Origin of the sequence: Rhizobium sp. SU303 (assembly GCF_021052345.1) — a bacterium.
Classification (GTDB): Bacteria; Pseudomonadota; Alphaproteobacteria; order Rhizobiales; family Rhizobiaceae; genus Rhizobium; species Rhizobium laguerreae.
The window spans coordinates 111,918-227,260 of sequence record NZ_CP088097.1; the positions used below are offsets into that span (position 1 = coordinate 111,918).

The 115,343-nt window shown below is 60.6% G+C and carries 95 protein-coding genes and 7 pseudogenes (2 of these 102 cut by a window edge); 42 read left to right on the forward strand and 60 right to left on the reverse strand.

Features of this window, described 5'->3' with window-relative positions; all coding sequences use genetic code 11:
• Together RlegSU303_RS29505 and hutC (RlegSU303_RS29510) are read left to right on the forward strand one after the other, a co-directional pair.
• A protein-coding gene (locus RlegSU303_RS29505; RefSeq protein ID WP_231283954.1) for a formimidoylglutamate deiminase crosses the window boundary here: on the forward strand, nt 1–84 show its 3' end. The gene continues 1,263 nt to the left of window position 1, outside the view; only the last 84 of its 1,347 coding nucleotides appear in the window; its start codon lies beyond the left edge, outside the window; it ends in the stop codon at nt 82–84.
• 60 nt (nt 85–144) lie between these two features.
• Nucleotides 145–864, forward strand: a complete 720-nt coding sequence (gene hutC / locus RlegSU303_RS29510; protein ID WP_231283955.1) for a histidine utilization repressor — start codon at nt 145–147, stop codon at nt 862–864.
• A gap of 39 nt (nt 865–903) precedes the next feature.
• On the opposite strand, the gene hutC (RlegSU303_RS29515) is transcribed toward hutC (RlegSU303_RS29510), so the two are convergent.
• Nucleotides 904–1,659: a histidine utilization repressor gene (gene hutC, locus RlegSU303_RS29515; protein WP_231283956.1), complete on the reverse strand. Its 756-nt coding sequence runs from the start codon at nt 1,657–1,659 to the stop codon at nt 904–906.
• 195 nt (nt 1,660–1,854) lie between these two features.
• On the opposite strand from hutC (RlegSU303_RS29515), the gene RlegSU303_RS29520 reads away from it, so the two are divergent.
• The 5 genes from RlegSU303_RS29520 to RlegSU303_RS29540 all read left to right on the forward strand — a co-directional run bounded on the left by RlegSU303_RS29520 (nt 1,855) and on the right by RlegSU303_RS29540 (nt 6,529).
• On the forward strand, nt 1,855–2,697 hold the full coding sequence (locus tag RlegSU303_RS29520) for a transporter substrate-binding domain-containing protein (protein ID WP_131719839.1): 843 nt from the start codon (nt 1,855–1,857) through the stop codon (nt 2,695–2,697).
• 105 nt (nt 2,698–2,802) lie between these two features.
• On the forward strand, nt 2,803–3,528 hold the full coding sequence (locus tag RlegSU303_RS29525; RefSeq protein ID WP_027665719.1) for an ABC transporter permease: 726 nt from the start codon (nt 2,803–2,805) through the stop codon (nt 3,526–3,528).
• A 10-nt stretch (nt 3,529–3,538) separates the two neighbouring features.
• Nucleotides 3,539–4,243 (forward strand): ABC transporter permease, encoded by a 705-nt coding sequence (locus tag RlegSU303_RS29530; protein ID WP_168278923.1) that lies wholly within the window; start codon nt 3,539–3,541, stop codon nt 4,241–4,243.
• A gap of 25 nt (nt 4,244–4,268) precedes the next feature.
• The gene (locus tag RlegSU303_RS29535; protein ID WP_231283957.1) at nt 4,269–5,045 is read left to right on the forward strand and encodes an ABC transporter ATP-binding protein; all 777 of its coding nucleotides are present in this window, start codon (nt 4,269–4,271) and stop codon (nt 5,043–5,045) included.
• Nucleotides 5,042–6,529: an HAL/PAL/TAL family ammonia-lyase gene (locus RlegSU303_RS29540; RefSeq protein WP_131719843.1), complete on the forward strand. Its 1,488-nt coding sequence runs from the start codon at nt 5,042–5,044 to the stop codon at nt 6,527–6,529. The genes RlegSU303_RS29535 and RlegSU303_RS29540 overlap by 4 nt, the downstream gene beginning before the upstream one ends.
• 6 nt (nt 6,530–6,535) lie before the next feature.
• On the opposite strand, the gene RlegSU303_RS29545 is transcribed toward RlegSU303_RS29540, so the two are convergent.
• The 8 genes from RlegSU303_RS29545 to RlegSU303_RS29580 all read right to left on the reverse strand — a co-directional run bounded on the left by RlegSU303_RS29545 (nt 6,536) and on the right by RlegSU303_RS29580 (nt 17,888).
• The gene (locus tag RlegSU303_RS29545) at nt 6,536–7,078 is read right to left on the reverse strand and encodes a hypothetical protein (protein WP_131719844.1); all 543 of its coding nucleotides are present in this window, start codon (nt 7,076–7,078) and stop codon (nt 6,536–6,538) included.
• A 174-nt stretch (nt 7,079–7,252) separates the two neighbouring features.
• Entirely contained in the window at nt 7,253–8,248 is a 996-nt protein-coding gene (locus tag RlegSU303_RS29550; protein ID WP_231283958.1) for a HupE/UreJ family protein, read from the reverse strand.
• Nucleotides 8,245–9,087 carry a peptidylprolyl isomerase gene (locus tag RlegSU303_RS29555; protein ID WP_231284020.1) on the reverse strand — a complete coding sequence of 281 codons (843 nt, stop codon included), beginning with the start codon at nt 9,085–9,087 and terminating at the stop codon, nt 8,245–8,247. The genes RlegSU303_RS29550 and RlegSU303_RS29555 overlap by 4 nt, the downstream gene beginning before the upstream one ends.
• A 67-nt stretch (nt 9,088–9,154) precedes the next feature.
• Nucleotides 9,155–11,095 carry a DUF3604 domain-containing protein gene (locus RlegSU303_RS29560; protein ID WP_017957884.1) on the reverse strand — a complete coding sequence of 647 codons (1,941 nt, stop codon included), beginning with the start codon at nt 11,093–11,095 and terminating at the stop codon, nt 9,155–9,157.
• An 811-nt stretch (nt 11,096–11,906) separates the two neighbouring features.
• The gene (locus RlegSU303_RS29565; RefSeq protein ID WP_231283959.1) at nt 11,907–12,695 is read right to left on the reverse strand and encodes a DUF481 domain-containing protein; all 789 of its coding nucleotides are present in this window, start codon (nt 12,693–12,695) and stop codon (nt 11,907–11,909) included.
• A 90-nt stretch (nt 12,696–12,785) separates the two neighbouring features.
• Nucleotides 12,786–15,035 carry a tetratricopeptide repeat protein gene (locus RlegSU303_RS29570; RefSeq protein WP_231284021.1) on the reverse strand — a complete coding sequence of 750 codons (2,250 nt, stop codon included), beginning with the start codon at nt 15,033–15,035 and terminating at the stop codon, nt 12,786–12,788.
• A 99-nt stretch (nt 15,036–15,134) separates the two neighbouring features.
• Nucleotides 15,135–16,106 carry an HAD family hydrolase gene (locus RlegSU303_RS29575; protein WP_409999625.1) on the reverse strand — a complete coding sequence of 324 codons (972 nt, stop codon included), beginning with the start codon at nt 16,104–16,106 and terminating at the stop codon, nt 15,135–15,137.
• A gap of 111 nt (nt 16,107–16,217) precedes the next feature.
• Nucleotides 16,218–17,888 (reverse strand): arylsulfatase, encoded by a 1,671-nt coding sequence (locus RlegSU303_RS29580; protein WP_131719850.1) that lies wholly within the window; start codon nt 17,886–17,888, stop codon nt 16,218–16,220.
• Between the two features lie 296 nt (nt 17,889–18,184).
• On the opposite strand from RlegSU303_RS29580, the gene RlegSU303_RS29585 reads away from it, so the two are divergent.
• From RlegSU303_RS29585 to RlegSU303_RS29595, 3 genes are all read left to right on the forward strand, one after another.
• Nucleotides 18,185–20,080, forward strand: coding sequence for a sensor histidine kinase (locus tag RlegSU303_RS29585; protein WP_222372911.1), 1,896 nt, complete (start codon nt 18,185–18,187; stop codon nt 20,078–20,080).
• Entirely contained in the window at nt 20,077–20,709 is a 633-nt protein-coding gene (locus RlegSU303_RS29590) for a response regulator transcription factor (protein WP_222372909.1), read from the forward strand. Before RlegSU303_RS29585 ends, RlegSU303_RS29590 begins: the two co-directional genes overlap by 4 nt.
• A 105-nt stretch (nt 20,710–20,814) precedes the next feature.
• Complete coding sequence (locus RlegSU303_RS29595; protein ID WP_231283960.1) at nt 20,815–21,183, forward strand: response regulator transcription factor; 369 nt, start codon at nt 20,815–20,817, stop codon at nt 21,181–21,183.
• A 342-nt stretch (nt 21,184–21,525) separates the two neighbouring features.
• Here the strand turns inward: RlegSU303_RS29595 and RlegSU303_RS29600 are convergent, their stop codons facing one another.
• The gene (locus tag RlegSU303_RS29600) at nt 21,526–23,148 is read right to left on the reverse strand and encodes a Fic family protein (RefSeq protein ID WP_331275233.1); all 1,623 of its coding nucleotides are present in this window, start codon (nt 23,146–23,148) and stop codon (nt 21,526–21,528) included.
• A gap of 578 nt (nt 23,149–23,726) precedes the next feature.
• Here RlegSU303_RS29600 and RlegSU303_RS29605 point away from each other — a divergent pair.
• The 3 genes and pseudogenes from RlegSU303_RS29605 to RlegSU303_RS29615 all read left to right on the forward strand — a co-directional run bounded on the left by RlegSU303_RS29605 (nt 23,727) and on the right by RlegSU303_RS29615 (nt 25,644).
• Nucleotides 23,727–24,464 (forward strand): phosphatase PAP2 family protein, encoded by a 738-nt coding sequence (locus tag RlegSU303_RS29605; RefSeq protein WP_077980230.1) that lies wholly within the window; start codon nt 23,727–23,729, stop codon nt 24,462–24,464.
• 207 nt (nt 24,465–24,671) lie between these two features.
• Nucleotides 24,672–25,424, forward strand: coding sequence for a COG4280 domain-containing protein (locus RlegSU303_RS29610; protein ID WP_231283961.1), 753 nt, complete (start codon nt 24,672–24,674; stop codon nt 25,422–25,424).
• Nucleotides 25,421–25,644 (forward strand): annotated as a pseudogene (locus tag RlegSU303_RS29615) (hypothetical protein). The gene RlegSU303_RS29610 and the pseudogene RlegSU303_RS29615 overlap by 4 nt, the downstream one beginning before the upstream one ends.
• 147 nt (nt 25,645–25,791) lie before the next feature.
• Here the strand turns inward: RlegSU303_RS29615 and RlegSU303_RS29620 are convergent.
• From RlegSU303_RS29620 to RlegSU303_RS29635, 4 genes are all read right to left on the reverse strand, one after another.
• Entirely contained in the window at nt 25,792–28,353 is a 2,562-nt protein-coding gene (locus RlegSU303_RS29620; protein WP_168276364.1) for a GcvT family protein, read from the reverse strand.
• 369 nt (nt 28,354–28,722) lie between these two features.
• Nucleotides 28,723–28,962: a hypothetical protein gene (locus RlegSU303_RS29625; RefSeq protein WP_017957896.1), complete on the reverse strand. Its 240-nt coding sequence runs from the start codon at nt 28,960–28,962 to the stop codon at nt 28,723–28,725.
• Between the two features lie 9 nt (nt 28,963–28,971).
• Nucleotides 28,972–29,232 carry a hypothetical protein gene (locus RlegSU303_RS29630; protein WP_025397793.1) on the reverse strand — a complete coding sequence of 87 codons (261 nt, stop codon included), beginning with the start codon at nt 29,230–29,232 and terminating at the stop codon, nt 28,972–28,974.
• 3 nt (nt 29,233–29,235) lie between these two features.
• Complete coding sequence (locus RlegSU303_RS29635; protein ID WP_130660469.1) at nt 29,236–29,556, reverse strand: helix-turn-helix domain-containing protein; 321 nt, start codon at nt 29,554–29,556, stop codon at nt 29,236–29,238.
• A gap of 411 nt (nt 29,557–29,967) precedes the next feature.
• On the opposite strand from RlegSU303_RS29635, the gene RlegSU303_RS29640 reads away from it, so the two are divergent.
• On the forward strand, nt 29,968–31,029 hold the full coding sequence (locus RlegSU303_RS29640; RefSeq protein WP_131719859.1) for a class I SAM-dependent methyltransferase: 1,062 nt from the start codon (nt 29,968–29,970) through the stop codon (nt 31,027–31,029).
• Between the two features lie 436 nt (nt 31,030–31,465).
• On the opposite strand, the gene RlegSU303_RS29645 is transcribed toward RlegSU303_RS29640, so the two are convergent.
• Entirely contained in the window at nt 31,466–32,584 is a 1,119-nt protein-coding gene (locus tag RlegSU303_RS29645) for a hypothetical protein (protein WP_231283962.1), read from the reverse strand.
• A gap of 401 nt (nt 32,585–32,985) precedes the next feature.
• On the reverse strand, nt 32,986–34,011 hold the full coding sequence (locus RlegSU303_RS29650) for an AraC family transcriptional regulator (protein WP_017957900.1): 1,026 nt from the start codon (nt 34,009–34,011) through the stop codon (nt 32,986–32,988).
• 60 nt (nt 34,012–34,071) lie between these two features.
• Here RlegSU303_RS29650 and RlegSU303_RS29655 point away from each other — a divergent pair, with 60 nt between their 5' ends.
• The 6 genes from RlegSU303_RS29655 to RlegSU303_RS29680 all read left to right on the forward strand — a co-directional run bounded on the left by RlegSU303_RS29655 (nt 34,072) and on the right by RlegSU303_RS29680 (nt 43,138).
• Nucleotides 34,072–35,538, forward strand: coding sequence for an alpha-glucosidase/alpha-galactosidase (locus RlegSU303_RS29655; protein WP_131621455.1), 1,467 nt, complete (start codon nt 34,072–34,074; stop codon nt 35,536–35,538).
• A gap of 124 nt (nt 35,539–35,662) precedes the next feature.
• Complete coding sequence (locus RlegSU303_RS29660) at nt 35,663–37,750, forward strand: ABC transporter substrate-binding protein (RefSeq protein WP_168276363.1); 2,088 nt, start codon at nt 35,663–35,665, stop codon at nt 37,748–37,750.
• A 174-nt stretch (nt 37,751–37,924) separates the two neighbouring features.
• A complete protein-coding gene (locus RlegSU303_RS29665; RefSeq protein ID WP_231283963.1) occupies nt 37,925–38,932 on the forward strand; it encodes an ABC transporter permease in 1,008 nt (335 codons plus the stop codon).
• A gap of 1 nt (nt 38,933) precedes the next feature.
• Nucleotides 38,934–40,067, forward strand: a complete 1,134-nt coding sequence (locus RlegSU303_RS29670) for an ABC transporter permease (RefSeq protein ID WP_094088456.1) — start codon at nt 38,934–38,936, stop codon at nt 40,065–40,067.
• Nucleotides 40,068–40,077: 10 nt separating this feature from the next.
• Nucleotides 40,078–41,745 (forward strand): ABC transporter ATP-binding protein, encoded by a 1,668-nt coding sequence (locus tag RlegSU303_RS29675; RefSeq protein ID WP_131719862.1) that lies wholly within the window; start codon nt 40,078–40,080, stop codon nt 41,743–41,745.
• Between the two features lie 22 nt (nt 41,746–41,767).
• Nucleotides 41,768–43,138 (forward strand): alpha-glucosidase/alpha-galactosidase, encoded by a 1,371-nt coding sequence (locus tag RlegSU303_RS29680; protein ID WP_231283964.1) that lies wholly within the window; start codon nt 41,768–41,770, stop codon nt 43,136–43,138.
• A 98-nt stretch (nt 43,139–43,236) separates the two neighbouring features.
• Here the strand turns inward: RlegSU303_RS29680 and RlegSU303_RS29685 are convergent, their stop codons facing one another.
• Genes RlegSU303_RS29685 through RlegSU303_RS29710 form a run of 6 tightly spaced genes read right to left on the reverse strand, consistent with a single transcriptional unit; the run spans nt 43,237 to nt 50,284 of the window.
• On the reverse strand, nt 43,237–43,590 hold the full coding sequence (locus RlegSU303_RS29685; RefSeq protein WP_131719864.1) for a hypothetical protein: 354 nt from the start codon (nt 43,588–43,590) through the stop codon (nt 43,237–43,239).
• A 27-nt stretch (nt 43,591–43,617) separates the two neighbouring features.
• The gene (locus tag RlegSU303_RS29690; protein ID WP_231283965.1) at nt 43,618–44,094 is read right to left on the reverse strand and encodes a hypothetical protein; all 477 of its coding nucleotides are present in this window, start codon (nt 44,092–44,094) and stop codon (nt 43,618–43,620) included.
• A gap of 19 nt (nt 44,095–44,113) precedes the next feature.
• Nucleotides 44,114–45,322 (reverse strand): hypothetical protein, encoded by a 1,209-nt coding sequence (locus RlegSU303_RS29695; protein ID WP_205930757.1) that lies wholly within the window; start codon nt 45,320–45,322, stop codon nt 44,114–44,116.
• 54 nt (nt 45,323–45,376) lie between these two features.
• A complete protein-coding gene (locus RlegSU303_RS29700) occupies nt 45,377–46,141 on the reverse strand; it encodes a TfuA-like protein (protein WP_131719867.1) in 765 nt (254 codons plus the stop codon).
• A complete protein-coding gene (locus RlegSU303_RS29705) occupies nt 46,134–47,282 on the reverse strand; it encodes a YcaO-like family protein (RefSeq protein WP_131719868.1) in 1,149 nt (382 codons plus the stop codon). The genes RlegSU303_RS29700 and RlegSU303_RS29705 overlap by 8 nt, the downstream gene beginning before the upstream one ends.
• A 14-nt stretch (nt 47,283–47,296) precedes the next feature.
• The gene (locus RlegSU303_RS29710; RefSeq protein ID WP_131719869.1) at nt 47,297–50,284 is read right to left on the reverse strand and encodes an ATP-binding protein; all 2,988 of its coding nucleotides are present in this window, start codon (nt 50,282–50,284) and stop codon (nt 47,297–47,299) included.
• A 190-nt stretch (nt 50,285–50,474) separates the two neighbouring features.
• Here RlegSU303_RS29710 and RlegSU303_RS29715 point away from each other — a divergent pair.
• The 4 genes and pseudogenes from RlegSU303_RS29715 to RlegSU303_RS29730 form a co-directional block, all read left to right on the forward strand.
• Nucleotides 50,475–51,030: pseudogene (locus RlegSU303_RS29715) on the forward strand (family 4 glycosyl hydrolase); the annotation flags it as partial.
• A gap of 327 nt (nt 51,031–51,357) precedes the next feature.
• Nucleotides 51,358–51,597 (forward strand): DUF982 domain-containing protein, encoded by a 240-nt coding sequence (locus RlegSU303_RS29720; protein WP_231283966.1) that lies wholly within the window; start codon nt 51,358–51,360, stop codon nt 51,595–51,597.
• 64 nt (nt 51,598–51,661) lie between these two features.
• Nucleotides 51,662–51,868, forward strand: coding sequence for a hypothetical protein (locus RlegSU303_RS29725; RefSeq protein WP_027687847.1), 207 nt, complete (start codon nt 51,662–51,664; stop codon nt 51,866–51,868).
• Between the two features lie 212 nt (nt 51,869–52,080).
• Nucleotides 52,081–52,302 (forward strand): annotated as a pseudogene (locus tag RlegSU303_RS29730) (hypothetical protein).
• A gap of 709 nt (nt 52,303–53,011) precedes the next feature.
• Here the strand turns inward: RlegSU303_RS29730 and RlegSU303_RS29735 are convergent.
• A complete protein-coding gene (locus RlegSU303_RS29735) occupies nt 53,012–53,446 on the reverse strand; it encodes a hypothetical protein (RefSeq protein ID WP_131719870.1) in 435 nt (144 codons plus the stop codon).
• A 204-nt stretch (nt 53,447–53,650) separates the two neighbouring features.
• Here RlegSU303_RS29735 and RlegSU303_RS29740 point away from each other — a divergent pair, with 204 nt between their 5' ends.
• Nucleotides 53,651–54,547 carry a sensor domain-containing diguanylate cyclase gene (locus RlegSU303_RS29740; protein WP_131719871.1) on the forward strand — a complete coding sequence of 299 codons (897 nt, stop codon included), beginning with the start codon at nt 53,651–53,653 and terminating at the stop codon, nt 54,545–54,547.
• Nucleotides 54,548–54,714: 167 nt separating this feature from the next.
• On the opposite strand, the gene RlegSU303_RS29745 is transcribed toward RlegSU303_RS29740, so the two are convergent.
• From RlegSU303_RS29745 to RlegSU303_RS29770, 6 genes and pseudogenes are all read right to left on the reverse strand, one after another.
• A complete protein-coding gene (locus tag RlegSU303_RS29745) occupies nt 54,715–55,014 on the reverse strand; it encodes a hypothetical protein (protein WP_025397805.1) in 300 nt (99 codons plus the stop codon).
• 426 nt (nt 55,015–55,440) lie between these two features.
• Nucleotides 55,441–56,349 (reverse strand): nucleotidyltransferase and HEPN domain-containing protein, encoded by a 909-nt coding sequence (locus tag RlegSU303_RS29750; protein ID WP_131720689.1) that lies wholly within the window; start codon nt 56,347–56,349, stop codon nt 55,441–55,443.
• Between the two features lie 79 nt (nt 56,350–56,428).
• A pseudogene (locus RlegSU303_RS29755) lies at nt 56,429–57,210 on the reverse strand (IS5 family transposase).
• Nucleotides 57,211–57,434: 224 nt separating this feature from the next.
• A protein-coding gene (locus RlegSU303_RS29760) for an IS3 family transposase (protein ID WP_130785587.1) occupies nt 57,435–58,534 on the reverse strand; the annotation gives its coding sequence in 2 pieces (ribosomal slippage) (nt 57,435–58,282 and nt 58,282–58,534; 1,101 coding nt in all).
• Between the two features lie 89 nt (nt 58,535–58,623).
• A pseudogene (locus tag RlegSU303_RS29765) lies at nt 58,624–58,863 on the reverse strand (integrase core domain-containing protein); the annotation flags it as partial.
• Nucleotides 58,864–59,322: 459 nt separating this feature from the next.
• Entirely contained in the window at nt 59,323–60,129 is an 807-nt protein-coding gene (locus RlegSU303_RS29770) for a hypothetical protein (protein ID WP_231283967.1), read from the reverse strand.
• Nucleotides 60,130–60,369: 240 nt separating this feature from the next.
• Between RlegSU303_RS29770 and RlegSU303_RS29775 the strand changes: the two genes are divergently transcribed.
• Nucleotides 60,370–60,513: a hypothetical protein gene (locus tag RlegSU303_RS29775; RefSeq protein WP_165507554.1), complete on the forward strand. Its 144-nt coding sequence runs from the start codon at nt 60,370–60,372 to the stop codon at nt 60,511–60,513.
• Between the two features lie 55 nt (nt 60,514–60,568).
• Here the strand turns inward: RlegSU303_RS29775 and RlegSU303_RS29780 are convergent, their stop codons facing one another.
• The 15 genes from RlegSU303_RS29780 to RlegSU303_RS29850 form a co-directional block, all read right to left on the reverse strand.
• A complete protein-coding gene (locus RlegSU303_RS29780; RefSeq protein ID WP_131720552.1) occupies nt 60,569–61,702 on the reverse strand; it encodes a hypothetical protein in 1,134 nt (377 codons plus the stop codon).
• A gap of 1 nt (nt 61,703) precedes the next feature.
• Entirely contained in the window at nt 61,704–63,620 is a 1,917-nt protein-coding gene (locus RlegSU303_RS29785; protein ID WP_231283968.1) for a mechanosensitive ion channel family protein, read from the reverse strand.
• A gap of 12 nt (nt 63,621–63,632) precedes the next feature.
• Nucleotides 63,633–64,646 carry an HAD family hydrolase gene (locus RlegSU303_RS29790; protein ID WP_231283969.1) on the reverse strand — a complete coding sequence of 338 codons (1,014 nt, stop codon included), beginning with the start codon at nt 64,644–64,646 and terminating at the stop codon, nt 63,633–63,635.
• Nucleotides 64,643–65,614 (reverse strand): formylglycine-generating enzyme family protein, encoded by a 972-nt coding sequence (locus RlegSU303_RS29795; protein WP_231283970.1) that lies wholly within the window; start codon nt 65,612–65,614, stop codon nt 64,643–64,645. Before RlegSU303_RS29795 ends, RlegSU303_RS29790 begins: the two co-directional genes overlap by 4 nt.
• Nucleotides 65,615–65,673: 59 nt before the next feature.
• Entirely contained in the window at nt 65,674–66,999 is a 1,326-nt protein-coding gene (locus RlegSU303_RS29800) for a BatD family protein (RefSeq protein WP_231283971.1), read from the reverse strand.
• Nucleotides 66,996–68,549: a VWA domain-containing protein gene (locus RlegSU303_RS29805; protein ID WP_231283972.1), complete on the reverse strand. Its 1,554-nt coding sequence runs from the start codon at nt 68,547–68,549 to the stop codon at nt 66,996–66,998. The genes RlegSU303_RS29800 and RlegSU303_RS29805 overlap by 4 nt, the downstream gene beginning before the upstream one ends.
• A complete protein-coding gene (locus RlegSU303_RS29810) occupies nt 68,546–69,535 on the reverse strand; it encodes a vWA domain-containing protein (protein ID WP_131608963.1) in 990 nt (329 codons plus the stop codon). Before RlegSU303_RS29810 ends, RlegSU303_RS29805 begins: the two co-directional genes overlap by 4 nt.
• Nucleotides 69,522–70,043, reverse strand: coding sequence for a DUF4381 domain-containing protein (locus tag RlegSU303_RS29815; protein ID WP_094230665.1), 522 nt, complete (start codon nt 70,041–70,043; stop codon nt 69,522–69,524). The genes RlegSU303_RS29810 and RlegSU303_RS29815 overlap by 14 nt, the downstream gene beginning before the upstream one ends.
• Complete coding sequence (locus RlegSU303_RS29820) at nt 70,043–70,981, reverse strand: DUF58 domain-containing protein (RefSeq protein ID WP_231283973.1); 939 nt, start codon at nt 70,979–70,981, stop codon at nt 70,043–70,045. Before RlegSU303_RS29820 ends, RlegSU303_RS29815 begins: the two co-directional genes overlap by 1 nt.
• A complete protein-coding gene (locus tag RlegSU303_RS29825; RefSeq protein WP_131608965.1) occupies nt 70,978–71,955 on the reverse strand; it encodes an AAA family ATPase in 978 nt (325 codons plus the stop codon). Before RlegSU303_RS29825 ends, RlegSU303_RS29820 begins: the two co-directional genes overlap by 4 nt.
• A 56-nt stretch (nt 71,956–72,011) precedes the next feature.
• A complete protein-coding gene (locus tag RlegSU303_RS29830) occupies nt 72,012–73,658 on the reverse strand; it encodes an arylsulfatase (protein WP_231283974.1) in 1,647 nt (548 codons plus the stop codon).
• A gap of 168 nt (nt 73,659–73,826) precedes the next feature.
• On the reverse strand, nt 73,827–75,059 hold the full coding sequence (locus tag RlegSU303_RS29835; protein WP_425355765.1) for an alpha/beta hydrolase: 1,233 nt from the start codon (nt 75,057–75,059) through the stop codon (nt 73,827–73,829).
• Nucleotides 75,060–76,040: a SphA family protein gene (locus RlegSU303_RS29840; RefSeq protein WP_094230661.1), complete on the reverse strand. Its 981-nt coding sequence runs from the start codon at nt 76,038–76,040 to the stop codon at nt 75,060–75,062.
• A gap of 33 nt (nt 76,041–76,073) precedes the next feature.
• Nucleotides 76,074–78,680 carry an SH3 domain-containing protein gene (locus RlegSU303_RS29845; protein WP_231283975.1) on the reverse strand — a complete coding sequence of 869 codons (2,607 nt, stop codon included), beginning with the start codon at nt 78,678–78,680 and terminating at the stop codon, nt 76,074–76,076.
• Nucleotides 78,681–78,764: 84 nt separating this feature from the next.
• The gene (locus tag RlegSU303_RS29850; RefSeq protein ID WP_094230659.1) at nt 78,765–80,486 is read right to left on the reverse strand and encodes a tetratricopeptide repeat protein; all 1,722 of its coding nucleotides are present in this window, start codon (nt 80,484–80,486) and stop codon (nt 78,765–78,767) included.
• 612 nt (nt 80,487–81,098) lie between these two features.
• On the opposite strand from RlegSU303_RS29850, the gene RlegSU303_RS29855 reads away from it, so the two are divergent.
• The 6 genes from RlegSU303_RS29855 (at nt 81,099) to RlegSU303_RS29880 (ending at nt 88,007) form a co-directional block, all read left to right on the forward strand.
• Nucleotides 81,099–81,863, forward strand: coding sequence for a hypothetical protein (locus RlegSU303_RS29855; RefSeq protein ID WP_205928102.1), 765 nt, complete (start codon nt 81,099–81,101; stop codon nt 81,861–81,863).
• 158 nt (nt 81,864–82,021) lie between these two features.
• On the forward strand, nt 82,022–83,536 hold the full coding sequence (locus tag RlegSU303_RS29860; protein ID WP_094230656.1) for a DUF1254 domain-containing protein: 1,515 nt from the start codon (nt 82,022–82,024) through the stop codon (nt 83,534–83,536).
• 73 nt (nt 83,537–83,609) lie between these two features.
• On the forward strand, nt 83,610–84,635 hold the full coding sequence (locus RlegSU303_RS29865; protein WP_189587405.1) for a DUF1254 domain-containing protein: 1,026 nt from the start codon (nt 83,610–83,612) through the stop codon (nt 84,633–84,635).
• 676 nt (nt 84,636–85,311) lie between these two features.
• Nucleotides 85,312–85,518, forward strand: a complete 207-nt coding sequence (locus tag RlegSU303_RS29870) for a hypothetical protein (RefSeq protein WP_094230654.1) — start codon at nt 85,312–85,314, stop codon at nt 85,516–85,518.
• A gap of 1,166 nt (nt 85,519–86,684) precedes the next feature.
• Nucleotides 86,685–86,843: a hypothetical protein gene (locus RlegSU303_RS29875; protein WP_231283976.1), complete on the forward strand. Its 159-nt coding sequence runs from the start codon at nt 86,685–86,687 to the stop codon at nt 86,841–86,843.
• A 64-nt stretch (nt 86,844–86,907) separates the two neighbouring features.
• A protein-coding gene (locus tag RlegSU303_RS29880) for an IS3 family transposase (protein ID WP_130785587.1) occupies nt 86,908–88,007 on the forward strand; the annotation gives its coding sequence in 2 pieces (ribosomal slippage) (nt 86,908–87,160 and nt 87,160–88,007; 1,101 coding nt in all).
• A 103-nt stretch (nt 88,008–88,110) separates the two neighbouring features.
• On the opposite strand, the gene RlegSU303_RS29885 is transcribed toward RlegSU303_RS29880, so the two are convergent.
• Entirely contained in the window at nt 88,111–88,452 is a 342-nt protein-coding gene (locus RlegSU303_RS29885; RefSeq protein ID WP_231283977.1) for a hypothetical protein, read from the reverse strand.
• A 9-nt stretch (nt 88,453–88,461) separates the two neighbouring features.
• A complete protein-coding gene (locus RlegSU303_RS29890) occupies nt 88,462–91,563 on the reverse strand; it encodes a DEAD/DEAH box helicase (protein ID WP_231283981.1) in 3,102 nt (1,033 codons plus the stop codon).
• A 1,161-nt stretch (nt 91,564–92,724) separates the two neighbouring features.
• Here RlegSU303_RS29890 and RlegSU303_RS29895 point away from each other — a divergent pair.
• Complete coding sequence (locus RlegSU303_RS29895; RefSeq protein ID WP_231283986.1) at nt 92,725–93,645, forward strand: ArdC family protein; 921 nt, start codon at nt 92,725–92,727, stop codon at nt 93,643–93,645.
• A gap of 36 nt (nt 93,646–93,681) precedes the next feature.
• Here the strand turns inward: RlegSU303_RS29895 and RlegSU303_RS29900 are convergent, their stop codons facing one another.
• The 13 genes and pseudogenes from RlegSU303_RS29900 to RlegSU303_RS29955 all read right to left on the reverse strand — a co-directional run bounded on the left by RlegSU303_RS29900 (nt 93,682) and on the right by RlegSU303_RS29955 (nt 105,369).
• Nucleotides 93,682–93,924, reverse strand: coding sequence for a WGR domain-containing protein (locus RlegSU303_RS29900; RefSeq protein ID WP_017957927.1), 243 nt, complete (start codon nt 93,922–93,924; stop codon nt 93,682–93,684).
• A gap of 515 nt (nt 93,925–94,439) precedes the next feature.
• Nucleotides 94,440–94,567 (reverse strand): annotated as a pseudogene (locus RlegSU303_RS34435) (ABC transporter ATP-binding protein); the annotation flags it as partial.
• 364 nt (nt 94,568–94,931) lie between these two features.
• A complete protein-coding gene (locus RlegSU303_RS29905; RefSeq protein ID WP_231283988.1) occupies nt 94,932–95,744 on the reverse strand; it encodes an ABC transporter ATP-binding protein in 813 nt (270 codons plus the stop codon).
• Nucleotides 95,741–96,730, reverse strand: coding sequence for an ABC transporter ATP-binding protein (locus tag RlegSU303_RS29910; protein ID WP_131720451.1), 990 nt, complete (start codon nt 96,728–96,730; stop codon nt 95,741–95,743). Before RlegSU303_RS29910 ends, RlegSU303_RS29905 begins: the two co-directional genes overlap by 4 nt.
• 1 nt (nt 96,731) lies before the next feature.
• Complete coding sequence (locus RlegSU303_RS29915) at nt 96,732–97,589, reverse strand: ABC transporter permease (RefSeq protein ID WP_017957931.1); 858 nt, start codon at nt 97,587–97,589, stop codon at nt 96,732–96,734.
• A gap of 3 nt (nt 97,590–97,592) precedes the next feature.
• A complete protein-coding gene (locus tag RlegSU303_RS29920) occupies nt 97,593–98,597 on the reverse strand; it encodes an ABC transporter permease (RefSeq protein WP_017957932.1) in 1,005 nt (334 codons plus the stop codon).
• A gap of 113 nt (nt 98,598–98,710) precedes the next feature.
• Entirely contained in the window at nt 98,711–100,615 is a 1,905-nt protein-coding gene (locus RlegSU303_RS29925) for an ABC transporter substrate-binding protein (RefSeq protein ID WP_231283990.1), read from the reverse strand.
• A gap of 199 nt (nt 100,616–100,814) precedes the next feature.
• Nucleotides 100,815–102,323 (reverse strand): arabinosylfuranosidase ArfA, encoded by a 1,509-nt coding sequence (gene arfA, locus RlegSU303_RS29930; RefSeq protein ID WP_168289739.1) that lies wholly within the window; start codon nt 102,321–102,323, stop codon nt 100,815–100,817.
• Nucleotides 102,324–102,533: 210 nt separating this feature from the next.
• Entirely contained in the window at nt 102,534–103,460 is a 927-nt protein-coding gene (locus RlegSU303_RS29935; RefSeq protein ID WP_231283992.1) for an ArsR/SmtB family transcription factor, read from the reverse strand.
• Nucleotides 103,461–103,571: 111 nt separating this feature from the next.
• Nucleotides 103,572–103,994, reverse strand: a complete 423-nt coding sequence (locus tag RlegSU303_RS29940; protein WP_151519795.1) for a type II toxin-antitoxin system VapC family toxin — start codon at nt 103,992–103,994, stop codon at nt 103,572–103,574.
• Nucleotides 103,991–104,239: a FitA-like ribbon-helix-helix domain-containing protein gene (locus RlegSU303_RS29945; RefSeq protein ID WP_151519825.1), complete on the reverse strand. Its 249-nt coding sequence runs from the start codon at nt 104,237–104,239 to the stop codon at nt 103,991–103,993. Before RlegSU303_RS29945 ends, RlegSU303_RS29940 begins: the two co-directional genes overlap by 4 nt.
• A 50-nt stretch (nt 104,240–104,289) precedes the next feature.
• A pseudogene (locus tag RlegSU303_RS29950) lies at nt 104,290–104,704 on the reverse strand (cytochrome-c peroxidase); the annotation flags it as partial.
• On the reverse strand, nt 104,611–105,369 hold the full coding sequence (locus RlegSU303_RS29955; protein ID WP_151519794.1) for an IclR family transcriptional regulator domain-containing protein: 759 nt from the start codon (nt 105,367–105,369) through the stop codon (nt 104,611–104,613). The gene RlegSU303_RS29955 and the pseudogene RlegSU303_RS29950, both read right to left, overlap by 94 nt.
• Nucleotides 105,370–105,530: 161 nt before the next feature.
• Here RlegSU303_RS29955 and RlegSU303_RS29960 point away from each other — a divergent pair, with 161 nt between their 5' ends.
• The 9 genes from RlegSU303_RS29960 to ligD all read left to right on the forward strand — a co-directional run bounded on the left by RlegSU303_RS29960 (nt 105,531) and on the right by ligD (nt 115,222).
• Complete coding sequence (locus RlegSU303_RS29960) at nt 105,531–106,238, forward strand: 3-oxoacid CoA-transferase subunit A (protein ID WP_017957938.1); 708 nt, start codon at nt 105,531–105,533, stop codon at nt 106,236–106,238.
• Nucleotides 106,235–106,939: a 3-oxoacid CoA-transferase subunit B gene (locus tag RlegSU303_RS29965; protein WP_231283994.1), complete on the forward strand. Its 705-nt coding sequence runs from the start codon at nt 106,235–106,237 to the stop codon at nt 106,937–106,939. Before RlegSU303_RS29960 ends, RlegSU303_RS29965 begins: the two co-directional genes overlap by 4 nt.
• Nucleotides 106,940–106,947: 8 nt before the next feature.
• The gene (gene pcaF / locus RlegSU303_RS29970) at nt 106,948–108,153 is read left to right on the forward strand and encodes a 3-oxoadipyl-CoA thiolase (RefSeq protein WP_231283995.1); all 1,206 of its coding nucleotides are present in this window, start codon (nt 106,948–106,950) and stop codon (nt 108,151–108,153) included.
• A gap of 76 nt (nt 108,154–108,229) precedes the next feature.
• Nucleotides 108,230–108,712, forward strand: coding sequence for a GNAT family N-acetyltransferase (locus RlegSU303_RS29975; protein WP_231284002.1), 483 nt, complete (start codon nt 108,230–108,232; stop codon nt 108,710–108,712).
• Between the two features lie 142 nt (nt 108,713–108,854).
• Nucleotides 108,855–110,069 carry an MFS transporter gene (locus tag RlegSU303_RS29980; RefSeq protein ID WP_231284004.1) on the forward strand — a complete coding sequence of 405 codons (1,215 nt, stop codon included), beginning with the start codon at nt 108,855–108,857 and terminating at the stop codon, nt 110,067–110,069.
• A 200-nt stretch (nt 110,070–110,269) separates the two neighbouring features.
• Complete coding sequence (locus RlegSU303_RS29985) at nt 110,270–111,064, forward strand: SDR family NAD(P)-dependent oxidoreductase (protein ID WP_026238898.1); 795 nt, start codon at nt 110,270–110,272, stop codon at nt 111,062–111,064.
• A 103-nt stretch (nt 111,065–111,167) separates the two neighbouring features.
• Nucleotides 111,168–113,324, forward strand: a complete 2,157-nt coding sequence (gene glgX / locus RlegSU303_RS29990; RefSeq protein WP_231284006.1) for a glycogen debranching protein GlgX — start codon at nt 111,168–111,170, stop codon at nt 113,322–113,324.
• A gap of 15 nt (nt 113,325–113,339) precedes the next feature.
• Nucleotides 113,340–114,347 (forward strand): DNA topoisomerase IB, encoded by a 1,008-nt coding sequence (locus RlegSU303_RS29995; protein WP_131643672.1) that lies wholly within the window; start codon nt 113,340–113,342, stop codon nt 114,345–114,347.
• The gene (gene ligD, locus RlegSU303_RS30000) at nt 114,344–115,222 is read left to right on the forward strand and encodes a non-homologous end-joining DNA ligase (RefSeq protein ID WP_231284007.1); all 879 of its coding nucleotides are present in this window, start codon (nt 114,344–114,346) and stop codon (nt 115,220–115,222) included. Before RlegSU303_RS29995 ends, ligD begins: the two co-directional genes overlap by 4 nt.
• A gap of 7 nt (nt 115,223–115,229) precedes the next feature.
• Here the strand turns inward: ligD and RlegSU303_RS30005 are convergent, their stop codons facing one another.
• A protein-coding gene (locus RlegSU303_RS30005) for a glutathione S-transferase (protein WP_231284009.1) crosses the window boundary here: on the reverse strand, nt 115,230–115,343 show its 3' end. The gene runs 612 nt beyond the window's last position; the window shows 114 of its 726 coding nt (coding positions 613–726); its start codon lies off the right edge, out of view — the gene reads right to left on this strand; it ends in the stop codon at nt 115,230–115,232.

The following is a 115,343-nucleotide window of genomic DNA, read 5'->3' on the forward strand; positions in this document are numbered from 1 at the left end:
CAGGTGGAGGGCGGTCGCCATCTCAGGCGCGACGCCATCGACCGGCGATTCCTCGCTGTCATGGGCGAATTGCTGATCACCTGAAAAAGAGCTTTTCCTAGCCGGACATTCGAATTAGAGCGGGAGACCAATCGGAACGTGGCGATGAACCAAAGCAGGGATCCCACCTTGCATCAGCGCATCCTCGGCGACATCGAGGGCCGTATCGTCTCGGGCGATTGGCCGCCGGGGTACCGCATTCCCTTCGAGGTCGATCTCGCCACGCAGTATGACTGCTCGCGCATGACGGTGAACAAGGTGCTGACCCAGCTTGCCAAGGCTGGCCTCATCGAGCGCCGCAAGAAGTCCGGCAGCTTCGTCACCCAGCCGCAGGCACAATCGGCCATTCTCGAAATCCACGACATCAAGGCCGAGGTGCAGTCGCTGAATCTGCCCTATTCCTATGCGGTTTCGAAGAAGGTGAGCCGCAAGGCCAAGGCGGACGACAGCCGCCGTCTGGAACTGCCGGTGGCCTCCTCGGTGGTCGAGGTCGTCTGTATCCACAATGCCGGCGCGCGGCCCTTTTGCCTGGAGGAGCGGCTGATCAGTCTTGCGACGGTTCCTGAAGCCGCCGATGCCGATTTCCTGACGATGGCGCCCGGTCCCTGGCTGCTGAACCAGGTGCCGTGGAGCACGGCAGAACACCGGATCCACGCCGTCTCGGCCAATGCCGAAGTGGCCGCGATCCTCGACATAGCGCGCAATACCGCCTGCCTCGTGGTCGAGCGCCGGACCTGGAGCGGCGCCGGCCCGGTGACGCATGTGCGCTTCACCTATCCCGGCGATCGGCACGCGCTGGTCGCCCGATTCACGCCGGCATCGTAACAAGTCGGCCATGTTCCATATACAACATGGCAGGTGTTTTCATTCCTCGAACATTTTGCCGCTGCGCGCTTCCAGCCGGTAACGGTGACCGGGATAGACGAGGCGGGCGGTCGAGACTACCTGCTTTGCCGACCATGTGCGCCGGCGGATCGTCAGGCACGGCTCGGTCTTCATGATGGTCAAGAGCTTGCATTCCCACGCCTGCGGCATTGCCGCCTCGACGACGTGCTCGGAGCCGCTAAGCGGGGCTGCGGCCGTCAGATAGGCGTTCGGTGTCAGCGTCGAAAAATCCTGAGCGAGATATTCTGGGGCGGCTTCCGGATGGACGAAGCGGTCCTCGATCTGCACGGGAACGCCGTTTTCGCTGTGGACGATCAGCGAGTGGAAAACCGCAGCACCAATCGGCAATTCGAGCGCGTCGGCAACCTCGGGAGAGGCGGTTTCCTGGGCGAGAACGACGACAGCGGCCTCATGGACATGACCGCGTTCGGCGATTTCCTCGGCGATGTTGCGGACTTCGAACAGTGCCGAATAGCCCTTGCGCTCGGCGACGAAGGAGCCGACGCCCTGGATGCGGATGAGTTCGCCCTCATTGGCAAGTTCGCGCAGCGCCCGGTTGGCGGTCATCTTGCTGACGCCGAGTTCGACGACCAGCTCGTTTTCCGAAGGCACGCGGTATTTCGGCGGCCATTCGCCGCTGTGGATCCGGTCGAGGATCACCTGCTTGACGCCGGCATAAAGCGGGGTGCTGTCATTTTCCGCCAGTTCGCGCTTCATCTCGCCGGGACGTTTCATTGCCTATTCCTTTTGCACGAATGGAATTCGCCACATAATTCGACTTTCCCTCTTGCATATCACAAAATATCTCATATGGTACCATATACAACCTCCCAATCGGTCCTTTGAGAAAAATAGGACGAGAAAGGGCAAGCCGGCGAAGATCGGCCGTGGTGCCGCAAGGTCTGTTTCAACTCCAGAGGAGAATTCACAATGAAATTCAGCGCAATCCTGTTTTGCGGCGTGGCGGCTTTTTCCGCCTTTGCCGCGCCTGCCTTTTCCAAGGACTGGACGAAGGCGACTATCACTCTCGAAGGCGCCTATGCGCCCTGGAACCTCACCAATGCCGACGGCACGCTCGGCGGCTTCGAGCCGGAACTCGCCAAGGTGCTCTGCGAGCGCGCCAAGATCGAGTGCACGCTTGTTGCCTCCGACTGGGACGGCATGATCACGGCGCTCAACGCCGGCAAGTTCGACGTCATCATGGATGCGCTATCGATTACCGAAGAGCGCAAGAAGATCATCGACTTCACCATTCCCTATGCCGCCACGCCCGCCGCCTTCGCCGCCGCCAAGGACAGCCCGCTGGCGAACGCCGCCGGCACCGGCGCCACGATCAAAATGACGCCCGGCCAGACCGGCGTGAAGGAGATCGACGCGCTGAAGGAAGTCTTCAAGGGCAAGACGATCGGCATCCAGGCGGCCACCGTCTACGCCAAGTTCGTCTACGACAATTTCGGCGACATCGCCGAGATCCGCGAATACAAGACCGGCGCCGATCGCGACCTCGACCTGCAGAATGGCCGTATCGACCTCGGCTTCGATGACGCCGTCTATTTCGCCAACGCGTTTAAGGCCGCCAACGACACGCTCGCCTTCACCGGCCCAGAGATCGCCGGCTCGATCTGGGGCGAGGGTGAAGGTCTCGGCCTGCGCAAGGCCGATACTGATCTGCGCGACAAGTTTAATGTAGCGATCAAGTCCGCACTCGCCGACGGCACGGTCAAGACCCTGTCGATGAAGTGGTTCAAGATGGACGTCAGCCCGCAGCAGTAAGCGTTTCGGCCTTTCGGCCGCAGACACGGGTCTCCGGCTTTATCGCCGGGGACTGCGTGTTATTGTCAATCCACAAAACACTGCCGCGGACGGGGAACGGACGATATGGCAAGTTTGGAACTGCTTGGCTTTGGCTCGACGGGATGGGGCGCGCTGCTCATTGCCGCCGCCTTGATGACGCTGGCCGTCACGGCAACGGCGCTAGCGATTGGCGCGGTGCTCGGCGCGATTGTCGCGGCGGCGAAACTCTCCGGCAATCTTATCCTCGTTTCGCTCGGCAACGTCTATACGACCGTGTTTCGCGGCGTGCCCGAACTGCTGATCATCTATCTCATCTATTTCGGCGGCTCCTCGGCCGTCACCGCGATCGGCCAGGCGATGGGTTACGAGGGTTTCCTCGGCTTGCCCTCCTTTATCGCAGGCGCGCTTGCCGTCGGCATCATCTCCGGCTCCTACCAGGCGGAGGTGTTCCGCGGCGCCTTCCTTGCCATCTCCAAGGGCGAGCTCGAAGCCGCCTCGGCGATCGGCATGCATCGTGGCATGCGCTTTCGCCGCATCATCATGCCGCAGGTGTTTCGCCTCGCCATTCCCGGCCTCGGTAACGTATGGCAGCTCAGTCTCAAGGATTCGGCGCTGATCTCCGTCACCGGCCTTGCCGAGCTGATGCGAACCAGCCAGGTGGCGGCGGGCTCGACCCGGCAATATTTCCTGTTCTTCATCGCCGGCGGCTGCCTCTATCTCATCCTGACCAGCCTTTCGGACCGCATCTTCAACGGGGCGGAGCGCCGCGCCAACCGCAGCATGCCGGCATCCGCCATGGGCCAGGCGTAAGGAGGCGACAATGGATTTCGCCTTCATCGCCTCGACCATGGTCACCCTGCTCAAGGCCGTACCGACGACGCTCATCCTGTTTTCGCTGTCGATTATCACAGGTGGCCTGCTGGCGCTCGTCGTGGTCTGGATGCGGACCAGCGGCAACCCGGTGCTTTCGGGCTTCGCCAAGGGTTACATCTTCATCTTCCGCGGCTCGCCGCTGCTGATCCAGATGTTCCTGGTGTTCTACGGCCTCGGCCAGTTCGGCTTCATCCGTTACTCCTTCCTCTGGACGTTCCTGCGCGAGCCGATGGTCTGCGCCGTGCTGTCGTTGGCTCTCTGCACCGCCGGCTACACGGCGGAGATCTTCCGTGGCGGCATTCGCGCCGTCTCGCCGAAGGAGATCGAAGCGGCGCGCTCGATCGGCATGTCCGGCTTCCTGCTGGTCCGCCGGATCCTGGCGCCGATCGCCTTCCGCCACGCGCTGCCGGCCTATTCCACCGAGATCGTGCTGATGATGAAGTCGACGGCGCTCGCAAGCCTCGTCACCGTCTGGGAAGTCACCGGCGTCGCCCAGCGGCTGATATCGCAGACCTACCGCACGATGGAAGTCTTTCTCTGTGCAGCGATCATCTATCTCGTCCTCAACTTCATCATCCTGCAGGGCATGGCTCTGCTCGAATATTCGCTGTCCCGACACCGCCGCGCGGCCCCGCAGGCGCTGAAGGCGTAGCAGTTTTGACCCGATTGGAGCACCCATGCCAGGCGTAACCCGACTATCGGTCCGCAATATCCGCAAGAGCTTCGGTACGCACGAGGTCTTGCGCGGCATTTCCCTCGATGCGGAAGACGGCGATGTGATTTCGCTGCTCGGCGCCTCCGGCTCCGGCAAGTCGACCTTTCTGCGCTGCATCAATATGCTCGAAACCGCCAGCGACGGCGAGATCTGGGTCGACGGCGAGGAGGTCCGCATGGTGCACAAGGGCGGGCGAAGCAGGCCGGCCAGCCAGAAGCAGGTGGACCATATCCGCTCTGAGCTCGGCATGGTGTTCCAGTCCTTCAATCTCTGGTCCCACATGACGATCCTGCAGAACGTCGTCGAGGGTCCGATCCATGTGTTGAAGCGGCCGCGCGCCGACTGCATCGTCGAGGCCGAAGCGCTGCTTGAAAAGGTCGGCATCGCCGATAAACGTCATGCCTATCCGGCCCATCTTTCAGGCGGCCAGCAGCAGCGTGCGGCGATTGCCCGCGCGCTGGCGATGAAGCCGAAGGTGATGCTGTTCGACGAGCCGACTTCGGCGCTTGATCCGGAGCTTGTCGGCGAGGTGCTGCGCGTCATGCGCGCGCTTGCCGAGGAAGGCATGACCATGCTCGTCGTCACCCATGAGATGAGCTTTGCCCGCAACGTCTCGAATCGCGTCGTCTTCATGCGCGAAGGGCTGATCGAAAGCAGCGGCAAGCCGGACGAGATGTTCACCGGCGGTGCGACACCGGCTTTCCGCCAGTTCATCGGCCATTTCGGAAGCGGTCAATGACGATCACGATCGATGCCGTGCTGACCTGGCGCGATGTCGCGCGCGTCGGGGCAGGGGAAGCGCTGGCGCTGTCGCCGGCCGCCTGGGGGCGGGTCGAGCAGGCAAGCCGCATCGTTGCGCGTATCGTCGAGACAGGCGTGCGCGCCTACGGCGTCAATACCGGCGTCGGGGCGCTGGCGGATACCGTCGTCGATCGGGCCTCGCAGAGCCTGTTGTCGCGCAGCATCGTGCTTAGCCATGCCTGCGGCGTTGGGCCATTGCTGGCTGCCCGCGAGGTGCGCGCCATCATCGCTGCTGAGATCGCCAATTTCGCTCATGGCCATTCCGGCGTGCGGCGCGAGATTGTCGAGCATCTTGCGGCGCTGCTGGAACATGATTGCATTCCCGACGTGCCATCCAAGGGCTCTGCCGGTTATCTCGTCCACAATGCCCATATTGCGCTTGTTCTGATCGGCGAAGGCAGCGCTCACCTGGGCGGCCGGCGCATGAGCGGCCGCGAGGCGCTTGCTGCGATCGGCCTCGAACCGCTGGTGCTCGGCGCCAAGGAGGGCTTGAGCCTCGTCAACGGCACGGCATGCGCCACGGGCCTGACCGCCGTGGCCCTTTCCCGCGCCGAGCGGCTGCTCGACTGGGCCGATGCGATCGCAGCCCTGACGCTGGAAGCGGCGGGGTGCCAGATCGCCGCCTTCGACGCGGCTGTGCTGGCGCTGCGCCCATCGGCGGGAATAGAGAAAGTCGGAGCGACGCTGCGCACGCGGCTTGCCGGCAGCGGCCTTGTCGCCGCCGCCTTCGGCCGGCGCACGCAGGATGCGCTCAGCCTTCGTTCGGTGCCGCATGCCCATGGCGCCGCCCGCGACGTCTTCGACAATTCCGCCCGCGTCGTCGATCAGGAACTTGCCTCGGTGACGGACAATCCGGCTGTCTCAGGCACGCCGGAACAGCCGGTCGTCTCTTCCGAGGCCCATGCCGTCGCCCCGGCGCTCGGGCAGGCGGCCGACAGCCTGGCGATTGCGCTCGCACAGCTCGGCGCGATCAGCGAGCGGCGCATGGACCGGCTGGTCAATCCGCTGGTGAACGGCCTGCCGCCATTTCTAGCGAGCGATGCCGGCAGCCATTCCGGCTTGATGATCGCCCAATATACCGCAGCCGCCCTCAGCAACGAGAACCGCCGCCTTGCCGCACCGGCGGCCATGGACGGCGGGCTGACCTCCGGCCTGCAGGAAGATTTCCTCGCGCATCCAACGGCCGCCGCCGGCAAGCTGCTCGCAATCATCGACAATGCCGAATATATCCTGGCGATCGAGCTGATGGCAGCTGCCCAGGCGCATGACTTCCTGGCAGCGACGGCGCCGCGGGCTGCAGGTACGGACCTTGTCTATCAAGCCGTGCGGGAACATGTTTCCCATTATGGTGACGAACGGCCGCTCAACGGCGATATCGAGGCTGTCCGCAGCCTGATCCGTGAGACTGCACCGCCGCTTTGATCGGGCTCAGAACGGCTGGGTTTCGGAATTCTGCTTTGGCTTTTCGCCGGCCTCGAGACGTTTGAGGCACTGGACGAAGGTCGGGTAGAGCTGCTCCACCCGCGAGAGCGGCAGCGTCCAGTCGCCTTCGTCACCGGCAAAGGTGATCTGCACGTCAGGCATTCCGGCAAAGGAATTCTTGATGATCTTCTTCAGTCCGGCGCTCCCCTTGCTGGTCGGACCCCAGAGGCGAAGCGTGTTCTTGTCGAAGAAATCGGCAGCGATTACTTTCGTCGCCGTACGGTCGGTCAGCGTCACCTCGGTCTTGGTGCCGGCCGGAATGTCCCATGTGGTCTTTGCGACCAGCCAGAACGTCTCCGTCGCGCTCTGGCGGAATTCCATGGTCTTGCCGATCTCGCTATCCCACAGCAGGCGGCAATAGGGATGCGGGCTCTCGTCGGCAAAGCCGACCGACCATTGTCTCGCGCCGCCGATCCATTCGGTCTCGCCAAAGGCCGAGCCCGGCTGCAGGAGGGCCCCCATCAGAACCATTACTGTCGGAATTTTCATCGCCGAAATCGTCTCCAACGCAATCGTCTCCAGCGATAGCAAAAGAACGTTGAGCTTTTGCTACTACAGCGCCGCGCGTCTTATTTAACACGCAAGGACGCTGTAGCGGTTTGAACTGCTGTTCCCGATTGCCGCCAATCCTATAAGCGATTTGGACGCGGAGGATTTCGCCTCTCACGCCGCCAACCCGGCGATCCGCGAAACCAGCCACAGCATCGCGTCGGTCCCGATTATGTAGGCGCCGAACCGACGCGCCGGTGCGGGCTGTATCGTGCTCAGCGCGCCTGCTGCCCGAAGCACGACCAGCGCCACGGCGACGAAGATCAGCTGTCCTGCCTCGATACCCAGGTTGAATGTAAGCAGGCTCAGCGGCACATCGGATTGCGGCAAGCCGATTTCCATCAGAGCGCCGGCGAAACCGAAGCCGTGCAGCAGCCCGAACGCGAAGGCAACGACCCAGGGGTAGCGCTCGGAGAGCCGCCTTTCGCCCGGCTTCATCTTGATCAGTTCGTTTGCGACGAATGCGATGCTGAGGGCGATCGTCGCTTCCACCGGTTTCTGCGGCAAACTGAAATATCCGAGCGACGCTCCAGCCAGCGTGATGCTGTGCGCGATCGTAAAGGCCGTGATCGTCTTGACCAGCATCCAGCGGTCTCGAATGAGCAGCATGATCGCAAACACGAAGAGCAGGTGATCGAGACCCGAGAGTATATGGTCGACGCCCAGCAGAAAATAGGTCTGGGCGAACTCGAGGCTTGTCTGCGCGCCGGCTGCGGTGAAGGAGGGCGCGTCCGGCATGAGGCGCACGACCTCCGTGTCGCCGTTCTCGTATTCGATGCGGACGAGCGCGTCGGTCATGGTCGACTTGAGGCCGTCGATGCCGATCTCGCCGCCGCTCAATCCCCCAGCACAGGCGACGGTCCTTCGCTCCAGATAAGCTCCGTCCACGATCGACCTCGCCGGTTCGGCTTTCTCGATGCACTGCTTCGGCAGACTTGCGTAGAGCCCGAGACGCATGTCGCCTTGCGCCGGAACCTTCCAGACGACGGCGAACTCGTCGCTCGCCGTTTCGCGCATGTCGAGATAGGCCGGCCGAATCTCATGAGGGTACCCCGGTGTGGCCAGCAACACCGGCATCAGCACGGCCAGCAGCGCCCCAAGCCGCGTCATGGGTCGGTTCCCGCGCCGGCCGGGCTTTCGATGCTCACCACATAGCGCTTAAGGAGTTCGGCGAAGCGCTGGTTCTCGAGTTCTTTGCGTTTAGCGTTCGTCCACTCCCGCGCAACGGCGTCGCGAACCTCGTCGAGCGTCGGCACTCGGCCAGGCACGCGCTCCGTCACGCGGATCAGGTGCAGCCCGAAGCCGGACTTGACGGGACCCGTCCACCGGCCCGCAGGGATCTTGTCGAGTTCTTCCGCGAAATCGGCGCCGAAGGCCTGGCCGATCGATGTCTTGCTCGTAAGTGGAAGCTCCGGTGGAAGCTGCGAGGCATCGCCAAGCGAAGCGGGATCGGCCGCAGGCTGGCTCAGCAGTACTTCGAGGATGGCGGCCGCTTTTTGTTCGATTGCTTCTCCGTGCCGCTGGGGATTCAGAACGATTTGCTGGAAGGCCAGCATCGGATCGATCTCGAACGTGGCTGCATTGGCTTTCAGATAGGCATCGAGCTCCGCATCGGTCGCTGTCAGCGTTTCGGCGTCGGCCGCGTTCAGGAATTCCATCTTCTGACGCAAGCGGCGACGAACGACCGTGTCGTCCCTGTCGAGCCCGATCTCCAGCGCCTGGCGTACCAGAATTTCTTCCTTCACATGGTCGTCGATCAGGCCCTTCAATTCCTCGGCTGTCGGGGGGCGCTGCCAGGTCTTTGTGAACACGGTCGCCATCTGCTCGATCTTCGGCGCCGTGACGACGATGCTGTCCGCCTTGTCGTCCGTATCGGCGCCCAGGAGCCGGTAACCCGCGAAGATCAGCAGCGCGAGAGCCAAGAAGTGGACCAGCGGCTCCCTCAGCACGCGTTTCAACAAGATCGTGCTCACGCGTTCGCCGGTCCTGCATCCGGTTCAACCGCCGGCATCGCGATCACGGCGTGTACCAGATCGGCGAGGTATAGGCGCGTTCGATGACGGTCATCCGGGTGCCCTCCAGCGGCTTTGTCCCGAACCGTTTGGCATCATAGGCGGTCCACCGGGGCGTCGGTATCTCGATGACACGTCCGTAGTAGAAGGCCTTCTGTTTCGGATCGAAGCTTGGATCCTTCCAGACCGCGATCAGTTCCGGCGCACCGATGGTGTTGGTCCAGGTCGCGTTCTCGATGTCGACGGTGCTGCCGACCGATGGCACCTTGCCGTCGGCCCCCGGCTTGCGGTCCCCGCCCCAGGCGACGTCGTACACCTGCTCATGCATCTCGCCCTTGTCGTCGAGCCAGCCCTTGACGATCTGGTAGCGGTCGAGGTTGCCCCCAATCGGGTCTCGCAGCGCAGCGACGAGGAACGACGGTGCCTTGCCTTCCGGCGCTGCCGTCAGGTCGCCGCCCATGGGCACGCCCTTGCCGTAGCCGATCACGCCGGGATTGCGGGTCTCGGCATCGGTAGGCTCGAAATCCCAGCCGCCGAAGAAGCGCACCATCATGCGCGGTCCCGTCGTGGCGTAGGTCTCCTTGCGCTGCATGGCGTCCCAGATCGACTCGCGGGTGTTCTCCGTGGCCCACACGGCGGCGTAACCCGACGCGCTAACCTCCCAGTCCATCACGGTGATGTTCGTCTTGGCATTCTTGACGAAAGTGGCCGTCAGGCGCTCGGGGCTCGGCTCCTGCGGCGTGGTCTTGCCGAAGAAATTTTCCTCTTCCATGGCCGCAAGGCCAGTATGCGCGTCGGAGCTGCCGACCAGCCCGAATTTGTAAGGGTTCGTGCCGAGTTCGGCTTCGAGCTTGAGGCCGTTCTTCAGCGCGGACCGTGTATATTCGAATTCGAGCATGTCAGGCGTCTTCGGCACGCTGGCATCGAGATTACCGAAATCCCAGGTCTCGAAATCCGCGAACTCGTCATTGGGCGACAGGACCGGGTGAGCTTCGCCATCACCCTTCGTCTGGGTTGTCTCGTAGAGGCGTTCCCACCTTGAACGCTGCTCGACATATTCCTTGTCGACCGGCTTGCCGGTGAAGGATTCGATCAGCGGGAACATGCGGCCGTTGGACAGATTGCCGTTGTGCGCGATCGCCAGCACGTTGCCGCCGGTCTTGTCCTCATAGGCCTGCATCCACTTCCATAGGTCGCGCGGATTGTCGCTGCCCAAGGGCTTAAGCGTCGTATAGGGCACGACCTGGTCGGCCTTGTCGGCATTGTCACGGAAGACGACATTGCGATGCAGATTGTTGCCTGCCGTGTTCGAGGTCCACTCATAGCCGATGAAGGCGGTGAAGCGGCCCGGATCGTTGTATTCCTCGGCGGCCTTTATCGTGTCCTGCCACGCGTTCTTGTAGGGACGTGTCTCCGGCCCGTAGATCATGCTCTTAGGGAGCGTTCCCTTGCCGAAGCTGAAGATGATCTCGAGCGCGGCCTTGCCGCCTTGTCCCGCCTTGATCTCCTCGTACCAGGTCCTGGCCTGGGGATCGGAAATGACTTCCGGCTTGCCGGCGAAGAGGTCGGGGAACATGCCCATGTTGTCCGAGTGGTCGGCCACCACCAGAAAGTCGAGCGGCCGTGACAACTTGGCAGGCTGGCCGCTCGACGCCGTGATCTCCTCGCCGCGAGCAAAGCGATAGGCGTCGCGAGGCGTCAACCGTGCGCCGAATGCGCCGGCATCGAACGAGGCTCCGGTGTGGAGATGCGTGTCGCCGAATAGCGGCCGGGTCGGAAAATTGCGCCCCGCATAGGGCGAGTAGACAGGTTTGCTGGAAAACGCCTTTCCGGCCTTCGCGCTGTCCAGAGTACCTATATCGGTGGTCTCCTGGGCCGCGGCCGGCAGGGCAGAGCCCAGGCTTACGAGCCCGGCCACTATCAACTTCGCAGATGTCTTGTTCATCGCTTCCCCCCTTTGCAGCAGTTATACTTGAACTGTCTGAGCTGACTATTTGTTGATTTGCATCATGACAGGAAACCTTGTCTCTCCTTGGTCATTCTTAAGCGTCTTGTGACTGCCATCCCTGATATGACAACCACCGCATACGGCGACTAGCAGAGAGAAATTGTAGTTCGTCGAGAGTAGGCTGTTTCCCGACTATTCAATTGTTCGCGAAAACTACTGCTGGCTTGGTGGGCTGCCGATAGTCGAAGTTGACTTGAGTTTCAGCGGTATCCTTGACCATCTCGACTTCGGGGCCATGGCGATCGGCGAGGCCCGGTACGACCGTTACAGCATCTTTGGCGACGTCATGTATTCCAAGATATCGGCTCCACCGGCACGCCCCGAAGGGTCGTGGCCTCCGACGGTCGCCGGCGGGTTGAAATACTTGCTGAATTCTCTAGCCGCAGCCCCAGATGGGTAGGCTACAGTACATTAGATTATTATAAATTACATCACATAAGGAGCGGGTGTATGCCTTAAATACCGGCCGTATCTTCGGATGGGGTCCAGCGCGCCGCGGCAACCAGTGCCATCCAAGAAGCGATTTTCATCATCAATCCCTCCATGATCCGATTGAACTCAGCCCGCGAAACAGGCTTCCTCCGGAGTGAAAAGATTTAGCTCGGTCCGATCCGTGTTGGATACCGAACTGTGAACCGCTGTTCTTGCCACGGCGGCTCTCTGCTTCCAGGAGGCGTCGTTCGGCTCCGGGCCAAGCGAGCATGCTGGAAGGATAATCGCTCACAGTACGACGTTCGCCGGCCCGGCGTCAGAAACGAATGGCGACCCCTAAGATCGGTCCCTGCTGGACAAAGTCGAAGACAAACCCGTCATTGTCGTAATTGACGCCGAGTGCACGATATCCCGCGACCGCGGAGATGCTGTCGTTGAACTTGTAGCCGAGGCCCAACGCCACGTCCCAGTCGATATCGGCGCCGCCAGCACCCACCAACCCCCATCCGGTGACGTAGATTTCCGGCGTGAAGAAGTAGTTTCCTCTGAGGCCGGCGACGGCGTCGACCCATGTGGCACTGTCTTCGACATCCACTCCAGCGAGAATGCCGCCATTGAAGGAGATCTCGGTTTTGGCCGACCAGACCTTCATGCCACCGACCACGTCGAGGTGGCCATTTTGGTCTTCGAGCACGGCGTAACCGACGCCAAGAAATCCCGCGAAGGTCTTCGACGTTACATCGACGCTCTCGGCGAGGATGCCGGCAGGTGTGTCGGCGTCGGCACCGAGCTTGGTGTAGATCACGTCACCAACGATGCTGAATCGATCATATCTGGCTTCGCCTGCCGCCATGAAGGCGAAGTCGAGGTTGTCGAGAATATCGCCGAAATCGGCGTCGATATGAACCTCTGGAAGCCCAAACTGCCCAATATCGCCGGATATGCCGGCAGCCCAGAAATATGGCGCGAACGTGAATTCCCAGCCGCTCTGGCTCTCGACAGTTTTTGCTTCCGGCGCAAGTGGCGTGACATCAGCGGCATTGCCGGCCGACGCCGCGCAGACGCCTGCCAGTAACAGAATGGCATGCAAGTGTATGGCTTTCATGAGAATCCCCCGATCTCGTTTGTCGCCTCGGCACTGTTGTTCCGAGTCGGCACTTTGCAGCGAGAAGTAGATTTGGACAAGCTAAAATACCTATTTTCCGTTGATCGCCAGCTTCAGCTGCCCGATGAGGTCTGAAATCTGCTGGTCCTCAGGCCTCAGTCGCGCCAGATCTTCCGCATGTCTCAACGCCTCCGGCAGCCGTCGAAGCTTGAGACTGTATTGGAGTGCCAAGCCGATGACGTCGGCGTCTCCGCCCGCCGCCCAACCATCGAGCCTGTCCAACGCCTCTTCCGTCCGGCCAGCCGAATCGAGAGCGACGGCCAAGGTCGTCTTGTAGCGGGAGTTTTGCGGATCGAGCCGCACCGCTTCTGCGAGTTCCGTTATCGCCTCGGCCAACGCCTGCTTGCGCACCAGGGACAGCGCATGTCCGTAACGCAGATCCGCGCGTTCGGGCGCCATGCCGATCGCTTCGGCATAGGTCTGCTCCGACCTGTCGTTCTGACCGGTGGCGCGGTAGAACTCGGCGAGATTGATGCGCATTGCCTCCAGCGTCGGGTCGAGCGAAATCGCTCGCCGGAAGGCGGCTTCGGCCTCGGCCGTACGCTGTCGGGCGAACAGGAAGAAGCCATAATTGCTTTGGGTTTCCGCCACGTCGGCGTTCGTTTCGACATAGGCGCGAAGCTCCGCGACAGCGGCTTCCAGATTGCCTCGCCGATTGCCGAAGAGGTCGGGAGGAGTGCTGGCGAGTGCATTGGCGGCAGCGACGCGTACCGCCCTCGTTGCATCGCCCACCAGATCGCCGATTGCCCCGAGCCTCTGTTCCGGCGCAATGTTGCCTGCTGCTTCCGCGGCACCGAGCCTGACGAGCGGATCGGCATCGGCTGCGGCCGTACGGATGTCGGCGGTGACGTCCACGCCGCCGATTCCACTCATTGCGGCGATGGCGCTGCCCCTGACAATTCCCGCCTGGTCATTATCACTGACCAGCGCGCGCAGAGCCTCCACCGCGGCCTGATCGCCGTTCGCGGCTCCGGCGAAGGCATGGGCGATCGACGGGCGTTCGCGCCATTGCGTCCCGTACCATTTATCCATCGTCTCGGCCGCCCAATCATTGGTTCTGCCGACGTGACAGGTGGTGCACGCATTCGGTATTCCGAGGCTCGCCGACAGGTCGGGCCGGGGGATGACGAAGGAGTGGTCGCGGCGCGGATCGACCTTCATGTAGGTGCGTTCCGGCATGTGGCAGTTGGCGCATTGCGCTCCGGTCGAACCGGCCTGATGGCGGGTGTGCGCGGGCGTGTCGAACAGGCCGCTCGGATCCTGATTGACGAAGCGCTCCGGCTTCGTCTCTGTGTGGCATTGCATGCACAGCGCGTTGCCCTCGGCCTTCAGGCCGGCATCGTGCGGCCGATGACAGTCGAGGCAGGTCACGCCCGCCCTTGCCATCTTGCTTTGCTGAAACGAGCCATATTCGAAGACCTCGTCGAGTATCTGCCCGTCCGGGAAATAAAGATCCTGCCGGAGCAGGGCAGGAGAAAAATAATCGAGAAAGGGCTTTCCCGGTTGATAGCCGTCCAGCAGCTTGGTGCGTCTGGCATGGCAGGCGAAACAGATGCCCGCATCGGCTTTCGGTAGGCCTGTATCCGGCTTGACGGAGGATGAGGCGTTGGCGGAATGCGCCGAAGCGACATGCTTGGCGCCCGGACCGTGACAGGACTGACAGCCGATGCTGGTGGCGACGTAGGTCGAGTTGTATTCATTCGTCTTCGGTTGAAACTTCGCCTGGGGATCGGTCGAATGACAATCGATGCAGGTGCGGTTCCAGCGATAGAAGGGACCTGTCCAATGATAGGTCGAGCCCGGTTTGGCCGGGGTGCCGTCGCCGAGCCGGAACCACTGCCGTCTGGCCGTATCCCAGGCGATGTCGAGAGCCTGCAGCCGTCCGCCTCCGATGTCGATGAGGTATTGCTGCAGGGGTTCGTAGGCAAAGGTATATTTGACTTCGAACTCGGCTTGGCCGCCGTCCGCACCCTCGGTGTTCACGAAGAAGCGGCCGTCGCGGCGGGTGAAGGTGGTGACGACGCCGTCATGTTCGAACCTGCTATTGTCGAAATCGCCGCGCACCGTTTCGTCGTCGGCCAGCGCCATGGCCTTCGCATGGTGGGACTTGGAAAAAGCGGCGGCCTGATCGGCGTGGCAGGCTGAGCACATCCTTTCGTCCACGAAACCCTCGTGGATCAATATTCGTGGGTCGGCGGCGGATGTCGAGAGAGAGTCACTCGCAAGGCTGTGCCCGACAAAGGCGAGCAACAGGAAAAGCAGCAGGGCTATTTCTCTCACCGCTGCCGACCGAACAGACGCTGCCACTCAATCTCTCCCATGTGACGCTTTGGAGGTCCGGCCGCCATGGTTTGGAACCTCCGGCGCAAGGTGCCAGTCCTAGTCCTTGAACACCTGCTTCCAGTCGGTCTTCATGTCGACGACCGTCCAGCCGGCTATGGAGGCGGCATCGAGCGCCTTGTCGAGGCGACCGACTTCGGTATTGCGGTCGTAGGCATATTCACGCTCCGCATCGGTATGATGGATCAGCACGCCGAGCCTGGCAGGCCCACCGGCCATGGTCGTCCATTGCAGCATTTGGAGATCTCCGTCGGAATTGCCGAAGGCGGCGATCGGCCGCCGGCCGATCTGCTGGTTGATCCCGACCGGTTTGCCGGCCTTGTCGTCTATGAAATTGACTTCGGGGAGGCGAAAGAGGGTCGGCGTGTCGTCCTGCATCCGGAACTCGGTCTTGATCGACGAGCCGATAACCTGCTCCGGTGGGATGCCATAGACCTTTTCCGTCCAGGGCCGCATGAGTTCGACCCCGCCGCCTGAAACGATAAAGGTCTTGAAGCCGTTGGCGCGGAGATAGGCGAGAAGCTCGATCATCGGCTGGTAGACGAGTTCAGTGTATGGCCGCTTGAATTTAGGGTGGCGTGCCGACGCGAGCCAATCGGTCACGATCTTCTGAAAATCGCTGGTCGTCATTCCCGCATGCGTCGTCATGATGAGCTCGACGAGGCCCTTTTCGCCCGACGCCGCGAGCGCTTTCATGTCGCCTTCGAGCACGGCCTTGAACGGCTGGGTTTCCTTCCATTCCGGATGCTGCGGAGCGAGTGCCTTAACGCGGTCCAGGGCGAAGGCGAGCTGGGTGTATATCGGATGTTCCACCCACAAGGTGCCGTCATTATCGAACACCGCGATCCGTTCGGTTTCCGGGACGAATTCGGGCGATCCCTGCCCAGTGACCTTTTCGACGAAAGAGACGATAGCAGCCTTCGACGCCGTATCGTTCCAGGAGGGCAACGGATCGCTTTGAGCGAATGCGGAAGTGGCATGAACCAGTGCGGCACCGAGCGCAATGATCATGAGGCAGATCAATCGCGGTGCCAAGCGGACAAAAGACATCGGTCATCCTCCAGGGTTGGCAACAGGGAGAAACAAAAACGGGCGGCGGCCTCATAGAGCCGCCGCTCTTCGTCAATTCCCGGTCGGGAGGGTGAGCGTCACGCCATCCTTGGCGAGCTGATCACGCACCCACTGGAAGCGCTCGTAGTTCGAGAGTGTGATCGGACCCGTGTAGCCGACGCTTTGCATCTTTCTCGGAGGATACTTCATGTACGTCGCCATGATCTTCTGGAGCTCTTCGCCCATGACAACGCCCATCCATGTGCGTTCGGTGAAGTTGTTCATGAAAATGTCATAGCGTTCCTGCGGATCCTGCCAGAGGTCGAACACCTGGGGAACTGTTGCCACGTATTTGTCCGGGCCTTTCCAGCCGAGATTGGAATCGACTGCCAGTCCGCCGGTCTGCGCTCCGTCGTCGCCACGAAGATTGAACGCAAACTTGTAGTTATTGACCCTGATGGCACCTGGCGACAGCTCATTTTCGGTGAAATAGAACCAGGATTTCCGTTCCGATTTCCCTGTGCCGAGGAGGATCGGCGACATGTCGTAGCTGTCGAAAATGATCGGCTTGTTTTCGCGGTCCTCAGTCGGAAGGGGGACCGCACCGACGGCAGCGAATGTCGCCATCAGATCGAGACCGCCGACAATGTCGTGGTTCTTGGTGCGGGGTTTGATCTTACCGGGCCAGACGGCGATCGCAGGGACGCGATTGCCGCCCTCGCGCAACGTACCCTTCGTGCCCCGCAACGGCGTGTACCCAGCGTCCGGATAGACGTCCTGCCAGGCACCATTGTCCGTGGTGTAGAAGACCAGTGTGTTCCGATCCATCCCCGTTTCACGCAGCTTGTCCATGATCCGGCCGATGCGGGCGTCGAGTTCCACGATCGAGTCGGCATACTTGCTCTTCGACAGTGACTTGTGCTCGAATTCCGGCGCCGGCATATTTGGCTGGTGCACCTTCATGAAGTTCACGTTGATATAGAAGGGCTCATCCGGCTTCTTTGCGGCTTCGTCGAGAAATTCGACGGCTGCCTTTTCGACATAGCTGTCGAAGTAGGGGATGCCGACGACGCCTTCCTTGCCGTCGATAACCGGGGTGTCGACATATTGACCGTTGACCTTGAAATCTTCAGTGACAGGTCCTCCCGCCTTGCCGGAAAGCGCCCCTTTCGTCACCCTTTGGAACATTTCGCGCAGCTTCGGGTCCATGTCCGGAAACCAGGTTGGGTCTGCGTAGGTGTAGGCATTCAGATGATAGAGGCCAGCATATTTCATTTCGTCGTAGCCCTGCGCGATCGGAAGCGCATAGTCCGCCTCCCCGAGGTGCCACTTTCCTGTGAAATAGGTGTGATAGCCACCGCGCTTCAAAACGGAGGCGAGCGTCCATTCCGCTGCGGGCAATCCGCCGCCCTGGCCTTGAAAGGCGACCGTCGTCATGCCGCTGCGGTTGGGGATGCGTCCCGTTTGCATGGCGGCGCGACCGGGCGTGCAGCTCGGCTGGGCGTAGAAGGAGAAGAAGGTCATGCCGTCTTCAGCCAGTTTGTCGATGTTCGGCGTCGGCATCCCGCGACCTTCACCCCCGCCATAGGGGCCGAGATCGCCGTAGCCGGTATCATCCGAAACGATGAACAGAATGTTGGGTTTTCGTTGGGTGTCCTGCGCTTGCACGGGCGAGGCTGCACACCACAGAATGGTGGATGAAGCCAAGGCTCCGATGCAGCGGATAAGGATTCTGCTGTTCATGTCAAATCCTTCCGTTGACGTTCTTGAATGACGGAGCCACTCGCGGCCTAGGCTGCGATTGCATGCGTCGATTCAACTGGACTGCTCAAAATGAAGATCCTGCCGGAGCTGCCTCCGGCAGGGATGCGATGGCCGGCCGCATCTCTGCTCCGGCCCGCTGAACTTAGCGAATGCTGCCTTGGCCCGATATTGTACTTAAGGGAATCTCTTCATGCGGTAGCAATCGAAAGTAGTGATGCGCAGATGACGCCGCATCAGGAAGCTGTTATTGTCGCCCGGCTTTGGGGGGAAAGCTGATGGGCTTGGGCGAATGGTCAGGTCGATTATGCTGCACTGCCTTTTTGTTGGCGGTTGTCGCCCTGTGTGTGCCCAGTCGGCAGGCAGCAGCCTCCGACCCCTCGATTGCCATCATCGACCGGGTTCCCCGCGTCCTCGTTCTTTACCCCTATGACGAAAGGATCGCGGCGACGACCGCTGCCGGAGAGGCATTGCGGAGCCGTTTGCTGGAGGCGACCAACGGCAAGATCGATCTGTTTTCCGAGTTCCTGGATCTCTCGCGGTTTCCGGAAAGCGATCATGTCGCGCGCATGGCCCGATATCTTGGCGAGAAATACGCAGCGCGTCGCCCCGACGTGGTCGTGGCCCTCGGCCGGGAATCGGCCAGCTTCATCGTCGAGAACCGCGGCACGATCGCTCCCGGCGCAAAAATCGTCGCCGCCGGTTTCGGCACCGCCACCGCCGAGAAGATCGCTCTGCCTTATGACGTGATAGGAGCCTTCTCGACATTCAACATTCTGAAGACGGCCGAGATGGCCCGCAGCCTGCAGCCCGATGCCCGCCACCTCTACATCGTCGGAGGCTCGTCCGACTTCGACCGGAGTTGGCTGACGACGGCCCGCGCAGATTTGAAACAGTTCTCCAAATCCTTTGATACGACGACCTATCTGGAAGATCTGACGATCGACGAATTCATCGATCGCGCCTCGCGCGTGCCGCCCGACAGCATCATCCTGGCATTGACGGTCTTCAAGGATCGGACAGGACGCAACTTCATTCCGCGCGACGCGATCAGACAGATCGCAGCGACCGCCAGCGCACCTGTCTACGGTCCCTATCAGACCTACATAGGTTATGGCGTCGTCGGCGGCAATACCGTCACATTCGATGGCCTGGGCCGGACCGTCGGCGACCTCGTCATCGATGCGATTGCCGGCAAGCCGGTGTCGGATCTCGAAGCGCCGCAGACATATGTCGCCGATGCCCGGCAACTCCAGCGCTGGGGACTTGCCGAAAAGGACCTGCCGCCGGGCACGGTCCAGATGCACAGGGATAAAAGCCTCTGGGAGGAACACTGGGTCATATTGACGGCGGGGAGCGGGCTCCTGCTGGCGCAAGCCGGCATTATCTCGGTGCTTCTGCTTGAGCGGAGGCGCCGCCGCGACGCCGAGCGCAGCGCGCAACTTCACTTGCTTGAAGCCGTTCATCTTAACCAGTCCGCGACAGCCGGTGCGTTATCCTCGTCCATCGCTCACGAACTGAATCAGCCTCTTTCGGCGATCAGAAACAATGCCGAGGCAGCCTCGGTGCTGCTGCGAAGTGCGAACCCGGATCACGAACTGATCCAGCAGATTCTCCTCGACATCCAGGAAGACGATCAGCGCGCGGGCGACATCATCAGCCGGATGAGAGGATTGCTCAAGAAGAGAAACGAGATCGATTGGCAGGAGTTCGATCTGAACGATGTCACATCGAGCGCAATCCGCATCATTCACGGCGAGGCGGAACGGCGCGGAATTAAGCTGACCTCAACCCAGCCGCCGGGCGAGCTGCCGGTCCGTGCCGACAAGGTTCACGTGCAGCAGGTTATTCTCAACCTGGCGACCAACGGGATGGATGCCATGCTGAACACCGTCCCGGCCGGGAGAACGCTTAGCTTCGCGACGGGACTGGCGAACGAGAAGGCGGAGCTGCGGGTCTCCGACACCGGAGACGGCATTCCCGAAGAGAGGCTGATCCGCATCTTCGAGCCGTTCTATACCACCAAGCAGGCGGGTACCGGGCTTGGGCTTTCCATAGCGCGCGCCATTCTCGAGACCTATGGCGGTACCATCCGTGCCGACAACCGCCCCGAAGGAGGCTCGGTCTTTCGCGTGGCCCTGCCGCTCGCCCACAGGGAGGAGCGATCGAGATGAAACCGGTTGTCCATATCGTCGATGACGACAAATCCTACCGGACGGCGATCGCAAGGCTGCTTTCCGCCCATGGCCTCAGGGTCGAAGGCTATGAATCCGGAGACCAGTTTCTCGCCCGACTTTCCGCTTGCGAGCCGGGCTGCGTTCTTCTCGACCTGCAGATGCCTGGCCAGTCCGGCCTGCAGATCCAACGCCGGCTGTGTGAGCTGGCGCCGCTATTGCCGGTCGTGTTCCTCACGGGGGAAGGAGACATCAAGGCAAGCGTCGAGGCGATGAAGGCGGGTGCCAAGGATTTTCTGGAGAAGAGTTCGACCACGGCGGCATTGATGGAGGCGATCGACCATGCTCTCATTCAATATGGAAGACAGCGGGCCGAACACGACCGTCTCCAGGGCCAGCGGGCGCTGGTGGCGGGGCTTACGCCGCGCGAAGCCGAAGTGTTCCGGCTCCTCATTCGCGGCCGTCTCAACAAGCAGATCGCTCATGCGCTCGGCATCTCGGAGCGGACGGTTAAGGTGCATCGCCATCAGGTCATGGAAAAACTTGGCGTGCGCTCGCTGGCCGAGGCGGTGTCGATCGCCGCGAATATCGGTCTCATCGAGCAGGATACGGCATCGCCGGCGGAGTGACAGGTGTCTCCTTCCCCTTAGGACAATATCAATCGACCTCTAACTGGCCTAGTCTCACCAGGAACCGTCAATCTCTCATATGTTCGAAAGAGGAGGGGGCATGAGGTGGAGAAGCTTCGCCGCACGGTCGCTGTCGTCGATGATGACGCAAGCCTACGGCGCAGCCTCGGGCGGCTGCTCAACGCTTACGGTTTTCTGGCCGAGGAGTATGCATCCGCCGAGGACTTTCTCGCTCGCGATCGGAAAAAGCCGATAGATTGCCTTGTTCTTGATATCGACCTCGGTGGCATGTCCGGAATCGATCTGCAACGCAGGCTGAAGGCCGAGAGGACAACCCTTCCGGTGATTTTCATCACGGCGCTGGAAGCCGGCGCCGTGAAGGCGGAGGCGGAACAGGTGGGATGCGTTGCTTATCTGCAGAAGCAATTTTCCGGAGCCGCGCTGATCGCGGCCATCAACAACGCATTGGCATGATGTCCAAGGAGCCCATCCAGGCTCTCAGCCAAAGCGGGAAGGGTATCGTTGGCCAGGTGGGCTGATCCTCGCGCAAGACGCTGAGTTGAAGGAAGATTTCCCTCTTCGTACACTCCATGGGAACGGCTCCCCGTCGAAATGCCTTTCCCCATCTCGCGGGTGGTGTCGAGACCATGGACGGCGGCCTCGCCGAGCGCAAAAACTCGCTTCAGGAGCGCCGTGGAATGGGGCAGGGCCTTGAATCCCGAGGTTGCATTGCCGATTTGGCGAGGACCGACATGATGTAAAGGGAGTTCGACGGCAGGCATGACCGAGGTTCAACGCGGCGCACGGCCAGCAATCTTAGCGTTTTGGCTTTCGGTCCATGATGCGTTTGTTGTATTTTGCCGCTAGCGCGGGTGCGGCGGCAAAGACGCGCTTTTCAATCTCATCCTTCTGTTCCTGTGACACTGCGCCAGGGCTGAACTCGCAAAGCGCTTCGATGACCTCCGCGCGAGAATGCCCGTACTCTCCAATGCTCTGAGAAATCACGCGGTCCTCGACAAATTGCCAATCTACCGTCGTAGGTTCGGTCGTTGCGAGTTCTTGAGCCGCTATTTTGCCTAAGGTACTTCTCGCGCCAAGCGATTGCTGCAGGGCAGTGATACCGCTGACGCGCTTTTGAAATTCCTCATCTTCATTGAAAGGTGGCTTGAAGGAAGACCGACTGGCAACCTCTTTCGTGCGCGTCTGAGTGATGAATGACGGAACAGACGGCTTTGGCGCATCTATCTCCCCATCTGTGAAAAGATTGGGGAATAGCCGCTCGCGGTAATCAAGCGGGAAAGCTATCCGCACGGGTGTTTTCGGTGAGGAGGACTTCAGAAAGCCACCATCGAGCAGGGCCTTCAATGTGTTTCGCGCTGTACGGTCGGGCGACTTCGTGATGAAGCCGATATCACCGCGATCTATCGAGCCATGTTTCAGGACTGCCGAGATGATGTCCGGGGCACGCTTATCGTCGATAACATCTTCGATCAATTTGCGATAACGGCTTTCAAGCTTGTCGAAAGAGAAGACAGCATTGGAAAACTGAATCTGATCAAGGGCCACCGACAAAAACCATTCGCAAAAGTCTTGAAGTGCCTTTGCAGAAAGATTGCCTCGGCCATCTCTATCATTCATCCGCTGCTGGTCGGCATGATCCATCATGCTTTTGTATTCTGTCTTGTCTTTGAGGCCACGGGCCAAGCCACGCGATATGGACCACAGCCCTTTCCCGCCCACACCTGCTTCCTGAGCCATTGCGTGCGACATCAGCCGGCTCACCCGGCCGTTCCCGTCCATGAAGGGGTGGATGAAGTTGAGACGATGATGCGCCGCCGCGATGGCAACGATCTTGTTGGTAGCTCCGGCCTGCGCGGCTGCGTAGCGCTTGGAAAAATGTTCCATGAACGCTTTGACATACGCGGAGGATGGCGGCTGGTGCCGACCGACGGAGACATCGTCTTCGCTTTTTGATCTGAAGGCGCCGGGAACGATCTCGACCTTAGGTCCATCACGGCCTTCGACGAAGCGGAATTCTTCCGGCATCTCCTCATAAAAGCGACGATGTACCCAAGCGATGAACTCGGAAGATGTTGGTGATGGCAACGCACCATCCCGGCTCAAACGGTCAATTTCACGCTGAACGACAACATGCGCCTTTGCCTCCAAGACCAGAGGGCGCGTAGCCTCCTCAATTTCAACGCCCGCGAGCGCTCGCTCGATGTCCTTAGGACGCGTGTTGTGCCCTTCGATCAGGTTCGAGTAATAGCAGTTCATCACCCTCACGAGGTCAGAGAGCTCGAAGGCGGCGTCGTTGTGCAGGCCGTAGCCCAGCTTCGCAGCTGCCGCCTGAATCTCCACAACCAGATCGGAGATCGAGGATGGGATGCTTTCCTCGAAAAATGCGGGCTCAATTCGGGTCGGGACTTCTTCTGCCATTTTTTGCCGATCTTTTTATCTCGAAAACATGATTATATTTAGGAGGTTAACACGCCTAAATCAAGAAAATTGCCGATGTTGGTTGCCGATCTTTGAAGTTTGCAACATGTCGATGGTTTTGCCGATAGTTGAAAACAAATTTGTATCAATAAATCACACGCTTACCTAAGACGTAGCGACAAACCTGCCGATGTTTCTTGCCGATCTTCGCTGCCCACAGTTCGCCATGAATATCAGGCGGATTCCGCATCTGACGGCCAGGGATCTGGCGAGCTTCACCAGTCTCATCGACCAGGATATATAGCATCGCTGGCGGGGTGATCGGAGCCCTTTCCCTTAGGGCGGCGGCAGCAACGCGTTTTTTCCGACCCGCCTGCGGCAGACCTTTGCCAGGACGCGACCGGATCAATACCTTCCCCCATCACGCGGGTGGCGCCGATGAACCATGGAGGCGGCTTCGCCGACCCTAAAAACTCGCTTCAGGAACGTTCTTGCATGCAGCTGGGCCTTGAATCCTGAGGTCGCGTTGCCAATCTGGCGAGGACCGGCATCATGTAAAGGGAGCTCGACGGGCAGGCATGACTGAGGTTCAACGACAAGGTTTTCTCACAAGGCTTACCGCCTATGAACCGCTGACGCTGATTACGCTGGCGTCGATCGCGGGCGGACTGTTCGTGCTCCAGCGGCTGACGAGTGAAGTCCTGGAAGGCGAGTCCTTTCGCTTCGATGAGGTGATCCTGCTGGCGTTGAGACGTGCGGACGATCTTGCCGTGCCGATCGGCCCCGGATGGCTGACTCATGCCGTCGACGATATCACCGCCCTTGGCGGCATCACCGTTCTCTCGCTCCTGACGGCTCTGATCACCATCTATCTTTTGTTCGACCGGCGCTGGCCGATCGCTATCTTCGTCTTTTCCTCGGTGCTGACCGGCTGGCTGGCCAGCGCGACACTGAAGATCCTTGTCGCCCGGCCGCGTCCCGATATCGTTCCGCATCTGGTCGAAGTGAGCGATCTCAGCTTTCCTAGCGGACATGCCATGGTGTCGGCGGTAACCTATCTGACCCTAGGCGCGCTTGTCGCGCGAACGCAGCGTTATCCGTCGACGCGGATCTTCGTCATGGCCGCCGGCGTCTTCCTTGCCGTCATTGTCGGTTTGAGCCGGGTCTATCTCGGAGTCCATTACCCCACGGACGTCTTCGCCGGATGGTGCGCAGGTGCGCTCTGGGCGCTCGGCTGCTGGCTGATCTCGAAGCGGTTCATTCCGAGCCGCGCTCCTGACGCTGCCGCCGAGGCTGAAAACGGTGACAGAAGATAGCTCTCCCAAGTCTCGTCCATCGCGTTGACGGCGGAGAGATAGGGGATGTCGATCAAGGCGGATGCGCTTCCAGATTTTCGATTTCATCCTTCAATACCTTCATGCACAATCTTTAGCCGCGCACGCCTGTTTCCTTTCTCGCAGCTGTTGCACAGTGCTGCCGGCATCAACAACGCATTGATCTCCGCCGTATAACGGACAAAAACCATGACAACTCTGACAACGATCACCTCGACGGTCGCGGCCGCATTTCTCGGATCCTTCGTCGAGGTTGTTGAAGCCTTCACTATCATCCTCGCCGTCGGCGTCACGCAAAGCTGGCGGCCGTCCTTTATCGGCACCGGTCTTGCGCTCGGCGTTCTGGCCATCCTTGTGCTGGCGCTCGGTCCATTGCTCGGCCTCATTCCGCTCGAGCTGATGCAGTTCGTCATCGGAACGCTGCTCGTTCTCTTCGGCCTGCGCTGGTTGCGCAAGGCGATCCTCAGGGCTTCGGGCTTCATCGCGCTGCACGACGAGGACAAGGCCTTTGCCGCCGAGACGGACAGCCTGAGGCGCCAATCCTCAGAGCGCCGCGCCAATCTCCTGGCGGGCATTGCCGCCTTCAAGGCCGTTCTGCTCGAGGGGATTGAGGTGGTGTTCATTGTCATCGCCACCGGCGCCGCGCATGGCATGATCGGCTATGCCAGCCTTGGGGCCGCTGCGGCTTGCCTTTTGGTGCTGATCATCGGCATCTTCGTGCACAAACCGCTTTCGGCGGTTCCGGAGAACGGTCTCAAATTTGTCGTCGGGCTACTGCTCAGCGCCTTCGGCATATTCTGGGTCGGCGAGGGCATCGGCGCCGACTGGCCGGGCGCCGACCTTTCGCTCCTGGCGATTCTTGCCGTGCTTGCCGTCTTTTCCTTCGCCGCCGTCCGGATGCTGCGCCAGTATTTCAACGCCCATGCCGAGGTCGCCGCATGACGAATATTCTTAAAGGCGTGTTCAAGGAATTCTTCGGCATGTTCATCGACGACGGCGCATTGGCGCTGGCGGCGCTGCTGCTGATCGCTGTCGTCGGCGTGCTGGTGAAATTCGCCCATGCCGACGCGCTGCTCGCCGCCGTCTGCTTCTCCTCGGCTGCCTGCTGATCCTCGCCGAGAGCGTGGTGCGCGCGGCGCGGAAGAAGTTTCAGGGGAAGTAGCCTCGAGCATGATGCCGACAACATCATGCTCTATTTCTTTGATTTAGAGCAGCTATTGGGCCCCTGGAACAGGTGTCACCAGCGAGCTCATCGAGCCGCCGTTCAGCGTGGCGCCCCGGGTTTGCGGCGCCACATGCACGTGAGTGCTCAGCTGCGCGGCTTCAGATTTTCTGGGTCATAGATCGGCTTGTACCCGACGCCGACAACCTCGACCGGAAAAGTTTCGGCGAAATATTCGACATTCAGCCTGCGTCCGACCTGGCAATGCGACCAAGGCAGATAGGCCAAGGCGATGTTCTTTCCGACCGTTGGGCCGTAGGCGACCGAGGTCGTGTAGGACCGACGGCCAAGCTCGTCGACCAGAACCTCTCCCGTGGCGGGATCGACAACCGGCATATTGCCGACGGGATAACGCTTCACGCCTGATTTGTCGGTGTTCTCGGTCATCACAAGCGTGCAGAGCATGGCCGGCTGGTGTTCGCGCGCCTTGTATTCCAGATGTTTTGCCTTGCCGCGGAAATCGGCTTCCTTGACCTTCGGACGGGCGAGATCGGCTTCGATCAGGTTGTACTGGGTCAGCAGGTCGGCGTTCTGCAGGCGTAGGCTCTTTTCCATGCGGCGCGAGTTTGCATAGGTTTCGACGCCGAAGGCCATCACGCCGGTCGACCGCAGCGCATCCCAGACGGCGAGGCCGTCTTCGTACTTCATGTGCAATTCCCAGCCCTGCTCGCCGACATAGGAGATGCGGAAAGCGGTGACGGGCTTACCGGCGATTTCGATCGGCTTGATCGCCGCAAAGGCGAAATTTTCCTGATCGAGCCCGGCCGGATCGGCCACGGCCTTCTTCAGCGTGTCGCGCGCGTTCGGACCCCAGATGCCGATCGTCACGAATTTTTCCGAGACGTCGGTGATGATCACGTCGAGGCCGCGGTCTTCGGCGACGCGTTTCATGTAGTGCAGGTCGCGCGGGCCGGCATCGGCGCCGTTGACGAGACGGCATCGATCGGCCATGCGGAAGACTGTGAAGTCAGCGCGCACCATGCCTTCGTCGTCGAGGAAGTGGGTGTAAATGCCCTTGCCGATGTTTGCATCGCCACCGATCTTGGCGGCGCACAGCCATTCCATCAGTTCGACATGGTCGGGTCCCTCGATATCGACCATGTGGAAGTGGCTGAGATTGACGATGCCGCAATCCTCGCTCATCGCCAGATGCTCGGCATTCGATACGCGCCAGAAATGGCGGCTGTCCCATTCATTCTCGCGGACCGGGACGCGGTCGGCGTATTTCTCCAGAAGGTGTTCGTTGGCGGCGTAGCCATGCGCACGCTCCCAGCCGCCAAGTTCCATGAAGTAGCCGCCGAGTTCCTTTTCGCGCTCGTAGAAGGGCGAGCGTTTGGCGTTGCGGCCGGATGCATAGGGTTCGCGGGTGTGAACAGCCGGGAAATAGATCTTCTGGGCGGCTTCAAAGCAGCGGCCCTCGATGAACTCTTCCGTCAATTGATGCGGATAGAAGCGGGCGTAGTCGATGCTGTTGTGATCGATTTCAGTCCGGCCATCGGTCATCCAGTCGGCGATCAGCTTGCCATAGCCCGGGCCGTCCTTGACCCAGATGGCAACGCAATACCAGAGACCGCGCACCTTCTGGCTCTCGCCGCAGGATGCGCCTCCGCCGGCGGACACTTGCAGCAGGCCATTGAAGGAATGACCCTCGTTATAGCCGAGTTCGCCGAGGATCGGCGTCAGTTCCATGGCGCGCTCGAGCGGCTCGATGATCTGTTCCATCTCGAGGTCACGCTGCGAGGGCGAAAGGCGCGCTTCGTGTTTTTCGAGAATGTCGCGCGGATGGCACATGCGCGGATTGGTGGCTTCGTAGTAGCCCCACTCGATCTGGCCGCCCTCCGTCGTCGCCGGGTCGCCGGTATCGCGCATATAGGCGGAGTTGCCCTGGTCGCGCAGCAGCGGGAAGCCGATTTCCTTGCCGGTGCCTTCAAATTCATTATACGGACCGAAGAAGGTGAGCGGGTGGTCGACCGGCATGACCGGCAGGTCTTCGCCGACCATCTCCGCGATCAGGCGCCCCCAGAGGCCGGCGCAGACGATGACGTGGTCGGCCATGATCGTGCCGCGATGGGTGACGACGCCCTTGATGCGGCCGCCTTCGACGATCAGCGACTTCGCCGGCGTATTGCCGAACACCTGCAGCTTGCCGGCCTTTTCGGCGGCATCGACCAGCTTGCCGGCAACGGTCTGCGAGCGCGGAATGACGAGGCCGGCATCCGGATCGTAAAGGCCGCCCATCACCTGATCTTCCTCGATCAGCGGGAACTTCTCCTTGATCTCGGAAGGGCTGACATAGTGGGCGCGGGTGCCGAAAGCGCGTGCCGAGGATAGCTTGCGCTTGATTTCCTCCATCCAGGTATCGTCGCCGGTGCGCGCCACTTCGAGGCCGCCGATGCGGGCGTAATGGCCCATTTTTTCGTAGAAATCGATCGAATATTGCGTTGTCCAGACCGACAGATAGTCGTGGCTCGTGGTGTAACAGAAGTCCGAGGCATGGGCAGTCGAGCCGATATCGGTCGGTATGCCCGACTTATCGATGCCGACGATATCGTCCCATCCCCGCTCGACGAGATGATGCGCGATGGAGGCGCCTACGATACCGCCGAGCCCGATGATGACGACCTTTGCCTTTTCCGGAAATGCTGCCACGTGCTGTTCCTTCTATTTATCGCACGAATCAAAATACTCTAGCTGCGCTTGACGTACGCTGCGCGCTTGAGATGCAGGTGCCATGTCAGCCTCGTAGGGGTGTCACATTTGCCGAAGCAGCGGAACCCCAAGCCCGCTGCGCATGGACGCTGCGATGAGGGTATTATGCAGAAGGCTCATGACCGCCGTTGGTCCTACGCCGCCTAGTAACGGCGTAATTGCGCCAGTCCGGATCGAGGGCGGCGGGGCAACCGTAAAACAGCGCCGGCGCCCCGGCGATCCGTCCCGCATCGAACGATTTGCAAATGACAGGCATGCGAGCGGATAGGCGAGCCTTTGCAGCTCGCCTATCCGCTCGCATGCCTGGGATCACGGCGCCGCAATCGCTGCAAGCCGGTCGATGTCCACAAGCACGATGTCTTCGGAAACAGGCTCGCGATTGTGCAGCCGGAACCATTCCGCAGCTTCGCGCACCCGATCTCCATGCGGCGGCGGATAGGCGCCAAGTCCGAGAACCCATTCCCGCACGGTCTCGCGCTCCATCCGCCCGGCTCGGTATCGATCGCAGACGGTTTTTGCCGATGCGACGAGATCATTGATACTTTTCACGGAATACCCTCAATGCACGGATGGCTCTTCATCTTCGAGAAACGATCGAATGCCGTCGCGGGCGACGACGGCCAGGAATTCGTCGAAGGCATCCCGGTCAGTCGCAAATGGCTCGTCCCAGCGGATCAGGTCTTCCGCCTGCGTGACCACTTCCATCGTCCAGTCTTCATTGCTGCCCGATGTGCGGAAAATATCGACGAGCACGGTGATCCCGTCGTCGGTGAATTCTCCCGCCAGTTCGGAGTGTTCGAGCTTCTCTTTCTTTGCCATCATTCAGCCACCTGCACCGGGCGGTGCGTCGTTTTCGAGATATTCTTCATATTGAACCGTCTCGGTCTCATTCGTGTCGATCGAGGCATCGGCGCGTTTTGCCAGGCGAACGCCCGCACCCCCGCCATTTTCCGGGATGAAAATGACGCCGCCGCCTTCCAGGGCATGCTTCATGTCCTGAAGGGTTCGTTCGTAGGGAGAGCGCTTTCCCGCCTCGAAATTAGCAATCGTCGCTTTGGCGACTTTCGAGGCCGATGAGAGATCGTCCTGAGACCATGCCAAAAGGGCACGAGCAGCGCGGCATTGAGCGGAAGATAGACACAAAACAATAACCTTGCATCAAAAGTGTGATTCTGCCTCGGGAAGATTATATTAAAAACGCAATCTCGATACAAGCGATGATGAGGGCGGGCGAGTGGATGGCGAGCATGATTGTCCGGCTCGCGCCGATGGCTGGGCTGCCCTTCACCCTAACCTTGCCGGGGTCGAGCCACTGGTCTCGACCCGTCCTGCGGACCCCCGTAAAAAACGGGGCGAAGGTGGCGGCAGCCGGATGAGGGGCAAAACGGCGATCTCTTGAGCCGACGATGAACCTCCTGCTCGTGTTTCAAACACCGTCATTCCATTCTTTGACCTTTAATACTCCACGCTCATCTATCGAAAGAGAAGGTTGATTGACTGAATATCATTAAAGTCTAATTTAAGTCATCATTATCACGCGCGGGGGAGGTAACAATGCGTGAGCCAGATATGCAAAAACTCGATGCGCTTGTCGGTCGTCTTGTTGGGGACGTCGGCGCCGCCATGTCAGGGGCCTTGGTCGTGCTTGGCGACCAGGTCGGAATCTACAAGGCGATGGCCGACGGAACGCCGATGAGCGTCCAGGATCTTTCGGCGAAAACGGGGGTGAAGGAGCGCTACCTCAGGGAATGGCTGAGCGCCCAGGCGGCTGCCGATTATGTCGTTTACGATGAAAAGACCGATCGTTTCAGCCTGACGCCGGAGCAGGCGATGGTATTCGCCGAGGAAAACAGCCCCGCCTTTTTCGTGGGTGCCTTCGAGGTCGTTCAATCCATGTGGATGGACGAGCCCAAGGTCGCCGATGCCTTCCGCACCGGCAAGGGTCTCGGCTGGCACGAGCACAGCACCTGCCTCTTCCGAGGCACCGAGCGGTTCTTTCGTCCGGGCTATAACAGCCATCTCGTCAATGAATGGATTCCGGCCCTTGCAGGCGTCGAGGAAAAGCTCAAGGCCGGCGCCAGCGTCGCCGATGTCGGCTGCGGTCATGGCGCCTCGACCATCCTGATGGCGCAGGCCTATCCCGCCTCCCGCTTTACCGGCTTCGACTATCATGGCCCGTCGATCGAAAGAGCAAAGGCCGCCGCCGAAGATGCGGGCGTTGCGGACCGTGTGACGTTCGAGCAGGGCTCAGCGGCGGAATTTCCGGGGCGCGGCTATGACATGGTCGCCATGTTCGACTGCCTTCACGACATGGGCGATCCAGTCGGCGCCGGCCGGCATGTCAAGGAAACGCTTGGGCCGAACGGCACGTGGCTGATCGTCGAGCCCTTTGCCCATGACCATCTCAAGGACAATCTCAATCCGGTCGGCCGTGTCTATTACGGTGCGTCGACGATGATCTGCACACCGGCATCGCTCTCCCAGGAAGTGGGGCTCGGGCTCGGCGCGCAGGCGGGAGAAATGAAGCTTCGAAAGGTGGCTCTCGACGCCGGATTCACGCATTTCCGGCGCGCCACTGAAACGCCGTTCAACATGGTCTTCGAGGTCCGGGCCTGAGAAGACAAAGTGATCAGCCTATGATCGGTTCGAGCGAGGTGGCGCTAGAGCATGGTGCCGAATGACACCATGCTCTAAATCTTTTAATTGAGAATAGGAGGCCGGGTCGGCCTAAAATCATCCTGTTCTAGCGGTGCTACGGGTTGATCCTAAATAGTCTGACCGAGCCCGCGTCAGGCCCGACGTCCTCGTCAATCACGTCTTTATCGACCGTGACCAATGTTCGATCGACGCCACCCACCTTGAGTAGCTTGCCATTGTTCTTGCCGCCCACAACGGCCAGATAGTCGTTTGGGCGAATGTCGATTCCGCTATCGGCAAGCCTTATTCGGTTCGGAGTCTGGAAGACGATGCCAGTGGCATCGTAGCTCCGAGGGCTAATGCCGTCGTCGCGCGTGAGGAATCGCCAATGACGTTCACCGATCCGCTCCCCGACCTAAATCTGGCGCAAGCGGTGGACGTGGGGATCGTCAAGGCGCATCTGGATGTTGGCGGTAATCGCCTCGGGACTGAAGTCGGACTTGTCATCCTTATGGCCCAGCAGATGCCTCCCAATCGATTGCAGAAGCTCGGGATGGCGACAACGCTCGTCGAGCGCCGCTCTCTCCAGATCAAAGAGGGTTCGCACGCCGAGCTTCCACATTGACGTCATCGCCTCGGCACCAACAGACGCGCAGAGCTGCGCCTGCGCAACCCAGTCCATGATCTGGTAAACACCGAAGGGCGTCTCGACGAAGAGCATGAGCGGGTTGGCGGTCGCCAGGTTCTGTGTTGTTTCGATATGAAAATCGGAGAGCCGATTGCGAATTTCCGTGTCGATGCCGTCGATAAGCTCCACGGGCGTCGCAAGCGTGTATTTATAGACCGAAAGATTTTCGCGCTTGAAGTTCTTTAGCTTCGACCGCCCGACGAGTGTGCGTTGCGCGGCGTCCGGGAAGAAACCGATTGCGAATGCCAGGACAGCCACCACCTGTGGCACACCCACTCCTTTAGGCAGGCCAGAGGTTCCATAAATGGCATGCACAGCATAGGCAAAAATCGCCGCGAGGACGACAGCGGAGAAGATCTGCGTAGCCAACGCTACGATTAATGAGGGACTGAGATCGAAATTCTGTATTGATTGGGTCAAAGCCCGGATCGAATTTAGATAGCCACCACAGAATGCCGCACTCACAGCTATCATGCAAAGAGCAACGGGAGCGTGCGTTCCGAAGAGAGCGTCAGCGAAAGGGGGGTACTGAAAAAACTCGATGCAGATGTAACTTGTTGAACTGACGACAAGAAAGAAGGGAAAGACAGCAACCCCCCAGGCCCAAACTTGGAAGTCCTGCCTCTGCCCTCGCTCAAGTCCCGTCGGAACGAAGTATTTGAATTTGACGAATTCGAAAGACGGGATCAGCCGCTCCGATTCGGGTTCTTTTGCCGAATGGAAGACGGCAGCCAAGTCCTGAATTATCTCACCTCGGTGTAATTTGACGGTTTGTCGGATAGCAATGACGATGACAGGCACGACCAACGAAAGTAAAAAGGCCACAACTAGGCTTAGCGGGTCCATGATGGAGCCCTCCCCAATGTTTGATGGATTGCCTAAGCTTGCAATTTCATGATCATCGACGGCGACATCTGGCTTTTTCGGAAAGCATACCCCTCACGCCGTCATAGAAATACTATAGCACGTCCAAATTGTTTTTCAATAAAACTCGGATCACGTTTAAAGTGTTGTGATTGGCGCGCCGACCATGTCGTTCGGAGGGCGCATCAAATGCAGAAACGCGACGGCGTCTGCATTCTTCAGCTCTCGTTGACGCCTTTGATAAAGGTCTGGACATGCGATATCGAGGCAGCGCAGCGCGTGCCGGCTCGAGCTGCGTCTTAGGTCCTCGATCGATCATCGCGATCTCCTGATGCTCCGGCGGGGCCGAACCGAGGCGCCGACTGGGCAACTGGGACGACCAGCTATCGCAGCTTGCCGATGCTGGCATACATGCCGGTCGTGCGGAATTCGGTGGGGTTGGTGCCATAGACGCGGCGGAAGACCTTGGAGAAATAGTTGGGGTCCTCGAAGCCGCACATGATGGCGACTTCCTTGACCGGCAGGAAGTCGGCCTTGGTCAAGAGCTTGACGGCGCGTTGCAGGCGCTGCTGTAGCACGAATTCGGCCGGCGGCATGCCCTCGCTCTCGGCGAAGCTGCGCGAGAAATGAGCGCGGCTGAGGCCGACGATGCCGGCAAGCTCGCTGACCGGCAGCGGCTTTTCGAGATTGGCGTTGATATGGTCGATCACCGGCTGCATCAGGCTGAGCTCGGCGGCAAAGGCCGGCGAGCCGAAGACGTCGTCATAAAGCGCCATCGCCGCTTCATAGGCGATCGCCGACGCGGCACCCGGCGATGTCGCGCCCTTGACGAGCCGCAGGCTGCAATCGGCAAGATGATCGATGGTCGAGGGCTGCAGCTTCAGCACTGGGCCAGCGGTCGACAGCACCATCTGGTGGATGCGCAGCGTTTCCTCGCCGTTCATCGAGATCCAGAAATATTCCCAGCGGTCGCCTTTCTCCAGCCAGTAGCGATGATTGTGCGGCACCAGGACGAGCAGCGTGTCGCCGCCCTGAAGGCGATAGTTGCGGTGCTGGTAGCGCAGCTGGCCGCTGCCGCTGATCGTGTGCTGCAGTACGGTGAAGGGGGTCTGGCCGCGCCGCCGGCCGTCCCAGTCATAGGTCTCGTTTTCGCGCACTTCATAGCCGGCGCTGGTCGGCATGGCATGCAAACGCTGGCGGCCGCGGGGCAGCGAAACCGTCCTCATCGACTGTCCGTTGGCGATCAAATCCTGCAGCACAAAATTACCCCTGAAAGCATAATCCTTCTCTGGTCGCCCTGCCGATTTCGGGCATAATCCCGCTCGACAAGAGGAAGAGACCACGGCCGACAGAGCGGCCGGGAGGAAAATGGCAGATTTTACGGTGTTTTCAGCCACATGCGTCGGCATGCGGCCGGATCCTCCATGGCCTTCTTTTCCTTAGCATTCGATTGGGTCGAGGTGAAGATCATGAGTTTCAAAATCGCTATCATCGGTGCAGGCAGCGTCGGTTTCACCAAGAAGCTGTTCACCGATATATTGTGCGTTCCCGAGTTTCGCGACATCGAATTCGCGCTGACCGATATCAGCGAACACAATCTCGAAATGATCAAGGCGATCCTCGACCGCGTCGTCGAGGCGAACGGGCTGCCGACGAAGGTGACGGCGACGACCAACCGGCGCCAGGCGCTGGAAGGCGCGCGCTACATCATCAGCTGCGTCCGGGTCGGTGGGCTCGAGGCCTATGCCGATGATATCCGCATCCCGCTGAAATACGGCATCGATCAGTGCGTCGGCGATACGATCTGCGCCGGCGGCATCCTCTACGGCCAGCGCAACATCCCGGTCATCCTCGACTTCTGCAAGGATATAAGAGAGGTCGCCGAGCCCGGTGCGAAATTCCTGAACTATGCCAACCCGATGGCGATGAACACCTGGGCGGCGATCGAATACGGCAAGGTCGACACCGTCGGCCTCTGCCACGGCGTCCAGCATGGCGCCGAACAGATCGCCGAGGTGCTCGGCGCAAAGTCGCTGAGCGAACTCGACTATATCTGCTCCGGCATCAACCACCAGACCTGGTTCATCGACCTGCGCCTCAACGGCCGCAGGATCGGCAAGGACGAGCTGATCGCCGCCTTCGAGGCGCATCCCGTCTATTCGCAGCAGGAGAAATTGCGCATCGACGTGCTGAAGCGTTTCGGCGTCTATTCCACCGAAAGCAACGGCCATCTCTCGGAATACCTGCCCTGGTATCGCAAGCGGCCTGACGAAATCACCCGCTGGATCGACATGTCCGACTGGATCCACGGCGAGACCGGCGGCTACCTCCGCCATTCCACTGAAACGCGCAACTGGTTCGAGACGGAATATCCGCAATTCCTGGAATCGGCTGCAAAGCCGATCGATCCCGCCAAGCGCTCGAACGAACATGCGAGCCACATCCTTGAGGCGCTGGAGACGAACCGGGTCTATCGCGGCCATTTCAACGTCAAGAACAATGGTGTCATCACCAACCTGCCGTCCGATGCGATCATCGAATCGCCGGGCTTCGTCGATCGCTTCGGCATCAACATGGTCTCCGGCGTCACCCTGCCGGAAGCCTGTGCGGCGACCTGCATCGCCTCGATCAACGTCCAGCGCATGTCGGTGCACGCGGCGATATCGGGCGACATCGACCTTCTGAAGCTTGCCGTGCTGCACGATCCGCTGGTCGGCGCCGTGTCGACGCCGGAAGAAGTCTGGCAGATGGTCGACGAGATGGTCGTTGCCCAGGCGCGCTGGCTGCCGCAATATGCCGACGCCGTGCCGGCCGCAAAGGAGCGGTTGTCGAAATCGAAGGTGCAGACCCGCGACTGGGCGGGGGCCGCACGCCGCAACGTTCGCTCGATCGAGGAGCTGCGCGCGGAAAAGGCGGCGCTGAAACAGGCCGTCTGATTTTCATGAAGGATGGGTCGTCATGGGTTTCCGGGAGGGAAGCCCATGACATCAGACCCGCTTTCATGTCGTTCGAGGAAAAAGGAGCCGCGTGAGCCGCGCTCCGGAACAAGAGGGAGAAACGATGATGAATTTCCGAAACGCAAGCATTCTGGCCGGACTGGCGCTCAGCGTCTCAGCCGCGGCTTTGAACGCCTATGCCTCCGAGCCAACCATCCCGCCGGCGCCGGCCGACTTCCCCGCCGAAGGCAAGATCAACTATGTCGCGCGCGACTCCATCCTGGAGTTCAAGGCGCTGCCCGAATATCACGAGCCCGACTGGGTCGCGAAAAACTTCGTCGCCTCCGGCAAGCTGCCGCCGGTCAAGGATCGCCTTCCGAAGGAGCCGATGGTCTTCAAGACAGGCAATATGCCCGACGGCATCGGTGTCTACGGCGATACGATGCGCCACGTCATCGGCGGCCGGCCGGAAGGCTGGAACTATGGTGCCGGCCAGACGCAGGGCTGGGGCGGCATCGATATCGGCCTTTCCGAATGCCTGACGCGCACCGCGCCGCTGTTCCAGGTGCAGGCCTCCGACACCGAGCCGCTGCCGAACCTCGCCAAGAGCTGGGATTGGTCCGCTGACGGCCATAAACTCACCATGCACCTGATCGAAGGCGCCAAATGGTCTGACGGCGCGCCGTTCAACGCCGACGACATCATGTTCTACTGGGAAGACGAAGTCATCGATCCGAACGTCTCGCCGCTTGGCGGCGGCGCCTCGCCGGAAGCCTTCGGCACCGGGACGACGCTGAAGAAGATCGACGACTACACCGTCGAATGGACCTTCAAGGAGGCCTTCCCGAAACAATATCTCTACACGATGTCCTACCCGAACTTCTGCCCGGGTCCGTCGCATATCTTAAAGCCGAAGCATCCGAAATATTCGAAGAACACCTACGACCAGTTCAAGAACGCCTTCCCGCCGGAGTTCATGAACATGCCGGTCATGGGCGGCTGGGTGCCGGTGGAATATCGCTCCGACGATATCATCGTCATGCGCCGCAACCCCTATTACTGGAAGGTCGACGAGAAGGGCAATCAGCTGCCTTATCTCAACGAGCTGCACTACAAGCTCTCGACCTGGGCCGACCGCGACGTTCAGGCCGTGGCCGGATCCGCCGACATCTCGAACCTCGAGCAGCCGGAAAACTTCGTCGCCTCGCTGAAGCGTGCCGCGGAAGAAACCGCACCCGCCCGCCTTGCCTTCGGCCCGCGCCTCATCGGCTACAATCTTCGCATGAACTTTTCCGCCAATGGCTGGGGCAACCCGGACGAGCGCGGTCAGGCGATCCGCGAGCTGAACCGCAACGAGGATTTCCGCAAGGCCGTCACCATGGCGCTCGACCGCAAGGCGATCGGCGACTCGCTGGTCAAGGGACCGTTCACCGCGATCTATCCCGGCGGGCTCTCTTCCGGCACCAGCTTCTACGACCGCAACTCGACCGTCTACTATCCCTTCGATCTTGAGGGCGCCAAGGCCGAACTCGCCAAGGCCGGCCTCAAGGACACCGACGGCAACGGCGTCGTGAACTTTCCGGCCGGCACGGCGGGCGGCAAGGATGTCGAAATCGTCATGCTGATCAACAATCAGTACACGACCGACAAGAGCCTTGCCGAAGGTGTCGTCGGCCAGATGGAGAAGCTCGGCCTGAAGATCGTCATCAATGCGCTCGACGGCGCCAAGCGTGACGACGCCCATTATGCCGGCCGCTTCGACTGGCTGATCCAGCGCAACACGACGGAGCTGTCGTCGGTCGTGCAGAACACCGAGCAGCTCGCCCCTGTCGGTCCGCGCACCAGCTGGCACCACCGCGCCGGCAAGGATGACCAACTCGATCTGATGCCCTTCGAACAGGAGCTTATCGACGTCATCAACAAGTTCAGGACGAGCCAGAGCAACGAGGAGCGCGTCGACCTGATGAAGCAGTACCAGAAGATCTCGACCGAGCACGTCAACACGGTGGGCCTGACGGAATACCCGGGTGCGCTCATCATCAACAAGCGGTTCTCGAACGTGCCGCAGGGCACGCCGATCATGATGTTCAACTGGGCTGAAGACTCGATCATCCGCGAACGCCTGTGGGTGGCCGCCGACAAGCAGGGCAAGTACGAGCTGTTCCCGCAACAGCTGCCCGGCAAGCCCGGCGAGAAGGGCCCCATCAACTGATCCATGATGGCTGAACAAAGCTAAAGCGCGTCGCATCCGATGCGACGCGCGGGAAGAGTTCCCTCCCAGCTGAAGTGAGTTCCGGGCCGCGCGTGCCGCGCGCGGCCTGATATGACCAACGAGCCGGCCGCGCTGACAAGGAGCGACTGGCGGCAAGGAGAAGCGAACCGTCTGATGTTACGATTCCTGCTCGTGCGTATAGCCTCCGCGATCCCCATTCTCTTCATCCTGAGCGTGGTGACCTTCGCAATCATCCAGGCCCCGCCCGGCGACTATGCCGATTACATCCGCTCCCAGCTGATCAACCAGGGCGGCGCCTCCTATGCCCAGGCGGAAGCGCAGGCGCAGGCTTACCGGGTCGAACATGGCCTCGATAAGCCGCTGGTCATCCAGTACGTCAACTGGATCGGCGGCATCGTGACCCGCGGTGATTTCGGCTACAGCATGTTTTACAACAAGCCGGTGGCCGATGTCGTCGGCGAACGCCTGCCGAGGACCTTGCTTCTGGCGCTTGTCTGCCATCTCTTTGCTTCGGTGCTCGGCATCGGCTTCGGCATCTGGGCGGCGACCCGCCAGTACAGCTGGATCGACAGCCTGCTTTCGGGAATTTCCTTCCTCGGCATGACGGTGCCGCGCTTCCTGATGGCGCTGATCATCGTCTATCTGCTGGTCTTCCAGCTCAACGTGACCGAGATCGGCAGCTTCTTCTCGCCGCAATATGGCGGGGCGCCCTGGTCCTGGGCGAAATTCGTCGATCTCGTCAGCCATGTCTGGCCGGTCGTGGCGATCGCCACCTTCGGCGGGCTCGCCTACAATATGCGCGTCATGCGCGGCAATCTGCTCGATACGCTGAACGCCCAGTATGTCGAGACGGCGAAGGCCAAGGGGCTTTCCGGCGGAGCGGTTGTCATGCGCCATGCGGCGCCCAACGCGCTGCATCCGCTGGTGATGTACCAGGGCGTCGTGCTGCCCTACATGCTGACCGGCGAGATCGAAACCGCGATCATCTTCGCGCTGCCGACCGTCGGTCCGGCGATCGTCGGCTCAATGGCGGTCGGCGACGTCTATGTCACCGCGACCTTCATGATGGTGCTGTCGGCGACGCTGATCGTCGGCAACATCATCGCCGACATGCTGCTCGCTTTGCTTGATCCGCGTGTCCGCCAATATGGAGGAGCCTGAGATGCTGGCTTTCGACTCTTCTGCAACACCGCCGACAACCGACATCGTGGCCAAGCCATCGCATGGGCATGAGAGCTATATCGCCCTTGTCTGGCGCCGGCTGAGGCGCTCCTGGACCGGCATGGCAGGCCTCGTGCTGGTCGTGCTCCTGCTCCTGATGGCGATCTTTGCCGATTTCTTCGCGCCGATGGATCCGAAGGCGACCGATGTCGGCTTCGCGCCGCCGCAGATGATGAGCTTCCACGACAAGGATGGCAATTTCGTCTTCCAGCCGCGTGTCTATGCGCTGTCGGATTCCGAAGAGCTCGACCCGGTCACCTTCCAGCCGATCGTCGGCATCGACTACGACAACCCGCGGCTGCTCGGATTCTTCGTCAAGGGCGCCGAATACCGGCTCCTCGGCCTGATTCCGGCCAACCGGCACTTCTTCGGCACGACTGACGGAACGCCAGTGCATTTCCTCGGCACCGACAAGTTCGGCCGCGACGTGCTGTCGCGCGCCATCATCGGCTCGCGCATCTCGCTGACGATTGCCCTGACGGTCGTGTTCATCGTCACCATCATCGGCACGACCGTCGGCATGGTATCCGGCTATTTCGGTGGCACCTTCGATGTCTGGTTGCAGCGTTTCGTCGAACTGGTGCTCGCCTTCCCGCAACTGCCGCTCTATCTGGCGCTGACCTCGCTGATCCCGGTGACGGCGCCGACCAATGTCTTCCTTGCCTTCGTCATCGCCGTCATGTCGGCTCTCGGCTGGGCGCAGATGTCGCGCGAGGTGCGCGGCAAGACGCTCGCGCTCGCCCGCATCGATTACGTCAGGGCGGCGATGGCCGTCGGCGCGACCGATACACGCATCATCATGCAGCACATTTTCCCCAATGTGATGAGCCATGTCATCGTCGCGGTGACGCTGCATATACCGAGCGTCGTGCTCTTGGAATCCTTCCTCGGTTTCCTCGGCTTTGCGGTCAAGCCGCCGCTGATCTCCTGGGGGCTGATGCTGCAGGATACGGCGACCTATTCGGTGATCGGCTCCTATCCCTGGATTCTTGCTCCCGTCGGCTTCGTGCTCGTCACCGTCTTCGCATTCAATGCGCTCGGCGACGGATTGCGCGACGCGGTCGATCCTTATTGAGGTGATGAAGATGGCGCTTGCACTGGTCAATTCCTTCGCCCCGCCCGTCCGCCACGATCATGATGGCCGTTCGGACACGCCGATCATCGATGCCCGCAACGTGGCGGTGAACTTCAAGGTCGAAGACGGCATGGTCGAAGCCGTCAAGGATGTCTCCTTCCAGCTCTATCGCGGCGAGACGATCGCGATCGTCGGCGAATCCGGTTCGGGCAAATCGGTGACGGCGCGAACGGTGATGGGGCTGTTGTCGAAGCGCGCCGTCGTCTCCGAGAAATCGACGGTCGCCTATGACGGCAGCAATATTTTGAAATTTTCCGAGCGGGCGCGCCGCAAGCTGCGCGGCGACCGTATCTCGATGATCTTCCAGGAGCCGATGAGCTCGCTGAACCCGATCTATACGATCGGCAGCCAGATCGTCGAGGCAATTCGCGTGCATCGCCGGATCAGCAAGAGGGATGCGCAGAAGCGCGCGCTCGAACTGCTGGAACATGTGCAGATCCCCGATCCCGCCGCGCGGCTCATGCAATATCCGCATCAGCTTTCCGGCGGCCAGCGCCAGCGCGTGATGATCGCCATGGCGCTTGCCAACGATCCCGACGTATTGATCGCCGACGAGCCGACGACGGCGCTCGACGTCACCGTGCAGGCGCAGATCCTCAACCTGATCCGCAACCTGCAGAAGGAGCTGGGGATGGCCGTCATCCTCATCACCCACGACCTGACGGTGGTGCGGCAGTTCTCGGATTACGTCTATGTGATGCAGTACGGCGAAGTGCGCGAGCACAACACCACCGAAGCGTTGTTTGCCAATCCGCAGGACGCCTATACCAAGCATCTGCTCGCCTCCGAGCCGCGTGGCCAGGCCAATCCGCTGCCCGAAGGGTCGGATGTCATTCTCGATGCCAAGGGCGTGCGGGTCTCCTTCATGATGCGTCACGGTACCTTTCTGAAGCCGGCGATGCGTGAGCTTGTCGCCGTCGACGGCCTCGACCTGACGCTGCGCCGTCACGAGACGCTCGGTCTGGTGGGCGAATCCGGCTCCGGCAAGACGACGTTCGGCCAGGCGATCCTGCGGCTGAACACACCCGACAGCGGTGAGATCCGTTTCGACAATCAGCCGATCCACGGCCTGTCCAGGTCCGAGATGCGGCCGTTGCGCGCCCGCATGCAGGTGGTGTTCCAGGATCCTTTCTCATCGCTCAATCCGCGCATGACGATCGGCCAGATCATCGAGGAAGGTCTCGTCGTCAACCGGCTGGGCGCGACCAAGGCCGAACGGCAGAATCGGGTGCGCGAAGCGCTGATTGCTGCCGGCATGCCGGGCAATATCCTGTCGCGCTTTCCGCACGAATTTTCCGGTGGCCAGCGCCAGCGCATCGCTATTGCCCGCGCCATCGCGCTGGAGCCGGAATTCATCCTGCTCGACGAGCCGACATCGGCGCTCGACCTTTCCGTCCAGGCGCAGATCATCGAACTGCTGCGCAAGCTGCAGGACGAGCGCGGCCTAAGCTACCTCTTCATCTCCCACGATCTCAAGGTCGTCAGGGCGCTCTGCCATCGCGTCATCGTCATGCAGCATGGCAAGATCGTCGAAGAGGGTCCCGTCGACGAAGTACTATCCCATCCCAAGACCGCCTACACCGAACGGCTCGTCAAGGCCGCTTTCGAGGTAGCATGATTATCGAATGCCGGAGGCTATAATGGCAGGAAATCCCAAAATCACTTTCATCGGAGCAGGCTCCACCGTCTTCATGAAGAACATCGTCGGCGACGTGCTGCAGCGGCCCGCGCTGTCAGGGGCGACGATTGCGCTCATGGATCTCAATCCGCAGCGGCTGGAAGAAAGCGCCATCGTCGTCAACAAGCTGATCTCGACGCTCGGCGTCAAGGCCAAGGCCGAGACCTATTCCGACCAGCGCAAGGCGCTTGCGGGCGCCGATTTCGTCGTCGTCGCCTTCCAGATCGGTGGCTATGAGCCCTGCACGGTCACCGATTTCGAGGTGCCGAAGAAATACGGGCTGCGCCAGACGATCGCCGATACGCTGGGCGTCGGCGGCATCATGCGCGGGCTTCGCACCGTGCCGCATCTCTGGAAGGTCTGCGAGGATATGCTCGCCGTCTGCCCGGAGGCGATCATGCTGCAATATGTCAACCCGATGGCGATCAACACCTGGGCGATATCGGAGAAATATCCGACCATTCGCCAGGTCGGCCTCTGCCATTCGGTGCAGGGTACGGCGATGGAACTGGCCCACGACCTCGACATCCCTTACGAGGAGATCCGTTACCGCGCGGCCGGCATCAACCACATGGCCTTCTACCTCAAATTCGAGCATCGCCAGCCGGACGGATCCTACCGCAATCTCTATCCAGACCTGCTGCGCGCCTATCGCGAGGGCAGGGCGCCGAAGCCCGGCTGGAACCCGCGCTGCCCGAACAAGGTGCGCTACGAGATGCTGACGCGGCTCGGATACTTCGTCACCGAAAGCTCGGAGCATTTCGCCGAATACACGCCCTATTTCATCAAGGAAGGCCGCGAGGACCTGATCGAGAAATTTGGCATCCCGCTCGACGAATATCCGAAGCGTTGCATCGAGCAGATCGAGCGCTGGAAAGGCCAGGCGGAGGCCTATCGCTCGGCCGACAAGATCGAGGTCCAGCCGTCGAAGGAATATGCCTCCTCGATCATCAATTCGGTCTGGACCGGCGAGCCCTCGGTGATCTACGGCAATGTCCGCAACAATGGCTGCATCACCTCGCTGCCGACCAATTGCGCCGCCGAGGTGCCCTGCCTCGTCGATGCCTCCGGCATCCAGCCGACCTTCATCGGCGACCTGCCGCCGCAGCTGACCGCGCTGATCCGCACCAATATCAACGTCCAGGAGCTGACGGTGCAGGCTCTGATGACGGAAAATCGCGAGCATATCTATCACGCCGCGATGATGGACCCGCACACGGCAGCCGAACTCGACCTCGACCAGATCTGGTCACTGGTCGACGATCTGCTCGCCACCCACGGCGACTGGCTGCCCGAATGGGCACGCACGTCCCGCAAAGTACAGGCCGCCTGACCCCCTCTCCCGGGCAAGGCGTCAAGGAGCCCCGCGGTCGCAACAACCGCGGGGCTTTTTGCGTGGGGATGGACGGGACGGCCGGGATCAGCAATTGTCTACCTTGGAACGCCTGCCATACGCTCCTTCAAGCTCTCGACCTCTTCGGCCAGCTTGTCGAGATCGCTTTGCGATGCCGCCACTCTCTTGGGAACATAGATCTTCCCCTCGCCATCGAGTTCATCGGGAATGTTGTATTTGAAGATCTGCTGTATGGAATTGACATCCGTCGCCCGGACGAAGACCATAGCTTCGTTGTTGCTATCGAGCGGAACCGATGTCTCGAAGGTCGATGGTCCCGCAGTCAAATTCTCGAGTTTTAGATTATTTTTGTCGAAGTAGGGATTAAGTCCATCGCCCACTGTGAGCGCTGTAACGGCTTGCTCTACAAGTACGGTCACGTCACACGGCATGATTGTTCTCCTCGGTTAGAACTGAGTTTAATCGTTGCTGAGGCGGCCATTGCGATGGGCCATTCTGAGTGTGATAGCGTAGGAGCTCGGAGACCTCTTGCCGGGCAACTGGGCGTCCAGAATAAGCGTCCTGGCGTCGCCGAAAGCCGTCGAGATCTCGAGGATTTGCGAGGATGCCGTCAGCCGCCACATTTTGTACCCCAACGCGGGGTCAAAACCGCAGCCGGCTGCAGGCTCGGCATGCGGACCTGTGACAATGAAAATGCGGCTGGAATCAAGCCTGTAGCAGTGGCCCTCGAACGCATAGCCGTAAGCAAGGACCGTCGATCCGGTGATGCCGACTCTGCTTGCGAGTTTTATCTGCAGTTCCGCCTTTCCCGCCATCCCGACATCCAGGTGGGTAATGCGATTGGCGTCGTTCAAGTCGACGCCGTAGAGTATGATCTGGCCCGCCATATAAGGGAGTCCAGAAGGTGAAGGTGCTGGAACGCTGTCGTCTGTCATCGATGCCTCCCGTCTTTGGTTAAAGAATGCCGCGCCACCTCATGCAATCTTCGAGCTGGTCGATATAAGCGCCCCCGCGCCCGCGCCAGGCGGCCTCGAGTAAGGCCGAGGCCGCAGCCTCGAAGGTCAGGCTATCCGCGTGGAGATATGTCCAGGAACGCGTCACCGCCTCGCCCACCACGTCCCGCGCTTCCTGCAGAGCGGCTTTCGTGGCGAAATGCGTGACGTCATAGGATGTCGCCGATGCCCGAAGTCCTTCTTCTATCAGCGCCGGCGACATCTGCCGGCGAAGGTCGCTGAACTTCCTAGGATTGATCTTCGACAGTCCGCGCTCGAACAGCAGCGACTGGTAGACCTCGATCAGACAGTCGAAGAGGCCCGCCGCAAAGGGCTTCGATTGGTCGTGCACTTCCTGGCTGACATAGCCGATGCGAAGCGAGTTGTTGAGCGATCTGAGCTGCTTTTCGTCGCTGAGCTCGGCAAATTTGTCGAGTTCGTTGTGCAGGAGCAGATTCCCGCTTGTGCGGCGAAGCAGCCGGTCCAGCGCGGTGTCGAAGTGCAGCAATCCCAAGAGCGATATGAAATCGGCGATCGCTTCGTGGTAGGAAAAGAAGTCGCTTCCGGATCCGTCGCCTTCGAGGATCCCAAGTTCGCTCAGCAGAATGAGATGCCCCATTTCATGGGCAACCGCGTCGAAATTCAGCGCGAAACAGGAGGTCGGGCTTTCCGGCTCGCTCTCGCCGAGCTCCAGAAAGCCGAAGCCGGATTGCGCATTCTGCCAATGGGGAATGCGGGGAACGATTTCCAGCCGTTCCAGCGTCGGCTCGAAGAACCAGCTGATCGGACGACCGGCATAGCTCTCGCAGATATCGAGAACCCGGCGGGCGCAGGCATAGCTGTGTGTCGAGAGAAATGCCGGCGAGCCAGGGCCTATGTGATCGAAATGGCCGTCGGGACCCGGCTCTGCAGGCGGCTGCAAAAGGCCGGGATATGGCGGAATGTACGGCGCGGCATAAGGCGATTTCGGTTCGATGGGATTTGCAACATAGATCCGGCTGTCGGACGGCCCTGCCAGGATGGGTCCCGCTGAAGGTCCGATCCACACCACTTCGGGCTTTTCGTAACCGGGAATGAAGGATGGCTGTGGAAAGACAAGGAAACGCGTTCCAAGCGGCCGTTCTAAAACCGGCCCGTCGCCTGTGCCCTCCGGGTGTGTGATGGCATCCAAAGCTGCCCCCACCGCTCGTTGCCCAACGCCGAGCGATCTTCTACTATACCAGTACTACTGGCATTTCGACAATAGCGTGTCGAGCATTCCGCAGTACTCCATGTCATTGGCGAATGATTCCGTAAGTTCAAACTCGAAAGAAAGGGGATCGTTCAAGCCATTGATCTTGTGATCGGCCAGATAACTCAGGAGATTTATAGCGTCGGTTCGCTTCTGGTTTATGGCTCCGGCTTTCAGCCACGCCTTTAGAACTGTGATCTGGTCCACAGCGCTGAGATTGTTTTCTGCCGCCGCGAAAAGCTTGGCGAACGACCTTTCGCTGAAGTGGAGCGAGCGTGCCAGTGACTCAAGCCGGTCTCTCAGCCGTGTTTCGATGACCCCGACGCGTGCCGCTTTTTTCAGGCTCAGCCTGATGTCGATGAGAGCGTCGCCCAATGCGCGCGAGCCCAGCTCGACGGGAGCCATCGGCACCGTGACGTCGGCATCGTCGGCGAGCGGGTGCCGTCGGTACCACCGGTAGATCAGCCCATGCCCGAGCATTCCCTGGGGAGCGAGCTCCGCTGCTCTGAGCGCGCCTATGCTGGCCGCACCGTATATGCGGAGCCCTCGGGCCATCGCCCAGAGAATTTCCTGGTGGCGAACGGCGGGGCGCTGCGCGAAGACGCCGTCGATCAGCACGATCGCCGATGGCGCGTAGTCCGCCACTGCGCGCACGACATCGCCGCAGCCGACCGGAGGCAGATAGATCGCCTCCAAGTATTTCCGTGCTTCCGTCGCGGAGAGGGTGGGACCGAGAAAGACAATGACATCGTCACGCAAGATCCGCCTCCGGATTTGTTTCCAGCGGAGGAGCAACGACCCGGACGACGTGAAGAGGGACGCGATCGTCCGAATGAAGAACCACAAGAATAGCCGCCTTCGCGCCGGCCAGCTTCAACGCCTCGACGATCGGCAGGATGGAGTGGCCGCTGGCGACAGGACCTTCATCGGGACTGTAGGAGCTGCCGCCCTTTACGAGTTGCGTGCGCCATGCGGCGAGCTCCGAAGCATCGGCATATGAGTAGACTTCGCTGCTGATATCGTCGCGCGCAGCCGAGATCACCCCCAGCCGCGATTGACACGCTTCGAGCAATGCGCTCGTCAGCGCGCGATCGTGGCTGAAGCCGCAGCCGAAGCCTTCTGCCGGCAAGGGCGCAAATGGGGCTCTGCTTGCATCTTCCATCATGTGGCACCAGTAGATGGGCAGCGCGTGCGGCGCCGAGATTTGCCAGATGCCGACGACAAACCCCGCCTCGGCCAGCTGTCGCATGATTTCCCCGGCGCCGCCTGAGCAGACCGACCGGGAGTCGATCTGGAAGCGGTCGAAGAAATGCGGCGTCTTCATCGCCGTGCATCGCGCCTGCCGCTCCAGAATCTCCAGGCAGGCATGCAAGGCCGCGCCTTGCAGGCTGGTGCCGGCTGCCAGACCCGTGGTGTCTCTGGGCATCCAATGCGGATGAGCCGAGGGAACGGTGTAGGCGGAATCGACAAGGGCAAGCGGGACAGGGGTTCTCCGGCCCGAAAGGAGATCCAGCCCGTCGATCCAGGAAAGCCCCTCGGCCTCTCGCCCGACGCAGAGGTGCGACCAGAATTTCTGCTCGTTCATCTCGCGGAAGGCCGCTCTGAAGACGCGCTCCGGGGCGATCCGCTCTGAGGCCCATCCCTCCAGGGATTCCATCAGGCCCGATATCGCCGCAAGCGGCAAGGTCAAACCCTTCCCTTGGCTGACGGCGACGGAAAGGGCGCGCGGCCTGACAACCTGGACGACGGGGATCCCGATCCGGTCGAGTTCCGTGACCGAGCCCAGCCTGGTGATCCCGTATTCCTGCTTGCGCGCCAGGATGCGCTGCACCGTCTGCCAGATATCAGGCGGCGAGAGGGTAGGGGCATCAAAGATGTTGTCGAGCACCCCGTGGTCCATCGCCTCCTCCTGGCCTACGACCTTGGCAGTCCGTCTAAGGCGCGCTTTGCTCTTTCGGCCAGCCAGGCGGCTTTTTGTCCTTCGGCAATCTGCACCGCCCTCGTCAGGTCTCCCCTTATCAAGGATGGAGGGTCGTTCAGATCTCGTCTCAGTCTTGCGCTGAGGCGGTAGAGTTCGGCGAGCCAGAACCGTTGACCGCTGTTGCGGCCGACATTGATCGCCTTGTGAATGGTCGCCAGGGCTTCAGCAGACTTGCCGAGCCGCTGCAGCACCTGCGCATGCATGTCGCTGTGCATGGAAAAATTATCGTCGGTGCCCAATTGTTGCTGGAGCAGCAGACCGTGTTGGAATCGCTCTTCACCCCGTTCGGCAAACGACGTCATCAGCTCGGCCCAGCCGCAATACATGTTGGCGCGCGCCTGGCTGGCGGCGAGGCCGTGTCGCTCGGCAAGCGCCAGCATTTGTTCGCCGAGGTCATGGACATCGTCATATCTGCTTTGGCAGCGGCGAAGGACGATGGCGTAATAAAGCGCGTGAACCATGCTCCCGGCATGATCGGTCGAGGCCGCCCAGTCCAGGCACTGTCTGATCGCATGTTCACTGGCATCGGCATCGTTGAGAAGCAGGTAGGACAGGGCGCTCTCGCCCAAGCCGCAGACCTTGGCATCATGTCCGCCGAAGAAGGCGCGATTTCTGACCGCTCTTTCGGGATCGTAAAGATCAAGGCCTCTGGCGACGCAATCGAGGCAGAATTCGTGCTCGCCGGCATGGAAGCTCGTCGCCCATCCGCAGTGATAGGATTGAAGCCGCGTCTCCTGATCTTCGACCGCTTGCATGTCGCCGACGAGGATGCGCGCGCGCGATTGCTGCGTCAGAATGTTGGGCGCCGTGAACCACCATCCCCAATAGACCGGGAAATGTTTCGACCGAACAGCCAAGGCCTGTTTCCTCAGAAGCTGCATTGCGCGGGAATAGGCCCGCCGCGCGCTTTCCGAGCCCTCTCCCTCGAGTGCAGTCGCAACGACCCCCTGAAGTTCGAGCAGGCCCAATGCCAGTTCGGTGCGATCGGGGTGGCGCCGGGAAAGACTGTCGACCTCCTGCGCGCCGAGCTCGAGCGACACGTTCGCCTCGTGCATGGCGGAGCGCAGAACGCTTGCCTCGGCCGCCGCCAGGGCAAACCTGGCCGCGGCGTCGTGCAAGCCTGCTTCGGCGCATTGCCAGGCAGCGATGGCAGCCGGCAGACTGGGCTTTGCTTCTCCGATCAGGAGTTCGGCGATCCGCTTGTGTATGCGACGCCTGTCGCTTTTGAGAAGGCTGCTGTAGGCGGCTTCCTGAGTGAGTACATGCCGGAACTGAAAGGAGCCGGGCGTGGCGGAAGAAGGCTCGATGATGCCTTGGGAAACAAGCCGCTCGACCGCGACCTCCACCGTCTGCCGGCTGACCCCTTCGAGAAGGCGGGCGAGCAGCGAGATGTTGAATTCGCGGCCGATGACGCTCGCAAATTGCGCTGCCCGTCGTGCGGAACCGGTCGCCGCGAGTCTGGCGGAAAGCAGATCATTCAGCGAGCTGACGCCACCTTCCAGAAGCAGCCCTTTCCATTCGGACGAGGCCTTGCCCAAGGGTTGCCTTCCCAGGAAGAAGTTGGCCAGTTCTTCCGCGTAGAGCGGCATGCCATCGCATTGATCCAGGATGAAATCGGACAGGCCCGGCGGGGGACGCTCACGCCAGACCGAGGCGACGAGATCGCGAACCGCCGCAGAGGCCAATCCGGATAATTCTATCTCGGTCGCCAGTGCGAGGGATCGCCTGATCCTCGATGTCTGAACCACGAGGATCGGCAACTTGCCTGCGAGCGATCCAAGCCGATCGATCAGCTCCAACGTCATGCCGTCAGCCCAGTGCACATCCTCGAATACGAGGAGCGTCGGGACGCCAGTCGCTCTGCACGTCAGGATGTCGGCAGCGGCTTCGATGACCTTCCGCCTGAATGCCCGCCCCGACAGATCCGACACGCGAATATTGCGCGAGGTCGCCGGCGATCGGTCTGACGTAAATGAGAGGATGGTGTCGACGACGGTTGCGTTGACGTCCCGGCCGGCGGTTTGAAGAGCCTGCATAAAAGCCCCGCTTTCGCCATCCTTCAGAACAGAAGATTCGGCTACAAGTCTCTCAAGGAACGACATAAATGGGTGCAGAGGCTGGCTCTCCAGGCGCCTGCCGCACTGAAAGATCAGGGTCTCGTGCGAAGTTTGCGATAGACTGCGGGCGAATTCGCCGATTAGTCTGGATTTGCCGATGCCCGCCTCTCCGACCACGGTGATCGAGCTGCCCTTGCCGCCGAGAGCTGAATTCCAGGCGCTCGAAAGAGCGGCAAGCTCTCTTTCCCTGCCTCTTATCGGCCGGTCCCATTCATTGAACGGCGACAGCGCAGAGGTTGATCGATCACGTTCCTGCGGGCGCCAGAGCGCAACCGGCTCTTCGAAGCCTTTGAGTTTGGCCTTCCGCACCAGGCTGTAGTCGAACTTGTGTCGCGTGAGCTGAACGGTGGAATCTGCGACCAGCACCGAATTCGGTTCGGCCTCTGCTTGCAGGCGAGCCGCCAGGACCGGTGCTGTGCCGACAATCTCGTCTCCTCGCGTGGAGAATACGACAAGACCTGTGGCAACCCCGATCCGCAGCCTGAAAGCTGTGCGCGCCTTCTTGGTGCTCGCTGCAATGCCTAACAATTCCAAGGAAGCCTGTACCGCGCTTTCAGCCGCATCTTCGGATTGATCGGGATATCCGAAGAAACAGCATCCCCCATCACCAAGCCGCTGATGAAGAAACCCTCCATGTTTTTTTATGATCGTCTCGGCGCTCTGATGTAATGCCGACACGGAGCGAAAGAACTTCTCCGGCTCGCTCCGCAATAAGAGCTCCGTTGAGCCGACGATATCATAGAAAAGGGCTGTGACCTGTCGCCGCTCACCTGTGAACCGAATTCGCGCATCGAGGTTTTTCATACTGGGTCGCCCAACACCAGAGAAGCCTTTCTCAGGACATCCGATTTATAGCTTGCATGCAAGCTTTTCGTGCGGCGATGCTAATTTATGAATCGGTTGTTGGCCTGCGGCTTGATAATCATGCGCTCTTCAAAACCGCGACGCATGCCCGGCCGCACCGCTTCGGGCTCATCATGCTGTTTGGCGTACGCTCTTCATCAAGGAGGGTCGAGACGACCTGATCGAGAAATTCGGCATCCCGCTCGATGAAATATCCGAAGCGTTGCATCGAGCAGATCGAGCGCTGGAAGGGCCAAGCGGAGGCCTACCGCTCGGCCGACAAGATCGAAGTCGCGCCGTCGAAGGAATATGCCTCCTCGATCATCAATTCGGTCTGGACCGGCGAGCCCTCGGTGATCTACGGCAATATCCGCAACAATGGCTGCATCACCTCGCTGCCTGCCAATTGCGCCGCCGAGGTGCCGTGCCTCGTCGATGCCTCCGGCATCCAGCCGACCTTCATCGGCGATCTGCCGCCGCAGCTGACCGCGCTGATCCGCACCAATATCAACGTCCAGGAGCTGACGGTGCAGGCGCTGATGACGGAAAATCGCGAGCACATCTATCACGCCGCGATGATGGACCCGCATACGGCGGCCGAACTCGACCTCGACCAGATCTGGTCGCTGGTAGACGATCTGCTCGCCACCCACGGCGACTGGCTGCCCGAATGGGCACGCACGACCCGCAAAGTACAGGCCGCCTGACCCCCTCTCCCGGGTCAGGCGTCAAGGAGCCCCGCGGTCGCAACAACCGCGGGGCTCTTTGCGTGAGGATGGGGCGTTTTGCGATTTGGGGACGTGACTCCCATGGCCGGATCGACATCCTGTCACCACTTTCTTGAATGCACCTTCAGAGCCGAATCGAAGGCGCTTAACCGAAGATAAGGCGAAGCTTTCGAAGCACGGCGGTATCGCGAGCGGTTGTTGGGTCGAAAGAGCCTCATGCTGCTGCCAAAATTCCGGCCGGATCGTCCGCTTGGAACAGATCTTCCTAATATACGTTTGTGGGAAGCCTGCCCCACGGAGGACGCCATGATCAGCATCTGGGATGCGAACGTCGAATTGAAGATAGATGATCGTTTTCACGTCATCAGGAGCGCTCGAGAGGCGGTCGCATTTTTGAAGAAATCCTGGCCCGACAACAGAAGCGCGAGCTACGCGACAGCGCGGAAGGTATGCCTGGGCGCGGCGAATGGCGTTGTTCCCGGTGCGGAAGCGCGAGCTGCGTTTGAGGCTGCGGCGAAGGAGGCCGGCATCCTGCGACAGACTTAGGGATTACCTTGTTCGTTGCCTCCTATCGAACAGGAGGCGCTGCCGCAGTGCCAGGAGGAGCGACATGACAGAGAGCGATGCACTCCGCCAGGAAATCTATCGGCTTGCCGCGGCGGCCGAAGCTGACTCAGAAACAACGTCGAATTTGAAGGCGCTGGCCGTGCAGCTCTGGGCAAACTTCGACGAATTCACGGTCGAGGACCTGGAAGATATACTGAGGGACGAATGGAGAACTCGCGGACTGCCGTTCAACGACAACGCGGATATGTAGGCGCTTCTAGAATTGGAGACGTTTGTGCTACCTCAGAGGCCTCTTTGCTGCGTTCGCAATCGGGCCCCCTAGCTGACCTTTGTTCGATCTATGACGCATGCTTGCTCGTGAGCAGTGGCGCCGAAATTTTCCGCGCGTCGTGTCTCCAAATTATGGTACTTGAAAGTACCCAAAAATGTCCCTGTAGTTGAGTCCCTTGGAAAAATCCGCCAATGGACTTCGCACTCCTTTTCAACCTGTTCCGGAAGCCCAATTAGGCCAACGTCACTGACGTCACCCTCTGGCACAAGCACGAGACACTCCTGCCGGTGCCACTCGTCGACGCCGCCGCCCGAAACCCATCGGGACAAATCTGGCGCCGGCTGAACGGTGTGCAATGGGAATATAAGCAGGACCCCGAAACGATTGAAGAATTCGATGCTCGACAATACTGAGGCTTAAAGCCCTACTGCGCACGGAAACTATGCCTCTGTATTTGCCACGTCGGCTGCGGCCCAGCATCATCGTCATGCCTTCCTCCGCGGACAGCGACGATGATATCGGATCGAGCGCCGAGGTTGGTTCGTCGTAAACAGCCAGGCTGTGTTTCTAAAGCGGTCGAAACACTCTCGATGGGCTAGTAGCCGCCTATCTCACCGCGAACTGGGCCTATCCCCTGCGGCTGTGCATAGGTTGTGTTGTCCGATCCGCTAGTTGCGCATCCTGAGAGTGTCATGAAGACGATTGCTGCTGCGGCCAAAATGCTTTTCAGAGGCACGGCGTTCTCCGATCATGGCAGGCTGCCCAGGCCTCAAGGGCCACGCCGGGGATTCTCCGTTAAATTACCTACAATGGCAAGCGCGTGGTTAGCTGGCGGCAAGTAGCGATACGGCCTCTTCAAGCGTCTCCCTGACTAGTCACTCGGCGAGGCATCTTTCCCCAGCACGCTGACATAGATGTAGGTGTGGTGAACGCCCTGACCCAAGTTCTTAGGGGCGTGGTCGGCCAGCGCAGAAAACCTGGTTCCTGCTGACCAGCAGGAACCAACCGCTTCAGAGATCTGCCCCCTCAAATTTCAGCGATAGTCGATGCCGCAGGAGCAACGACCCGACGGGGATCGATGCATCCCCGACCAGCACGTCAGATGGTGGCTCATAGCCTCAATCAGGCAAACCACGCACGAAGCTGAGCGAAAAACCCGTCTGGTTTGGAGCCTGACATCTTCCGCAAACGGCGAGCGACGACTGCCGCGCTGACGCGTTCACCGAAATGGCAGAAGCACACTAGATCATGCAATTGCTCATCGCTGAGTTCGAAGAACCGTTTGGCTTCTCCATAGCTGTCATTTTCCATTCCTGCCGCCCGCAGAGTGGGATCGGCGAATGCAACAGAGATCGGTGTGCCGTCATCCCTGAGAGCAAGCCGATCGACAATGGGCTGATATTCGGTTTCGTGAAGTGTCTTGAGGAACGGTCTGGGGCTGTGTTCGAGACTTTCGGCCCATCGTTCAAGGCGCTCGCGCCTAGTCATTTCAAGGCGCTTGCAGGTCGGGCTGACCGTTGCGATGCTTTTCAACTGGTCTAATGCGTACTGTTCCATTTCGGCCTCCTATCTCCGGAAAAATAGATGGTCCGCCTCCCGATAACAGCGTCGCTCAGGTCGAAGCCGATGTCCAATCACGATTGAAAAACGCCGCTCGTTGACGTTTGCGTAATCACTTGAGGCGCCTTTGCTTGCGGACTGGCTCTTTTCTCATAAGGTTTCCGCGCCATGTCATGCCAAGGCAACCAGACAGGGTTCGGTATGGACGAGATATTCGAACAGCTTCTGCACCTTTCCGAACACACCGAAACTCTAATCGCGGTCTACGACAGCCATGACAGGCTGCAATACGCCAACGACGCTTTTCGTTCGGTCTATTTCATCGAGCCCGATGAAACGCCACTGTGGCCGGATCTGATGCGGCGAAATTTCGAGCTCGCGCGAGGCACGGTCATTCAGACGAGCAAATTCGACGAGTGGCTGCGCTCGACGCAGTCGCGCCGCGGCAAGATCGGCTATCGCGCTTTCGAGACCGATCTGCACGATGGCCGATGGTTCTGGATGACCGAGGCGGTCCAGACGAACGGCTGGATGTTGTGCATTGCGAGCGACATCACCGGTTTGCGGGCGCATGGCAGGATCGTCCGGCAAGATCGCGATCAGGCGATCAAGGCGTCTTATACCGACGAACTCACGGGCGTCGCCAACCGCCGCTTTGCCATGGCGCGCGTCGACGACATGCTGGCGGCCGCCAAGGATGGAAGCGACGGTTGCCTTGCCGTCTTCGACATCGACAATTTCAAACAGATCAACGATCGGCTCGGTCACCACGCCGGCGATCTGGTCCTGCGCGACTTTGCGCATCGCATCCATCAGAGTGTCCGCCGCAACGATTGTTTTGGGCGGGTCGGTGGAGAGGAATTCGTTCTCGTGATGCCGGCAACCGGTCCGGAAGACGCCATTGCCATGGTGGAGCGGATGCTGACGGTGATCCGCTTCTCCCGGCCTCTGCCTGACTCTCCCGACTTCAGCTACACCTGTTCCGCCGGCATCGCCGCCTGTGCCCCGTCGGACAGCGCGTCGGACCTTTATCGCCGCGCCGATCAGGCACTCTATGCTGCCAAGTTAAGCGGCCGAGACAGGGTGCGCGCTGCGTAGGTGCTTAATGCATGTCGCCCGGAAGCGTGCAGCGGTTCCGGGCCAACGACATGCATAAAAACAAAAGCTATCCGGTTGAACCTCAATTTGATCGGGCGACTTCGTCGCGCCGACGGCAATCTGGACCGGTTCGCTGAGACAGGAACAATGGTCCTGCGCGCGATCTATCAAATCCCCGACCCGTAGAGCTCCTGGTCATCGTCGCCTTCCCAGGGAGAGGGCATCGAGGTGCGATTGGCCGAGGGCATCGGCATCCAACACTTCAATTCCGGCTCGGCATATTCGATGATGTGCCCGGGCGAGGAATCAGAGGCGCGCCAGCCTTCTCCAGCGAACTGATCGCCATTCGACCAATAGGCGAGGTCAACCTCCGCTGGCCCCTGTTCAGAAGGGCGAATCGTGACGAGGATCCGGCTACCGTCTCTTGGTGCGCTTGCCATGTCGCGCCAGCGATCTGTGTCGTCCATCGTTTTCCTCCTGCCTCGCTACAGGTTGCAAGTGTCGCCTCGCCATCGGAAACGGTCAATTGAAACTTTGTGCCAACCCTTGAATGTCGGACCCGGAAGAAGTTCTCTGACTCGCTCCGCGGTAACTATTGGAGCCATGATGCCTAATCGCCGTTCACCTGCGAACGGCTGTATTTGAAGGCGCGGTGCAGGCTCAAAGCCTTCGACTTTTCGGAAAGGTATCAATTTCAAAGCGCAGCCAGAAGAGGTTGTCCAGGACAAGCGGATTCCCCTTTGCTCTCCCTTGAAAACTAAAGGTTGAGATCGAAAGGCGGGGTACGGCGGCAGGTTCCATTTCGTTCACGGCGACCGGCGACATACACCTTCTGGACTTGTCCAGTCTTGGAACGGCATCCTAGAGAGGCTTGGGCGGTTCGCGGACCAAAGCTAGACATTGTTTCGCTCAAGCTTTTCTAAATGCTCGGAGCATACGGTTTTGACCAACTCAAGTAGGTGGGCCGTTCGCTCCCCAAGCCAAAGGAGGGCTTCTTCGGTGATCTCGAAATGCGCGGAGTACCTTGCCTTCACGTAGGCTTCGTTCAGCGTGTTGAACCAGGCGCGTTCTTTGTGCTGATCCCGCGGAAAGGCTTCGATTAGTCTTCGGTCCTGCTCCTCGGCAAGCGAGCGGAGGAACTTGATGTTGTGGGATGGCGGGCCGTAATTGGTGAGTGTAAGCAGGACACAGGAAAAGGCCTGCTCGATCGATTGATGAAGCTCAAAAGCCGCCACGCGGAGTTCTTTCTCGCTGACGTAGAACCGAAACCCCTTTAAAAATGCCTGCGCGAGCGAAAACCGATCCAAGTGGTGCTCTTTCGCCACCCGTAGTCGATCTGCCGGCGAGAGCGGTGCCGGCTCGGGAAGCGCTTCATCGTCGAGTTCGTAAAGAACGATGCCTTCCTTGCGGATGTCGGAGAAGAAATATTGCCCTTCCTTGAGATAGGTGTTCACCTCCCGCCTGGAATGGACGATGAAGCTCACTGGCGTTTCGATCGAGGCTTCGTGGATCAGCCGGTCGGCGGCCTTGTGCCAGTACTCGGCGAACTCGCAGAGCTTGCGATTGTTGACGATGATCAGCAGATCGAAATCGGAGCGGTATCCCTTCATCGTGAAAGGTTCATCGACCCATCCGCCCTTGGCGTAGGAGCCGAATAGGATGATTTTTAGGATTCTGCCGCGCTTCTTGAAATCAGCCGTGCCTTCTTTCAGGGCATCCTCGAATTCCTCATGGAGGATCTCGAGAACCCGTCCGAGTTCTCGCTGTTTGCGAAGAGGCATATGGTTGAGGGATGATTTCATCTTGGAGAGCAATAATTGTGGGGCGGCTTGAAATAATTTTTGAGAAGTTGGGCTATTGGTCGAGTCTACACTGGTTGCCCTAGGTCATGTTGACAAAGTGGGGCAGCCAAATCTTCGCTGCGGCGATCGCCAGGAATGCCGCGAATGATGTTTTGGTCTTGTCGTAGCGCGTAGCGATGCGGCGGAACTGTTTGATCCGGTTGAACATCCGCTCGATGCGATTGCGATCCTTATAGGCATGATAATCGCAATTCGGTGGGTTTTTTCTGCTTGCTCGTGGCGGAATAACCGGGCGTGTTCCGTGGAAGAGAAGTTCCTGGCGGATGCTGTCGGCATCATATCCCTTGTCGGCGAGTAGACGACGAGGCCTGTTTACCGGCATTGCGAGAAGATCTGGAACGGCCAGATAGTCAGAGGCTTCGCCACCCGTCAGGACAAAGCCAAGAGGGCGGCCCTGACCGTCTGCTCGGGCGTGGATTTTTGTCGTAAAGCCGCCGCGTGATCGACCAAAAGCCTCCTTATGAGTCCCCCTTTAGCGCCCGCTGCCTGTGAATGGCCTCGAACTGTGGTGCTGTCCAGCATGTGCTGCCAATCATCTGTAAGGCCAAGCTCGACAAGCGTTTCCAAAAGTGCATCCCATACCCCTTGCTCGGCCCAGCGACGGAACCGGACGTAGACTGAATTCCACTTTCCGTATCGCTCATGCATGTCACGCCACGGGCAGCCGACCCGAAGGACATGCAACATGCCGTTCATGAACTGACGATTATCGTGCGAGGGTCGCGATTTACGGCCACGCTCTGCAGGAAGAAGTGGTTCCACAATCCGCCATTCTGCGTCGGTTAGGTCTCCACGCGCCATTGCTGCCTCCTAAAAAGCAGCCTTGAATCAGACCCTACCTGATTTGAAAAGGCACTTTGTCAACAGGGCCTAAACCACAAATCGCAAATTGACTGATGATCCGTCCTAGAAAAAGGACTGAGGTGCCCCCCGATTTTGGGCCAGCGGGAGCTGGAATTTTCCGGGGTTATGAGGTGCTCCCCGATTTTGGGCCAGCGGGAGCTGGAATTTTCCGGGGTTATGGCTCAGCTCGGCGGGGGTGCCGATGAGCCGTTCATAAGCGAAATCGGCACCTTGTTGCCGATGGCGCTATGTGGCCGGAACTCGTTATAGTCTTTACGCCAATCCTCCATCTTCGAGCGCGCGTCGTCAAGGCTCATGAACCAATGGGCGTTCAGGCACTCGGCCCGGAACTTGCCATTGAAACTCTCGATGTAGCTATTGTCGGTCGGCTTGCCAGGCCGCGAGAAGTCGAGCTCGACGCCCTTATGGTAGGCCCAGAGGTCTAGGTCGCGCGAGATGAATTCGCTGCCATTATCGACTCGTATGGAGGCTGGATATCCAACTTCCCTGCATATTCTCTCAAGGGTTTGAACCACGTCTTCGCCTTTGTAGCTGAAGCGAGCGTCGACTGCCGGCGAGAAGCGCGAAAAAGTGTCGACTACCGTCAGCACCCTGATCTTGCGACCGGTGGCCAACTGGTCATGAACGAAGTCCATGGCCCAGACATGGTTGGAATGGGTCGGTTCCGTGCGATCGGCGCGAAGCTTCGCCTTGACCCGTCGCTTCGGAACCTTGTTGCGGAGCTGGAGGTCCATCTCCTTGTAAAGCCGATAGATTCGCTTCGGATTGACGGGCCACCCGTCGCGCTTGAGCAGGACATGAACGCGACGATAACCGTAACGCACTCGCGTCTGGCAGATGTCCCTGATCTTCAGCTTCAACTCGGCCTGCTCGCCGCGCCTGGACTTGTAGACATACAGCGACCGATCGATCTTCAAAACGGAACATGCACGCCGGATCGAGACCTTCCAGTCCACCTTGACCGTGTCGACAAGCTTGCGCTTGCGAGCAGGCCTCAGAGCTTTTTTGACAGCACGTCCTGAAGCATGGCCTTGTCCAGTGACAGGTCGGCGACAATCCGCTTCAGCTTGGCATTCTCCTCTTCGAGCTGCCGCAGCCGCTTCATCTCCGACGGCATCAGCCCAGCGTATTTTTTGCGCCAGTTGTAAAACGTCGCGTCCGAAATTCCCGCCTTGCGGCAGACTTCGCCGATCGGCGTTCCATCTTCCGCTTGCTTCAGCACGAATGCGATCTGCGCTTCCGAAAACTTCGAGGCCTTCATCGAATTCTCCTCTTCTTCCCATCAGGGATCATAAGTGGAAAATTCCAGTTCCAAATGGCCTAAATTATTGGGGGCACGTCAGTTATGGCTCAGCTCGGCGGGGGTGCCGATGAGCCGTTCATAAGCGAAATCGGCACCTTGTTGCCGATGGCGCTATGTGGCCGGAACTCGTTATAGTCTTTACGCCAATCCTCCATCTTCGAGCGCGCGTCGTCAAGGCTCATGAACCAATGGGCGTTCAGGCACTCGGCCCGGAACTTGCCATTGAAACTCTCGATGTAGCTATTGTCGGTCGGCTTGCCAGGCCGCGAGAAGTCGAGCTCGACGCCCTTACCGCGGCAGATATCAGGGCTAGATATTGGCCGATCTTGAGACGGCTGACCCCTCCTAAAAGCGTGTACTCGTGCTCAAGCATGTAAGCTGTCCATCGGATTGGGTCGGTGGTAGGTTGGCTTAGAATCCAACTACGCTGCTTGTTTCCTGATTTGTTCCTTTTGGCATTTTCCGGGCACTGGAAAGTGCCCGGATCCTTAGTTTTATCGCGTTGGCCAGTTCTTGGTTTCAAAATGGCCAGTTTTGGGGCCGCTTGGCCAATACCTGGATTGGTTTTTCAACTACCTATGTCGCGTCCAGGCAAGATAGCCTCCCGAGCTATTTAACCCTCACTGAAAACTCTGCGCTATCTACAGCCCGTCCAAACAATCTTCCTCCCGTCCAAAGTAAAAGCGCTCCCGAGCAGGACAAAAAAAGCCCGGCTCGCTAGCCGGGCTTTTGATCAAGGGCGGAAATCAGATGACGGAGACGTCACGCCGTCGATAGAACCTTGCGCCAACGTCCTCCGGCGGAAAGGCCGGATCTATCCCGAGATGTGTAAGTACCCGTTTTACCGCGCCGATATTTTCACGACGTTCCTTCGCCAGAACGTATAGCGAAACGAATTCCCTGACGAAGTCTGCAAGGGCTTCCTCCCGGACGATCTGCTGTTCGCAACGCTTGACCGGATTGATTGCGATCTCCGATGCGAGATGACCTAGATCGACAAGCCGTCGGACAACGCGGTCGTTGGCGGTGAGCCTCTTTGAAATCTCCCGAAGGCTCAGCCCTCCGTGATCAGGAAGCCTCAACAGGTCGGCGATTTCTTCTAGGTCGAAGCTGCCAATCCATGAACCGGCAAAGGATTCGTAGACGGGAATTCCCTTGGCTAGGGCCGCCTCTTCCAGTTCCACAAGAAGTGGATAGGCGTCTCGTATTGCCTTTCTAAGTCCTCCGATGGTGCAGTTGCTATGGAAGGCGTGTAGGATTTCGGCCGCGTAGAGCCAAGGCCGGTTCATCCATACAGCTCCGACGTCGAAATGACGGACGACCGGAATAAGACCTGCAATGTGGTCGCCATCTTGATGCGAAAGAACCACGTTCGCGATGCGCGCACCTCTGCCGTAGTACTGGTTGACGTGATCGATGATCCGCTGCCCAGTGTCGGCGTATCCTCCGTCGGTAATGTGGATGTTGTAACCAAGTCCGGGCGTGCCGTAGCGAATGCATATGGCGTCACCATTACTGTCGCCGACAGAAAGAAAGTCTATTTCGTATCCCACCCGCGCACCCCGTTGCTATGAGTGCAAAGTGCTATTGCAATGCGACTCTGGCAATGGCCACGGACGAGTTCTCCACCGGATAAGTACAGCTCTCCTTGCAGTTGCCCGTCGATGGTCTCTTCAAAGATGGATGCGGCTAATCTTGAATCGGCCGGCGCTTGCACAGGTTCAGCTCAACCAGAAGAATATCTGGATTGAATGGAGGACTTCATGCTCGCCCCTATCAGACTAGGAGAGGCGATGAACGCGAGCGTCGTCGTCGAGGTTGTGCAACGGCAGAAAAGATTTTCTTGCCTGATACTGCAGTTCTCTCCCCAGATGGCGGCAGAGTGGATCGTGCCGGAAATCTTCGACAAGATATCGAACGGGCGCGTTCAAGCTTGACGAACTGGCATGGCGATCTGAGGAGATCAATGCTATTCCACCAGCTCGCCTACGTTCAAAGTAGCAAAAGTCTTTTCACGATCGGTCCGAGTTGCGAATATGGCAAGTACGACGCGCCGACCACCAACATCGGCAGCAGTGCCGGCCCCAGAACAGGCAGGATGTTGCCCTTGTTGATCAGCATTGCGGACGTCTTCAGCGAGGCGAGGTAGACCGGCTTCACATCGCGGAATTCCGCCACCTCAGGCTCGCTTTCATCACCGACGACATTGTCCCCGAGCGTCGTACGTTCGTTCCACCGCTCGAAATCCGTCACCTTCGAGAGCGATAGCAGGATCGTTTTCCTTTTCAGACGGGAGACTTGCATGACGACGCCGACGAGCGGAACAGCATAGTAGATCGCGACCACCACCAGCCACGCCCCGCAGACGGCGGTGAACAGACCGGGTGTTACGGTCTCGCGCTGCATCACATGGCCGACGCCGGCCGCGAAGACGGAACTCACCGCAAGCGTGAAGAGACCATAGCCGGCAGGGTAGTAGGCGAGGAAGCCGAGGCCGCCATGGCCGTCGGGATGCGTGACCACGAGACGGAGATGGCACCTTGCGACGGTCGATAGGAACAGGCACCAGATCACATGCTTCCATACGAGACGCGTCAGCAGGAACCAGTAGACGGTGTTGCCGACCGCCAGGCACCAGAAGCCTGTCATGGAAACGCTTCCGTCGCCGACCGCCCACGGGGGCGCGGATCCGCCAAGGAACGTGGACGCATTGAAGATCGTCGCTGCGAGCGCCAAACCTAAGCAGACGAGTTCCGGAAAGCCGGCCGTTGTTCGAGCGCCTGCGTCACGCAGGGCCTTCCGGGTGTCTGGCATGGACTGCGACGACACGAGCGGAATCCGAAAGAGCATCGAAACGCACTCGTCGAGGGCGAAGCCGATGGGCTTCTCCGCCAGGGTTAACAGGACGGGCGCGATCAGGAACTTTGCCCACGCTCCCCAGTCGTGAAGGAAGAGGCCGGCCCCGTGACCGCCGCGGGTTGCCAGCAGAAGCAGCACGGGGATCGTCCAGCACAGGCCTGCGAAGACGAATGCCCGCCATCCGCGCTTGTGCATGCCGAGCCGGGTCATCAGCTCGTAGAACGGCCCGCCATGCATGATCCGCAAGCGATCGTCGTCGCCGGCCATTCTACCCCTCCGCCGCCACTACCTTGGCCTGCTGCGTGCGGATCGCCGCCGCAGCAGCGGCAGCGCCGTCCCTGTCGTCGCCACCGACCTGCACCGACGGCGTCGCAAATTCGATGCCGTTCGCCTGGAAAGCCTCGCGAATTTTCGCGTAGGCCTTGCGCCGGATATAGGTTTGCATTCCGGGCACTGTCGTCATCGCAAAACTGAGAACGATGCCATAATCGCCGAACTCCTCGACACCCTTCATCTTCAGCGGCTGGATAAACATCGGCCCCAGTTCCGGGTCGGCCTGCAGCTCGGCGCCGATCTTCTTCGCGAGCTTGCGCGCCTTCTCTATGTCGGCATCGTAGCTGACATTGACCCGGAATTTGTCGATGACCCAGTCGCGGCTCATGTTCTCGACGGCGCCGAGCTCGCCGAACGGAACGGTGAACACCGGGCCGCGGTGATGACGAAGCCGCACCGACCGGAGGCTGAATCCCTCGACGGTCCCCTTGTAGCTCTTCGCCTGGATATATTCGCCGACACGGAACGCGTCGTCGAGCATATAGAAAACCCCACTGATGACGTCCTTCACCAGCGTCTGCGATCCAAAGCCGAGCGCCACCCCGAAGATGCCCGCACCCGCAATCAGCGGCCCGATCTCGACGCCGAGTTCCGCAAGCACGATCAGCCCGGCGATAACCGCCACCATGACCGCCAGTACGTTCCGGAAGATCGGCAGCAGGGTGCGAAGCCGCCCCCGCCGGGCAGCCTGCGAGGGATCGTTTCCAGCTTCGGCCTGCACCGAGAGGCGCCGGTCGATCCACGACTTCGCCAGATGCCATGCGAGATCGGCGAGCAGCAGGACGACGACGCTCTTCAGAAGTCCGTAGGCCACCGAGGCCACGGCAGGATCGCTGTGAACAAGCGAGTTGGGATCGACCCTCCACACGATCGCCACCCATGCGACGGCGACGGCGACAACGACGGCCCGGCTGCCGCGGACAAGCAGGACGCGCTTGGTGCTATCGGGTTCCGAGGGAATCGTGTCGGCTGCCGTCTGACCGGCGAACCGAAGCGCCGAGGGGAGCGTCATCGCGTAGACGCCCAGCCAGAACAAGCCGCGGAGACCGACGCACCAGAGCGCCCAGATGATCACGAAGGCAAGGCAGAGCGCGATGCGCATGCGAAGGGGCCTCTCGGACGAGGAGGCGACGCCCTCGACGGCCAAGATGAGAAGAACGATCGAGAAGCAGAACGAGATCACCGCCGTCACCGAGGGGTCGACCGACAAAGGCCGGCCGAGGCTTGCCGCTGCGATCCCGACGATTGCGGCACCCGCGAAGATCTTCGTCCGCCTGCGAGCGGAAATTGTCAGCACGGCCGTGTCGAGCAGCACGGAGATCGCCCGATATGCCAAGAGAGCCAGCAGCGAGACAAGGAGTACGATGCGTGGGAGTGCGGGCCAATCGAAGGCGAAGTAGACGGCGGCCATCGCCACCGCAAAGAGGACAATGGCCAGCAGGCGCTCCTGCAGCCCTTCCGTGCGCCTTCTTGATCGCGCAAAAAGACGTTCGGCGAAAAGTCCGACCGCCGTCAGCCCAAGGAATGCGACGAAGACAGGCAGCCGGCCATGGGACCGCGCATCTTCTCTCGTGCGAGCAGCGGCGGCCATCACCTCGGCGGGAATCCTTGGTATTGCCTGAACGGCGCCATCGATCCGGCTCCGGGTGGCCGCTTCCCATGTGGCCAGCCCGGCGTCCGCTTCTTCGACGGCCATGGGCGTTGGGCCGGGCGCTTTCTCCAGCCATGACCGGACCTCGGGATCCTGCAATAGCCGCACCAGGTCGTCGACCTTCTGCGGCCGCGGCGCTTCCTGGGCGGTGGCGACGACGGACATCAACACGAACAGCACGAGTCCGCCGATCCATTTCATGCGCATGTCCTTCTATTTCTCGAATGAAAAGACCTTCTTCCAGTCCGCCTTCATATCGACAACCAGCCAGTTGCGGCGCTCCGCCTCGTCGAGCGCCTTGTCGAGCTTGCCGATTTTGCTGTTTCGATCGTAGGCGACCTCCCGTTCCGCATCCGTGTGATGGACGATCATGGCAAAGCTCGGACCCTTGGCGGTGACCCATCGCAGCATCTCGTAGTCGCCGTCAGAATTCCCGGCCACGAAAATCGGCTTGCGCCCGATGAACTTGTTGATGCCGGACGGCTTGCCGGCGCCATCGTCGACGAAGTCGATCTTCGGTAACCTGTTGAGCACGGGCTCGTCGCCGACAATGGCATATTCCGTCGTGATGGTGCTGCCGACCACCTGTTCCGGCGGGATGCCGTACATCTTCTCGGTCATCGGCCGCATGAATTCGACGCCGCCGCCGGAGACGATGTAGGTCTTGAAGCCGTTGGCCCTGAGGTAGTCGAGGAGCTCGCGCATCGGCACGAAGGTCATCTCGTCGTAGGGCTTTGCGGTTTTCGGGTGCTTGGCGCTCGCAAACCAGTCGGTGACGATCTTCGAGAACTGGTCCGTCGTCATCCCGGCATGCGTCGTCATCGCGAGATCCACGATCCCTTTCTCGCCGCCCTTCATCACGCCCATCGGATCGCCTGCCAGCACCGACTTGAACGGCTCCTTGGCCTTCCATTCAGGGTGCTCCGGTGCGAGCGCCTTCACGCGATCGAGCATAAAAGCGAATTGGAAGTAGATGGGTTGCTCCGACCAGAGGGTGCCGTCATTGTCGAAGACCGCGATCCGGTCTTCGGGCGCGACGTATCCCTCGCCACCCTCGGCTGTCGTTGCCTTGACGAAGTCCATGATCCTGGCCTTTGCCGCGGTATCGTTCCAGGACGGCAGGACCTCCTGCGCCACGGCCGTTCCGACGACGCCAGTGACGAGCAGAAGGGCGGCGACGAAAAGTGATGCAAGAATCGTATCGGAAGCCTGAAAACGCCTTCTCATTTCGATTCTCCTTCGGTGCGCCTGACGCAACGGAAGCCGACATGGCTGGTGGAAGTATCCTCGGGCTCGGCGTGGCGGGCGGCGGGACGGTAGCGTCTGCAGTAGTTTGGGGCGCAGAGATGGGAGCCGCCCTTCAGCACCCGCCGCGCTATCCGGATTTCAGGCTGGTGCGGATCGTAGCTTGCCTCGGCGTCACGCCCGCGTGGGTTGCTCGGAATGCAGCACGAGTGATTCGCCGGTTCAGGATGCCGGGTCGACCAGTAGTCGCTCGTCCATTCCCAGACATTGCCGATCATGTCGTAGAGGCCGAAGCCATTCGGCGGGAACGATCGCACAGGCGAGGTGCGTTCTTGGCCTTTCGGCTTCGTCGAGTGCGTAGGGAACGTGCCCCTCCAGGTGTTTGCCATCGGGACGCCACCCGGCGCGAACTCATCGCCCCATGCGTATTCCGCGTCATCCAGCCCGCCGCGGCCGGCAAGCTCCCATTCGGCCTCCGTCGGCAAATCGAGGCTGGCCCAGTCTGCATAGGCAGCAGCGTCCGCGTAGGCGACATGTACGACCGGATGATCGAGCTTGCCGCGCAGATCGCTGAGGCCGCCGAGAGGGCGGCGCCAGTTCGCACCGAACTTGAATGTCCACCACTGGGAGATATCGGCGCCGTTCACCGCTTTCGGCTGCGTGAACACCAGCGAGCCTGCCCTCAGCATCTCAGGCTTCGCACCGGGATAGTCCTTCGGATCGGGAGCTTTCTCCGCGACGGTGACATATCCGGTCGTCTCGACGAATTGCTTGAACTGCCTGTTGGTGACCGGCGTCTGCGAAATCCAGAAGCCGTCCACCATGACCGGATGGGCCGGCGCCTCCTCCGGATAGTGATGGTCGGATCCCATCGTGAACGTCCTGCCGGGAATCCAGACCAGTCCGTCGTTCCGCCGGGCCTCCGCCACGCCCTCGAATGCCATAGCCATCGCCATCTCCAGAACCGATGCCTCCGAGCTTAACCTCCGCAAAGCGGGAGGAAAGATTGTTACCGTAACAAGGGGGGTAACAACGGCCTGTCAGCCGTTGGGTTGAGATCGGGCAGCGGGCCTTTCGAACCCCTGCGTTCCACCGATGGCAGCTCGATTGCGGACGCCAGCACCGTCCGATCCAACTGTGCGTCACGCGACCGGAAGAGACGACGCTCTAGAATGGCGACTTGTGCCGCAAGCCGGGGATTCCCCTGCGCTTCAGCCCAGTCGGAAACCGACCAAAATCCGAGGCCCAAGCTCCAATCCTGGAGCGCCCGATAGATTGCCGGATCGGGCCCGACCCTGACGATGGTTCGAATGCGCCGAAGTCTTCGATGTGGAGAATTCCGGCGCCGCTCGCGAAACTGTTTCAAACCTGCGCGAATTGCCGGATAGCGCCGCCATGCGAGCAAGGCAGCGGCAAGATCGACCGCGCCGAGCAATAGCACCGCAAGCAGACCCGTTCTCGGACCGCTATCGCTGGAAGGGGCGCGATCGTCGTCCAGTTTCGGGGGGAGGCGCTCGCCCGCCGATGCCTGTGCGACGACAAGGGCGACGGCGGGAAGGGTAGCTGACGTATTCGCATGACCATCGACGTCGAACCAAGAATAGGAGATGGACGGAAGCGAGAACGATCCCTCGCTCGACGTCGTGTACACGACGGTCTCCGTTCTGGTGCTTCCGGTCTCGACGATGCGGCCCATGCCGCGCTGCTCGACACCATCCGCAAGTAGGGGCGGCTTCACGTATCGGGCAAGGCCGGCGGCATCCCCCAACGTGACAGGCGGAATCAGCATCGCCTGCGTGTCCTCGGCGAAGACGACGATAGTCCTCACCAGCGCGTCTCCCGCCCTGAGACCGACAGGGTCCCTGTCGAAGGATTGGGAGATCGCCAGGTTACGGGCCGCGAAGGGCGTCGAGGTCTGGTGGGCGTCTACAGGGACGTCAAACGAGGGGAGGTCGACTTTCACCTTCGCCTTCGCCGGACTTCCATTCGCCGAGTAGCCAAATTCGATCTCGATCACTGGGAGCGGGAAGGAACCAGCCCTTTGCGGAACGACGGCGTAGCTTCTACGGATGCCCGAATACTGCACGCCATCGATAGTCTGCACCAGGTTCTGGGCGCGATCGTCGGACAGCGTGACGAGAGCCTCCGGAACGTCGAAGAGCGGATACTGTGGCGGAGATGTTAAGAATTCCGGCGCGAACACGTCGACCACGACGTGCACCTGCTGGCCGGGAACGATCCCTTCGGCGCCCTCGATCGACGCACGCCCGAACGGTTCGGCGGCGAAGCCCGGTCCGCATGCAAAAAGGCCGATCAAGACGGCGATCAATCTCATTGCGACATCCTCCCGGCCTCGATGGAGAACTTGCGAGCCATCAGGTCGGCCGGGCTGACGTTGATGTTCTTCATCCACATCTCGGAGGTCTGCTCGGCGATGTTGATCATTCCCTCCTTGCCCTCTTTGCCCTTGTCGTCGAATTGCACGCTGTCGGGTTCTTCGCTCGGTTGCTCCGGCTGCTCTTCCTGCTTCTCCTTCTGGATCTTGAGGAGCTGCTGCGCGATCGCGAGGTTCGCAGTCGCCTCCGCCCAGTCCTTCCGCTTCTCAAGCGCCTTGCCGTACGCAGCGACAGCGTCGTCATACTGTCCGAGATGAAGAAAGGCGTTGCCCTGGTCGTACCAGCTCTCCGCAGTATCGACGGAAGCGAGCGCATTGACCGCCTCCTGAAACCTGCCGGCTCGATAGAGGGATACGCCCTTCCACATCGGATCGGCGAAACGGCCGGCCGCATCGTCAAAGTCGCCTCGTTCAAATGCGATCCGGCCCTGCTGGTCGTGGGTCAGCCACATGTCCGCAAGCCCCTCGGCGCGCGCGCTGCCTGGCGAGTACAGATGGACTGCCAGCAGCAAGACGCCGGTTCGAACCACCCATCCGCTGCGGAAGGAGAAGGCCATGGCGATCGACAACGGCACGACCAGCCACCAGCCCAGGTCGCGCCAGCGGTCTCCTTCCTTGGCCTGCTTCTGCGCGAAATTCGAGCGCACTCGCTGCGCTATCCACCGCACGTCCGTGTCGTCATCGGTCACCGTCGCGACGTCGGCTCCGGTCTCCTTTCCGATTTCCTCCAGCTTGGCTAAGTCGAGCTTCGAGAACACGCGGGTTCCGGAAGGGTCGGAAACGAATCCTCCGTTGGGCGTCTTGACTGGACCGCCGGCCGACGTGCCGACGCCAAGGATGACGATGCCGTTCGAATTGGATTCGATCGCCTTCGAAGCTGCTTCTTCAACCCCGTCGGTCAGCAGCAGGATCGTGCCCGAAGCCCCCTCCTTTTCGAGGAGGCTTTCGGCGAGCGCCAGGGCGGCGGCCGTGTCTTTGCCGGGCCTCGGCATGAGCCGCGTCGCCAGAGCGTCGGAGTAGCTCTCCAGCAAGGCGGCGTCCTCTGTCGGCGGCAGGACGAGATGAGCGGTGCCCGCGTAGGCGACGATCGCAGTCCGGGCACCTTGCCTCGTATCGATCACGTCCTTGATCTTCAGCTTGGCGCGCTCGATCCGCGACGGGGTCACGTCGATGGCGTCCATCGTCTGCGACAGGTCGAGGGCGATGACGAGAGGAGCAGCGTCCTCGACGAAGGGCGGCGGCTGGCGCTGCCACGTCGGGCCCGCCGCGCCGACAATCCCGGCGACGAGGATACCCGCCAGGACCCACGACGGTCGGATCCTCGAGCCTGCCGACCCGTCGACCATCAGGCCGTCGAGCAGATGCGGCGCGATCATGCCCCTCCATTGCGACCGGACGTCGCCCGAGCGGGAGGCCAGCCAGAGGATCAGGACCGGCAGTGGCAGGAGGACGAGAAGCCCTGGCCGGATGAAATGGAAATCCGTGATCATGCGGTGGCTCTCCGACGCATGACCCCCACCGCGCCAGCCAGCATGTGGTATCCGGAAAGCACCAGCACGGCGGCGAGCAACGGCCATTGGAACAGCTCTGCTCGCGGCCGCCGGGACAGGTTCTTCTGGTCTTCCGGCGTGATCTGGTCAAGCGCGTCGTAGATCGCCGCGAGCTGCGCCTGATCGCCCCCGAAGTAGTATCTGCCGCCGGTGCGGGCCGCGATCTTCTGCAGCGTCGCGGTGTCCAGCTTGTCCTCGCCTGTCGCGGCAGGGTCTCCGATACCGACGGTGTGGACGACGACGCCCTTCGACTTCGCAATCTCGGCCGCCTTCAGAGGCGGCATCCTGCTGGCCGTGTCATTGCCGTCCGTCAGAACGATGAGCACTTTCTCCGGCACCTTCGTCTTCTCGAACATCCTGATTGCAAGCCCGAGCGCGTCTCCGAGTGATGTGCGCGGTCCCGCCATCCCCGGCACGGCGTCGGCGATCATCGTCTGGACCAGCGCGTGATCCATGGTGAAGGGTGCTAATGGGTAGGGGGCATCACCGAAGGCGACGAGGCCGATCCGGTCGCCCGGCCGCCTGCCCACGAAGTCCGCGACGACATGCTTGACGGCTTCGACGCGGGCGAGCGGCTTTCCGTCGGCGTCCGGAAAATCCATTGCGTCCATCGATTGCGACAGATCTAGCGCCAGTAGGATGTCACGCTGCGGCTCGACCTTCTCGATCGGAGGTTCGACGAACTGCGGACGGGCGAGCGCCAGCACGACGAGACACCATGCGAGTCCTTCGCAGAAGAGCTGCGGCCACGTCCTGCGCGCAACCACCGATCCATCGGTCGGACGAACGCCGGCCGCCTCGGCGACCTGCGAGAAGAAGGGCAGCCTGATCGAAGCGGACGTTTCCCGATGCGGCGGGAGCAGCCACCAGACAAGCAGGGGCGCGGGGAGCGTCAACAATAGCCATGGGAGATCAAGCTGGTACATGGTGGCGCTCGATCCAGTTGCGGGCGGCGGCCAGGAGGTCGCTGCAGACGTTCGAAGGAAGGTCGGCGACGACCTCGGCACCGTGGTATTCGAAGTCGTCCAGCAGCCGCTCGAGAGCATGCCCGGCACCATCGACAGCATGCTCTTCAAGAAATCGGGTCCAGGCGTTGGCCGAAAGCGAGGCAACTTCAGTACGGGGCCACGCCGCCAGCGCCGTTCGCTTTAAGACTTCGCCAAGGTCTCGAATGCCATCGCGCCGGGTCGCAGGGTTTCGAAGCTGCTCGTCGACGACCTTCAGGAGGGCCAGGGCTTCGCGCCGGTATGCGTTTGCACGATAACGCAAGATCCACCGGATCCCGGTCAGAGCTAACATCACGAGCAGGGCGCCTGCGAGAACGCCCCACCCCCATGTCTGCGGCATCCATGACACCGGTTCGGGCGTCGCGATGTCGTGGAGCGAATGCAGGGCCATCTCCGTTATCCGATCAAGCTTTGCTGCCGGCTCCATCAACGCCTCCGTTGTCGCCAGGCGGACTGCGCGAGAAGTCGCCGAAGCTGAGGCGCGGTTTCCTCGGCGGCAGAGATTGGCAGCATCGCCAATCCGAGTTCGATCTGCCACGCCCGCAGCTCCCGTCCGCGGTTGCGCGCAAAGGCGTCGATCGAGGTCCGAACGCTTGCCGTACGCATCGCGAGCTCCGCCTGCGCGCCGCCGCCGCTGACGACGATGTCGCCCGACGTCGGCAGCTCCAGCAGGAAGGGATCGTAGACGAGAATGCAGACGACGTCGTTGCGGGAGGAAAGGAGCAGGAGAAGGTCTCGGGTCCGCGCCGTATGCCCGTCGAAATCGGAGATCACCACCACGAGATGGTCGTGATGCGCGATGTTCGAGACGGTTTCGAGCACGGCGTCGAGCTGTCCGGACGCCGCCGCCGAAGCCGCATCGGCCCTCAGTTCCTTGTTCTTTTCGGCGATCCTATCCGCGAAGGCGATCACGGCGTTGCGACTGCGATGCGGCTTGACCTCGCTTGTCTCGCTTTCGCCGAAGACGAAGCCGCCGACCCGGTCGCCGGAACCCAGTATGCGCCAGGCACAGAGCATCGCGGCTTCCGCTGCCGCTACCGATTTCATCGATCGCCTGCTGCCGAAGAACATATTGATCCGCTGGTCGACGATGATCAGCGCGGGCCGCTCTTTTTCCTCCGAGTAAACGCGGACCACCGGTCTGCTGGTTCGCGCGGTGACGCGCCAGTCGATGGAGCGGATGTCGTCGCCGGGCAGATAGTCGCGAAGTTCTTCGAAGATCAGTCCCCGGCCGCGCATCGCCGACTGCATGCGGCCTGCAAGCTGCTGGTGGCTGCGCGCCTTCTGAACGAAGCTCAGATCTCGGGCTCTCGATTCGAGCGCCACCAGTTCGTCCGTCGAAACATAGACGCCCGCATCGCTCATGAGACCGCCACCAGTTCGACGATACGGTCGATCACCTTGTCCGGCGTGGTGTTTGACGCATGTGCCTCGTAGGACAGGATCAGCCTGTGGCGAAAGACGTCGTGGACGATCGCCTTGACGTCATCAGGGGTGACATAATCGCGCCCCTTCAGCCAGGCATAGGATCGCGAAACCTTGTCGAGGCCGATCACACCGCGAGGGCTGGCACCCACCTGCAGCAACCTCGCGAGATCCTTGTCGTAGCGGTCGGGATAACGCGTGGCGAAGACGAGCGCTACCATGTACTTCTCGACGGGTTCGGAAACGGTAACAGCGCCGATTTCCTTCCGGGCGTCGAAGATGGCCTGTGGGTTCAGCTTCTCCGGCAACGGCGGCTTCGTGCCGCCATGCGTCTGGTTTTCCTCGTCGCGGTTGAGCCGCATGATTGATGCCTCCGATGTCTCGTCGGGATAGCCGACCTCGACATGCATCAGGAAGCGGTCGAGCTGGGCCTCGGGGAGAGGGTAGGTGCCTTCCTGCTCGATGGGGTTTTGCGTCGCCATCACCATGAAGAGCGGCGGTAGCGGATAGCTCTTGCCGCCGACTGTGACCTGCCGTTCCTCCATGGCTTCGAGCAGCGCGGACTGCACCTTGGCCGGCGCGCGGTTGATCTCATCCGCCAGAATGAGATTGGCGAAGATCGGCCCCTGCTGGAACTTGAATTCGCCCTTGCCGCCCTCGCTGAAGTAGATCTCGGAGCCGGTAATGTCGGCCGGGAGAAGGTCGGGGGTGAATTGAACGCGTGAAAGCTCTGAATCGAGATTCTTCGCCAGGCTTTTGATCGCCCGTGTCTTTGCGAGGCCCGGCAGACCTTCGACGAGCAGATGCCCATTGGCAAGCAGGCCAAGCAAGAGCCGCTCGACCATCGCCTCCTGGCCGATGATCGACTTGCCGATGCGCTGGCCGAGCTGAAGGATGTCTTCACGAGCTGACATGGCGCTCTCTATGATTGAGGGATAGGCGCGCCGGGATCCGGCGCGCCCATATCGTGCTACTTCTCGATCCCGCGATCCTTGAAGGACTGGTCGATCGCCTTGTCGACCTGGTCGCGCACTCCCTCGATGTTGAAGCTGGCGACCCGCTGGCTCGGTGGATACTTGACGAAGGTCTCGAGGAAGGCAGCGCCCTGCAACTGACCCTTCACCAGCAGGTAGTCGTTGCGAACGACAAAGTCGTTATATTGGTCAGACACGACGTCGGCCCGTTCGTATGGATCCATGCGCAGGTTGAACAGCTTCGGGATCCGCCAGGTGACGAGCGGGTTCTGCCAGACCGCAAACCCGCCGGGGAGCTGCTGCTCTTTGAACACCACCTTCCAGTCGTCGTAGCGCGTCGCCACCAATTCGCCGTCGTCGTCGAAGTAGTAGAAGTCGCTGCGGGCGCTCTTATCGGTCTTGCCGGTGAGGTAGTCGAGCTGGTTGTAGCCATCGAGATGGTTGCGGAAGCTGTTGACGCTTCCGTCCGGCTTCCAACCACTCAGGAGGCGGCTTTTGACGTCGGGATCACCGGCGGCCGCAAGCAGTGTCGGGAACCAGTCGAGGCCGGACATCATTCCATTCGAAACCTGGCCCGGCTGGATGCGGCCCGGCCATTTCACCATGGCGGGCACACGGAACGCGCCTTCCCAGTTTGTGTCCTTCTCGCTGCGGAACGGTGTTGTCGCCGCATCGGGCCAAGACCATTGGTTCGGCCCGTTGTCGGTGGTGTAGACGACGATGGTGTTGTCGGCGATCCCGAGTTCCTCGAGCTTGTTCAAAATCTTACCGACCATCTGATCGTGCTCGACCATGCCGTCGGCATATTCGTTTCCGACCATGCCGCTCTGGCCCCGCATCGACTCCCGCACGTGCGTGAAGACGTGCATGCGGGTCGCGTTCATCCAGGTAAAGAACGGCTTCTTCGCCTTTACCTGGCGGTCCATGAAGTCCATCGCCGCGGCGCTGGTCTCGTCGTCGATGGTTTCCATCCGCTTCTTGGTCAGCGGGCCGCTATCCTCGATCTTGCCGTCGGCCGACGCCTTGATGACGCCGCGCGGAGAATAAGCCTTCAGAAACTCGGCGTCATCCTTAGGCCAATAGGGTGCTTCCGGCTCCTCCTCGGCGTTCAGATGGTAGAGGTTGCCGAAGAATTCGTCGAAGCCGTGCTTGGTCGGCAGGTACTCATCGCGGTCGCCAAGATGGTTCTTGCCGAACTGGCCGGTCGCATAGCCGAGAGGTTTGAGCGCCTGGGCGATCGTTATGTCGCCGGCCTGCAGGCCGACCGGAGCACCGGGTGCGCCAACCTTGCAGAGACCGGTGCGCAGGCATGTCTGGCCGGTGATGAAGGTCGAGCGGCCCGCCGTGCAACTGTTCTCGGCATAATAATCGGTGAACATCATGCCTGATTTGGCGATGCTGTCGATGTTCGGCGTCGTGTATCCGACGACGCCGAAGGAATAGGCGCTGATGTTGGTCTGTCCGACGTCGTCGCCAAAGATGACAAGAATGTTCGGCTTTGAATTTTCAGTCGTGGCGGGCGGAGTGGTCGCCGCTGGCGCGGGCTGCTGTGCGAAGGCCGGCGCGACGATGACGGCCGAGGTCATGGTCATCACGACCGCGGCCGAGGCTGCAAGAAGTCTTCGATGGGTGGGCGTACTCATCACGAGATTCCTTTCTACTTGCGAATGCGTCTGGCTTGTCAGGCGGAGTGCGTAGTTTTCGTCAAGTTCCTATGCGCCGCGATACTGTGCTTCAGGCGCAGCAAGGGGGTAAGCTTGTAACAGTTACATTGCAGGCAGCCGGGGGTAACAATCGGTCCAGGCTGCGGTCTACTGGGTCAACGGCGTCGGTTTCCGATCGCTTTCGAGGTCCTCTCCCACCTCCCTACCGGACGGCTGCCGCGTCCTCATTGGCTGTTCGACGATGGTTAGTGGTGCTGCGACCGCAGCGCCCGCGACCGTGCCGACGGTGCGCGCCGTCCCGCCCACGACGGCGGCGACGCCTTGACCGAGCGAGACGTTGCTGTCGGTCAGCGTCTGCCCGGTCATCAGCCTCTGGCCAATGAGCTGGACGATCTCTGGGCTTTCGGCGAACTTGCCGTGGTGCAGGCTGTCTTCGGTCTTGACCTTCGTAAGATCGATGGCCGTGATGCCGGCTTTCTCCAGCCGCGAGCGAAATGGCTCCTTCGACGGATCGATTGCGCCGAGACGCGACACGTTGCCGGTGATGAAGCTCGACGCCGCGAGCGCCCGGTCGTCCTGCGAGACGAAGATTGTGAACTTCGGCTTGGGCTCGCCCATTTCGACGTACTGCTTGGCAAACACCTGGATGTCGATGTCGGGCGAGGCGAGGATGACGTTGTGTACCTTGGCATTGACGTGGCCGTCGCGGATGCCCATCTGCCGCAGCGATTCCATCGCCAGCCACGTTCCCATGGAATGGGCGAGGATGGTGATGTCCTTCACATCAGGATCGGCTGCGAGGACCCGCAGGGACTGCTCCAGCGCCGTGCGCGAATAGTTCGTGCTCTCCTTGTCGTATTCGTATCCGGTGAGCTGCGCGCGCGACGGCCAGGTGAAGAGGATCGGCGTCGCCTGCATGCCGCTGTCGTGGACGATCTGGGCGAGGCGGAAGACCGAGTCCTCGTACTTGTTGTTGAAGCCGTGGATGAAGACCAACGCATGCCCGCCTTCAATGTGCTGGCGGAACCATGCCCGGCCTTCCGGAACGGTGTCGATCTGCTTCACCCGCGTGACGGCAAAGTCCGTGGCAGGATTGGGCGGCAGCCGCCGCGGCCACTGGACGGTGCCCGGTTCGCGCTTCGATGGAATGGAGACCGCGACGTCGGTCATGAATGGCTTCGGGCTGCGCTCGCCGTTGAACAGCGTCGCGGGATCGCCCGAAGGCTGCCTGGTCGTTGCAACGAGCATGTCGACCTGCGTCGTGCTCGTTCCTGCCGCCAGCGCCACCGGTTGCATGACGCCACTCGGGTGTCCGCAGCCGGTCAGCGCCGGGAGGAAGCCCATCAAGACGGCAAGAGGTGTCAGCCGCAGGAGCTTCATCTATTGCGCCGCTATGTTGGTGGGTTTGGTAATCGACAAGGGCATCGAGATCGTCAGATAGACGGCGTCTCCCTCGGCGCGGTTTTCGGCGGCGAATTCGTGGAAATACTTGATGCGGGTCGATATTGGCAGTTCCCCCGCTTTGAACGTCCAGCCGATGGTCGCGCCGATGGCCGCCACGCGCCCCTTGAAGTCGCTTGACGCGCCGGCGCCGCTGTCGCCGCTCACCTGGTCGTAGTAGTAGCCGACGAGACCGGCGTCGAACTGCTCGTTGAAGTGCTGGACGGCGGCCCATTCGACATGGAACTCGTTGCCCGTACGGTAGTCGGTGGCGGGGTTTTCGGCATTGAACGTCATGCCGACCACCGCCGACAGGTCGAGGCCGATCGTCGGGTCAAGCCAGGTCACCCCGGCCGAGACGTCGGCGCCCCAGTGGTGGAAGGCTATGTTCGATATCTCGCCGTCCTGGTAGTCGCCGACCGGAACGTTGACCAGAAGGCTGGTCTGCCAATGGAAGTTGCCGGCCTCCCAACCCATCAGGGCGCCAAGAACCGGATCGCCGATGGTGAAGACCGGATCGGAGATCGATCCGGACGCCGTTCCACCTCGTGGTCCCGCCAACGTCACATCGGCGTCGGTGTTCTTCCAGCCGACAGGGACGGTCAGCGACAGTCCGAGGTGACCGCCCGCAACGTCTTCCGGAAGGATCCAGAGCACGGTAGGCACGTCGATGATGGCCGATCCCTCGACGCCGACCGCGAGCCGACCGCCCGAAGGAAGCGCGCTTCCACCGCCGAGATCGCCGGTGTACATGTAGATGTCGTTCGAGAAGAACACGCCGGGAGGCGGCGTGATCGCACTTGCGGGAAGCTTCGCGCCAAGCAGATAGAAGCCCGCGCCGCCCTCGGCCGCTAGTGCAAGCGAAGGAAGCAACGTCGTCGCTGCTACTAATGCCAGGCGTCTGCCAAATTCAGAGGTCATCGAAGTTCTCAATCTCCAAGATTTCTACGAGGCTCAACGTCTGCGGAAGTGTCCGCCGCCACCACCGTGGAAGCCCCCACCTCCGCCGTGGAAGGCGCCGCCGCGGGAGCCACTAAATTCACGGCCGCCGCCGCCGAACTGCCGTTCGCCGCCGAACTGGCCGATGTCGCGGCGTCCGTAGCTTCGCGACAGATCTCGCTGGTTGCCGACATGCCGAGCGACGCGGTCGACGCCGAGATTGTCGGGGGCGCGTTCCCGAGGTTGCCGCCGAGGAGCGGCGGTCTGGCGGGTCTCTACGCGGTTCTGGACACGGTCATTGGCTGCGGGATTGTTCTCCACCCGGTCCTGGATGTTCTGCGCACGCTCGGGAGCGTTCTGGCGGATGCGGTCGGCGGCTTCCGGATGCTTGGAAGCAAACTGCTCGCCGGCATTCTTCAAGCCCTCGGTCGAAGGACGATTGACCGGATCCCAGCCGTCGGGCGTGTGCTTCTGCCATTCGCCGTTCTCGCGGCGGTAGACGTTGCCATCGCGCCCGGCGTAGATGTCGCCGCCCTTGCCGCCAGCGATGAAACCGCGGTCGCCGGAGGAATTATGCCAGTGCAGACCCGCGGCATTCCCCGTGGACCCGCCGCTGATACGGGCGAACTCGCCGCCATGCTTGACGGCCGCCGTGCCCCACGAGCCGTAGACGTTCGTCCCGCCGCGCGCCGCGACGGCGTTTCCGGTCCGTGGATTGAATGCGGCGACGAAGCCACGCGAACCAGCCGGCCCGGAGATCGCGCCGCCGCGGACATAGGTTCCCGTGCGCGGATTATACGCCGCCCCGCCAGCGATGCCGCGATAGGGACCGTAGGCGTAGCCGTAGCGACCGAAGGTGCCGAAGGCAGGATTGTAGAAGGCGCCGACCCCGTAGGTGACGGGCCTGGGATAATAGGGCCAGTAACCGCCCGCCCAGCCGAAGTCCCACCAGGGCCGGTAGGCCCAGCCCGTGCCCCAGACGAGCGCATCCCAAGCAAGGTACGCCCCGAGATAGCCGGCCGTATATCCGTACCAGACGGCATCAGGCTCCGTGTCGTAGACCCTGACATAGGTGACGTTGTAGACGGGGGAAGACGCCGGGATCCTGTAGACTTCGTCCGGAACGGCTTTCGCCACTTCGAAGGGTCCGGTCGGCGTGTCGCCGACGAACCAGACCCCATCCTTCAGCACGAAATATTTTTCGCCGACCTTGATGACCTGTTCGTTCGAGTTCACCGCATAGGAGAGACTGGTGCCGTCGATTGTCTCGAACTTCGGATCGCCGCTGTAGGCGACGTCGACCTTGACGGTTCCGTCGGTCGCGACGCGGGCCATCTGAGGGATGCTCGCCTTCAGGCGCGCCTCGGCGCTTTCCGACGTTCCCGGCACCGACGCTCGGACGGCGTAGTAGGGCGCGTCCTGCGGAATGTTCTGGAAGTCGGCAGGCAGGTTCGGCGTCGCAAACGTCCAGGGCCCGTCGAGCGACGGCGCCGAGAACCAGCGGCCCGAAAGCAGCACGTACCACGTCGTGTCGAACGGGCGGTAGAAGACGTCGCTGGTCGTGTTCGAGGCCCATTCCAGGCCTGTGCCCGGCACCTTCACCAGCGCAGGCTTGCCTTCGAACACGAGGAGCTCGGCCGGCACGTCCGAATAGAAGACCCTGGGGACGCCGCTTTCGCCGAATTTCACCGCGGGCAGGGCCGCCTTCACGTCCTTCCAGGCGTCGTCGTCGGGCAGGCTGGATATCTCGGATGGCAGCGCATCGGCTTCCGTCCATTCGCCGTCGAGGCTCGTCGCCGTCAGCCAGTTCTTCTCGCTCCTGAGATAGTATGCCTTGTCGGCATCGGTCTGGAAGATGTCCCAGTTGGTGTTGACGACGAAGGAGAGGCCCTGCACGCCCTTGACTGGTGAAACCACTGCCTTCCCGTCGGTCTGCAGGAGAATGGCGGCGGTTTCACTCGTGAAGATCGGCGGCGGATCCGCCTTGAGCCCGGAGACATCGTTCAGCCGCTTGTAATCGGCGAGGCTTGCTGTGAGTCGGTCCTGCGAGACCGTGATCGGATCGGTCGGCATGATCCTGCCGACGCCGAGCGCAAGTTTCGAAAGCTGCTCCTTGTCAAGCGTCGAGAAGTATACCGCGGTCGTCTGGACGTCCGTCAGCACGATATTGTCGGTCTCGTCGTCGGCAACCGTCTTCGCCGTGACGCCGATCACGCCGTAGACCGGCTGGGCGTCCTTCGAGAGCTTGAGTTCCGCGGCGATCAGCGCGTCGAGCTTTGTAAAGTTCGGCCAGTCGATCACCTGCGGCTGGAATAGGGTAAGCGCCGCCCCATCCGCCGTGAACGTCTTCGGCCACGTCGGGGTCTCGGCTGAAGCCTGGCTGAGATAACGCCCGCTGACGAAGCCGTTTTGCCCCCCGAAATCAACCGTGCACCAAGCGCCGCTCGCATCGCATTCCTTGAGATCGATCTGGGTGCCCTCCGGAACCTTTCCGACCGCCGCAAACCCGGTGCCCGGTCCTGAACGCAGATTGACGGCCGCAGTCACGACCGCGGGATCGGCCAGCACGTTGCCTGCGAGAAAGGAGGAGGCGACTGAGAAGACAAGCAGCTTGCGCATCATGGCGGCCTTTCGACGTCATCGCCCGCGATCTGCGGACCGGTCGAAAGGAATGCCATCGGAGCCTTTCCGACAAGGATGTTACTGTTACATCGCACCGTTGCTGGCGAGTTCCGGCATCTTCAGACCGGCTTCCGAAATGCCTGCGCGCAGCGCGTTTCTGAGATTGCTGTCGTAGCGAGCTCCGGAGAACATTGCAGCGACCGTCCGGTCGAGATCAGGATGCTGCAACCGGGCTGCGGCTATCTCCTGCTCCGTCACCGGCCGGTCGCCGAGGCGAGCGATGGCGGCCAGCTTCAAAACCGACGTCGGCGCGTCCGGTGCCGGAACCTGCCGTGCGAGGAACACGGCTTGCGCGTAACGTTCCTGGCGGTATTCGTCGAGTATCATGACGAAGCTTGCATCGCGTATGGGCTGGCCGGCGATCTCCCCAGCCTGTCTGGCAAGCTGCACGCCCTCTTCCCAGTGACCCGTTAGGAAGACGACCATCGAAAGCTTGGCAAGCAGGTCGGCATTCTCAGGGTTTAGCGCGACGCCGCGGCGGCCGGCCGCTATCGAGATCTCGTTCTGTCCGAGCTGATACTGCACGCCCATTTGGGCCAGCGCCGCTCTTGGCGAGGAAGGCGAGAGGGATGCTGCCCGGTTCGCCAGTTCGAGGCCGCGGCCGAAGTAACTGTCGTCGCCGGTTGCGCGGCCGATCCAGACATAGACGCGCGCAAGCGTCGCCATCGCGTCCGCATCCGCGGGGTCCGCAGCGATCGTGGCCGCCAGGCAGGAGCGGGCGGCCTTCAGGCCGGCGTCGTCGCGTTGCTCGACTGCAAATTCGCCTCTGAGGACGCACACGTTGCCGATCGTGGACGCCGGGAGGTTGCGCCTAAGCTCGATCGCGTTGATGATGCCGGCGGGTCTTGCAAGCCTTCGGGATACTGAAAAGACCAGGTCGCGCATGGCCTCCTCGCGCATTCCGGCCGCGACAGTACGCCGCTCCTCGTCGGTCCAGACGGCCTCGCCGCTGGCGGCGTCGGAAACCTGCCACCACAGTGAGACCGAACTTTCATTCTCGGCGTAACGCATGTTGATCTCGTAGAGACTCTGCTCCATCGCATCGCTAGGCACTCTCGAACCGGAGGCACCGGATTTCAGACGGACGGTGCCGAAACGTGCGAGCGACACAGCGAGGTCTTCCATGACCGCTTCGCCGGCCGCCTTGTCGTTTTGCGAGGCGTTTATCGACAGCGCGACGAAGGGCTTCTGCGTGTCCGGAAGCGTTGGGCTGGCGGCTTCATATGCAAGGCCGCCTATAAGCGCAGCGGCGAATAGGGCTGCGCCCCCCACAATGGCGTGACGCCAATTTCTGCCCTCGGGCCGCGAAGCAGCTTGGGTCGGCTCCTCCGTCGGCAGGCCGACGTCCTGAAGTTCGCCGTCCTCCTCGAGGCAGGGCGGGTTATCGCGTTCGACGAACACGGGGACGTAGCGCCCGCGCGGGATGTCGAGGCGGGCACCCGGCTCGTCGGCAAGCTGCGCGTAGTATTTTTGAAGGGATTCCCGCAGACGGGTGGCCTCGATGCGGACGATCGGATCCGAGGAGGGATCGAATGAAGCTGGCCGTTTGAAGACGTCGATCGCTATCGAATAGGCCTTGATGGTGTCGCTCCGGCCTTCGAACCGGGCGTCGACGATGTACCGCAGGAAAGCTCGGTGGCGGTCGGATACGTGAAGCCGTGGATCGGCCAGCAGCCGCTCCGCTTCCGAACGCGCCTCCTCCTCGGAAACTGCGCATGCCCCGCTGCTCACGCCGTTCGCTGCCATTCCGCACCTCGCGCCCGTCCGTCCATAAGCAGTGGAGAATGTATGCTGGCGTATTTCCTGTTGCAACCATAAAGCGGCAAATGCGGAGAATTTAAAATCGTGATCGCGCTGTCCGTGTGCGGCATCGAGCTGCCACGTCCGATTCCAAGGCCCGACACAAGTTGCGGTACTCGTCGATCAGTTCGTCCTCGCCGTCTCTCGGGGACGTCAGGAGACGGTCAAGCGTGGCCGTCGCGTCCTCGTAGGCCTCGCATAGAGCCTCGAACGAAGCGTCGTTTGGCCAGAGAAGTTGAAGCTCGCCACGCAGAGACGGAAGTCTCAGCATCAGCTTCAGCAATCCGCGATGGGCTGCATCTCTGGGAGTGTCCATGGCGAGCAGGCGATCCTTTCGAGCAGGAGGCGTGCGAGGAGCGCGGATACGCATCGGCCATTCTCGCCTCGGTCAATCGAAAAAAGCGAGATTGTTACAGTTACATCTTGATGTCGCCGGGACGGGGCATCGCCTTGTTACTGTAACAATCTGTGCACCCGAAACCTTTCGTGCTGGATTGCCTTCACCGAAACGGGAGATCCTTCGTGCAATTGAATTTCACTCGAATCCTGGCAGTCCTGATGCTGGCGGTCGCCGCACCTGCGGTCGCGCAGGAGGCGGCGCACGACACAGTCAACGAGGCGAACAACCCATTGACCCCGAAGATCACCATCAACCTCCATGACTACTACATCCCAAGCTTCATCGACACGCCCGGAGATCCGGAGGCAAACCAGTTCCTGCTCAGGGGCCTCATTCCGTCGGACATGTTCGGACTGCCGCAGCTTTTTCGCTTTACACTCCCGATCGCGACATCCCGCGATGTTCCAAGCGGATATGTCACGGGGCTCGGTGACCTCACCCTGATGGACCTCTTCATCCTGCCGAAGCAGGGCGCCGTCACTCTCGGAATTGGGCCGTTGCTGGTCGTGCCGACTGCGACCGACGAATCCCTTGGAAGCGGCAAGTGGCAGATCGGCGCGGCCGGCGTCGTCGTCGCACCGCAAAGCTGGGGTCTGCTCGGGGGGCTCGTCACCTATCAGACTTCGTTCGCGGGCGTCGAGGACCGCGAGGACGTCAACCTGCTGACCGTCCAGCCGATCCTCAATATAAACCTGTCGGACGGCTGGTACCTGCGGTCCTCCGCGACATGGAACTTCAACCTCGAGAGCGGCAGCTCGTACATCCCGGTGGGCGCAGGCGTCGGCAAGGTCTTCCAACTCGACAAGGGCGTGACGATGAACGCCTTCGTCGAGCCCCAGTACACCGTCTGGCACGACGGAGCCGGCGCGCCGCGCTGGCAGATCTTCGCCGGTGTGAATTTCCAGTTTCCGGTCGGTCGCTGATAGTCGCCGCAGACAGGTAAGATACGCGAGCGTACGCACATCCTCGCGGGCGATGGTGTCGCGCACCGTTTAGCGCCGCCATCTCGTAGGACGATTTTCCGCCCTCGACTTAGTTCTGGGCTTCCAGTTGCAGATCAGTAGAAGATACGGAGAGACAGATGAACCGATATGCCCGAATCCAAGCAGTAGTGATGTCATCGTTGCTTTCAGCGGCGACTGCCGCAGCCAATCAGTCGGCACCGCAGTTCAAAGCCGATGTTCCAGCAAGCATCCAGACGCCGGGCACTGTCCAGACCCGAATCGGCACGCTCAATTTTGCCGACGGTCTCCCCGATCAGGCTGCAGTGCAGAAGGTATACGACAACATCGACTTTTCGAGGGGCGTCGAAGCGTTCCTATCAGGAATGCCGGCCGCTTCCGTCTATGCGATGTGCGAGGGGCTCGCTGACTCGGGCGCCGTGAAGAACAAGGGCATTGGCATCACGGAGAACCTCCTGGACGCGCGCTCGTTGTTTCTGACCGCCAACACCACCACCGTTTACGTTTTCTTCTGCGTAGATCTGTCGAACGGTCCCGTGGTTGCACAAGTCCCGCCGGGCGTTCTCGGACCGGTGGACGATGCCTTTTTCCGCTATGTCACGGACGTCGGCATCATCGGCCCCGACAAGGGCAAGGGAGGAAAGTATCTGTTCGTGCCGCCGGGGTACTCGGGCGGACTGCCCGCGGACGGCTACTTCGTCACGAAGTCTTCGACCAACACGAACCTCGTCCTCTACCGGGCCTTCGTAAAGGACGGCGACATCGCGGCAGCGGTCAAGGGCGTCAAGGATCATGCCAGAATCTACCCGTTGTCTGAGGAGACGTCCGCGCCGGAAACCACGTTCGTCAACCTCTCTGGCAAGCAGCTCAACACGATCCATGCCAACGACTTTCACTTCTACGAGGAGCTCGACAGCGTCGTTCAGAGCGAGCCCGCAGATGCATTCGATCCAGAGATCGTCGGGCTGTTCGCTTCGATCGGCATCAAGAAAGGACAGCCGTTCGCACCCGACGCCCGCATGAAGACGATCCTGACGGACGCCGTTGCGGTCGGCAACGCGACCGCCCGCTCGATGGTGTTCGCACCCCGCGAACCCCGCGCGAAGTTCTATCCCGACCGCCAGTGGAACAACGGCTTCATCGGCAACAGCTACCAGTTCCTGAACGAGGGCGAACGCATGCTCGACGCCCGTACGATGTTCCATTACGCGGCGACCGGGATCACTCCGGCGATGGCGGACGCGAAACCGGGGACCGGCTCGGCCTACGCGTTCGCCGTCAGGGACGGGGCCGGGGAATACCTCGACGGAGGTAAGACCTACAAGATCACCTTGCCGTCGCCGATACCGGCCGGGCAGTTCTGGTCGTTCACGGTGTACGACAACCAGACGCGCTCGATGTTGGAGACAGACCAGAAGCTCGCGGGCATCGACAGCAATCAGCCGGACATCAAGAAGAACGAGAACGGGTCGGTGACGATCTGGTTCTCTCCCAACGCCCCCGAAGGCCATCAGACGAACTGGGTGCAGACCATGCCCGGCAAGGGATGGAACACGATCCTGCGGCTCTACGCGCCGTTGGAACCGTGGTTCGACAAAAGCTGGAAGCCCGGAGACTTTGAAAAGGTTCAGTAGGAACGAATTTCCGACCTCGGCAACCGCGGAGATCTACCGTTCGTGCGAGGGAACCAGCGAATTGGAGAGATACATGCACACGACACCTCTTGCCATCGCCGCAGCAACCGCAATCACGGCCCTCGTCGCCTCTTCCACGGCGCCATCGGCGGCCGAGCCGGTCACCATCGACAACTTTATCCGTGCCGAGAGCGATCTGTACTTTGGCAATGTCGCCAAGGACGGGGGCTTCGGGAAGTTCTTTCATCGGCGCGAGCCGGCGACGATCGAAAACCAGACCATCATAAGACTGAACCGCGACACGCTCTATTCGGGCGCGGTTTTCGATCTCGAGGCGGGGCCGGTGACGATCACGCTGCCAGAGGCCGGAAAGCGCTTCATGTCGCTGCTGGCCATCAATGAGGACCACTATGTCACGGGCGTGTCGTATGGTGGCGCCTCGACCTTCACCAAGGAGACAGCGGGCACGCGTTACTTGGTGATCGCCATCCGAACGTTCGTCGATCCGTCCAATCCGAAGGACGTGGAACAGGTCCACGCGCTGCAGGACGCCATCAAGGTCGACCAGCCCGGCGGACCCGGCAAGTTCGAGACCCCCGACTGGGACGCCGCCAGTCAAAAGAAAGTGCGCGACGCCCTTCTAATCCTCGCTACGACCATGTCAGACTTCAACAAGTCCTTTGGGTCGAAGGAAAGTGTCGATCCCATACGTCATCTCGTCTCCAGCGCTGCGGCGTGGGGTGGGAACCCAGACAAGGACGCCACTTATCTGAACGTCACCCCTGAGAAAAACGACGGCAAGACGATCTACAAGCTCGACGTCAGGGACGTTCCCGTCGATGGATTCTGGTCGATCAGTCTCTATAATTCAAAAGGCTACTTCGAGAAAAACGCATACGGTGCTTATTCGCTGAACGATGTCACCGCGCGGAAGAACGCCGATGGTTCGATCATCGTTCAATTTGGTGGTTGCGATGGGAAAATTCCAAACTGCCTCCCGATCATGGCCGGTTGGAATTACACGGTGCGACTGTATCGGCCGCGGGAATCCATTCTGAACGGCCAATGGAGTTTTCCCGATCTCACGGCTTTGAACTGATCTCATGTAGACAGCGCTGGTGGAACACGGTCAGGGAGTTTTCGCTCCTCGATGGCTACGCCGTCCGATCGATCCAGGCTGCCGTAGAAAGTTGCGCCGCCGACCGCGGAGCGGACGTCCTCCCATCTCGGTCTTCCGGAACAGGGCGTTTAAGCCTCCGACACGCTGTTCGGGGTGAACGACGGCGGTCGCACAGCAGGACTACAGACGCGTTGAAATTCGATCCGTGCGGTCGCTGGCGATCCTGGTCCAGGATGAGGACCTGCCGACACCGAGACCTGGCTTCGCGCCCGGAAGGACGAGTAACTGCTCATTTCTTCTGGCCCAATTGGCTAGCCCCCTTCCTTTTGGAGGTTGATGATCAGACACATCGACGAAATTGCGAAGTCTAGAATGGCTTACGAGCTCATGTTGAGGTGTTTGTTCGGGACACCGTGAAGAAGCCGCGCAACGGCCGCTAACGGCCGAGTATGGGCCTGGCTAGCCGGCGCGGAGTCATCGAGCCCGCCTATTGGCCTCCTTCGGGACTGATGAACAGCCGAGCCGAGATCATGGAGGCTGTTCGCCGCCTCATCTGAAATCGGCAGCCCCATCGGAACTGTCCGAGGTATTTAGGGATTACCTTGTCCGTTGCCTGCCAGCACAAGAGGCACCGGTGCAGAGCTATGAGGACGACATGACAGAAAGCGATGCACTCCGCGAGGAGATCTATCGGCTTGCCGCGGCGGCCGAAGCCGACCCGCAAACAACGTCGAATTTGAAGTCGCTGGCCGTCCAGCTCTGGGCCAACTTCGACGAGTTCACGGTCGAGGACCTGGAGGACATCCTGAGGGACGAATGGAGGAATCGCGGCCTGCCGTTCAACGACAACGCGGAAATATAAAGATTTTCGCAGGATTGTCTTTCGCAAGCGGGCGAGGGGGCATCGCCGTCTTCGAGAATCGACGAGTTCCTGGTCCCGCTCCCGCTTTGGAAGTGGATGACGTCGTGGAGACAGATCGAGATCTGCCGATTGGCACGTCCACCATTGTGCACGCTCGAAACCACCGAAGAACTGCTCCGCAACCCGCAAGGCGGCTGCTATATGCCCGTCGATTTGGAAGCTCCGCCATTTGTTCGGAGGCGATGATTGCAGAAGGGAGTTCTTGGTCGACTGGCCGCCCGAGAACCATCGGTGCCAAGGTTTAATGCGGGGACTTCCCAAAGGGAGTTTGAAAAGGGTGCTCCGGATCAGGGGCAGACACCCTTTTCGTGCTGAGTTTTGCAGTCTCAGCGGAACGGAAATTAGCAGAGAGATTGCTGTCTACCATCGGACCGAAGTCCGACTCACTCGCAATAATTCGTCGCTGTCAGTGCCGAGGTGAGACCATCAATCAATGCGTCCCTCAATCCGTTTGCCTTTCTCACCGGCATCGTCAACGGCCACAAGCAGAGTCGAATCGTGGAACTCTTACCGTGGAATTATCCGGTGGCTGAAGGTAATGGCCTCCGATGTGACTATGGAAAAGAATGCGCTAGCGGGTGAGTTCAATCCGGGTACCACTTCGACCCCTGGATCCGCAGTCATGTCGTCGGTCGATGGCGCCAACGGAGGCGGATCGATCTCCCGACGATGACGCAGCCTCAGTATCGCCTCCCAGTCGAACTCCATCCCCTGCAGGGCCGAGTACATCGTCAGCCCGACCGCTTGCGCCACGACCGGTGCGACTGCATTCCCGACTGATCGGCTACGCTCGGAATGCCACCGACGAATTCCCAGTCGTCCCGGAAGCCCTGCAGACGGGCGCGCATCCGGTTCGTCAGGCAGGGTACAAATCCTTCCGTCCGGGCTTCCTCGTCGGTGGGGGCGGCGTTCGCGATCGGGGCATACCCACTCGCTTGATGGCCCCGTCAGCTTAGACAGCCGGCTCTTGTCCGGCGTCACGTCAATTTCATTACGGCCATAAATGGCTGCGAAATACGCAGTGAATTTCACGAAAATATTCGATGAGTTATTGACTCTTATTACATCGTCGACATCTTATTTACCCACAAAAAGCGAGAGCGACGATGAGCGAAAAAAGAGAGAAATTCGTGAAGCTTGCCGAAGGGAGGACGCGGTTGGCGCTGGAGGCGCTCAGAAAGATTGGCAACCTGTCGAACAGACGCGCCTACGAGTTCGACGAGGGCGACGTCAAGAAGATCGTGAAGGTGACGTGCCCCCAATAATTTAGGCCATTTGGAACTGGAATTTTCCACTTATGATCCCTGATGGGAAGAAGAGGAGAATTCGATGAAGGCCTCGAAGTTTTCGGAAGCGCAGATCGCATTCGTGCTGAAGCAAGCGGAAGATGGAACGCCGATCGGCGAAGTCTGCCGCAAGGCGGGAATTTCGGACGCGACGTTTTACAACTGGCGCAAAAAATACGCTGGGCTGATGCCGTCGGAGATGAAGCGGCTGCGGCAGCTCGAAGAGGAGAATGCCAAGCTGAAGCGGATTGTCGCCGACCTGTCACTGGACAAGGCCATGCTTCAGGACGTGCTGTCAAAAAAGCTCTGAGGCCTGCTCGCAAGCGCAAGCTTGTCGACACGGTCAAGGTGGACTGGAAGGTCTCGATCCGGCGTGCATGTTCCGTTTTGAAGATCGATCGGTCGCTGTATGTCTACAAGTCCAGGCGCGGCGAGCAGGCCGAGTTGAAGCTGAAGATCAGGGACATCTGCCAGACGCGAGTGCGTTACGGTTATCGTCGCGTTCATGTCCTGCTCAAGCGCGACGGGTGGCCCGTCAATCCGAAGCGAATCTATCGGCTTTACAAGGAGATGGACCTCCAGCTCCGCAACAAGGTTCCGAAGCGACGGGTCAAGGCGAAGCTTCGCGCCGATCGCACGGAACCGACCCATTCCAACCATGTCTGGGCCATGGACTTCGTTCATGACCAGTTGGCCACCGGTCGCAAGATCAGGGTGCTGACGGTAGTCGACACTTTTTCGCGCTTCTCGCCGGCAGTCGACGCTCGCTTCAGCTACAAAGGCGAAGACGTGGTTCAAACCCTTGAGAGAATATGCAGGGAAGTTGGATATCCAGCCTCCATACGAGTCGATAATGGCAGCGAATTCATCTCGCGCGACCTAGACCTCTGGGCCTACCATAAGGGCGTCGAGCTCGACTTCTCGCGGCCTGGCAAGCCGACCGACAATAGCTACATCGAGAGTTTCAATGGCAAGTTCCGGGCCGAGTGCCTGAACGCCCATTGGTTCATGAGCCTTGACGACGCGCGCTCGAAGATGGAGGATTGGCGTAAAGACTATAACGAGTTCCGGCCACATAGCGCCATCGGCAACAAGGTGCCGATTTCGCTTATGAACGGCTCATCGGCACCCCCGCCGAGCTGAGCCATAACCCCGGAAAATTCCAGCTCCCGCTGGCCCAAAATCGGGGAGCACCTCACAAAACCGCTGGAGCGAACTCAAAACTGGATAAAACTTGGGGGCAAGGTCAGTTCATCGCCGACATCGCCTTTTTGATGGCACTGTCGAGATAGCGCCGCCAGAGAAAGGCAAAAGTCACTGATCCCAGGATCGCAAGGATGCCGGTGACGAGAACGCTCTTGTAGTCTGTGTCCACTACAGCGGTCGGCGCCGGATAGCCCGACATCACTGCCAACTTGGTGACGACATAGGCGAATGCGCGGCCAAGCGTGCCGAAGACTAAGACCTGCAGCAGGAAGTCCTCGGTCTTGTGTTCGACCTTCCGTGCCGCGGTCGTCAGCTTGTAGGCGAGATAGCCCGCCACGAGGACGATCTGGATTTCGTAAGGAAGCTTGAGCAGTTCGTTCATATGGGCTCGCTACGCGACAAACTGGGGAATGCCGGGCAGCGGTGTTGGCGCTGATTTAAACTTTCGCTCTGCCGCCGCTCGGGCCGCCTTCCGGACAATTACAAGCTTCTCGTGATCGTCATCAAGAGTACGCAGAATGTCGGCGTCCTCCGCAGTCTCGATATTTGAGACAACGTCCAGTCCGGCTTCAACGAGCGCACAGTAGTCGCCGCGCGTGAGGTTCGCTCCGGCCTCTCTGGCGAGATCGACTGCAGTGCCGGGCACGCCATATGTCAGCCGCACCGTGAGCTTCTGAACACGCTCTGAAAGATCGAGGTCGGGGTGCAGGATCTCGGCCACCCTTGCGGCGATCCCTATCAAGTCCGCGGCGCGCGACGAAACACCCCGGATCGGACCCGCCGATCCGCCAAACGCGCCGCCGTGCTGGCCCATGGTCACCTCGATCTCGCTCATTGGCTGGCCGGACACGTAAAGAAGCGTGGCCATGGCCTTCTTAGCCCTGAGGGTCGCGCTGTGCTGGTCGACCGCCTCCGTATTCAGCTTGCTGATGACGTCCCAATCGATCCTTTGCTGGCCAAGCAGCGAAGGCCAGGTGTGGGGTTCCTTGTGAATGCTCTTCTTGTTGATCGGAAAGTGGACGTCATCCAGCTCGACCGTGTTCTGGACGACCGTGAGGAGCACGGGGTCGGTGATGTGCGACGGCGACAGGTTCGAAAGCGCGCCGACAAGCCGCACAATCGATCCGACCTCGGTGGTGCTTTCTCCCGCAAGACGTCCCAGGGGCGCAAGAGAATAAAGGCCGTCAGCGTCCTTCTCGAGCAGCCGGTGTCTTTCGAGACTCGTCAGCGCCCGCAACAGTTCGTCGTGCGACCAACGCCATCCGCCCTGTCGACGCGCGGCAAGAAATGCTCCGAAGCTGCTCTCGAGGAAAGACACAATGTTGTCGCTCGATACCCCTGGTGCGGCTCCGCGAGGCAGCGCGACGATAACGCGCACGATCAGAGACCGCGGATCTGTTCCGCTCGAAATGAACCGCGACGACAGGTCTTCAGGTTTTCCCACGACATATCTGCGCCAGAGGTAATCCTCGTCGCGAGGGGTGAGCGCCATCAGATAGGAGGTGCCTGCGGCGGCATAACCAAGACGACCCGCGCGACCCACCAGGTTCTTGTACTCGGCAACCGAATACGGAACCTGCCCCGGATGCTCCAAACCCGCGATGATCACGCTGTTGGCTGGCGTGTTGACACCCATCGCAAGCGTTGTGGTAGCGGAAATGACCCGCAACCCGGCTCCCTCCCGACGGAACTCCTCTTCGATGACCTGCCGCTCGGCTGGCTGAAGGTCGGCATTGTGGAAGGCAACGCCATGCTGGAGATCCGCGATCAGGTCCTTGTGTGCCTGCGACGGGTCCAGCCGCGGCATGCGTCTGACCGCCCCTTCTGCCGACGGTAGCCCAAGCTGCGCCGCCAGGTAGTTGCCGACATTGCGGGATTCACTCTTCGTCTCGCGAAAGACGATGACATGCTCTCCTGCAGCCATCAGCTTTCTGATGAGGGGAATGATCCAGTCCTGCGCGCTCTCCTTTATTCCCATCCGGACGACGACGCCCGGTTCGATTTTTTCGGTCCCGTCAGCGGGATCTATATACCGGAAGGAACCATCGTACCTCAGCACGCCTTCGCGCAATGGCACGGGTCGTTCCACGCGCCGAAGCAGCCTGCCGCCGAGCCAAGTTTCCAAGCCTCCCGTATCCCCAATCACAGCGGAGAGGGCGATGATTTGCGGTTCGATGCCTTCTCGTCTCCGCATCCGGATCAGGGTAAGGATGAACTCCAGGTTCGCGCCGCGCGATTGGTCGGCAATCATCTGGACTTCGTCAACGACGATCGTCCCGGTCTGCGCTAGAATATGAGGATAGGCCAACGCGAGCGCTGCGAACTTCTCGTAGGTCAGAAGGGCGATATCGTATTTTCCCCGGATAAGCGGGGACACATCATCGGTCTCACCGGTTGCCTCGAGAACACGGAGGCCGAACCCGCCATAGACCTTTTCGAAATAACGGCGCTTGTCGGCGACGAGAGCCTTCAGCGGAAGAAGGAAGATCGCTCGCTTCCGATCCATGACCTGCCGAAGAGCAGCCAACTCCCCGACCATGGTCTTGCCAGACGAGGTGGGGGCGGACACGAGGAGGTGTTTCCCCAGAAGGATCCCGTACTCGTTGATGGCCTCCACTTGAAGAGCATTCAACGACGGGATCGCTTGTCCCCATGCGGTGATGATCTCGGGAGGGAAGCCGTGAGCAGACAGGCTCTGGATATCCGCAGTGACGGCTGCCGGGCGAGCAGACGGGAAGGCCGCCTCGAAGCGCGCGCCATGAACGAAGACGGGCCAGCTAAGGCCGCCGTCAATCTGCCCGCGCATTGCCGGGTTCTGGCTCTTGCCGATCTGATGGGCGGCGACCTTCACTCTTGCGGTCACGTATTCCAGCATCTGGTAGACGGATAGCCTTCCTGCCTCGACGATTTCTGCCGGTCCGCGCAACGCTTCCAGGAGATAGTAGGTGAGGAGCCCATGGCCGTGGCTCGAGAACTCCCATGCCTCTTCCGACGCCGCCGATGCGGTGAAGATCAGATGTCCGTCTCCAGCCAGGTTCTGAAGTTGAACTTCAGTGGCAGCGAGGCTGCGGGGAATAGCTGGCACCTGCAGGACCTTTGCGCCGAGGCCGCCAGAAAAGCAGCAGTCCAGAAACAGAATGACGCGCCGTGCCGGAATCTTCGAGAACCATTCTTGGAGCCGGTCAAGGGGAAGGGATGTGGTCTCGATACTGTCATAGCCGGTATCGTGGACGATCAGTTCATGGGTCTCCGAACCATGGCCGGAGAAGGCAATCACCACGGTGTCGCCGGCGTCGCATTGAGAGAGTGCTTCGAGTTCGGTCTCGAACCTCGCGAGCGTCGCGTCTTGATCGGTTAGTAGGACGGTCTGGCCACCGAGGGTGTCGCCGAATATTGCTTCGAGCGCGGTTGCGTCGCGAGCAGCGCACGACAAGTCACGGATTTCGGTTGACTGGTAGCGGTCGATACCGACAAACAAACCCCTGAAACCCATCGAATTCACCCTTTGTTCTTAAGGCAATTTTCCGGACGCCAGTGGCGCCCGGAAAGATCATTCGCTGTGGGGAGCGGCTGAGAACTCTCAGAAAGCTTCACACCCTACTTTCGCTCTTAGTGCCTGGGGCGGAGAGCCTTGGATTTCAAGGAAGCCCGCCCTAGGACGATGTTTGGTTGGGGTGACACTGTGCCGCCTGGTATGTTATTTTCCGTCGTGTCGGAGGCGATTTCACTGGATTATCCAGAGTAATAGCCTCCCGGAGCGTTTCTCGCGTGGACGCGACAACAGACCCTAGTCTCCGCCTATCGCGACCACCCGCTGGTAGCGCCGCAGGTGCCATACTTCTAGCAAGTGCCCTTGCGGACCATCGAAATGCTTTCGCATTCCGGCGCACCGATTCGTTCCTCAGCGACAGCATAGCCTCCGATCGAGGGAAAATCACTCAGTTGCCTAGGATGCCACAACCTGCGCACAGGAAATATGAGCGGGGCATCGCATACCCTTGGTGCCACACCAACCATGATCTCGTTTGACATTGCACAACTTGTGACCTTTGGGATCGAAATCAACCTCTTTAAGGCAGTTGGCAGGCCGACCGCTGCGATTGACGGTGCTAGTGTTCCACCACGTCCTCAGCGCGGGTCGTTGATCTGGCTACGCCGTTCTTTTCCCACAGACAATGATGGATCTGTTTGGAAACCCATACTTTCGCGCTTAGCGGCTTCGTTCTTAGTAAGGCACCAGGCTCAGACATGGATCGAAACGAGGAACGAACATTTCTGCCTCGATTGCCGTGGACCTCAAACTCATCATTTGAGCAAGACCTAAACGCCTCGCGCGATGACATCGCCAATATTGCCCCCTCGCTGACTGGCGCGGCTGGGCGATTGGGCCTTCTTCGCTGCAGTTCATGGCCATCTAAGCGACCTGATGCTACTCGCTGGGTTTGCCATATCTGCCTCCGTCTAAACCTCCCCCTTTGATTGCGGCCATCGCGTCCTGCCCCGGCTTTGGTCTTGCCAGGCTCGCGCCGCCGGCAACGGCTTTGCCGTCCTCCACTGCGTTGCGGCCCTGCGGGTGCAGGCAACGCTTGCAGCCCGGCTTTCGGACCGCCGTAGCAGGTCGCGATGGCCGCGACCTCGAAACGGAGGTTCAGACATGAACAGGCAACAATCCAATCAACGATCCGATATCTACAGCCGCATCACCGCCAGGATCATCGCCGATCTCGAACAGGGTGTGCGGCCATGGACCAAACCCTGGACGACGGGACATGCGGCAAGTGAGGTCAGCCGGCCACTGCGCCACAACGGCCAACCCTACACCGGGATCAACGTCCTGCTCCTCTGGTCCGAAGCCATCGCCCGTGGCTTTGCCTCATCGAGGTGGATGACGTTTCGCCAGGCAATCGAACTCGGCGGCGCCGTCCGCAAGGGCGAAACCGGCACAACCGTTGTCTTCGCCAGTTCGTTCGTCCGCTCCCAGACGACCGAGACAGGCACCGAGATTGAACAGGACATTCCGTTCCTCAAAGCCTACACGGTGTTCAACACCGATCAGATCGCCGGTCTTAATGGCCACTTTGACGACATCGCACCTGTCCAGGATCCCCTGAGCCGCATTGGCGATGCCGGCCGCTTCTTTGCCAATACCGGCGCGCTGATCCGCCACGGAGGAACGGCTGCCTATTATGCCGCTCACCGGGATTACATCCAGATGCCCTGCCTGGATGCCTTCAGGGACGATGCTTCCTATGTCGCCGTCCTCAGCCACGAGATGACGCACTGGACCGCCGCACCGCGTCGGTTGGATCGCGATCTCAGCCGCTACGCAAAGGACAGAAGCGAACGCGCTCGGGAAGAGCTCATTGCCGAACTCGGCAGCTCGTTTCTCTGCGCCGATCTCGGCATCGTCCCCGAGCTCGAACCGCGCCCGGACCACGCACGCTATATCGATAGCTGGCTGAAGGTTCTGGGCAACGACAAGCGCGCCATCTTCTCGGCAGCAGCACATGCGCAGCGCGCCGTCGACTACCTGCATTCCTTGCAGCCGGAACTCGAAGAGGAGGAGGCGGCGTGAGCCGCCTCCTCTTTGGCTGGCCATGAGAGACGCACCTTACCGCGGCCGATAGCCTCGCGAGCGCTTCTTGCGCAATAGGATAAGCAGGAGATCAACCGCTTTTAATTCGGTATCGAAGACATGGATCTTCTGCTGCCCGCGGCTGCCGATCCGTCCCCAACTGCGGACGAGCGAGGTCTCGCCGAATAGGTTTGCCTCGATCGACAGCGCATAAAAGCGTGCCATGTTTTTGTCGGGCTCTCTGCGTTCGATGTAGAGGTGATAGGGCTGAAGTGTCATGCCGGGAGGATCGCAAAGAGCAGGCGGCGGCGTCCAACGACATTTGTGAATCAGTCACGGCTGATCGATTCATCTGGGTGATGTGAATTGTCAGGCTCGTCTCTCCTGCCTGGCAAACGATCCGGCAAATTCCGGGTCACATAACAGCGCAACTTTGTCGCAATAATCGGCCGCTGGCCGGCGATGAGAAGCAGCTCGCCGTCGGCATGGATGTTCCCGTGGGCCGTCGCTCGCCGCGCCGAGGCAAAGGATATCGTCGGTGCGATCGAAAGGCGCTTCGGTCCGCGCCTGTGGATCTCGCGGAGAAACTGAGCGAGCCGGGCTTCGTCAGGCTGGTGACGTCGAGCGTATCCAACAGGTCGTCCGTCTTGCCGACCGTATTCATCGTGCAGAACCCACCCAGCAGATGGGGTTGCAGCGATCATTGAAGTGCGGCAAGACCTTGGGGCTTGGGATGTAGAAGTCTGGCTCGGCCCACAAGCGTGTCTTCGAAGTGGTCTGCAGAACCCGCTGGACTTCTTCATAAAACCCTTGCGCTCTGATTTGTATGGATGGCGACGGTCCTGCCGCTGAATTGAAGCTCGCCTTCCGTTTGTGCGCACTGGCCGCGGATCATTGCCGCGATCGTCGATTTTGCCGAACCGCATTTTTCCGACGATCGAGAGGCGTGGGCATGAACTTTAAATTGGCCGCGTTTAGACTTTAAATTAGACGGAATGTGAACTGAGAATGGTGGGAGGAAAACCGATCCTACGGACGTTGAGCACCATGCTGTGCGCTGGTCCGGTTCGGCGGAGGTGGGCAGCGGTTCGGCTCCAATCAAGGCGGCCCGTTCCTCAGCCACTCTTCAAATTTCCACCGCTGGACAACATGGTTGCTAACGAGCGGCGCTGGCTTTCCGGTCGCTGTCCGTCGGTTAACTTGAGTGAACGAGCCGCGTTTCTCTCGTCGTCCAGACCGCGCCAAGTGAAGGACGCAGTTTGATTGCTGCAGCTTCCCCGCAGCACTTACGTCGCCGCACTAAAGTCCGCCGCCAGGACCGCATCCTTCAGTGCCCGCGAGTACTCATGCTGCGGATCATCCAACACGGCCCGCGCCTGTCCGCGCTCGACGATCTCGCCTTTGCGCATGATGATGATGTTGTCGCTGATGTAATAGGCGGTGGCGAGGTCGTGGGTGATGTAGACGATCGAAAGGCCGAGCTCGTTTTTCAAGCGGGCAAAGAGATTGACGATCGCCATGCGCAACGATGCGTCGACCATGGAGACCGGTTCATCGGCCACCAACAGGCGAGGTTGCGGGATGAGCGCGCGGGCGATGGCGACGCGCTGGAGCTGGCCGCCCGACAATTCATGGGGAAACCGGCCTTTCACCTCTTCAAGGGTCAGGCCGACATGGACGAGGGCTGCATCCGCCATCTTCTCCGCCTGCTGCTTGTCCGGCCGGTTTCCCGAGAACGAAAAATTGCGGGCCGTCTCGAAGAGATAACGATCGACACGTTTCAGCGGATTGAAGGCTTCGAAGGGGTTCTGCAGAACCGGCTGGACCTCTTTCATGAAAGCCTTGCGTTCGGCTCTGCTATGGATGGCGACGGTCCTGCCGCTGAATTGCAGCTCGCCTTCCGTTGGTTCGGTCTGACCGAGGATCATCGCCGCGATCGTTGATTTCCCCGAGCCGGATTCTCCAACGATCGAAAGGATCTCCGGCTCCGCTCCCAGTTCGAAGCTGACGTCCTTGACCGCCGTGATCAGGCGCCGGCCGAGCATGCCGCCCTGGCGGTAGACTTTCGTGACATGCGAGAGGCTAAGAAGAGCGCTCAAACCTGATCTCCCGTAACGGCAAAACACGCCACGCGCCGCTGCGGCTCCACGGTGACAAGCGGCGGAACTTTCTGCGAGCAGATCTCCATGCGCTTCGGACAGCGCGGGTGAAACCGGCAGCCCTCCGGGGGCATGGCGAGGTTCGGCGGACGACCCTCCAGCGAAGGGCGGGCCGTCGCGTCGCCGATGCGCGGCAGGCTGCCGACCAGGTGCTGCGTATAGGGGTGGAGCGGCATGTTGAAGAGCTTGGGGGTCGGCGCTTCCTCGACAAGACGCCCGGCATAGACGATGCCGATGCGGTCGGAGACCGTTGCGTGAACCCCCATGTCATGGGTGACGAACAGGAAGGACGAGCCCATCTCGCGCTGGATTTCGCGGATCATCGAGAGCACGTCGCGCTGAACGATCACGTCGAGCGCGGTCGTCGGTTCGTCGGCGATGATGAATTCGGGCGTCAGGATGGTGGCCAGCGCGATGGTCATGCGCTGGCGCATGCCGCCTGACAGTTCGTGGGGATAGGCGTCGAGCAGGTGCGGATCGAGCTTCAGCCGCTGCAGATGGGTGGCGACTCTTTCCAAAAAGACCGGGCCGCTGACCTTCATGTGGCGAAAGGCGAAATCGGTGAAGGAATGCCGGATCCGGCGCACCGGATTGAGCACATTCATCGAGCCCTGCATAATATAGGAGAGATGCTTCCAGCGCAGCGCCAGCCGATCTTCCGGCTTCATCGCGTAGATATCCTGGGTGCCGCCGTCGAAATGAAATGTCACTTTTCCCGACACGACCCGCAGCGGCGGCCGGATCGCGCCGGCGATGGTCTTGATCAAGGTCGTCTTGCCGCTGCTCGATTCACCGGCAACGCCATAGACCTCGCCGCGGGCGATGGTTAGGCTGATATCGTCGACGGCGCGCACCTCGCGATCGACGCCGAAGAGAAAGGCACGGTAATAGGCTTTCAGATTCTCAATTTCGACCAAAGGATCCATTCTAACTTCCCATCCGGTTCAGCCGGCTGCGCGGATCATTGTATTCGTTCATCGACATGGACAGCAGGAAGAGCGCCAGGAAGAGGACGACGATGACGGCGACGGGGGCGGCCACCCACCACCAGATGCCTGATATCAGCGCCGAATGGGCATTGGCCCAATAGATCATCATGCCCATGGTCGGCGTCTCGATATCGGTGAAGCCGAGCACCGACAGGGTGATTTCCATGCCGATCGACCAGATCATGTTGTTCATGGTGGTGGCAAAGACGATCGGCAGAACATAGGGCAGATGCTCCTCGACGAGGATCTTGCGCATGCTCATGCCGGAATAGACGCTCTGGGTGGTGAAGGATCTGGTCTTCAGGCTGATTGCCACCGATCGGATGAGGCGTGCGTCATAGGACCAGCCGAGCAAGGCCATGATGAAGATCAGCGCCGTCCAGGTCATGCTGTCCTTCAGCACGAAATAGAAGAGGATCAGCAGCGGAAATTGCGGGATGACCATGACGCTGTCGTTGATGGCCATCAGCACCCGGTCGACCGCGCCGCCGGCATAACCGGCGACGAGGCCGACGACCAGCGAGATGATGCGTGAGATGAAGGCGACGCCGATACCGAAAAACAGGGTGTTTCTGAGCGCGGTCGTCAGCTGCCAGAAAACGTCCTGGCCGCGCGACGTCGTGCCGAGCCAATACTCGCCGTCCGGCGGCATATCGGGCGGCAGAAGATAGATGTCGGTCGCGCTGTAAGGCGAGAAGTAAGACACCACTATCAATCCAACGATGACGGCAAAGAGCAGCAGGCCGCTGAGGAATTCCATATTCTGGCGCGCGAGGTCGCGGACAATCGTAAACATGCTCTATTCCACCTTGATGCGCGGATCGATCAGCGGGCTCAGAATGTCGATGATGAACACCGCGGCGGCGACGCCGACGATCGACAATGCGCTGAGGCCGAGCACCAGGCTGTAATCGCCGGCATGCACCGCTTGGATCAGCAGATTGCCGATGCCCGGATAGCCGAAGACGATTTCGGTGATGACCGTGCCGTTGAAGATCGCGCCGAGCGACATGGCAAGCCCGGTGAACTGCGGCACCATGGCATTGCGGGCGATATAGGAGCGCAGGATCTTCCGCTTCGGAACGCCGCCAAGCTCGGCGAAGACGACGTAATCCTCGGTGATGATGTTGGAAACGAGCGCGCGCATGCCGATCAGCCAGCTGCCGGCGCCGACCAGGATCAGCGACAAGGCCGGCAGGATCGAGTGTTTCAGGATATCGAAGACGAGGGCAAAGGAGAGGTCCAGATTGGCGTTCATCTCGTAGCCGCCATTGATTGGCAGCACCGGCCAGAGATAGCCGAACACAATCAGCAGCACGAATGCCAGAATGTAATAGGGAATGGGAAGCAGGGCGATGAAGACAAGGCTGACGGCCTTCAGCACCATGTCCTTGCGGTAATAGCCGGCGAGTGCACCGATCGCATTGCCGAGCACGAAGGTAATCAGCGTCGACACCGTCATCAGACCGATGGTCCAGGGCAGGGACCGCAGGATGATGGTGGAAACGGGTGTGGGAAAGGCCGAGAGCGAGGGACCGAGATCACCGGTCGCAAGCCGCAGCCAGAAATTCAGGTACTGCTGCCAGATCGAGCCCTCCATGCCGTAAAGCTCGCGAAGCGACTGGCGCATCAGCTCGATCGCGTTGGGATCGGACTGCCCCATCTGGGTGATGGCGCCTATGCTCTCTTCGACCGGATCGATCGGGGTCAGGTGGGTGACGAAGAATGTGATGGTCACGCCAAGGAATACGACAAGCAGAAACTGACCGAACCGCTTCAGCACAAAGATCAGATAGGACGTCATAGGGCGGTGGTTCCTCTCTGGTTCCCTTCATCAAGTGGAAAGGATCGACGGACATGCCACATGCCCGTCGATTAGGGGGCCGGCGCGCAACACTCGCGCCGGCGTTGGGAGGATTATTTCGGTTGTGCCGGCTTCAGCTTGACCATCATCAGCCTGGAGTTGGCCCAATTCGGCACCGGATCGGTATAGGGATCGGCGATCGTCGGATAGCCGGTCCAATAGGTCGTATCCATCGAGGTAAAGACGTTATACGACATCAACGGGATCGTCGGCATTTCGCGGGCGACCAGCTTCAGATAATCCTTGCCGAGCTCGACGCCCTTGGGATCGTCGGCGCTGATGCCGCGAATGCTTTCGATGATCTTGTCGAGCTCCGGATTGCTCCAGCGCTGCCAGTTGCGCGGCGGCTGGTTGTCACCCTTCTTGGCCACGAACTGCGAATGCCAGCTGTCGAGGAAGAAGGAGAGATCGGGGTCGCCGCCCCAGGTTTCGACGCTCCAGGCGATCGCCACCTGGAAATCGCCGGGCTGTAGCGCCGTCTGCCAAAGTTTCGCGGCCGGCACGGCTTTGGCGTCGATGCCGAAGGCCGCCCATTGCTGTGCGATCAGGGTTCCGGCGCGGGTGAAGACCGAGCGCGTGTCGCCTTCCACCGTCATCCGGATCTTGAAGGGCTGTCCATCAGGGGTCAGCCATTTGCCGCCGGATTTCTTGAAGCCTGCCTTCTCCAGCAGTTCGCCGGCAGCCTTCGGATCCGGTTTCCACCAGCCATAGCCGAAGGCACCGCTGATTGCCTCAGGATCGCTCGGGATCTGGTCCTTGAACTTCGGCTGCTTACGCAGGATATCGGCGATCTGTTGCCCGACCGTCGGGTCATAAGGCTTGATCTTGCTCTTGCCGGTATCGATCTCGAAATTCTTCAGCCAATCCTGCATCGGCGCCTGATAGTCTTTCATCGTGGCCGCCGTCGGCGGCACGCCGAGCGCCGAAAGCGTCGCCGCCCCGCGGTAGCTCGCCATATCCACGGCCTTGATGTCGATCAGCAGGGCAAGCGCCCAGCGTACATCGGCATTGTCGAAGGGCGGATTCTGGGTGTTGAAGATCACGGCCGGAAGCGTCGGGTCCGGATGGGCGAAGGGGAAGCCCGGGAACCAGGTTTCGACCGTCTTGGATTTTTCCTTGAGGGTGAACATGCCCTCCGGCGTGTTGTCGTGAATGATATCGAGATTGTGCTCGAGCTGAGCGATCGTCCGCTTATCCGGCGGGCCGGGATCGGTGTAGGTCACGTATTTCGGGGCCGGCTCGCCGAAGCGGGCAAGCGAGGTCCGCTGCCAGTCGTCACGCTTCTCCCAGGTATACCACTTGCCCTGGGGGTCGTAGGACTTGAGCTTATAGGCGCCGAGCGAGATAGGATTGGCGAAATCATAACGAAGCGGATCTTCGACTTTCTCGAAGACATGCTTGGGCATGATCCAGGCGCCGTTCCAGCGAACGGTGAAGATGGCGTGGAAGCGCGAATTGGGCTTCTTCAGCTTGAACACCACAGTCGAGGGGTCGGTCGCCTCGACGCTTGCCACCTGCACCGAGAAGGCAGCACTCCAGACCATGCCGGGATGATCCATCTGCGTCTTGACGGTATAGACCACGTCGTCTGCCGTGAACTCCACGCCGTCGCTCCAGAAGAGCCCCTTGCGCAGTTTCACGGTCATCTCGGTGAAGTCGGCATTATATTGCGGCTTGTCGGCAGCCAGCGAATTATCCCAGGTCGCGCCGCCAAGTCCTTGTTCGGGGTCGATATACCAGAGCGTATCCATGGTCAGCTGCTGCAGGCCGGTCGATACACCGCCGCCGCCATTGACCCAGATGTTGAACCAGCCGGGATTTTTAATCGTCCCTTCCGGATTTTCGACGATGAGCGTCTCCTTGCGCGGCAAGGAGGTGTATTCTTGGGCTCCGGCCACTGCGGTCAGGCCGAACGTGGCCAGCACGAAGCCGAATGCAAACCTCTTCCACTTTTGCATGAACTCCTCCCTTGAAGCGATCATGCCACGGCCGTAAAGGCACGCATGGGCATGTCGCGGTTGTCGGTTCGCAGAAGCCTCAGGACTTGAACAGTCAGGTCCAGGACCTCGGTGAACCATCCCTACGGCTCACTGCCTCCTCGCAGCGAGCCGAATATCTCAGCCGGGGGCGCCTCAATGGGCTACCCGGCGGTGGCTGTCACACCGACAGCTGGATGACGTTGTAGGAGAACGGTTTCAGCGCCGCCCGCAGCCGTCCATCCTCGATCTTTCCACTCTCGACATTGACGGGGGCGACCGTCTGCGGCCGCGCTGCCGTGTTGACGGCTTCCAGGTCCCCGTGGGTCATTTCCACCTGCTCGACCACCCGGGCGCTTCCGAAGCCTTCCAGCCGCACATCGAGATCGAGCGCCGTGCTCGGATGGCGGTTGACGGCAAAGAAGGTCAGCGTCTTGCCATCCTCGGAATGGACTGCCGATACGTCGAGATAGGGGACGTCGTTCTCCTCGTCGCTGTCATAGGTCGGGCCATCGACGACCAGCTGCAGCGCCGTTCCACGGCCATATCTGGAGGCGTAATAGAACGGGTAATAGATGGTCTGGCGCCACGCCGCACCGCCGTCCTCGGTCATGATCGGGGCAATGACGTTGACGAGCTGCGCGATGCAGGCGATGCGCACGCGGTCGGAGCGGCGGATGAAGGTGTTCAAGATGCCGCCGACCTGCAGCACGTCCTCGAAATTATAGATATCTTCCAGGAGATGCGGCGCATCCGGCCACTCGTCGCGCGCCAGGATCTCCTTATCCTGCTGGTTGGAATGATACCAGACATTCCATTCGTCGAAGGAAATGCCGATCGTCTTCTTCGAGCGTTTTTTTGCCTTGATGTAGTCGATCACGCCGCCGATCGTGGTGATGTAGCGGTCGAGCTTTGTCGCGCGGGCGAGATAGTTGAGCGTATTTTTCTCGCGGTTGGCAAAATACATATGCAGCGAGATATGGTCGGCGCTGTCATAGCACTGCTCGAGGACCTGCGCTTCCCACTCGGGATAGGTCTTCATGTCGGAATTGGACGAGCCGCAGACCACGAGTTCAAGCGACTTGTCGAAGCCGCGCATGGCCTTCGCCGTCTCATCCGCCAGCCGGCCATATTCATAGGCCGACTTGTGGCCGACCTGCCAGGGACCATCCATCTCGTTGCCGAGGCACCACAGTTTGACATCGTGGGGATTGGACCAGCCGTGCTTGCGGCGCAGATCCGACCAGTAGGTGCCGCCGGGATGATTGCAATATTCGAGGAAATTGCGGGCGGCATCCAGGCCGCGTGATCCGAGATTGACGGCGAGCATCGGCTTGGTATTCGCCTTCTTGCACCAGTCGACGAATTCATTGACGCCGATCTGGTTGGCTTCGCGGGTGCGCCAGGCAAGGTCGAGGCGCACCGGGCGCTCGCCACGCGGGCCGACGCCGTCTTCCCAGTTATAGGCGGAGACGAAGTTGCCGCCGGGATAACGGCAGTATGGCGTGTCGAGATCACGGACGAGATCGAGGACATCTCGCCGGAATCCGTCCTCATCGGCGGTCGGGTGTCCGGGCTCATAAATGCCCCCATAGATCGCCCTGCCGAGATGCTCGAGAAATGAACTGTAGAGCCTGGAATCAATGGTCGCGATGCGGAAATCGCGGTGAACCACAACGTTCGTCTTCAACGGATCCTCCCGTTTATATATCAGATATTTTGTTTTCTTGGCTCTAACTTGATATCAGGAATGTTGTTCTGTCAACCAAGTTGCGACTTTAATCATACTAATATCTTTTTCAGAAAAAATTGTTTTATTCCAGTTACTTGGAAGATTTTATCGGTCGCTGGAACTGGAAAGAATCGCGATATTCAAATCAAGATCTCCGATTTTCATTTTTCAGACGTGCAGCCGCATGATGATATCGCGCCCGTGATTTCCGAAGCCGCGCCCGAAAATATTCACGCCGCCGGTATGGCCGGCATTTTCTGCGATACCGACACGGAGCCGGATTGAGGAGTGCTGGGCAAGCGCGAGGGCGCTGAGCGTGACATTCGATGCGGCGACACCGTCGATGAAGGTGCCGCGCGTGGAAATCCGCCAAGTCTTCATCATTCCATATTGCGAGCCTTCGAGCTTCCACCAGGCCGGCGTGAACCCGCCGCGCTTATCGCCATAGTCGCCGGGCGAGGTCCAGGTTCCGATCGCCATTCCATTGACCCAGAGGGTTATATCGGAAGGCCAGTCCGGATTGGTGCCGGGCACTTCCGACGACAGCTCCAGCGAAAACTCGATCGCCCGGATGTCCTTGTTCAACACCTTGGCGTTGTTGGGGAATTTATATTCTACATAGCCCCTGCCAAACCAGACGAGCCCGGCTTGCATGCGCTGCGGATCGAGGAAATAATCCGGAACATCGAGAGGACCGATGACGCTCTCGGTGGAGCAAAGACCACAGGGGGCATGGACGTCACAACTGGTGTAGAGCCCGACCGGCATCTCGACTTCGATGATGTTGTTGGCCCTTTGGGCGGCACTTTCCTCGAAGCTGATCAGAATTTCGCTGTAGATCGCCGAGCAGATCTTCTGGTTTCCCTTGCGGGCCTTCGTCAGCTGGGAATCGACAAGCCGGGCGTCTTCCAAAATCTGGATCCCGGTGGCGACAGTCGATTGAGGGAGAGAAAGAGCACGCGCGATATCGTTGATATTCATCGGCCCTTTGGCGCAAAGCAGCTTGAGCATTTCAAGCCGCGCCGGCGCCGAAAGCGCGCGTATCGCATCATTATTCTCGCCGGCGGCAATCGTCAAAAACGAGCGTTCCATCATTCCCCCAGTATTTCCGATGAAATGATGTATATCGGAAATTATGATACATCAAGTGGGAATGCTTAGGTCGTGGCTGGCTTAGATGGTTTAGAATTCTGCGATGCGAGGGACTTAGAGATCCCTCCACGGATTGATGATCTGCAAGCCGATTCCCTCGAAATCGGACACATTGCGCGTTGCGAGTGAAGCGCCGCGCGAGATGGCGATGGCTGCGATCTGCGCATCGAACTGGCTGATCGGCCTGCCAGCCTTGCGGCGATCGGTGGCAATGATGGCGTAGACGTCTGCCGCGTCACGATCGAATGGCAGGACACGGCCACTCATGTCCTCATTGAATATCGGCAGGACTGCTGCCTCGAGATCACTCCGGCGTCGACCGTGAGGAAGGAGGCGCAAGCCATATAGAATTTCCGCTTCGGTAATCGCGGTCGTGAATACCGATAGTGGATGTTGTGCCCCGAGCCATTCGATTACAGCCACATTCGGCGCCGGCGTGAGCAGTTCCGAAATGACGTTGGTATCGAGAACGATCACGCGTCAAAGTCCGGCGCGTCCCGGATCGGCTGCCGGGGCGGAATTTCGAGCTCCACCCCTCCGACCGATTGCAGGCGGGCGCGAATAGTATCGGCGAGATTGCGCGCCACCGGCTCGGTAGTCGCAAGTGCCGTACGCAGAATATCGCGTGCTTCGTCTTCCATTGACCGGCCATGCGTGGCGGCGCGAACGCGCAGCCGCTGCTTCAACGCATCATCGAGATTGCGAATCGTCATGCTGGCCATCATTGCCTCCATTCATCAATGATAGCATGTAAATCATTGATTGCATATTCTCAAGCAAGGAACGCGACGATGCCGTCGATCTCGGGATCGGTGAGGGTAGGTGCATGCGTCGTCGGCTTCCTGCCGAAGGCGGGGCCCTGAGTGAGATTGTTCCAACTTGCGGCAAGTCGTCATACTTCCGAACCGTGCCATCTGAATTTTCGGATGCCAGCGACCGGGATCGCTGTCGCGCGTCGCATAGAAGACGATGCCGCGCAGCGACCGGTAATAGCCGTTGTGGAAGAAGCTCTTCCTAAGCGCGACATTGCGTAGCGTCGGTGTGCGGAGCAGGCCCCAATATTCGCTGCGTCCGCCCAGATTCAGGTTTACCGTCACCGCCTCAGCAGCGGCCGCAGGGCGGCCTGCGTTTCCTTTAGCAGCGGCAGATAGCGCTCCTTCATCTCCGCGGCCGGGACGAGGGCGGCCGGCGCGCCGATGTTGATCGCCGCGACCGTTTCGCCCCGGTCGTTGTCGACAGGCACAGCAATGGAGCAGAGGCCGATCTCCAGCTCCTGATCGATGATGGCGTAACCCTCAGTGCGGACCCGGCGGAACTCGGTGATCAGCTCGTCCGGATCGGTCTTCGTATTCGCTGTGTTTTGCTTCAGCTCGCTGCGGGCAAGGATGGCACGTGCTTCGCTCTCGCTAAGGGCTGCAAGCAGCACTCGACCCATGGAGGCGCAGTAGGCGGGCAGGCGGCTGCCGGGGGTGAGGTTGATCGACATGACGCGGCGCTGCGAGGCGCGGGCGATATAGACGATGTCTGTGCCGTCGAGTACCGAGGCCGAAGCGCTCTGGCCGGCCTTTTCCGAGAGATGATCGAGATGCGGCTGCAAGAGCGCCGGCAACGGCGTCGCTGCGAGATAGGCATGGCCAAGGCGCAGGATCTTTGGCGTCAGCATGAAGAACTTGCCGTCATAATCGGCATAACCGAGCTCGGCGAGCGTCAGCAGCGAGCGGCGCACGGTGGCGCGGTCAAGCTCCGTCAGCTTCGATGCCTCGGCGATCGAAAGCCGCTGCCGCGTTTCGCCGAAAGCTTCGATGACCTTCAGGCCGCGGGCAAAGCCGCTGACGAAATCCGTTTCGCGCATGGGTCCGGTCTCCAATGAGATTCATTCCAATATGTGCGGTATACGAACAAATGTCAAATAGCGCACAAAATACATTGCCGCCTGAGATGCCGCGCTTTATGTGTACGGCTAAGGACGGGATGGAGAGTTCCCGGCCGCATCTAGCCAAGGAGAGGTCCCGCATGGACAAGACAGTCGGGAGCACGGCGGAAGCCGTCTCTGAGATCGGTGATGGCGCGACCGTCATGATCGGTGGTTTTGGTGGCTCGGGCGCGCCGATCGAGCTCATTCATGCCTTGATCGACAAGGGCTCAAAGAACCTCACCGTGATCAACAACAATGCCGGCAACGGGCGCATCGGTATCGCTGCGATGATCGATGCCGGTATGGTCAGAAAGATGATCTGCTCTTTCCCGCGTTCGTCGGATCCGCGCGCCTTCACGGATAAATATCTGGCTGGCGAAATCGAGCTCGAACTGGTGCCGCAGGGAACGCTTGCCGAGCGCATCCGCGCCGGCGGGGCCGGCATCCCGGCCTTTTATACGCCGACCGCCTACGGCACCGAACTGGCCGACGGCAAGGTCATCGCCGAATTCGATGGCCGCCATTACGTGCAGGAGCGCTGGCTGAAGGCCGACTTCGCGATCGTCAAGGCTGCGATCGGCGATATCCAGGGCAATCTCACCTACAACAAGGCCGGCCGCAACTTCAATCCGCTGATGTGCATGGCGGCGGCGAAGACCATCGTCCAGGTCTCATCCATCGTGCCGGCCGGCGGCATCGATCCCGAGCAGGTGGTGACGCCAGGCATTTTCGTCGACCGCGTCGTCGCTGTCCCCCGTCCCCAGCAGGAAGAAGAGCTCATTCGAGCCGGAGTGGCCTACGTATGACCATTGATCACAGCTCCATCAACACTCGCGAAGACATCAAGCTTTCCAATGCGCAGATCGCCTGGCGCGCCGCCCAGGACATCGCCGACGGCGCCTATGTGAACCTCGGTATCGGCTTTCCCGAAATGGTCGCCCGTTATCAGCCGCCAGGCCGTCAGGCGATCTTCCACACCGAAAATGGCATCCTGAACTTTGGCGAGCCGCCGGCGGCAGGCGAAGAGGACTGGGATCTGATCAACGCCGGTAAGAAGGCGGTGACGCTGAAGCCGGGTGCTGCCTTCTTCCATCACGCCGACAGCTTCGCCATGGTGCGCGGCGGCCATCTCGACGTCGCGATCCTCGGCGCCTATCAGGTCGCCCAGAGCGGCGACCTTGCCAACTGGCGGGTGGGCAGCAAGGGCGTGCCGGCCGTCGGCGGCGCCATGGACTTGGTGCACGGCGCCAAGCAGGTCTGCGTCATTACCGAGCACGTCACCAAGACAGGCGAGCCGAAGCTGGTGGAGGCATGCACCTTCCCGCTGACCGGCGTCGCCTGCATCACCCGCGTCTATACGAGCCATGCCGTCATCGACATCGTCAAGGGACGCTTCGTCCTGCGCGAGAAGCTGGCCGCGATGTCGCAAGAGGAATTGCAGGCGATGACCGGTGCGCCGCTGCATGTCGACGGGCCGGTTGCCGACCTCGTCGTCCCCAAACTCTGAGGAAAACCATGACCGAAGCCTTTATCTGCGACTATATCAGGACGCCGATCGGCCGCTTCGCCGGCTCGCTGTCCCGGGTGCGGGCCGACGACCTCGGCGCGATCCCGCTGAAGGCGCTGATGGAACGAAATGCCGCCGTCGATTGGGAAGCCGTCGACGATGTGATCTTCGGCTGCGCCAACCAGGCGGGCGAGGATAACCGCAATGTCGCGCGCATGTCGGCGCTTCTCGCCGGCCTGCCGATCGCCGTACCCGGCACGACGATCAACCGGCTCTGCGGCTCCGGCATGGATGCGGTGATCACGGCGGCGCGCGCTATCCGCTCCGGCGAGGCCGAGCTGATGATCGCTGGTGGCGTCGAGAGCATGTCGCGCGCGCCCTTCGTCATGCCGAAGGCCGAGACGGCCTTTTCTCGGGCGGCTGAAATCCACGACACGACGATCGGCTGGCGCTTCGTCAACCCGCTGATGAAGAAGCAGTACGGCGTCGATTCCATGCCGGAGACCGGCGAGAATGTCGCCGAGGACTATCATGTCAGCCGCGAAGACCAGGATGCCTTCGCGCTGCGAAGCCAGGCGAAGGCGGCCGCCGCCCAGGCAAACGGACGGCTGGCGAAGGAGATCACCCCGGTGAGCATCCCGCAGCGCAAGGGCGATGCTGTTATCGTCGACAAGGACGAGCATCCGCGCGTAACGACGATCGAAACGCTGGCGAAACTCGCTACACCTTTCAAAAAGGAAGGCGGCACGGTGACAGCCGGCAATGCCTCCGGCGTCAATGACGGGGCGGCCGCACTGATCGTCGCCTCCGAAGCGGCGGCGCGAAAATACGGCCTGACGCCGATCGCCCGCATTCTCGGCGGCGCGGCTGCCGCGGTTCCGCCAAGGGTGATGGGCGTCGGGCCGATCCCGGCCTCACGCAAGCTGATGGCACGGCTCGGCATGACTGCCGAGCAGTTCGACGTGATCGAACTCAACGAGGCCTTTGCCAGCCAGGGGCTGGCGGTGCTGCGCGCGCTCGGAATTGCCGATGATGACGCACGCGTGAACCGCAATGGCGGCGCGATCGCGCTCGGCCATCCGCTTGGCATGTCGGGCGCACGCATCACCGGCACGGCGGCATTCGAGCTTCTGGAAACCGGCGGACAATATTCGCTGTCGACCATGTGCATCGGCGTCGGGCAGGGGATTGCGATAGCACTTGAAAGGGTTTGAGGTCGGGACGCTTCCGGCTTTTGCCGGAGGCTGCCGACCCGTTGCGCGGGGCGCCTGGTTTCGTTAGAGATCGGGCATGCTGATCCGACCCGCAGACAAGAACGATCGAAGCGCGATCTGGAGGATCATCGGTCCGACGATCCGCGCCGGCGAAACCTACGCGCTCGATCGCGATCTGAGCGAAGCCGATGCGCTGGCCTACTGGATGGGACCGGACCGCGAGACCTTCGTCGCCGAAGAGGATGGCGCGATCCTCGGCACATATTACATCAAGGTCAATCAGGCCGGCGGTGGCCGGCATGTCTGCAATTGCGGTTACATGACCGATGCTGCGGCAAGCGGCCGTGGCGTCGCCCGGCTGATGCATGAGCATTCGCTGGAGCATGCCCGCTTGCTGGGCTTTCGCGCCATGCAGTTCAATTTCGTCGTCTCCAGCAATGAACGCGCGGTTGGGCTGTGGCAATCTCTCGGCTTCGATATCGTCGGCCGGCTTCCCGGCGTCTTTCTTCATCCGACGCAAGGTTACGTCGACGCATTGGTGATGTTTCGCACGCTTTAGCGGCCACATCTTGCGACGAAAAAAGATGTGAGCGCGCTGTCGAATCCGCCGCGGCCCAAACGTCTTGAGATCGCAGGCGCGAAATGCGGTAGGCTTGCCGCATGCGTCGCGATCACTCTGTCGGCATGGAGGTTATGAAGCCATGGGTATTTCCTATCGTTGGGTCATCGTCGCCGCGGGCGCATTGATGACATGCGTCGCGCTCGGCGCGATGTTCTCGCTGGCGATTTTCCAGGAGCCGATCGCAACGGCGACCGGCTGGTCGCATGTCGGCATAGCGAGCGCGATGACGCTGAACTTCATCGTCATGGGTTTCGGCGGCTTCTTCTGGGGGGCGGCAAGCGACCGGTTCGGCCCGCGCATCGTCGTGCTGATAGGATCCGTGCTGCTCGGCCTGGCGCTGGTGCTGGCGAGCCGGGCCGAGACGTTGCTGCAGTTCCAGCTGACCTACGGCATCCTTGTCGGACTGGCCGCAAGCACGTTTTTCGCGCCGATGATCGCGGCGACGACCGCCTGGTTCGACGAAAACCGCGGCCTTGCGGTGTCGCTGGTCTCCGCCGGCATGGGCGTCGCGCCGATGACCATCTCACCCTTCGCGCGCTGGCTGATCTCGGCCTATGAATGGCGGCCCGCCATGCTGATCATCGGGGTCGCGGCCTGGGTCCTATTGGTGCCAGCCGCGCTGCTGGTCAGGCGCCCGCCTGCGGAGACCGCCGAAGCCGACACCGCGTTCTCGGTCGACGGCGCCCGGCCGCAACTGTCGAAAGTCTTTCGATCGCCGCAATTCATCGTGCTTGGCCTGACCTTCTTTGCCTGCTGCGCGGCGCATTCCGGACCGATCTTCCACATGGTGAACTATGCGACGATCTGCGGCGTAGCACCGATGGCGGCCGTCAGCATCTACAGCGTCGAAGGCCTGGCGGGATTGGGCGGCCGGCTGCTCTATGGCAGCCTTGCCGACAGGATCGGGGTGAAGCCGGTGCTGGTCGCCGGCCTGCTGGTGCAGGCGGCAGCGCTGGCGACCTATCTCTTGGTCAGCCAACTCGGCGAATTCTACGCGCTCGCCATCGTCTTCGGCAGCGCCTATGGCGGTGTGATGCCGCTCTATGCCGTGCTGGCGCGGGAATATTTCGGGCCGCGTATCATCGGCACGGTCTTCGGTGCGGCGACGATGCTTTCCAGCCTCGGCATGGCGTTCGGCCCTCTGATCGGCGGCTGGATATTCGACACCTTCGCCAATTATTCCTGGTTGTTCATCGGCTCCGCAATGGTCGGGCTGGGGGCTGCGGCGATAGCGCTCGCATTCCCGCCTCTCGCCCGCCAAAAGCCGCAGCCGGCCTTCGGCGTGGCGCCGTAACGAGGTGCTTTTCGGTTCCTTCAGGCAACCTCAGGCGGCCGTCAGTGACGATGGCCGCTTGCATGAAGACCGCGTAGCGCTCCCATGGCGATGCAAATCTCGCCCTTTCGTGCATTGCCCTTCGTCGATTTCCCCTGATAAGACTTCTCCTATTCGTTTCATCACCTATGTCCTTGGTTTTTCGGGAGGCAATCGTCGCCATGGTCGAACTTGCGCAATCGCTCGCATCCATCAAGCTGCCGGACCTGTCCGGCAAGGCCGTGCTGATCACCGGCGCCTCGACCGGGATCGGCGCGGCGCTCGCCCGCGCCTTTGCCGCTCAAGGGGCAAAGGTCGGCGTGCATTACAATGCCAGCCGCGAACCGGCGGAGAAGCTTGCAGACGAGATCCGGGCTGCCGGCGGCACCGTGCATCTGATCCAGGGCGACGTGTCGAGGGAAGGCGAGACCGAGCGTGTCGTCGAGGAAACGGCGAAGACCTTCGGTCATCTCGACGGGCTCATCAACAATGCCGGCGGAATGCTGGGGCGCAAGCCGACCTCGGACTATACCGATGCGCATTACGCCGCGGTCATGGACCTCAACGCCCGCTCGGTGCTGGCGGCAACACGTGCGGCGCATCCGTGGCTGAAGAAGCAGGGCGGCTTCATCATCAACACCACTTCGATCGCCGCGCGCAATGGCGGCGGCAATGGTGCGATCCTCTATGCGGCGTCCAAGGGCTTCGTCTCGACGATCACGCGCGGTCATGCCAAGGAATTCGTCGCCGACAGGATCCGCGTCAACGCGGTGGCGCCGGGTGTCATCGCCACGCCCTTCCACGAGCGTTATACCAATGACGAGCAGATGGAGCTGCAGCGCAAGTCGATCCCGATGGGTTTTGTTGGCACGTCGGAGGATTGCGTCGGCGCCTATCTCTTTCTCGCCTCACCGACGCTGTCGGGTTACATCACCGGCCAGATCATCGAGGTCAATGGCGGCCAGCTGATGCCATAGGACCTTCCTTCGGCGCGCAACATCGTTCCCTTTTCCCTTTCACGAGGGAACTTTCGAACCGCCGTTACGTTATCCGCTTGGTCTTTTTACCAAGCGGGGCACCATGAGCTTTTCATTTTCGGAACTCGACTTCCTCAAGCCGGAGCTGGGAGCGGAGTATACGGGTTCTGGCACCCATTTCGCGGTATTCTCCGCCCATGCGGAACAGATGGAGCTCTGCCTCTTCTCGCCTGACGGAAAGAAGGAGGTCGCCCGGCTGCCGCTACCGAAGCGCGAAGGCGACATCTGGTCCGGATATATTGCCGGCGTCGGTCCCGGCACGGTCTACGGCTATCGCGCTCATGGCCCCTATGACCCGCAAGCCGGCCATCGCTTCAATCCGAACAAGCTCCTGCTCGATCCCTATGCCAAACAGGTGACGGGCGACCTTATATGGGACGACGCGCTGTTCGGTTATCAGATCGGCGAGGACGATCTTTCCTTCGACGAGCGCGACAGCGCGCCCTTCACGATCAAGGGCGTGGTGCAGGACCCGGACTTCGATTGGGCGGGTGAAGAGGCGATCCGTCGCCCCTGGCCCGACACCGTCATCTACGAGGCGCATGTGCGCGGCCTGACGATGACGCATCCGAAGGTGCCTGACCGGCTGCGCGGCACTTTTCTCGGCATGTGCAGCGATCCGATCATCGACCATCTCGTCAAGCTCGGCATTTCCGCGATCGAGCTGCTGCCGATCCAGTATTTCCTCGATGATCGCTATCTCCTGGAAAACAACCTAAGCAACTATTGGGGCTATCAGACACTCGGCTTCTTCGCGCCGCAATCGCGTTACATGTCCGGCGACAAGATCACCGAAATCAAGACCATGGTGAAGAAGTTCCATGCCGCCGGCATCGAAGTCATCATGGACGTGGTCTATAACCACACCGCCGAAGGCAGCGAAAAAGGACCGACACTGTCCTTCCGTGGGCTCGACAATGCGAGCTATTACATTCTCTCCCCCGATGATCCGCGCCATACCTTCGATACGACGGGTACCGGCAACACGCTGAACGTCGCCAACCCGATGGTGATGCGCATGGTGCTCGACAGCCTGCGCTACTGGGTGGGCGTCATGCATATCGACGGCTTCCGCTTCGATCTCGCCAGCACGCTCGGCCGGCAGGATCTCGAATTCGACCGCCAGGGCGGTTTCTTCGGCGCCATCCGGCAGGATCCGATGCTGTCAGGTGTCAAGCTGATCGCCGAACCCTGGGATATCGGCGAGGGCGGCTATCAGGTCGGCGGCTTCCCGCATCCCTTCCGCGAGTGGAACGACAAGTTCCGCGACGACGTGCGCCGTTTCTGGAAGGGCGATGGCGGCATGGTGTCGGAGGTGGCGGCGCGCGTCACCGGCTCGGCGCTGCAGTTCAACCATTCCGACCGGGGAGCGACCTCCTCGATCAATCTTCTGTCGGCCCATGACGGCTTCACGCTGATGGACACGGTCTCCTTCAACGACAAGCACAACGAGGCGAACGGCGAGGATAACCGGGACGGCCATTCGGATAATCATTCCGACAATATGGGTGCTGAGGGTGCGACCGATAATGCCGATATCAACGCCGCGCGGGCAAGGCGGCGGCGCAACATGATGGCGACGCTGATGCTCTCCCAGGGCGTGCCGATGATCCTGGCCGGCGACGAGCTCGGCAACAGCCAGGACGGCAACAACAACGCCTATTGCCAGGACAACGAAATCGGCTGGACCGATTGGGCAGGGCTCGACGATCCTTTCCTCGATTTCTGCCGGCAGGCCGTCGCCTTCCGCAAGGCCCATCCCGTTCTGCGGCAGGAGCGGTTCCTGACCGGCGAAACCGGCGAGGACGGCCGCATCGAGATCGCTTGGTACAGACCGGACGGCGGCTTCATGGATGACAGTGCCTGGAACGATGATGAACTGCGGGTGCTCGGCGTCTACCTCTCGAAGAGCGCGAATGCGCCCGAGACCGAGACGATGGATGACCTCTTCCTCATCTTCAATGCCGGCGGCGACTGCGAATTCCACGTGCCGGAGGTAAACGGACTGACGAAATGGTCGCGGATTGCCGACACCGGGGCGGAGAGGGATGCCTTTAAGGTTCGCGATCAGGATAATCCGGTCATGGTCTATGCCCAGAGCGTTGCCGTCTTTGCGCCGGAAGGGCAGACCGAGCCGCTGAAGGACATGACCAAGGCCGGGCGCCGGTGGTGGTTCCAATTCGGCCGCAGGAGCAAGTAACGGGTCGCAGAGAACATGAATGCCGAAGCCATCACCGATCTTGGTCTCGTCTATGTCAGCGATACTGAACCAGGCATCCGCAGACGAAGGAAGGGTAAGGGCTTCAGCTATGTGATGCCCGACGGCACGACACTTGCCGACGAATTGCAGCGGGCGCGCATCCGCGCGCTCGGTCTGCCGCCAGCCTACGAGAATGTCTGGATATGCCTCTACGACAACGGCCATTTGCAGGCGACAGGTTTCGATGCACGTGGGCGCAAGCAATACCGCTACCACAAGGATTGGCAATCCTTCCGAAGTGCGGGAAAATTCCATCAGCTGATTGAGTTCGGCCGGGCGCTGCCTCGGATCCGCCGGACCGTGCTGCGCCATCTCGACACCGGTGCGGAGGATGTCAACGGCGTGCTTGCGGCTTTGACGACGCTGCTCGACGAGGCGCACTTACGCGTCGGCAACCAGGCCTATGTGAGGGAGAACGGCACCTATGGCGCAACGACGCTGCTGAAGCGCCACCTGAAGATCGTCGATGGTCAGATAGAGCTGAAATTTCGCGCCAAGGGCGGCAAGCGCGTCCAGCGCAGCCTCAAGCATCCCAGGCTGCAGAAGATCCTGGAGGAGATAGCCGACCTGCCCGGCCGCCAGCTCTTCGTCTGGAAGGACGAAAGCGGGGCGCTGAAACCAATCGATTCCGGCCGGTTGAACGCCTATCTGGCCGAAATATCGGGCATTCCCATTTCGGCGAAAACCTTCCGCACCTGGGCCGGATCGCTGGCGGCCTTCGGTGTGGCGCGTGAGACGATCCTCAGTGGCGGCCGGCCGACGGTGAAGCAGATGTCGGAGGCCGCGGCCGAGGCGCTGCACAACACACCGGCGATCTCGCGATCGAGCTATATCCATCCCGCGATCATCGCGCTCGCCGGCAACGATCATCCGCTGATCGAGAGCGGTAACGAGCCGCTGCGGGGCTTGCGGGCCGAGGAAAACAGGCTACTTGATTTCCTCACAAGCGAGATCGAAGAATGAGCCCCAGACATCCGCCGGTATCTGATGTATCGCTGACCCATCCCGACCGGCTCTACTGGCCGGACGAGGGCGTGACCAAACAGGCGCTGGCGGATTATTACGCCGCGGTGTGGCCATTCATGGCGCCTTATGTCGTCAACCGGCCCTTAGCACTGCTGCGCCTGCCGGACGGGATAAAAAGCCACCAGCGGTTTTTCCAGAAACATGCGTGGAAAGGCATGAATCCCCATATCGAGGAGATCGCCGACCCGGAGGATGCGGACGGCGAAAAATTGCTGCGCATCGCCGATTTCAACGGGCTCGTGGCGCTGGTGCAGTCGGCCGTGCTCGAAATTCATCCCTGGGGCGTAACGACCGACGATTGGGAAAAACCCGACATGATCACCATGGACCTCGATCCCGGCGAGGACGTGGCCTGGAGCGCTGTCATAACAGCAGCGCTTGAATTGAAGACGCGGCTGGAAGCCCGCGGCCTGGCTGCCTTCGTCAAGACGTCGGGCGGCAAGGGACTGCATGTGGTGACGCCACTCGCGCCGAAGGCCGGCTGGGCGGCGGTGAAGGATTTTGCCCACTCGCTGGCCGAAAGCATGTCGGCCGACGCGCCGGAGAAATATCTGGCAACGGCGACGAAGGCAAAACGCGGTGGACATATCTACATCGATTATCTCCGCAACGGCCGCGGCAATACGGCGGTCGCGGCCTATTCGACGCGGGCACGATCGGGTGCGCCGGTTTCCATGCCGCTGGATTGGTCAGAATTGAACGAGGTGAGCGGTCCCGCCGCTTTCACGCTCGGCAACGTGCCGCGGCGATTGGAGACCCAGCCGAGAGACCCGTGGGGAAATTTCTTCGATGCGGCCGTGCCGCTCGAATGAACGGCTCTTAATCCGCACCGTCGAGCTCTGGATAGTGCCTGAAAATCCCTTCCTCATTGAAGGCGAGGCGGCGGGGGGAGGCGAGATAACGGGCAATGTTTGGACGCTTAGCCACAGCATC

Bases quoted from the DNA above. Each gene is read 5' to 3' on its own strand.
- RlegSU303_RS29790 (WP_231283969.1), bottom strand. From the start codon at position 64,646: ATGAGAAGGCGTTTTCAGGCTTCCGATACGATTCTTGCATCACTTTTC.
- RlegSU303_RS29740 (WP_131719871.1), top strand. From the start codon at position 53,651: ATGGACGAGATATTCGAACAGCTTCTGCACCTTTCCGAACACACCGAA.
- RlegSU303_RS29865 (WP_189587405.1), top strand. From the start codon at position 83,610: ATGCACACGACACCTCTTGCCATCGCCGCAGCAACCGCAATCACGGCC.
- RlegSU303_RS29690 (WP_231283965.1), bottom strand. From the start codon at position 44,094: ATGACAGACGACAGCGTTCCAGCACCTTCACCTTCTGGACTCCCTTAT.
- RlegSU303_RS29960 (WP_017957938.1), top strand. From the start codon at position 105,531: ATGGACAAGACAGTCGGGAGCACGGCGGAAGCCGTCTCTGAGATCGGT.
- RlegSU303_RS29835 (WP_425355765.1), bottom strand. From the start codon at position 75,059: ATGAAGCTCCTGCGGCTGACACCTCTTGCCGTCTTGATGGGCTTCCTC.
- hutC (WP_231283955.1), top strand. From the start codon at position 145: ATGAACCAAAGCAGGGATCCCACCTTGCATCAGCGCATCCTCGGCGAC.
- RlegSU303_RS29890 (WP_231283981.1), bottom strand. From the start codon at position 91,563: ATGGGTTTCAGGGGTTTGTTTGTCGGTATCGACCGCTACCAGTCAACC.
- RlegSU303_RS29965 (WP_231283994.1), top strand. From the start codon at position 106,235: ATGACCATTGATCACAGCTCCATCAACACTCGCGAAGACATCAAGCTT.
- RlegSU303_RS29920 (WP_017957932.1), bottom strand. From the start codon at position 98,597: ATGACGTCCTATCTGATCTTTGTGCTGAAGCGGTTCGGTCAGTTTCTG.
- RlegSU303_RS29675 (WP_131719862.1), top strand. From the start codon at position 40,078: ATGGCGCTTGCACTGGTCAATTCCTTCGCCCCGCCCGTCCGCCACGAT.
- RlegSU303_RS29610 (WP_231283961.1), top strand. From the start codon at position 24,672: ATGACAACTCTGACAACGATCACCTCGACGGTCGCGGCCGCATTTCTC.
- RlegSU303_RS29720 (WP_231283966.1), top strand. From the start codon at position 51,358: ATGATCAGCATCTGGGATGCGAACGTCGAATTGAAGATAGATGATCGT.
- RlegSU303_RS29530 (WP_168278923.1), top strand. From the start codon at position 3,539: ATGGATTTCGCCTTCATCGCCTCGACCATGGTCACCCTGCTCAAGGCC.
- RlegSU303_RS29935 (WP_231283992.1), bottom strand. From the start codon at position 103,460: ATGATGGAACGCTCGTTTTTGACGATTGCCGCCGGCGAGAATAATGAT.
- RlegSU303_RS29685 (WP_131719864.1), bottom strand. From the start codon at position 43,590: ATGCCGTGTGACGTGACCGTACTTGTAGAGCAAGCCGTTACAGCGCTC.
- RlegSU303_RS29670 (WP_094088456.1), top strand. From the start codon at position 38,934: ATGCTGGCTTTCGACTCTTCTGCAACACCGCCGACAACCGACATCGTG.
- RlegSU303_RS29845 (WP_231283975.1), bottom strand. From the start codon at position 78,680: ATGATGCGCAAGCTGCTTGTCTTCTCAGTCGCCTCCTCCTTTCTCGCA.
- RlegSU303_RS29870 (WP_094230654.1), top strand. From the start codon at position 85,312: ATGACAGAAAGCGATGCACTCCGCGAGGAGATCTATCGGCTTGCCGCG.
- RlegSU303_RS29775 (WP_165507554.1), top strand. From the start codon at position 60,370: ATGAACGCGAGCGTCGTCGTCGAGGTTGTGCAACGGCAGAAAAGATTT.
- RlegSU303_RS29725 (WP_027687847.1), top strand. From the start codon at position 51,662: ATGACAGAGAGCGATGCACTCCGCCAGGAAATCTATCGGCTTGCCGCG.
- RlegSU303_RS29545 (WP_131719844.1), bottom strand. From the start codon at position 7,078: ATGAAAATTCCGACAGTAATGGTTCTGATGGGGGCCCTCCTGCAGCCG.
- RlegSU303_RS29550 (WP_231283958.1), bottom strand. From the start codon at position 8,248: ATGACGCGGCTTGGGGCGCTGCTGGCCGTGCTGATGCCGGTGTTGCTG.
- RlegSU303_RS29525 (WP_027665719.1), top strand. From the start codon at position 2,803: ATGGCAAGTTTGGAACTGCTTGGCTTTGGCTCGACGGGATGGGGCGCG.
- RlegSU303_RS29750 (WP_131720689.1), bottom strand. From the start codon at position 56,349: ATGAAATCATCCCTCAACCATATGCCTCTTCGCAAACAGCGAGAACTC.
- RlegSU303_RS29830 (WP_231283974.1), bottom strand. From the start codon at position 73,658: ATGAGTACGCCCACCCATCGAAGACTTCTTGCAGCCTCGGCCGCGGTC.
- RlegSU303_RS29800 (WP_231283971.1), bottom strand. From the start codon at position 66,999: ATGAGATTGATCGCCGTCTTGATCGGCCTTTTTGCATGCGGACCGGGC.
- RlegSU303_RS29975 (WP_231284002.1), top strand. From the start codon at position 108,230: ATGCTGATCCGACCCGCAGACAAGAACGATCGAAGCGCGATCTGGAGG.
- RlegSU303_RS29630 (WP_025397793.1), bottom strand. From the start codon at position 29,232: ATGGCAAAGAAAGAGAAGCTCGAACACTCCGAACTGGCGGGAGAATTC.
- RlegSU303_RS29655 (WP_131621455.1), top strand. From the start codon at position 34,072: ATGAGTTTCAAAATCGCTATCATCGGTGCAGGCAGCGTCGGTTTCACC.
- RlegSU303_RS29840 (WP_094230661.1), bottom strand. From the start codon at position 76,040: ATGACCTCTGAATTTGGCAGACGCCTGGCATTAGTAGCAGCGACGACG.
- RlegSU303_RS29805 (WP_231283972.1), bottom strand. From the start codon at position 68,549: ATGATCACGGATTTCCATTTCATCCGGCCAGGGCTTCTCGTCCTCCTG.
- RlegSU303_RS29585 (WP_222372911.1), top strand. From the start codon at position 18,185: ATGGGCTTGGGCGAATGGTCAGGTCGATTATGCTGCACTGCCTTTTTG.
- RlegSU303_RS29955 (WP_151519794.1), bottom strand. From the start codon at position 105,369: ATGCGCGAAACGGATTTCGTCAGCGGCTTTGCCCGCGGCCTGAAGGTC.
- RlegSU303_RS29885 (WP_231283977.1), bottom strand. From the start codon at position 88,452: ATGAACGAACTGCTCAAGCTTCCTTACGAAATCCAGATCGTCCTCGTG.
- pcaF (WP_231283995.1), top strand. From the start codon at position 106,948: ATGACCGAAGCCTTTATCTGCGACTATATCAGGACGCCGATCGGCCGC.
- RlegSU303_RS29860 (WP_094230656.1), top strand. From the start codon at position 82,022: ATGAACCGATATGCCCGAATCCAAGCAGTAGTGATGTCATCGTTGCTT.
- RlegSU303_RS29900 (WP_017957927.1), bottom strand. From the start codon at position 93,924: ATGACACTTCAGCCCTATCACCTCTACATCGAACGCAGAGAGCCCGAC.
- RlegSU303_RS29855 (WP_205928102.1), top strand. From the start codon at position 81,099: ATGCTGGCGGTCGCCGCACCTGCGGTCGCGCAGGAGGCGGCGCACGAC.
- RlegSU303_RS29910 (WP_131720451.1), bottom strand. From the start codon at position 96,730: ATGGATCCTTTGGTCGAAATTGAGAATCTGAAAGCCTATTACCGTGCC.
- RlegSU303_RS29710 (WP_131719869.1), bottom strand. From the start codon at position 50,284: ATGAAAAACCTCGATGCGCGAATTCGGTTCACAGGTGAGCGGCGACAG.
- RlegSU303_RS29520 (WP_131719839.1), top strand. From the start codon at position 1,855: ATGAAATTCAGCGCAATCCTGTTTTGCGGCGTGGCGGCTTTTTCCGCC.
- RlegSU303_RS29895 (WP_231283986.1), top strand. From the start codon at position 92,725: ATGAACAGGCAACAATCCAATCAACGATCCGATATCTACAGCCGCATC.
- RlegSU303_RS29660 (WP_168276363.1), top strand. From the start codon at position 35,663: ATGATGAATTTCCGAAACGCAAGCATTCTGGCCGGACTGGCGCTCAGC.
- hutC (WP_231283956.1), bottom strand. From the start codon at position 1,659: ATGAAACGTCCCGGCGAGATGAAGCGCGAACTGGCGGAAAATGACAGC.
- RlegSU303_RS29640 (WP_131719859.1), top strand. From the start codon at position 29,968: ATGCGTGAGCCAGATATGCAAAAACTCGATGCGCTTGTCGGTCGTCTT.
- RlegSU303_RS29810 (WP_131608963.1), bottom strand. From the start codon at position 69,535: ATGTACCAGCTTGATCTCCCATGGCTATTGTTGACGCTCCCCGCGCCC.
- ligD (WP_231284007.1), top strand. From the start codon at position 114,344: ATGAGCCCCAGACATCCGCCGGTATCTGATGTATCGCTGACCCATCCC.
- RlegSU303_RS29995 (WP_131643672.1), top strand. From the start codon at position 113,340: ATGAATGCCGAAGCCATCACCGATCTTGGTCTCGTCTATGTCAGCGAT.
- RlegSU303_RS29665 (WP_231283963.1), top strand. From the start codon at position 37,925: ATGTTACGATTCCTGCTCGTGCGTATAGCCTCCGCGATCCCCATTCTC.
- RlegSU303_RS29825 (WP_131608965.1), bottom strand. From the start codon at position 71,955: ATGTCAGCTCGTGAAGACATCCTTCAGCTCGGCCAGCGCATCGGCAAG.
- RlegSU303_RS29785 (WP_231283968.1), bottom strand. From the start codon at position 63,620: ATGAAATGGATCGGCGGACTCGTGCTGTTCGTGTTGATGTCCGTCGTC.
- RlegSU303_RS29560 (WP_017957884.1), bottom strand. From the start codon at position 11,095: ATGAACAAGACATCTGCGAAGTTGATAGTGGCCGGGCTCGTAAGCCTG.
- RlegSU303_RS29795 (WP_231283970.1), bottom strand. From the start codon at position 65,614: ATGGCTATGGCATTCGAGGGCGTGGCGGAGGCCCGGCGGAACGACGGA.
- RlegSU303_RS29705 (WP_131719868.1), bottom strand. From the start codon at position 47,282: ATGGACCACGGGGTGCTCGACAACATCTTTGATGCCCCTACCCTCTCG.
- RlegSU303_RS29820 (WP_231283973.1), bottom strand. From the start codon at position 70,981: ATGAGCGATGCGGGCGTCTATGTTTCGACGGACGAACTGGTGGCGCTC.
- RlegSU303_RS29575 (WP_409999625.1), bottom strand. From the start codon at position 16,106: ATGATCATTGCGCTCGGTGCCGCACTGGTTCATGCCACTTCCGCATTC.
- RlegSU303_RS29850 (WP_094230659.1), bottom strand. From the start codon at position 80,486: ATGGCAGCGAACGGCGTGAGCAGCGGGGCATGCGCAGTTTCCGAGGAG.
- RlegSU303_RS29980 (WP_231284004.1), top strand. From the start codon at position 108,855: ATGGGTATTTCCTATCGTTGGGTCATCGTCGCCGCGGGCGCATTGATG.
- RlegSU303_RS29745 (WP_025397805.1), bottom strand. From the start codon at position 55,014: ATGGACGACACAGATCGCTGGCGCGACATGGCAAGCGCACCAAGAGAC.
- glgX (WP_231284006.1), top strand. From the start codon at position 111,168: ATGAGCTTTTCATTTTCGGAACTCGACTTCCTCAAGCCGGAGCTGGGA.
- RlegSU303_RS29540 (WP_131719843.1), top strand. From the start codon at position 5,042: ATGACGATCACGATCGATGCCGTGCTGACCTGGCGCGATGTCGCGCGC.
- RlegSU303_RS29915 (WP_017957931.1), bottom strand. From the start codon at position 97,589: ATGTTTACGATTGTCCGCGACCTCGCGCGCCAGAATATGGAATTCCTC.
- RlegSU303_RS29875 (WP_231283976.1), top strand. From the start codon at position 86,685: ATGAGCGAAAAAAGAGAGAAATTCGTGAAGCTTGCCGAAGGGAGGACG.
- RlegSU303_RS29780 (WP_131720552.1), bottom strand. From the start codon at position 61,702: ATGGCCGGCGACGACGATCGCTTGCGGATCATGCATGGCGGGCCGTTC.
- RlegSU303_RS29815 (WP_094230665.1), bottom strand. From the start codon at position 70,043: ATGGAGCCGGCAGCAAAGCTTGATCGGATAACGGAGATGGCCCTGCAT.
- RlegSU303_RS29925 (WP_231283990.1), bottom strand. From the start codon at position 100,615: ATGCAAAAGTGGAAGAGGTTTGCATTCGGCTTCGTGCTGGCCACGTTC.
- RlegSU303_RS29580 (WP_131719850.1), bottom strand. From the start codon at position 17,888: ATGAACAGCAGAATCCTTATCCGCTGCATCGGAGCCTTGGCTTCATCC.
- RlegSU303_RS29735 (WP_131719870.1), bottom strand. From the start codon at position 53,446: ATGGAACAGTACGCATTAGACCAGTTGAAAAGCATCGCAACGGTCAGC.
- RlegSU303_RS29645 (WP_231283962.1), bottom strand. From the start codon at position 32,584: ATGGACCCGCTAAGCCTAGTTGTGGCCTTTTTACTTTCGTTGGTCGTG.
- RlegSU303_RS29565 (WP_231283959.1), bottom strand. From the start codon at position 12,695: ATGAAAGCCATACACTTGCATGCCATTCTGTTACTGGCAGGCGTCTGC.
- RlegSU303_RS29605 (WP_077980230.1), top strand. From the start codon at position 23,727: ATGACTGAGGTTCAACGACAAGGTTTTCTCACAAGGCTTACCGCCTAT.
- RlegSU303_RS29535 (WP_231283957.1), top strand. From the start codon at position 4,269: ATGCCAGGCGTAACCCGACTATCGGTCCGCAATATCCGCAAGAGCTTC.
- RlegSU303_RS29600 (WP_331275233.1), bottom strand. From the start codon at position 23,148: ATGGCAGAAGAAGTCCCGACCCGAATTGAGCCCGCATTTTTCGAGGAA.
- RlegSU303_RS29650 (WP_017957900.1), bottom strand. From the start codon at position 34,011: ATGCCGACGCATGTGGCTGAAAACACCGTAAAATCTGCCATTTTCCTC.
- RlegSU303_RS29590 (WP_222372909.1), top strand. From the start codon at position 20,077: ATGAAACCGGTTGTCCATATCGTCGATGACGACAAATCCTACCGGACG.
- RlegSU303_RS29945 (WP_151519825.1), bottom strand. From the start codon at position 104,239: ATGGCCAGCATGACGATTCGCAATCTCGATGATGCGTTGAAGCAGCGG.
- RlegSU303_RS29680 (WP_231283964.1), top strand. From the start codon at position 41,768: ATGGCAGGAAATCCCAAAATCACTTTCATCGGAGCAGGCTCCACCGTC.
- RlegSU303_RS29985 (WP_026238898.1), top strand. From the start codon at position 110,270: ATGGTCGAACTTGCGCAATCGCTCGCATCCATCAAGCTGCCGGACCTG.